At 73.5% G+C, this 114144-nt stretch carries 98 protein-coding genes and 3 pseudogenes (2 of these 101 only partly in view); 53 read left to right on the top strand and 48 right to left on the bottom strand.

Translation table 11 applies throughout. The features are described 5' to 3' along the window. From BOQ63_RS38570 to BOQ63_RS38580, 3 genes and pseudogenes are all read left to right on the top strand, one after another. Positions 1–287: pseudogene (locus tag BOQ63_RS38570) on the top strand (GTP-binding protein) (its annotated part extends 235 nt beyond the left edge of the window); the annotation flags it as partial. Between the two features lie 480 nt (positions 288–767). Further along, positions 768–1814 carry a TIGR03617 family F420-dependent LLM class oxidoreductase gene (locus BOQ63_RS38575; RefSeq protein WP_030285040.1) on the top strand — a complete coding sequence of 349 codons (1047 nt, stop codon included), beginning with the start codon at positions 768–770 and terminating at the stop codon, positions 1812–1814. Between the two features lie 263 nt (positions 1815–2077). After that, the gene (locus BOQ63_RS38580; RefSeq protein ID WP_030550188.1) at positions 2078–2920 is read left to right on the top strand and encodes a hypothetical protein; all 843 of its coding nucleotides are present in this window, start codon (positions 2078–2080) and stop codon (positions 2918–2920) included. Positions 2921–3024: 104 nt separating this feature from the next. On the opposite strand, the gene BOQ63_RS38585 is transcribed toward BOQ63_RS38580, so the two are convergent. Continuing rightward, on the bottom strand, positions 3025–3900 hold the full coding sequence (locus tag BOQ63_RS38585) for a class I SAM-dependent methyltransferase (RefSeq protein WP_051746926.1): 876 nt from the start codon (positions 3898–3900) through the stop codon (positions 3025–3027). A gap of 112 nt (positions 3901–4012) precedes the next feature. Beyond that, positions 4013–4561, bottom strand: coding sequence for a PadR family transcriptional regulator (locus BOQ63_RS38590; RefSeq protein WP_030285035.1), 549 nt, complete (start codon positions 4559–4561; stop codon positions 4013–4015). 147 nt (positions 4562–4708) lie between these two features. Between BOQ63_RS38590 and BOQ63_RS38595 the strand changes: the two are divergent. Further along, positions 4709–5845, top strand: a pseudogene (locus tag BOQ63_RS38595) (MATE family efflux transporter); the annotation flags it as partial. Positions 5846–5995: 150 nt separating this feature from the next. Here the strand turns inward: BOQ63_RS38595 and BOQ63_RS38600 are convergent. From BOQ63_RS38600 to BOQ63_RS38615, 4 genes are all read right to left on the bottom strand, one after another. Continuing rightward, positions 5996–6472, bottom strand: a complete 477-nt coding sequence (locus tag BOQ63_RS38600) for a flavodoxin family protein (RefSeq protein WP_030285031.1) — start codon at positions 6470–6472, stop codon at positions 5996–5998. A gap of 98 nt (positions 6473–6570) precedes the next feature. Then, positions 6571–7740 (bottom strand): outer membrane protein assembly factor BamB family protein, encoded by a 1170-nt coding sequence (locus BOQ63_RS38605; RefSeq protein ID WP_030550193.1) that lies wholly within the window; start codon positions 7738–7740, stop codon positions 6571–6573. A gap of 88 nt (positions 7741–7828) precedes the next feature. Continuing rightward, entirely contained in the window at positions 7829–8479 is a 651-nt protein-coding gene (locus tag BOQ63_RS38610) for a TetR/AcrR family transcriptional regulator (protein ID WP_078867359.1), read from the bottom strand. A 295-nt stretch (positions 8480–8774) separates the two neighbouring features. Beyond that, positions 8775–8951, bottom strand: a complete 177-nt coding sequence (locus BOQ63_RS38615; protein ID WP_030285024.1) for an antitoxin — start codon at positions 8949–8951, stop codon at positions 8775–8777. Positions 8952–9098: 147 nt separating this feature from the next. Here BOQ63_RS38615 and BOQ63_RS38620 point away from each other — a divergent pair, with 147 nt between their 5' ends. Further along, positions 9099–10658: a M28 family peptidase gene (locus tag BOQ63_RS38620; RefSeq protein ID WP_072655846.1), complete on the top strand. Its 1560-nt coding sequence runs from the start codon at positions 9099–9101 to the stop codon at positions 10656–10658. Positions 10659–10969: 311 nt separating this feature from the next. After that, a complete protein-coding gene (gene lpdA / locus BOQ63_RS38625; protein WP_072655847.1) occupies positions 10970–12376 on the top strand; it encodes a dihydrolipoyl dehydrogenase in 1407 nt (468 codons plus the stop codon). 83 nt (positions 12377–12459) lie between these two features. Here the strand turns inward: lpdA and BOQ63_RS38630 are convergent, their stop codons facing one another. Continuing rightward, complete coding sequence (locus tag BOQ63_RS38630; protein ID WP_030285017.1) at positions 12460–12795, bottom strand: GNAT family N-acetyltransferase; 336 nt, start codon at positions 12793–12795, stop codon at positions 12460–12462. A 277-nt stretch (positions 12796–13072) separates the two neighbouring features. Here BOQ63_RS38630 and BOQ63_RS38635 point away from each other — a divergent pair, with 277 nt between their 5' ends. Continuing rightward, entirely contained in the window at positions 13073–14248 is a 1176-nt protein-coding gene (locus BOQ63_RS38635; protein ID WP_150476293.1) for a PP2C family protein-serine/threonine phosphatase, read from the top strand. Between the two features lie 14 nt (positions 14249–14262). Here BOQ63_RS38635 and BOQ63_RS38640 read toward each other — a convergent pair whose 3' ends face one another. Together BOQ63_RS38640 and BOQ63_RS38645 are read right to left on the bottom strand one after the other, a co-directional pair. Further along, positions 14263–14655, bottom strand: coding sequence for a DUF302 domain-containing protein (locus BOQ63_RS38640; RefSeq protein WP_030285013.1), 393 nt, complete (start codon positions 14653–14655; stop codon positions 14263–14265). Between the two features lie 171 nt (positions 14656–14826). Next, positions 14827–15504 (bottom strand): hypothetical protein, encoded by a 678-nt coding sequence (locus tag BOQ63_RS38645; RefSeq protein WP_030285011.1) that lies wholly within the window; start codon positions 15502–15504, stop codon positions 14827–14829. A gap of 358 nt (positions 15505–15862) precedes the next feature. Between BOQ63_RS38645 and BOQ63_RS38650 the strand changes: the two genes are divergently transcribed. Then, positions 15863–17440 carry an alpha/beta hydrolase gene (locus BOQ63_RS38650; protein ID WP_072655849.1) on the top strand — a complete coding sequence of 526 codons (1578 nt, stop codon included), beginning with the start codon at positions 15863–15865 and terminating at the stop codon, positions 17438–17440. Between the two features lie 66 nt (positions 17441–17506). Here the strand turns inward: BOQ63_RS38650 and BOQ63_RS38655 are convergent, their stop codons facing one another. Further along, positions 17507–18304 (bottom strand): VTT domain-containing protein, encoded by a 798-nt coding sequence (locus BOQ63_RS38655; RefSeq protein ID WP_078938534.1) that lies wholly within the window; start codon positions 18302–18304, stop codon positions 17507–17509. Between the two features lie 218 nt (positions 18305–18522). On the opposite strand from BOQ63_RS38655, the gene BOQ63_RS38660 reads away from it, so the two are divergent. The 3 genes from BOQ63_RS38660 to BOQ63_RS38670 are packed head-to-tail and all read left to right on the top strand — an operon-like array spanning position 18523 to position 21960. Then, positions 18523–19899 carry an MFS transporter gene (locus tag BOQ63_RS38660; RefSeq protein WP_079183946.1) on the top strand — a complete coding sequence of 459 codons (1377 nt, stop codon included), beginning with the start codon at positions 18523–18525 and terminating at the stop codon, positions 19897–19899. 25 nt (positions 19900–19924) lie between these two features. After that, positions 19925–20602 (top strand): response regulator transcription factor, encoded by a 678-nt coding sequence (locus tag BOQ63_RS38665; protein ID WP_030550205.1) that lies wholly within the window; start codon positions 19925–19927, stop codon positions 20600–20602. Further along, positions 20599–21960 carry a HAMP domain-containing sensor histidine kinase gene (locus BOQ63_RS38670; RefSeq protein ID WP_030285004.1) on the top strand — a complete coding sequence of 454 codons (1362 nt, stop codon included), beginning with the start codon at positions 20599–20601 and terminating at the stop codon, positions 21958–21960. Before BOQ63_RS38665 ends, BOQ63_RS38670 begins: the two co-directional genes overlap by 4 nt. A gap of 4 nt (positions 21961–21964) precedes the next feature. Here the strand turns inward: BOQ63_RS38670 and BOQ63_RS38675 are convergent, their stop codons facing one another. The 7 genes from BOQ63_RS38675 to BOQ63_RS38705 form a co-directional block, all read right to left on the bottom strand. Continuing rightward, positions 21965–22192: a hypothetical protein gene (locus tag BOQ63_RS38675; protein WP_030285003.1), complete on the bottom strand. Its 228-nt coding sequence runs from the start codon at positions 22190–22192 to the stop codon at positions 21965–21967. 6 nt (positions 22193–22198) lie between these two features. Continuing rightward, positions 22199–23158 carry a TAXI family TRAP transporter solute-binding subunit gene (locus BOQ63_RS38680; RefSeq protein ID WP_150476294.1) on the bottom strand — a complete coding sequence of 320 codons (960 nt, stop codon included), beginning with the start codon at positions 23156–23158 and terminating at the stop codon, positions 22199–22201. Positions 23159–23258: 100 nt separating this feature from the next. Further along, complete coding sequence (locus BOQ63_RS38685) at positions 23259–25094, bottom strand: phospholipase C (RefSeq protein WP_046385830.1); 1836 nt, start codon at positions 25092–25094, stop codon at positions 23259–23261. 393 nt (positions 25095–25487) lie between these two features. Then, positions 25488–26930 (bottom strand): SufS family cysteine desulfurase, encoded by a 1443-nt coding sequence (locus BOQ63_RS38690; protein WP_030550208.1) that lies wholly within the window; start codon positions 26928–26930, stop codon positions 25488–25490. Continuing rightward, positions 26917–28332 (bottom strand): family 2B encapsulin nanocompartment shell protein, encoded by a 1416-nt coding sequence (locus tag BOQ63_RS38695; protein WP_072655852.1) that lies wholly within the window; start codon positions 28330–28332, stop codon positions 26917–26919. The genes BOQ63_RS38690 and BOQ63_RS38695 overlap by 14 nt, the downstream gene beginning before the upstream one ends. A gap of 291 nt (positions 28333–28623) precedes the next feature. Beyond that, on the bottom strand, positions 28624–29913 hold the full coding sequence (locus BOQ63_RS38700; protein ID WP_030284994.1) for an MFS transporter: 1290 nt from the start codon (positions 29911–29913) through the stop codon (positions 28624–28626). After that, a complete protein-coding gene (locus tag BOQ63_RS38705) occupies positions 29910–31193 on the bottom strand; it encodes an aminotransferase class V-fold PLP-dependent enzyme (protein WP_030284992.1) in 1284 nt (427 codons plus the stop codon). Before BOQ63_RS38705 ends, BOQ63_RS38700 begins: the two co-directional genes overlap by 4 nt. Between BOQ63_RS38705 and BOQ63_RS38710 the strand changes: the two genes are divergently transcribed. Then, positions 31192–32595 carry an aminotransferase-like domain-containing protein gene (locus BOQ63_RS38710; RefSeq protein ID WP_030284989.1) on the top strand — a complete coding sequence of 468 codons (1404 nt, stop codon included), beginning with the start codon at positions 31192–31194 and terminating at the stop codon, positions 32593–32595. The genes BOQ63_RS38705 and BOQ63_RS38710 overlap by 2 nt on opposite strands. A 45-nt stretch (positions 32596–32640) precedes the next feature. On the opposite strand, the gene BOQ63_RS38715 is transcribed toward BOQ63_RS38710, so the two are convergent. Further along, entirely contained in the window at positions 32641–33138 is a 498-nt protein-coding gene (locus BOQ63_RS38715) for a hypothetical protein (protein ID WP_150476295.1), read from the bottom strand. A 187-nt stretch (positions 33139–33325) separates the two neighbouring features. Next, positions 33326–35275, bottom strand: a complete 1950-nt coding sequence (locus BOQ63_RS38720; RefSeq protein ID WP_454131706.1) for a glycoside hydrolase family 5 protein — start codon at positions 35273–35275, stop codon at positions 33326–33328. A gap of 252 nt (positions 35276–35527) precedes the next feature. Here BOQ63_RS38720 and BOQ63_RS38725 point away from each other — a divergent pair, with 252 nt between their 5' ends. Together BOQ63_RS38725 and BOQ63_RS38730 are read left to right on the top strand one after the other, a co-directional pair. After that, on the top strand, positions 35528–36946 hold the full coding sequence (locus tag BOQ63_RS38725; protein ID WP_078867364.1) for an APC family permease: 1419 nt from the start codon (positions 35528–35530) through the stop codon (positions 36944–36946). A 103-nt stretch (positions 36947–37049) separates the two neighbouring features. Continuing rightward, positions 37050–38687: an amidohydrolase gene (locus BOQ63_RS38730; RefSeq protein ID WP_072655854.1), complete on the top strand. Its 1638-nt coding sequence runs from the start codon at positions 37050–37052 to the stop codon at positions 38685–38687. 16 nt (positions 38688–38703) lie between these two features. Here BOQ63_RS38730 and BOQ63_RS38735 read toward each other — a convergent pair whose 3' ends face one another. Next, the gene (locus BOQ63_RS38735) at positions 38704–39408 is read right to left on the bottom strand and encodes a TetR/AcrR family transcriptional regulator (protein WP_030550219.1); all 705 of its coding nucleotides are present in this window, start codon (positions 39406–39408) and stop codon (positions 38704–38706) included. A gap of 471 nt (positions 39409–39879) precedes the next feature. On the opposite strand from BOQ63_RS38735, the gene BOQ63_RS38740 reads away from it, so the two are divergent. Beyond that, the gene (locus BOQ63_RS38740; protein ID WP_223886167.1) at positions 39880–42657 is read left to right on the top strand and encodes an SdrD B-like domain-containing protein; all 2778 of its coding nucleotides are present in this window, start codon (positions 39880–39882) and stop codon (positions 42655–42657) included. Positions 42658–42777: 120 nt separating this feature from the next. Next, positions 42778–43569: a hypothetical protein gene (locus BOQ63_RS38745; RefSeq protein ID WP_030284974.1), complete on the top strand. Its 792-nt coding sequence runs from the start codon at positions 42778–42780 to the stop codon at positions 43567–43569. A gap of 78 nt (positions 43570–43647) precedes the next feature. Here BOQ63_RS38745 and BOQ63_RS38750 read toward each other — a convergent pair whose 3' ends face one another. Next, positions 43648–45315 carry an FAD-binding dehydrogenase gene (locus BOQ63_RS38750; RefSeq protein ID WP_030284972.1) on the bottom strand — a complete coding sequence of 556 codons (1668 nt, stop codon included), beginning with the start codon at positions 45313–45315 and terminating at the stop codon, positions 43648–43650. 99 nt (positions 45316–45414) lie between these two features. Between BOQ63_RS38750 and BOQ63_RS38755 the strand changes: the two genes are divergently transcribed. The 3 genes from BOQ63_RS38755 (at position 45415) to BOQ63_RS38765 (ending at position 48359) form a co-directional block, all read left to right on the top strand. Beyond that, positions 45415–46668 (top strand): RsbRD N-terminal domain-containing protein, encoded by a 1254-nt coding sequence (locus tag BOQ63_RS38755; RefSeq protein ID WP_143174850.1) that lies wholly within the window; start codon positions 45415–45417, stop codon positions 46666–46668. Between the two features lie 175 nt (positions 46669–46843). After that, positions 46844–48001 (top strand): baeRF2 domain-containing protein, encoded by a 1158-nt coding sequence (locus BOQ63_RS38760; RefSeq protein WP_030284967.1) that lies wholly within the window; start codon positions 46844–46846, stop codon positions 47999–48001. A gap of 100 nt (positions 48002–48101) precedes the next feature. Then, positions 48102–48359, top strand: coding sequence for a DUF6296 family protein (locus tag BOQ63_RS38765; RefSeq protein ID WP_033350130.1), 258 nt, complete (start codon positions 48102–48104; stop codon positions 48357–48359). Positions 48360–48433: 74 nt separating this feature from the next. Here BOQ63_RS38765 and BOQ63_RS38770 read toward each other — a convergent pair whose 3' ends face one another. Then, positions 48434–49948, bottom strand: a complete 1515-nt coding sequence (locus BOQ63_RS38770; RefSeq protein ID WP_030550225.1) for an NADH-quinone oxidoreductase subunit NuoF family protein — start codon at positions 49946–49948, stop codon at positions 48434–48436. Beyond that, positions 49945–50778: a hypothetical protein gene (locus BOQ63_RS38775; RefSeq protein ID WP_223886169.1), complete on the bottom strand. Its 834-nt coding sequence runs from the start codon at positions 50776–50778 to the stop codon at positions 49945–49947. Before BOQ63_RS38775 ends, BOQ63_RS38770 begins: the two co-directional genes overlap by 4 nt. A gap of 444 nt (positions 50779–51222) precedes the next feature. Between BOQ63_RS38775 and BOQ63_RS38780 the strand changes: the two genes are divergently transcribed. Together BOQ63_RS38780 and BOQ63_RS38785 are read left to right on the top strand one after the other, a co-directional pair. After that, positions 51223–53961 (top strand): SpoIIE family protein phosphatase, encoded by a 2739-nt coding sequence (locus BOQ63_RS38780; RefSeq protein ID WP_370863204.1) that lies wholly within the window; start codon positions 51223–51225, stop codon positions 53959–53961. Between the two features lie 283 nt (positions 53962–54244). Then, positions 54245–54991 (top strand): DUF4232 domain-containing protein, encoded by a 747-nt coding sequence (locus tag BOQ63_RS38785; RefSeq protein WP_223886170.1) that lies wholly within the window; start codon positions 54245–54247, stop codon positions 54989–54991. On the opposite strand, the gene BOQ63_RS38790 is transcribed toward BOQ63_RS38785, so the two are convergent. Continuing rightward, positions 54954–55265, bottom strand: a complete 312-nt coding sequence (locus BOQ63_RS38790; RefSeq protein WP_072655858.1) for a hypothetical protein — start codon at positions 55263–55265, stop codon at positions 54954–54956. The two genes, BOQ63_RS38785 and BOQ63_RS38790, sit on opposite strands and share 38 nt — an antisense overlap. A gap of 215 nt (positions 55266–55480) precedes the next feature. Between BOQ63_RS38790 and BOQ63_RS38795 the strand changes: the two genes are divergently transcribed. Both BOQ63_RS38795 and BOQ63_RS38800 read left to right on the top strand, forming a co-directional pair. Further along, entirely contained in the window at positions 55481–55678 is a 198-nt protein-coding gene (locus BOQ63_RS38795; RefSeq protein ID WP_072655859.1) for an NAD(P)-binding protein, read from the top strand. A gap of 20 nt (positions 55679–55698) precedes the next feature. Continuing rightward, on the top strand, positions 55699–56529 hold the full coding sequence (locus tag BOQ63_RS38800) for an FAD-dependent monooxygenase (RefSeq protein WP_072655860.1): 831 nt from the start codon (positions 55699–55701) through the stop codon (positions 56527–56529). A gap of 29 nt (positions 56530–56558) precedes the next feature. Here the strand turns inward: BOQ63_RS38800 and BOQ63_RS38805 are convergent, their stop codons facing one another. Continuing rightward, entirely contained in the window at positions 56559–57479 is a 921-nt protein-coding gene (locus tag BOQ63_RS38805; RefSeq protein ID WP_150476412.1) for an NADP-dependent oxidoreductase, read from the bottom strand. Between the two features lie 83 nt (positions 57480–57562). Between BOQ63_RS38805 and BOQ63_RS38810 the strand changes: the two genes are divergently transcribed. Next, complete coding sequence (locus BOQ63_RS38810) at positions 57563–58135, top strand: TetR/AcrR family transcriptional regulator (protein ID WP_030284945.1); 573 nt, start codon at positions 57563–57565, stop codon at positions 58133–58135. A gap of 296 nt (positions 58136–58431) precedes the next feature. Here BOQ63_RS38810 and BOQ63_RS38815 read toward each other — a convergent pair whose 3' ends face one another. Continuing rightward, entirely contained in the window at positions 58432–59322 is an 891-nt protein-coding gene (locus tag BOQ63_RS38815; protein WP_072655862.1) for an NAD(P)H-binding protein, read from the bottom strand. 67 nt (positions 59323–59389) lie between these two features. Here BOQ63_RS38815 and BOQ63_RS38820 point away from each other — a divergent pair, with 67 nt between their 5' ends. Then, positions 59390–60028, top strand: coding sequence for a TetR/AcrR family transcriptional regulator (locus BOQ63_RS38820; RefSeq protein ID WP_030284941.1), 639 nt, complete (start codon positions 59390–59392; stop codon positions 60026–60028). Positions 60029–60116: 88 nt separating this feature from the next. On the opposite strand, the gene BOQ63_RS38825 is transcribed toward BOQ63_RS38820, so the two are convergent. Then, positions 60117–60764 carry a TetR/AcrR family transcriptional regulator gene (locus BOQ63_RS38825; RefSeq protein WP_079183950.1) on the bottom strand — a complete coding sequence of 216 codons (648 nt, stop codon included), beginning with the start codon at positions 60762–60764 and terminating at the stop codon, positions 60117–60119. Between the two features lie 141 nt (positions 60765–60905). Here BOQ63_RS38825 and BOQ63_RS38830 point away from each other — a divergent pair, with 141 nt between their 5' ends. Further along, positions 60906–61643: an SDR family oxidoreductase gene (locus tag BOQ63_RS38830; RefSeq protein ID WP_030284935.1), complete on the top strand. Its 738-nt coding sequence runs from the start codon at positions 60906–60908 to the stop codon at positions 61641–61643. Between the two features lie 87 nt (positions 61644–61730). Here BOQ63_RS38830 and BOQ63_RS38835 read toward each other — a convergent pair whose 3' ends face one another. The 5 genes from BOQ63_RS38835 to BOQ63_RS38855 all read right to left on the bottom strand — a co-directional run bounded on the left by BOQ63_RS38835 (position 61731) and on the right by BOQ63_RS38855 (position 66187). Then, a complete protein-coding gene (locus tag BOQ63_RS38835) occupies positions 61731–62900 on the bottom strand; it encodes a macrolide family glycosyltransferase (protein ID WP_030550244.1) in 1170 nt (389 codons plus the stop codon). A 174-nt stretch (positions 62901–63074) separates the two neighbouring features. Further along, positions 63075–64322: a hypothetical protein gene (locus BOQ63_RS38840; RefSeq protein WP_030284930.1), complete on the bottom strand. Its 1248-nt coding sequence runs from the start codon at positions 64320–64322 to the stop codon at positions 63075–63077. Next, complete coding sequence (locus BOQ63_RS38845) at positions 64312–64908, bottom strand: SigE family RNA polymerase sigma factor (RefSeq protein ID WP_078867355.1); 597 nt, start codon at positions 64906–64908, stop codon at positions 64312–64314. Before BOQ63_RS38845 ends, BOQ63_RS38840 begins: the two co-directional genes overlap by 11 nt. A gap of 49 nt (positions 64909–64957) precedes the next feature. Continuing rightward, positions 64958–65647: a phosphatase PAP2 family protein gene (locus tag BOQ63_RS38850; RefSeq protein WP_078867354.1), complete on the bottom strand. Its 690-nt coding sequence runs from the start codon at positions 65645–65647 to the stop codon at positions 64958–64960. Between the two features lie 108 nt (positions 65648–65755). Beyond that, positions 65756–66187 carry a GNAT family N-acetyltransferase gene (locus tag BOQ63_RS38855; RefSeq protein ID WP_030550248.1) on the bottom strand — a complete coding sequence of 144 codons (432 nt, stop codon included), beginning with the start codon at positions 66185–66187 and terminating at the stop codon, positions 65756–65758. A gap of 16 nt (positions 66188–66203) precedes the next feature. On the opposite strand from BOQ63_RS38855, the gene BOQ63_RS38860 reads away from it, so the two are divergent. From BOQ63_RS38860 to BOQ63_RS38870, 3 genes are all read left to right on the top strand, one after another. Beyond that, positions 66204–66350, top strand: a complete 147-nt coding sequence (locus BOQ63_RS38860; protein ID WP_167395842.1) for a hypothetical protein — start codon at positions 66204–66206, stop codon at positions 66348–66350. A 99-nt stretch (positions 66351–66449) separates the two neighbouring features. Then, positions 66450–67370: a hypothetical protein gene (locus BOQ63_RS38865; RefSeq protein ID WP_150476297.1), complete on the top strand. Its 921-nt coding sequence runs from the start codon at positions 66450–66452 to the stop codon at positions 67368–67370. Positions 67371–67380: 10 nt separating this feature from the next. Further along, the gene (locus BOQ63_RS38870; protein WP_094742840.1) at positions 67381–68406 is read left to right on the top strand and encodes a helix-turn-helix domain-containing protein; all 1026 of its coding nucleotides are present in this window, start codon (positions 67381–67383) and stop codon (positions 68404–68406) included. A gap of 205 nt (positions 68407–68611) precedes the next feature. On the opposite strand, the gene BOQ63_RS38875 is transcribed toward BOQ63_RS38870, so the two are convergent. From BOQ63_RS38875 to BOQ63_RS38885, 3 genes are all read right to left on the bottom strand, one after another. Next, positions 68612–69241 carry a TetR/AcrR family transcriptional regulator gene (locus BOQ63_RS38875; RefSeq protein ID WP_079183953.1) on the bottom strand — a complete coding sequence of 210 codons (630 nt, stop codon included), beginning with the start codon at positions 69239–69241 and terminating at the stop codon, positions 68612–68614. After that, positions 69238–70746 (bottom strand): MFS transporter, encoded by a 1509-nt coding sequence (locus BOQ63_RS38880; RefSeq protein ID WP_079183954.1) that lies wholly within the window; start codon positions 70744–70746, stop codon positions 69238–69240. Before BOQ63_RS38880 ends, BOQ63_RS38875 begins: the two co-directional genes overlap by 4 nt. Before the next feature lie 201 nt (positions 70747–70947). After that, on the bottom strand, positions 70948–71115 hold the full coding sequence (locus tag BOQ63_RS38885; RefSeq protein ID WP_167395843.1) for a DUF8730 family Cys-rich protein: 168 nt from the start codon (positions 71113–71115) through the stop codon (positions 70948–70950). A gap of 195 nt (positions 71116–71310) precedes the next feature. On the opposite strand from BOQ63_RS38885, the pseudogene BOQ63_RS38890 reads away from it, so the two are divergent. After that, positions 71311–71562: pseudogene (locus BOQ63_RS38890) on the top strand (molybdopterin-dependent oxidoreductase); the annotation flags it as partial. 2 nt (positions 71563–71564) lie between these two features. Here the strand turns inward: BOQ63_RS38890 and BOQ63_RS38895 are convergent. Continuing rightward, the gene (locus tag BOQ63_RS38895; protein WP_072655867.1) at positions 71565–72728 is read right to left on the bottom strand and encodes an alpha/beta fold hydrolase; all 1164 of its coding nucleotides are present in this window, start codon (positions 72726–72728) and stop codon (positions 71565–71567) included. 155 nt (positions 72729–72883) lie between these two features. Beyond that, positions 72884–73669: an amidohydrolase family protein gene (locus BOQ63_RS38900; RefSeq protein ID WP_072655868.1), complete on the bottom strand. Its 786-nt coding sequence runs from the start codon at positions 73667–73669 to the stop codon at positions 72884–72886. A 110-nt stretch (positions 73670–73779) separates the two neighbouring features. Here BOQ63_RS38900 and BOQ63_RS38905 point away from each other — a divergent pair, with 110 nt between their 5' ends. The 16 genes from BOQ63_RS38905 to BOQ63_RS38980 all read left to right on the top strand — a co-directional run bounded on the left by BOQ63_RS38905 (position 73780) and on the right by BOQ63_RS38980 (position 88046). After that, the gene (locus tag BOQ63_RS38905) at positions 73780–74190 is read left to right on the top strand and encodes a MerR family transcriptional regulator (RefSeq protein WP_030284907.1); all 411 of its coding nucleotides are present in this window, start codon (positions 73780–73782) and stop codon (positions 74188–74190) included. Between the two features lie 441 nt (positions 74191–74631). Continuing rightward, complete coding sequence (locus BOQ63_RS38910; RefSeq protein WP_030284906.1) at positions 74632–75747, top strand: enolase C-terminal domain-like protein; 1116 nt, start codon at positions 74632–74634, stop codon at positions 75745–75747. Between the two features lie 227 nt (positions 75748–75974). Continuing rightward, positions 75975–76370, top strand: a complete 396-nt coding sequence (gene hypA, locus BOQ63_RS38915) for a hydrogenase maturation nickel metallochaperone HypA (RefSeq protein ID WP_063737758.1) — start codon at positions 75975–75977, stop codon at positions 76368–76370. Then, complete coding sequence (hypB, locus tag BOQ63_RS38920) at positions 76354–77073, top strand: hydrogenase nickel incorporation protein HypB (protein ID WP_030284904.1); 720 nt, start codon at positions 76354–76356, stop codon at positions 77071–77073. Before hypA ends, hypB begins: the two co-directional genes overlap by 17 nt. Then, the gene (gene hypF / locus BOQ63_RS38925; protein WP_150476298.1) at positions 77054–79408 is read left to right on the top strand and encodes a carbamoyltransferase HypF; all 2355 of its coding nucleotides are present in this window, start codon (positions 77054–77056) and stop codon (positions 79406–79408) included. Before hypB ends, hypF begins: the two co-directional genes overlap by 20 nt. 48 nt (positions 79409–79456) lie before the next feature. Then, positions 79457–79747, top strand: coding sequence for a HypC/HybG/HupF family hydrogenase formation chaperone (locus BOQ63_RS38930; protein WP_072655871.1), 291 nt, complete (start codon positions 79457–79459; stop codon positions 79745–79747). Continuing rightward, complete coding sequence (hypD, locus tag BOQ63_RS38935; RefSeq protein WP_030284898.1) at positions 79744–80871, top strand: hydrogenase formation protein HypD; 1128 nt, start codon at positions 79744–79746, stop codon at positions 80869–80871. The genes BOQ63_RS38930 and hypD overlap by 4 nt, the downstream gene beginning before the upstream one ends. Beyond that, the gene (gene hypE, locus BOQ63_RS38940; RefSeq protein WP_030284896.1) at positions 80864–81934 is read left to right on the top strand and encodes a hydrogenase expression/formation protein HypE; all 1071 of its coding nucleotides are present in this window, start codon (positions 80864–80866) and stop codon (positions 81932–81934) included. The genes hypD and hypE overlap by 8 nt, the downstream gene beginning before the upstream one ends. Before the next feature lie 130 nt (positions 81935–82064). Then, entirely contained in the window at positions 82065–83528 is a 1464-nt protein-coding gene (locus BOQ63_RS38945; protein WP_150476299.1) for a hypothetical protein, read from the top strand. After that, a complete protein-coding gene (locus BOQ63_RS38950; RefSeq protein WP_158876460.1) occupies positions 83500–83652 on the top strand; it encodes a hypothetical protein in 153 nt (50 codons plus the stop codon). Before BOQ63_RS38945 ends, BOQ63_RS38950 begins: the two co-directional genes overlap by 29 nt. Continuing rightward, the gene (locus BOQ63_RS38955; protein WP_072655873.1) at positions 83649–84740 is read left to right on the top strand and encodes an NADH-quinone oxidoreductase subunit B family protein; all 1092 of its coding nucleotides are present in this window, start codon (positions 83649–83651) and stop codon (positions 84738–84740) included. The genes BOQ63_RS38950 and BOQ63_RS38955 overlap by 4 nt, the downstream gene beginning before the upstream one ends. A gap of 26 nt (positions 84741–84766) precedes the next feature. Then, positions 84767–86569: a nickel-dependent hydrogenase large subunit gene (locus BOQ63_RS38960; RefSeq protein ID WP_030284889.1), complete on the top strand. Its 1803-nt coding sequence runs from the start codon at positions 84767–84769 to the stop codon at positions 86567–86569. After that, positions 86562–87062: a NifU-related iron-sulfur-binding protein gene (locus BOQ63_RS38965; protein WP_150476300.1), complete on the top strand. Its 501-nt coding sequence runs from the start codon at positions 86562–86564 to the stop codon at positions 87060–87062. Before BOQ63_RS38960 ends, BOQ63_RS38965 begins: the two co-directional genes overlap by 8 nt. Further along, a complete protein-coding gene (locus BOQ63_RS38970) occupies positions 87059–87661 on the top strand; it encodes a DUF5947 family protein (protein ID WP_030284885.1) in 603 nt (200 codons plus the stop codon). Before BOQ63_RS38965 ends, BOQ63_RS38970 begins: the two co-directional genes overlap by 4 nt. A 10-nt stretch (positions 87662–87671) precedes the next feature. Continuing rightward, positions 87672–87878, top strand: coding sequence for a hypothetical protein (locus BOQ63_RS38975; RefSeq protein ID WP_030284883.1), 207 nt, complete (start codon positions 87672–87674; stop codon positions 87876–87878). A 36-nt stretch (positions 87879–87914) separates the two neighbouring features. After that, a complete protein-coding gene (locus BOQ63_RS38980; protein ID WP_267885505.1) occupies positions 87915–88046 on the top strand; it encodes a hypothetical protein in 132 nt (43 codons plus the stop codon). Positions 88047–88092: 46 nt separating this feature from the next. On the opposite strand, the gene BOQ63_RS38985 is transcribed toward BOQ63_RS38980, so the two are convergent. Both BOQ63_RS38985 and BOQ63_RS38990 read right to left on the bottom strand, forming a co-directional pair. Further along, positions 88093–88614, bottom strand: a complete 522-nt coding sequence (locus BOQ63_RS38985; protein ID WP_030550265.1) for a hydrogenase maturation protease — start codon at positions 88612–88614, stop codon at positions 88093–88095. Continuing rightward, positions 88611–88760 (bottom strand): hypothetical protein, encoded by a 150-nt coding sequence (locus BOQ63_RS38990; protein WP_191093629.1) that lies wholly within the window; start codon positions 88758–88760, stop codon positions 88611–88613. The genes BOQ63_RS38985 and BOQ63_RS38990 overlap by 4 nt, the downstream gene beginning before the upstream one ends. Before the next feature lie 433 nt (positions 88761–89193). Here BOQ63_RS38990 and BOQ63_RS38995 point away from each other — a divergent pair, with 433 nt between their 5' ends. Further along, positions 89194–91284, top strand: a complete 2091-nt coding sequence (locus BOQ63_RS38995) for an alpha-galactosidase (RefSeq protein WP_072655875.1) — start codon at positions 89194–89196, stop codon at positions 91282–91284. A 77-nt stretch (positions 91285–91361) separates the two neighbouring features. Here BOQ63_RS38995 and BOQ63_RS39000 read toward each other — a convergent pair whose 3' ends face one another. Continuing rightward, positions 91362–93467: an NEW3 domain-containing protein gene (locus BOQ63_RS39000; protein ID WP_078938565.1), complete on the bottom strand. Its 2106-nt coding sequence runs from the start codon at positions 93465–93467 to the stop codon at positions 91362–91364. Between the two features lie 249 nt (positions 93468–93716). Then, positions 93717–94820, bottom strand: a complete 1104-nt coding sequence (gene galT / locus BOQ63_RS39005; RefSeq protein ID WP_030284874.1) for a galactose-1-phosphate uridylyltransferase — start codon at positions 94818–94820, stop codon at positions 93717–93719. Between the two features lie 271 nt (positions 94821–95091). Here galT and galK point away from each other — a divergent pair, with 271 nt between their 5' ends. Next, on the top strand, positions 95092–96237 hold the full coding sequence (gene galK, locus BOQ63_RS39010; RefSeq protein ID WP_030284872.1) for a galactokinase: 1146 nt from the start codon (positions 95092–95094) through the stop codon (positions 96235–96237). 83 nt (positions 96238–96320) lie between these two features. Here galK and BOQ63_RS39015 read toward each other — a convergent pair whose 3' ends face one another. The 5 genes from BOQ63_RS39015 to BOQ63_RS39035 form a co-directional block, all read right to left on the bottom strand. Next, entirely contained in the window at positions 96321–97115 is a 795-nt protein-coding gene (locus tag BOQ63_RS39015) for a DeoR/GlpR family DNA-binding transcription regulator (RefSeq protein WP_030550268.1), read from the bottom strand. A gap of 262 nt (positions 97116–97377) precedes the next feature. Beyond that, positions 97378–98418 carry an ABC transporter permease gene (locus BOQ63_RS39020; protein WP_030284862.1) on the bottom strand — a complete coding sequence of 347 codons (1041 nt, stop codon included), beginning with the start codon at positions 98416–98418 and terminating at the stop codon, positions 97378–97380. A gap of 73 nt (positions 98419–98491) precedes the next feature. Beyond that, complete coding sequence (locus BOQ63_RS39025) at positions 98492–100066, bottom strand: sugar ABC transporter ATP-binding protein (RefSeq protein WP_150476301.1); 1575 nt, start codon at positions 100064–100066, stop codon at positions 98492–98494. Positions 100067–100186: 120 nt separating this feature from the next. Beyond that, a complete protein-coding gene (locus tag BOQ63_RS39030) occupies positions 100187–101236 on the bottom strand; it encodes a substrate-binding domain-containing protein (RefSeq protein WP_046387468.1) in 1050 nt (349 codons plus the stop codon). 887 nt (positions 101237–102123) lie between these two features. Continuing rightward, a complete protein-coding gene (locus BOQ63_RS39035) occupies positions 102124–103338 on the bottom strand; it encodes an alpha/beta hydrolase family protein (RefSeq protein WP_072655876.1) in 1215 nt (404 codons plus the stop codon). 191 nt (positions 103339–103529) lie between these two features. On the opposite strand from BOQ63_RS39035, the gene BOQ63_RS39040 reads away from it, so the two are divergent. The 5 genes from BOQ63_RS39040 to BOQ63_RS39060 all read left to right on the top strand — a co-directional run bounded on the left by BOQ63_RS39040 (position 103530) and on the right by BOQ63_RS39060 (position 108945). Beyond that, on the top strand, positions 103530–104087 hold the full coding sequence (locus BOQ63_RS39040; RefSeq protein WP_037829811.1) for a TetR-like C-terminal domain-containing protein: 558 nt from the start codon (positions 103530–103532) through the stop codon (positions 104085–104087). A gap of 98 nt (positions 104088–104185) precedes the next feature. Further along, positions 104186–104884 carry a hypothetical protein gene (locus BOQ63_RS39045; RefSeq protein WP_030550271.1) on the top strand — a complete coding sequence of 233 codons (699 nt, stop codon included), beginning with the start codon at positions 104186–104188 and terminating at the stop codon, positions 104882–104884. Between the two features lie 14 nt (positions 104885–104898). Beyond that, complete coding sequence (htpG, locus tag BOQ63_RS39050) at positions 104899–106863, top strand: molecular chaperone HtpG (protein ID WP_030284851.1); 1965 nt, start codon at positions 104899–104901, stop codon at positions 106861–106863. A 184-nt stretch (positions 106864–107047) separates the two neighbouring features. Then, positions 107048–108631: a PP2C family protein-serine/threonine phosphatase gene (locus BOQ63_RS39055; RefSeq protein WP_078867350.1), complete on the top strand. Its 1584-nt coding sequence runs from the start codon at positions 107048–107050 to the stop codon at positions 108629–108631. 92 nt (positions 108632–108723) lie between these two features. Next, complete coding sequence (locus BOQ63_RS39060) at positions 108724–108945, top strand: DUF6458 family protein (RefSeq protein WP_030284846.1); 222 nt, start codon at positions 108724–108726, stop codon at positions 108943–108945. Between the two features lie 203 nt (positions 108946–109148). Here the strand turns inward: BOQ63_RS39060 and BOQ63_RS39065 are convergent, their stop codons facing one another. Then, on the bottom strand, positions 109149–111704 hold the full coding sequence (locus BOQ63_RS39065; RefSeq protein ID WP_150476302.1) for a SpoIIE family protein phosphatase: 2556 nt from the start codon (positions 111702–111704) through the stop codon (positions 109149–109151). 42 nt (positions 111705–111746) lie between these two features. Next, positions 111747–114144, bottom strand: partial view of a HAMP domain-containing hybrid sensor histidine kinase/response regulator gene (locus BOQ63_RS39070; protein WP_223886171.1) — the 3' portion only. Its footprint extends 1058 nt past the window's final position; 2398 of the gene's 3456 nt are visible here — the last part of the coding sequence; the start codon falls outside the window, past its right edge; it ends in the stop codon at positions 111747–111749.

Here is a 114144-nt window from a genome sequence, read left to right on the forward strand (position 1 = left end):
TGCTGTTCGTGGTGGCGGCGGACCAGGGCTGGCAGGCGTAGTCGGAGGAGCACCTCGCCGTGCTCGACGCGCTGCGGGTGCGCCACGGCGTGCTCGCCGTCACCCGCAGCGACCTGGCCGACCCGGCCCCGACCCGGGAGGAGACGCTCGCCCGGCTGGCGCGCAGCTCGCTGGGCCGGGTGGAGGCCGTGGCCGTCAGCTCGGTGACCGGCGTGGGGCTGCCGGAGCTGCGCGAGGCCCTGGTCCGGCTGACCGCCCGGCTGCCCGCCCCCGACCAGGCCGCGGACGGACCGGCCTCCGCACGTCCGGCCGACGGCGAGCAGGCGGTCGCCGACGGCGATCGACCCGGCCGCGAGCGTGCCGGTGACGACGGTGCCGTGGCCCCGGACGGTGAACGGTGAAGAACCCGACCCTCGGCGGCTGCTCCGATCGCTGCGCCACAGCCGTTCTCCTTCCGTGGAGGGGAGCGGACCCGCCGCCCCACCTCCCACCCAACCGCTCCGGACCCGTCCCCGCGACCCGGGTCGCGGGGACGGGTCCGGCCGGGTCCCGGTTGCTGGAACCGGGGATGGTCGAGCCGGCCGCCGTGCTCACCGCCGTCGACCGGCACCTGGACGGGCTGTTCGCGGGGGAGGGCGGGGCGGACGGCCCGTGACGGCGTGGCAGGCTGGGCGGGTACCGCCCGGTGCGACGCCGGACCCGCAGGACGCCGCACCCGCACGACGCCGCACCCGCACGACGCCGCACCCGTAACCAGGAGCACCCGCATGGACCGACCCGCCGCCCTCCGCCTCGACGCCAACGCCTCCGGGCATCCGGCGGGCATCCTCGACGCCGCCGAGCAGGCCGAACGCCGGGGCATGGACCGGCTGGTGGTCGCCGAGACCGCGTACGACCCGTTCCTCCAGCTCGCCCGGGCCGCCGACCGCACCGAGTCGATCGAGCTGGCCACCGGCATCGCGGTGGCCTTCGCCCGTACCCCGATGACCCTGGCCTACCAGGCCTGGGGGTTGCACGCGGCCTCCGGCGGTCGGGCCGTCATCGGGCTGGGTTCGCAGGTCAAGCCGCACATCGAGAAGCGCTTCGGGATGCCCTGGGACCGCCCGGCCGCCCGGATGCGCGAGTACGTGCACGCCGTGCGGGCGATCTGGCACAGCTGGCAGACCGGTGAACGGCTGCGCTTCCGGGGCGAGTTCTACACCCACACGGTGATGACGCCGGTCTTCTCGCCCGACCCGGTCCCGGCCGGGGTGCCCCGGATCCTGCTGGCGGGTGTCGGTCCGCTGATGACCCGCACCGCCGGGGCGGTGGCCGACGGCTTCCTCGCCCATCCGTTCTCCTCCACCGCCTACCTGGCCGAGCAGGTGCTGCCCGGGCTGACGGAGGCACGGCGGCAGGCGGAGGCCGAGGGGGCCGGGTGGACCGGGCGGCCGTTCGAGACCGTCGGCAACGTGCTCACCGCCGTCGGCCGCACCGAGGAGGAACTGGCGGCCAACCGGGCCGGGGTGCGGGAACGGCTCGCGTTCTACGCCTCCACCCCGGCCTACCGGCCGGTGCTGGCGCAGCACGGGTGGGAGGACCTGCAGGAGGAACTGCACACCCACTCGGTGCGCGGGCGCTGGGCGGAGATGACGGCGCTGATCTCCGACGAGGTGTTCGACGCCTTCGCGGTGTCCGGCACGGTCGAGGAGGCCGCGCGGGAGATCCACCGCCGGTACGCGGGGCTGGTCACCCGGCTGTCCGTCCACCTGCCCGAGGACGCGGACCAGGTGCTCGGCCTGGACGTGCTGGCGGCGGTGCGCGCACTGGGCTGAAGCGGTCCGGCAGCCGCCACGGATCAGTTCCGATCGGTCAGGACACGGTCAAGACCGGGCACATTCAGGCAAGCGGTTCGCGGTGGCCCGCCCGGGCGGCAGGATCGCGCTGAGCAGGGCGGGCGTACGACCGGACCGGCCGACCCGCCCGGCACCGCCGCCCCCGGCCACGGCAGCCGGGCCGAGGCCCGCCCCCGGACGGGTGAACGGCGTCCGGCGGCCCTCTCCTCGCCCTCCTCTTCCCCCTCGTCCTCGGAGCGCTCATGACCGGCCTGCCGCTGCCGCCCGTACCGGAGCCGTACCACCTGCCCTTCCACTACGGCGCGCTGCACACCATCGGCGTCGACTACCTGGTGGAACCCGAGCGGGCCCGCCGGCTGCTCGCCAAGCGCCACCCCGGGCTGAGCGTCGCCGCCTTCGACGGCGGGGCCTGCGTGTCACTCAACTACCAGCTGTACTTCGCCCAGTACCCGAACGGCGGCGGCATCACCCAGGAGTTGGAGATCAACCTGATCGCCCACCCGGTGTTCGCCGAGGACCGCATCCCGGCGGTCAACTACGGTCAGTACGCCCGGGGTTACGACCAGTCCAAGCTGCTCGGCAGCGCCCGGCTGCACGTGCTCTGCGACAACCCGCTCGCCATCGACGCCGGGCGCCGACTGTACGCCGAGCCCAAGCACCCCGGCTGGTTCGAGACCACCGTGCCCTCGCTCAACGCACCCGCCGTGCGCGAACGGTGGGCCGTCTCCTGCCGCCGGGCCGTCCTGGGAACGGAGGGGCTGCGCCGGCACCAGGAGGAGGTCATCGCGCTGGACGTCGACCTGGTGGGCCTCACCCCCGAGTCGGTCAACAGCACCCCGATCACCGGCTACGGCACCGACGACGAGGGCAAGCTGCTCGCCGGACCGCTCAACGCGCACCAGCCCTACCGCTACTACGCGCTGGACGACCGCAGCGCCGACCGCGTCCGGCTCGACCTCGGCAACCCGGCCGAGGAGCCCGCCCGCGACCTCGCCCAGCTGGTCGGCGACGCCCCGGCGGCCGGAGTCTGGACCTACCAGTCCGCACCGGTGGCCGCCCGCAACCGCGCCTACTACGTCCGGTGACCTGGTTGCCGCCCACCCCGCCGTGAGGGGTGAGGAGTTGGACGGCCCGGTCCCGCTGTCGGCCCGTCTCCGCAGGGGGATCGGCCGGGCGCCGGCGGCGGGGTTCAGGCCCCGGGCGTCGGGGGGACGGCGCGGCGCTCGCGCAGGGTGCGCAGCACGCGGCGGGTGGCGCGGGTGGCGACCGGCGGGAGGAGGTCCAGGGCCAGGCGGCGCGGGGTGGAGCGCTGGATCTGCGCGGGTGTCTTGACCTGGTAGTTGAGCCGCAGCACGTGGTGGCCGGCGATGGTGTCCTCGTCGACGGTGTAGCCCTCGGCCCGCCAGTCGCGTGCCAGCAGGGTCCGGCGGGCGGCCGCGGCGTCGCCCCAGGTGCCGTAGAACTTCATCGGGGTGAGCAGCACCGGCCGCAGGCCGCCGGTGAACACCGCCTCCCACACGGCCGCGGACACGCCCGGGGTGTGCTCGGAGCGGTAGTCGTCGAGCGCGACCAACCCGTCCTCGGCGAGGGCGGACCGGGCGACCAGGATGTCCCCGCTGACGTGCTCGTACAGGTGCGAGGCGTCGACGTGGACGAACCGGCAGCTGTCCGCCGGGATCCGGCCGTCGGCCAGCACCGAGGTGGGCGCCTGGACGATCTCGGGCAACTCGCTGTGGAAGGCGAGGTAGTTGGACTCGAAGGCGCTGCGGGTGAGCGTCCTGCGGTAGGACATCGTCATCTCGGCGGCGTTCTCGGCGTCGCCCGCCTCCGAGTCGAACAGGTCGCAGACCGTCAGCCGCTCACCGGGCTGCAGGTGGTCCCCGAGCAGTACGGCGCTGCGGCCAAGGTAGCTGCCGAGCTCCAGGACGTCCCCGGTGATGCCGGCCGCCGTCTGGGCGGACAGCAGGTGCGAGAAGGCGGCCCGGTCCAGTCCGAAGAACCAGCCGGGGATGTCGTCCCGCTTCTGCGGAACGGGACGGGTGGCGACGATCGCTTCACTGGGCACGGCTGCCTCCAGGGGACGGGCGGAGCGCGGTGGATCACGCCGCGGAGGGCAAGGGCGCCGTGGTCGTGAGGCCGATCATCATAGCGATGCCCGGGCCGCCGGGGAGGCCCCTTCACGGACCTTTCGGACCGTCCGCGCCCGTCAGCCCGGTGACGGTCTCGGCCAGCCAGGCCCGCTCGGCGGCGGTGGAGGCCCGGGCGACCAGCAGCATGCCGCGCCGGAACGGGTTCGGCTCCCGCTCGGCGGTGACCGGGCGGCCGTCCCCGTCGTAGAAGAAGCTGCTCGGCGCCTCCAGGAAGGCCAGTCGGCGGCGCAGCACCTCGGCCTGCTGGAGCGGGTCGGCCAGGTGGTGGAGGAAGGCGGCGAGGGTGAAGAAGCGGATCTGGTCGGTGATCTCGGCCTGCTCGGGGTCGGCCAGTCGGCGCAGCAGCTCCGCCCGGCCCTCCTCGGTCAGCTCCAGGGTCTGGCGCGGCGCGGCCCCCGTGCCGGGCTCGGTACGGCGGTGCAGCAGGCCGGCCTTCTCCAGCCGGGTGATCGCGGGGTAGAGCGCGCCGTCGCTGACCGGCCGGACGTGACCGGTCAACCCGGTGATCCGGGACTTGAGTTCGTAGCCGTGCAGCGGCTGGTCGTACAGGAAGCCGAGGATCGCGAGGGTCAGCACGGTCGAAGCCCTTTCGTCGGAGTGCGCCCCGTGGCGCGGCCATGATACCTCTTGCCGATGTGCCTCTAATCGATGTATATCCCTTCGAGGTAAATCCAATCGAGGTGGACGCCGGCGCCGGTGGGCCCGGTGGAACGAGGGGGGACCATGCGCGAGCAGCTGTACCGGCTGGCCGCTCTGGCCGGACCGGTCTACGCCGAACTGCTGTCCGGTGTGATCGCCACGGTGATCGGCACGTACTGGGTGGCGGGCCTCGGCGGATCCGCCGTCGCCGCCGTCACCCTGGCCGGAACCGTCGAGAACCTGCTGCTCGGACTCGTCCTGGTGGTCGCCTCCGGCGTCAGCGTCCGGCTCGCCCGGGCCCTCGGCGCCGGCGACCGGGACGAGGCCGCGCGCACCACCCGCGCCGCCTGGCGCCTGTGCGCGCTCGGCAGCCTCGCCCTCGCCGCCCCCGGCTTCCTGCTCCGGGACCGCCTGGCGGCCGCCTTCCTCGACGGCGAGGCCGCCACCCGGGCGGCCGAGTACTTCACCGTCGCCTTCCCGGTGTTCGTCCTGTTCTTCGCCCAGCGCGTCGCCGACGAGCTCTTCAAGGGCGCGGGCGACACCCGCACCCCGATGCGGATCGCCCTGCTCTCCAACTCCCTGCTGCTGGTCCTGGATCCGCTGCTGATCCTCGGGCCCGGCCCGCTGCCCGCCCTCGGCGTCATCGGTGCGGCGCTCGCCCTCGCCACCTCCCGGGCGGTCGCCCTCGCCGTCACCCTGCGGCTGCGGCCCCGGACCGACGGGGTGGTCCGGGGCGTCGGAGCGGCAGCCGTCCGCATCCTGCGGGCCGGTGCGCCGTTCGGCCTGGACTTCACCGCCCGGATGGCCGTCGGCACCGCCCAACTGGCCCTGGTCGCGGGCTTCGGCGTCGCGGCCGTCGCCGGGTACGGCATCGGTTACCGACTCCTGCTCCTGCTCACCATGGCCTTCTACGCGCTGCGCCAGGCCACCGCCATCCGGGCCGCCGGCCTCACCGGTGCCGGAGCGGCCGCCGACCTGCGGATCCTTCACCGCGCCACCGCCCGCCTCGCCGTCGGACTGGGCGCGGGCGCGGCGCTGCTGGCGGCCGCTTGCGCCGGTCCGCTGACCGCCCGGTTCACCGACGACCCGGCGGTGTCCGCCCAGTCCGTGGGCTTCCTGCACCTGACGGCCCTCTACCTCCTCCCGTACGCCCCGGCGGTCGCCCTCGGCGGCTTCCACCAGGCGACCGGCGCCGGGCGGGCGCTGGTGCTGTCGGCGGTGTTCGGGCTCGGTGCCCAACTCGGGGCCGCGGTGGCGCTGTCGGGGGCACTGGGAGTGGCCGGGGTGTGGTGGGGGCAGGTCGTCGGCGCGGTGGTGCAGTTGGGGTTGCTGTCGCTGCTGACCCGGCGTGGAGCCGGTGCCGACGGCGGTTCAGGAGCCGCTGCCGGGCCGGGCGAGCAGTCCGGTGGCGAAGGCTCGGGCGGCCGCCAGGTCCCGGGCGTCCGGGCGGTGCTTGTTGATGCCGCCGACCAGTTTGAAGGGGAGCCAGGTGTCGTGGCCGCGGGCCGTGAAGCTGCCGGCCACCTCGAAGCCCTTCGGCTGCAGAAGTCGGGTCAGCGGCCGGGTGAAGGGGCGGAAGCCGGGCTCGGGTAGGCCGCTGGTGGCGAAGACGAACGCCCGGCACGGCTGTTGGGCCGGCGGGAGGGCGCGCACGAACTCGCGCAGGCGCGGGTGCAGCCGGCCGGTGAAGACGCCGGAGCCGAAGCCGACCAGGTCGTGGTCGGCGAGTTCGGCCGGGTCCAGCTCCTCGGGTTCGACCACCGGGGCGGCCAGCGGCTGGGCCATGGCCTCGGCGATCCGCCGGGTGTTGCCGTGGGACACCGAGACGCACACGATGACGGCCTTCATGGTGATGCTCCCTTCGCTCCGCGATCGCGGGGGGTGCGGAACGTCCGCGCCCACAGGGTCGACCGGGCAGCGCTCGGGAACGTGACATCGGGGGCGGCTCAGGCCGACGGAAGCGCGCCGAGGGCGTGGACGCCGGTGCGGCTGCCGCGGTAGACCGCCGCCCCTGCGGCGGCCAGCGAGACCACGGTGAACTCGCCCCCGGTGCCCAGGTGTTCCGGTTCGTCCTGCCAGCGGAGCCGACCCGTCGCCAGGTCGAACGCGTACAGCCGGTCGTCGTTCGTCCCGACGTAGGCGATGCCGTCGGCGGCGGTCATGGAACTCTCTCCGCGGCCGAGGCCGATGGGAGTGGTGACGGCCCAACGGGTCTCGCCGGTGTCCGCGTCGAGCGCGGTGAGCCGGTCCCCGCTGAACAGGCACAGCGTTCCGTCGGCGACCGACGGGGGACAGCTCAGCACCTTGGGCTGCGTGCGCCGCCAGCGCACCCGGCCGGTGCCCGCGTCCAGTGCGAGGACGGCCGGGTTCCCCATGTCCGGGTCGCAGTCGGCGAGATAGGCGGCGCCCTGGTGGACCGAGGGCCCGCCCGCCACCTGCACCGTACGGACGGAGTTCTGCTCCCAGCGCAGTTCGCCGCTGCGGGTGTCGAACGCGCGCAGCCCGGCGGGCCCGCCGGGGGTGTACAGGGTGCCCCCGGCGACGACCAGCCGGCCCGAGCTGTTCGGCGGGCCGCTCCAGCGCAGGCTGCCGTCGGCCACGTCGTAGGAGCGGAGCGCGGTCCCGTACGGCGCGAACACCCCGCCACCGCCGACGGCGGGAGACTGCGACCACGGGACGTCGCGCCAGTCGGGCACCGGCACCTCCCAGCGCGCCTCGCCCGACGCCGCGTCGAAGACGTGCACCCGGTTTGGGGCGGTCACGCAGACCACGCCGTCCCCCACGGCGAGCGGCAGCCCGGACGGGGTGTCGGCGACCCCGGGTGCGACGACCGCCTTGCTCCAGCGGACGGCTCCGGTGCGCGGATCGAGGGCACTCACCCGGCCGTCGTACCCGGAGACGCAGAGGCTGCCCACGGACTCCACTGGCAGGGCGATCCGGCCTCCGGGAGCCGAGCTGCTCCAGAGCCGGGGGCCGCGCGCCGGGTCCCGGCGGGCCCACCAACCGGCCCCTGCCGAGACGGCGAGGGCGCCCACGCCTCCCGCCGCGCTCAGCAGCAGCCTCCTGCGGTTGATCCGGTGCAGGACGGGCTCGTTCTGCGGTGCATCGGTGTTCACACCTGACATGACCTCGTATACGGACCATTGGTTGCACCGATCGGGTGAACGGCGTGCGCGCCCTCCGCCCGGAGGCCGTACCGGCCGTTTACCGGGCGGACGGGCCGAGGTGGGCGTCCAGGCTGGTGCGCAGCAGGGAATCCAGGCCGTCGCTGCCGGTGGCCAGTCGCAGGCTGCCCGAGGCGCGCAGTTGGGCGAGGCCGTGCAGGTTGGCCCAGAGGGCGGCGGTGGCGGCGGTCGGGTCGTCGCACCAGGGGTGGACCTCGGCGACCAGGCCGACGAAGGTCAGGAACAGCGGCAGGGTGGTGCGGCGCAGCTCGGAGCCGCTGCCCTCCAGCAGGTCGTGGCGGAACATCAGCTCGAACATGCGGGGGTTGGCCGCCGCGAAGCCGAGGTAGGCGCGGGCGAGCGCCTCGATCCGGGTGCGTGCGTCGCCGCCCGTGGTGACGGCGAGGGCGTCGGCGCCGGCGAGCAAGTCGGTGAGCCTGCCGAAGCCCTGCCGGGCGACGGCGGCGAGCAGCTCCCGGTGGGTGGGGAAGTGGCGGCGGGGTGCCCCGTGGGAGACCCCGGCGTGCCGGGCGATCTCGCGCAGCCCGAGGGCGTGGACGCCCTCCCTGGTCACCAGCTCGACGCCTGCGGCCACCAGCCGGGCGCGCAGGTCGCCGTCCTGTTCGGACGGGGGCGCGGTCAGGGGGTCGATCGCCGTCCCGGCCGTCGTCCCGGCCGTCGTCTCGGTCATGGCCACTGTCTACCCGATCATCGTAGACACTGTCTACTCGGCTGGACGGTGGCCCGCCGGGCAGAATCGGAAACATGGACGAAGGCGGCGAGTCGGCCTGCTGGCTGGACCGGGTGTGCCCGGAGTGCGGACGGCTGCGTGAGCGGCCGGGCCCAGGGCCTTGCGAGACCTGCGGCGCGGACGCGGACGGGGAGACCCGCGGGCAAACGGGGCAGGGGGCGGAGCGGGAACCGGACCGGGGCGACGGCTGAATGCCGCCGCCCGGCACGACGGGGCGACCCGACCTCCGCCGCCGCTACTGCGGCGGCTGGTCGCGGAACTGGTCCTTCAGCTTGTCCTGGGCCACGTCGGTTTGGCTGCTGTACTTGCCCTGAGTGCGTTCGTCGAAGGTGTCACCCGCCTTGTCGACGCCCTTCTCCGCCTGGTCCTCATGGCCCTTCAGCATGTTCTTGAGCTTATCCAGCATGGACATGTGGTCACCCTCCTGGATGAGACGCCCCCACCCCTCCAGGATCACAGCGCGGGCCGTCCCGCGCACTTCGCGGCCGCGTGGCGGCCTTGGCAAGGCGATCCCGGTCATGTCAAATCGTGAGTTCACGGTTCGTCGGAGGGAGTCGCTTTGAAGCCGCACACCTGGAACCGCACGGGCGCCGCGCTGGCCGTCGTCACCCTGGCCACCCCGGTGCTGTTGGTCGGCGCGGGCAGTGCCAACGCGGATCCGGACCCGGCCCGCCGCGGCGCCAGGTTGGCCGAGCGGCTGGTCGAGGCCAGCAGCGCGGAGGACGCGCACGACACCCTGGCCGCGCTGCAGCGGATCGCCGACCGCAACGGCGGTACCAGAGCCGCCGGTTCCAAGGGCCACGACGAGTCGGCGAACTACGTGTACGAGCAGGCGCGGTGGGCCGGGCTCAAGGTGTCCCGGCAGGAGTTCGAGTACACCTTCTTCGAGGCCCGCGCCCAGCGGCTGGACGTGGTGTCACCGCAGGCCGAACCGGTGCAGGTGATCGCCATGACCTACTCGGCGAGCGGCCCGGAGGCAGGCCTGAACGCCGAGTTGGGCGTCGTCCCGGTGGGCGCCACCACCGGCTGCACGCCCGCCGACTACCCGGCGGGCTCCGTCACCGGCCGGATCGCGCTGATCCGGCGCGGCGGGTGCAGTTTCGCGGAGAAGCAGGCGGCCGCGGCGGGCGCCGGCGCCCTCGGTGCGCTGATCTACAACAACACCGACGGCGAGCTCGCCGGGACCCTGGGCGAGCCCACGGCCGGGAAGGTCCCGACCGGCGGGGTCACCAGGGCGGCCGGTGAGGCACTGGCCGCGGAGGCCGCCGCCGGGCCGGTCCGGGTGAGGCTGGACATCCGGACCTTCATGGAGCCGCGCAAGACCTGGAACGTCATCGCCGAGACCCGCGGCGGGGACCCCGCCAACACCGTGATGATCGGCGCGCACCTGGACTCCGTGCCCGCCGGGCCCGGCATCAACGACAACGGCTCCGGCTCGGCCGGAATCCTGGAGGTCGCGAAGAACCTCGGCGTCCGCCCGGTGAGGAACAAGGTCAGGTTCGCCTGGTGGTCCGCCGAGGAGTTCGGCCTCAAGGGCTCCGAGGCGTACGTGAAGTCGCTCTCCGAGGCGGACCGGAAGAAGGTCCGGCTCTACCTCAACTTCGACATGATCGCATCCCCCAACTACGCGCAGTTCGTCTACAACGGCTCCGGCAGCGCGGGCGGCGGCTCAGGCCCGGAGGGTTCGGCCCAGATCGAGCGGGACCTCACCGGGTACCTGGACGGCCGCGGCCTGCCGCACGACCCGTCCGCCTTCAACGGCCGTTCCGACTACGGACCGTTCATCGACGCGGGCATCCCGGCCGGCGGCACCGACACCGGCGCCGAGGCGGTCAAGTCCCCCGAGCAGCAGGTCCGGTACGGCGGCACGGCGGGCACCGCCCTCGACGCCTGCTACCACAAGGCCTGCGACGACCTGGACAACATCGACACGGCGGCCTTCGACGTCAACATCGACGTGATCGCCCACGCCGCCGGCACCTACGCCTGGGACCTCTCCTCGCTGCGGCAGCCCGTACCGGCTCAGCGCCCCGCCGGTCGGGCGGCCTCCGGCGCGGGTACGAGCACCCCCGGCAGCACCGGTACGGGCGGAGCCGACGCCCACGAGGCGGCGGCCTGACGCCCGGGGGGCCCGCTGCCGTCCTCGGGCGGCGGGCCCGCCCGCCGTGCACCTGCCTGCCACCCGCGCCCTCCCTCCGTCATCGACCCAGGTGGGGCCGGGGGTGAGCCACCGTAGCCGACGCCACTGACATTGATGCTGATACTCAGGTCCCGGTGGTCGTGGCTCTGCCACTGACTGACAATCCGGCCCCGAGCCCTGTACGGTGCCGCGCGGAGCCCATCCGCCGAGACCCGGTGGGTGCGCCGGGTCCGGTCCTGACACCATGGGACCGAGATCGTCACCGTGACACCCTCGGAGGAGTCAGCAACATGAGCACGCACTACGACGTCGTCGTCCTCGGCGCGGGCCCCGGCGGCTACACCGCCGCCGTCCGCTCGGCGCAGCTGGGCCTGAAGGTCGCGGTCATCGAGGCCAAGTACTGGGGCGGCGTCTGCCTCAACGTCGGCTGCATCCCCTCCAAGGCCCTGCTGCGCAACGCCGAGCTCGCCCACATCTTCACCAAGGAGGCCAAGACCTTCGGCATCAAGGTCGAGGGCCAGGTGACCTTCGACTTCGGCGAGGCCTTCCGCCGCAGCCGCACGGTGGCCGACGGCCGGGTCAAGGGCGTCCACTACCTGATGAAGAAGAACGGCATCACCGAGTACGACGGCTGGGGCACCTTCGTCGACGACCACACCCTCCAGGTCGCGCTCAGTGGCGGCGGCTTCGACGTGGTCACCTTCGACCACTGCATCATCGCCGCCGGTGCCACCACCCGTCTGCTGCCGGGCACCAGCCTGAGCGAGCGCGTGGTCACCTACGAGGAGCAGATCCTCACCGAGGAGCTGCCGGAGAGCATCATCATCGCGGGCGCCGGCGCGATCGGCGTCGAGTTCGCCTACGTGCTGCACAACTACGGCGTGAAGGTCACCATCGTCGAGTTCCTGGACCGCATGGTGCCGCTGGAGGACGTCGAGGTCTCCACCGAACTCGCCAAGCAGTACCGCAAGCTGGGCATCGAGGTGCTCACCTCCACCCGGGTGGAGTCGATCGACGACAGCGACCCGAACAGCAAGGTCAAGGTCACCGTCACCAAGAACGGCCAGCAGCAGGTGCTGGAGACCGACAAGGTGCTCCAGGCGATCGGCTTCGCGCCGCGGGTCAACGGCTACGGCCTGGAGAACGCCGGGGTCAAGCTCACCGACCGCAACGCCATCGCGGTGGACGGCCGCGGCCGCACCAACGTCGACCACATCTTCGCGATCGGTGACGTGACCGCCAAGCTGATGCTCGCCCACGCCGCCGAGACGATGGCCGTGATCGCCGCCGAGACGATCGGCGGGGTGGAGACCCAGGAGGTGGACTTCGTGATGATCCCGCGCGCCACCTACTGCCAGCCGCAGATCGCCTCCTTCGGCTACACCGAGGCACAGGCCCGGGAGCAGGGCTACGACGTCAAGGTCGCCAAGTTCCCGTTCACCGCGAACGGCAAGGCGCACGGCCTCGGCCACCCGATCGGCTTCGTCAAGGTCATCAGCGACAACAAGTACGGCGAGCTGCTCGGCGCCCACCTGATCGGCCCCGAGGTCACCGAGCTGCTGCCCGAGCTGACGCTGGCCCAGCAGTGGGACCTCACCGTCCACGAGGTCGCCCGCAACGTGCACGCCCACCCGACCCTGGGCGAGGCGGTCAAGGAGGCCGTCCACGGCCTCGCCGGTCACATGATCAACATGTGACGACCCGTCCGGTGCGAGGACAGGGCCCCGGCGGGCGGCGAACGCCCGCCGACCCCGGCCCCGGACCGGACACAGCACCCTTCCTAGCCAAGCTGGCTGCGCAGCCAGCCCTTGACCTCGGGGGTGACCTCGTCGGCGATGTCGGAGAACTCCTCGTGCTTGACCAGGAACTTGGCCACGTACGGGCAGACCGGGACGATCCGCTTCCCGGCGGCGCGCACGTCCGTCAGCGCCGCCCGGACGAGCTGCCCGGCCAGGCCGCGGCCGGCGAAGGCGTCCTCCACCAGGGTGTGGTAGAAGACGCGCTGCCCGTCGTGGTCCAGGTACTCGGTGAAGCCGGCGAGTTCGCCGTCGACCCGGACCTCGTACCGGTGCAGGGCGTCCGACCGCTCGACGACGGGGGTGCTGGGGGTGCTCATGGCGGAGGCCTTTCGTTCGCGAAGCCCGTAGGGGCTTTCGGTGCGGGGCCAGGTTAGCTCCCGGTGGATGCGGCCGACCCGGTCGGCTGACCCGGTGGGCCGACCCGGTCGCCCGGGCCGCTGGGCTGGGCCGACCGGGCGATGGCCGGAGCCCTCGGCGCCGCTCCGGCTGCCCCGACCGGCCCGGCCGCCTAACGTTGGCGGGACGGCTCCGTCCCACTGCGCACGGCGGGCCGGGCGGGACGTCGGCGGAACACCGGAGGAGCGGAGGGGCGGGGTGCGGGTGCGTTCCGCGGAGGTGAACCGGCTGCCGCAGCCGCCGTCGGTGCCGGGCACTCAGCTGCCGGTGCTGGTCCGGTACGGGCACCGCTCCTGGCTCATCCCCGCGGTGCTGCTGGTGGCGGTGGTGGTCGTGGACGCGCTCACGCCCAGTTCGTTCGCGTCCGTCAGCTGGCTGGCCCTGGTGCCGGTGGTCGCCGCCGGGCTCTGCGGGCCGCCGGCCACCGTGGTGTTCTGCTGCCTCGCGATCGCCATGTACCCGGCGTTGGACAGCATCTGGGCGAAGTCCCAGGGTGTCGAGGACTTCCTCCTGGTGGTCGCCGGCTGCGTCCTCGCCCTGCCGCTCAGCGTGTTCCGGGCCCAGGCCGCCGCCTACGTGCGCCACCTGCAGGGCGCGGCCGAGACCACCCGGCAGGTGGTGCTGCGCCCGGTGCCGCCGGGCTGGGGCGGGGTGGACTCGGCGGCCCGCTACCTCGCGGCGGACGTCGAGGCCCGGGTGGGCGGTGACTTCTACGACGTGGTGGCCTCGCCCTTCGGCGCGCGGGTGGTCCTCGGTGACGTGCAGGGCAAGGGGCTGCCCGCGGTCTCCACGGCGGCGGCCCTGGTCGGCTGCTTCCGGGAGGCGGCCTTCCGCGAGCCGGACCTCGCCACCCTCGCCTCCCGGCTGGAGGAACGGGTGCACCGGCAGAACCTGCTGGCCTCCCGACTGGGCGAGGAGGAGCGGTTCGTCACCGCGGTGGTCATCTGGTTCCCCGACGACGCCCCGGAGGAGATCGAGCTGGTCAACTTCGGCCACGACAGCCCGCACGTCCTGGGCCCGGACGGCGTCCGGAAGCTGCCTCCGGGCAGCGGCGCGCCGCTCGGGCTGGCCGGGCTGGCCGGCGGGCTGCCCGAGGTCCAGCGGCTGCGGCTGGGCACGGACGAGACCGTGCTGATCGTCTCGGACGGGGTGACCGAGGCCCGGGACCGGCAGGGCGACTTCTTCGACCTCCGCGAGTACCTGGACGAGCTGGTCGGCGGGCCCGGGGCCACCGCGCCCGAGCGCCTGGTGGAGGCCGTCGCCGCCGCCGTCGTCCGGCACACCGGCGGCCGCCGCACGGACGACACCGCCCTGCTCGCCGTGCGGCACAGCCCCGTACGGCTGCCGGCCGAGCCGGGGAGGTGCGGCGGGTAGTCGGGGGTGCGCCGTCAGGCGGACAGGGAGGCGAGGGCCGCGGAGAGCCGCCGGGCCGCCTCGTCGGCGACCTCGGCCAGGCCGCCGCCGGACCCCGCCAGGGTCACCAGGGTCTGCGGGTCGACGGCCTCGACCACGGTGGCCCCGCCGTCCCGGCGGACCACCACGTTGCAGGGCAGCAGCAGGCCGATCCGGCGGTCGGCCAGGAGCGCGCGGTGGGCGAGGGACGGGTTGCAGGCGCCGAGGATCAGGTAGTCCTCCAGCTCCTCGCCGAGCTTCTCGTGCAGGGTCGCCCGCACGTCGACGGTGGTCAGTACGCCGAAGCCCTGCTCCTTCAGCGCGGCGGTGACGTCGGCCACCGCCTGCTGGAACGGCCGGTCGAGCCGGACGCCGAGTCCGTAGTCCATGGTTCCTCCGTAGGGTCCGGGATCCCGCCCAGTATCGGGGGCGCCGGCGACCGGCGCCCCCGGACGCGCTGGCGCCGGTCAGGCCCGCAGCTGGGGCAGGGCCGGGGCGGGGCGCGGGGATCCGGCTGATCACGAGCCGATCAGGGTGGCGATCGACACCGGGGCCGCCGGTCAGTTCACGGTGACCGCCGGAGCGCCGGACCGGCTGGTGTCGGTGAGCGGGCCGTAGCCGGCCGAGAAGTAGCCGTCGGCGGGGCAGAGGCCGGAGCCGCCGCTCTTGGCGAAGTGCTCGTTGGTGAAGGTCAGGCTGTTGCCGCCGTTGTCGGCGGTGCCGGTGAAGGCGCCGCTGAGCTGGTAGGTGCAGGTGATGGTGCCGAACCAGGTGTCGAGGACGGCGGTGGCCTGGATCGGTCCGGCGCTGCCGCCGGTGAGGGTGACCGGCAGACCGGTGGAGTCGTCGACGGAGACGCCGTAGGGGAGCGTGTCGACGGTGAGGCTCTCCACCGAGGTGACGCCGGTGACGTTGGCGGTGCAGGAGTCGAAGGTGAGCCCGGTCAGCGACTCGGTCGCGACGCCGGGGGCAGCCGGGTTGGTGAGCACTCCGGCGGAGTACTGGGAGGTGGCGCAGGTGACACCGGTGGTGCTGGTCGCGGTCGAGTAGAAGGTGGCGCTGGTGCCGGCGGCGAGCGGCGCGGCGAGGGTGTCGCCCGCCGCGACGGCAGCGCCGCCGGCGGTCAGCACGGGCCCGGCGGCGTCGGCCGGGAGGGCGGAGGCGGGGGCGGGAGCCGCCGCGGCCAGGGCGAGGGCGGCGAGGGCGGCGGGAACGGTCCAGCGGGGGAGTGCGCGCATGGCAGAGCCTCTTCCTCGGCGAGGGGGCGAGAAGACGACCTTTCGCTGCTCCGGGGGCGGGGGATCGGGGAGCTGACTACGTTCTAGGACTGTGTCGGTGTGCCGTCAAGGCGCTGCGGAGAACTTGCTGACGTTTCGTCAACAAGCCTGCCCCCGAGAGCATGGCATCCGATCACGGTGCCAGCGGCGTGACAGTGATCCGACAGCGGCCGAAAGCGATCCGACGGTGTCCTGACAGCGGCGGGCGGAAGACTCCGTGGCGACCGGCCGGAAGATCCCTGAGATTCCCACGAGCCACGCGACTGCGGTGATTCCTGTGATCCATCCGACCCCTGCGACCGACGAGAGGGAACCGCCCGTGCCCCGGCCCCGCCTCACCGTCAGCCTTCGCGCCGCTGCCGCCACGGCCGCCGGCCTGCTGCTGGCTGGCCTCACCCCGGCCGCGGTCTCGGCCGCCGCGCCCGCCCCGCCGGTGCCGAAGCTGACCTGGACGAAGAGGTGCACCCCTGGCTTCCAGTGCGACACCGCCCAGGTGCCGCTGGACCACCGGGACCCGCACGGTCGCTCCATCGAGCTGGCGCTCATCCGCCGTCCCGCCGACGACCGGGCGCACCGGATCGGCACGCTGTTCTACAACCCGGGCGGCCCGGCGCTCCCCGGCACGGCGGCCCTGCCCGCCGTCGTCCCGCTCCTCCCAGAGCAGGTGCGCAAGCGCTTCGACCTCGTCAGCTTCGACCCGCGCGGCGTCGGTGACTCGACCACGCTGCAGTGCTTCCCCGACCAGGCCGCCGAGCAGGCCCTGCTCAGCGGCCTCCCGGCCGGCTACCCGATCGGCGCGGAGCAGGAGTCGCGGTGGGCCGACACCTACGCCCGACTGGGCCGCCGCTGCGCCGAGAACGACCGGACCGGCCTGCTCGCCCACCTGTCCACCGCGGACGTCGCCCGCGACCTGGACCTGCTGCGCCAGGCCGTCGGCGACCGGCGGCTGAACTACCTCGCCACCTCGTACGGGACGTACCTCGGCGCCACCTACGCCAACCTGTTCCCGGACCGGGTGCGCGCCATGGTCCTGGACAGCGCCGTCGACCCGGTCGCCTGGTCCACCGGCCGCACCCCGCAGGACACAGCGCTGCCACCCTTCCTGCGCACCGGCAGCGACCTCGGCTCGGCCCGCGCCCTCCACACCTTCCTCGACCGCTGCGGCGCCGCCGATCCCGCGAACTGCGCCTTCTCGGCGGGCAGCCCGGAGGCGACCCGGGCCAAGTTCGCCGAACTGATGAACCGCCTGGACCACGGGCCGGTCACCGTCGGCACCGGATCGCAGACCGGCACCTACGACCGGGCGACCACTCTCTCGGACATCTCGGTACTGCTGTACACGGCCCAGCCGGTGCCGCAGTTCGGCACCACCGGCTGGGCCGCCCTGGGCCTGAAACTGCAGAGCCTGTGGACCGCCCCCGCCACCCCGGCGGCGCCGCTGCCGACCGGCGGACCGGCCAAGCAGACCCAGGTCCTCGGAGTGCTGTGCGCCGACACCGCCAACCCGCCCGCGGGCGCGGACTACTCGGCGCTCGCCGACCTCGCCGGGGCGCGCTCCGGCGACCTCGGCCCGTCCTGGGTCTGGCCGACCCAGCGATGCGCCGCCTGGCCGGCCGAGGCCGCCCGGGACCGCTACACCGGACCGTGGAACCGGCGCACCGCCGCGCCCGTCCTGGTCGTCGCCAACACCGATGACCCGGCCTGGCCCTACGAGGACTCCCGCGCCCTGGCCGACACCCTCGCCCGCGGCCGGCTGCTGACCGTCGACGGTGACGGACACACCGTGCTCGGCAACCCGAGCGGCTGCGCGTCCGGCTACGAGGAGCGCTACCTGGTGGACGGCGAACTGCCGCCGCGCGGCCAGGTCTGCGCGCCGGACCAGCGGCCGTTCCAGTAGCGGGCGGCGACCCGGTGGCACCCGGCCCGGGGCGGGAATCCCGTCGCCGGTCGGGTGCCGGCCGGTTCAGTGCTCGGGTCCGCTGCGGTCGTCGGACGGCTCGTCGGAGGTCTCGTCGGACGGCGCGTCGGAGGTCTCATGGGCGGGCCTTTGGGAGGTCTCGTCGGACGGCGCCCCGGAGGGAGGGGCGGAGCGTTCGCCGGGCGGCTCGTCGGAGGTCTCGTCAGAGTTCCCGTCGGAGCGGTCGCCGGAGGGCCCACGCCCCCGGGAGTGGTGGCGTCGCAGGAACCAGGCCAGTAGGGCGACGGCCACGATCACGGCGATCACGATGGTGGTGACCCGGCCGACGGTGCCCTCCACCCTGGTGTAGGCGGCTCCGGCGAAGTAGCCCAGAAGGGTGAATCCGACGCCCCAGGCGATCCCGCCCAGGGCGTTGTAGAACAGGAACCGGCCGTACGGCATCCGGGACACCCCGGCCAGCGAGGGCACCAGCGGGCGGACGAAGGCGATGAACCGGCCGATGAAGACGGCGGCCGGTCCGCGCCGGCGGATCAGGTCCTGCACCGTGTCGACCTGCTTGGCGTGGCGGCGCAGCGGGCGGGTGCGCAGGATCGGCGGACCGAGGTGGCGGCCGATCTCGTAGCCGGCGGAGTCCCCGAGGATCGCCGCGCAGACCACCACCAGGACCATCCAGCCGAGGGAGACCTCGCCCTGGTGGGCGAGGAAGCCGCCGAGGACGGCGGCGGTCTCGCCGGGGATGAAGAAGCTGAAGAACAGGGCGTCCTCGGCGAAGACCATGCCGCCGACGGCCGCGTACTCGACCGGGCCGGACAGGCCACGCAGCCAGTCGGTGATCGTGTGCATCGGCCACACCCCGTCGGTGATCGGGCCCCTTCACGCGTCCCTTTCCGCCCCAATGTAACGCGTGTCGCCGCACGGGCCCCGGCAGGCGGGAGGGGGTGGCCCGGTGGCCGGCTTCCTTAGCGGAACGTTAGATCTGCGCGGTGTTCCTTGCCGCCGTGCGCCGTCCGGCGGCACGCTCTGGGGCACCCACCCCACCGCACCGATTCCCGGGAGCCGCCATGTCCCCGTCCGCCGTCCCCGCCGCCCGTCCGCAGCCGCCCGGCGGGGAGCGCGCCGGGCGGCGGCTAGCCCTGGTCGGCGGGTCGCTGGGCAATCTCGTGGAGTGGTACGACTGGTTCGTCTACGCCAGCTTCGCCGTCTACTTCGCCGACGACTTCTTCCCCGGCAGCGACTCCACCGCGAAGCTGATGAACACCGCGGGCATCTTCGCGGTCGGCTTCCTGATGCGCCCGGTGGGCGGCTGGCTGCTCGGCCGGGCCGCCGACCGGCACGGCCGCAAGAGCGCCCTGACCCTGACCGTCACCATGATGTCCGCGGCCGCCGTCCTGATCGCCGTCGCCCCGACCTACGCGCGGGCCGGGTACCTCGGCGCCGGAGTGCTGCTGCTCGCCCGGCTGCTCCAGGGCATGAGCATCGGCGGCGAGTACGCGGCGAGCGCCACCTATCTGACCGAGGCCTCCGCGCCGAACCGGCGCGGCCTCGGCTCCTCCTTCCAGTACGTGTCGATGACCTGCGGCCAGCTCCTCGGCCTCGGCATCCTCATCGTCATGCAGCACACCCTCAGCAGCGCCCAACTGCACTCCTGGGGCTGGCGGGTGCCGTTCCTGCTCGGCGCCGTCCTCGCGGGCGTGGTGCTGTGGCTGCGCCGCCGGCTGCCGGAGACCGAGGCCTTCACCGCCGATGCCCGCACCGCCGAGGCCGGCGGCCGGGAGCAGGACGGCGCCCGGGGCACCCTGCGCAGCCTGTGGGAGCACCGGCGCCAGGCCCTGCTGGTGATGGCCCTCACCCTCGGCGGCACCGTCGCGTACTACACGTACACCACCTACCTGACCAAGTACCTGATCGGCAGCGCCGGGCTCGCCAAGAACACTGCCACCCTGGTCAGCTTCACCGCGCTCGCCCTCTTCGCCGCGATCCAGCCGCTGGCCGGCCTGCTCTCCGACCGGATCGGCCGCCGCCCGCTGCTGATCACCTTCGCGCTCGGCTGCACCGTGGGCACCTACCCGCTGATGACCGCGCTCGGCTCGGCCTCCGGCTACTGGTCCGCTCTGGGGCTCTCGCTGGTCGCCCTGGTCATCGTCACCGGCTACACCTCGATCAACGCGGCGGTGAAGGCCGAACTGTTCCCCACCCGCATCCGCGCCCTCGGCGTCGCCCTCCCGTACGCCCTCGCCAACGCGCTGTTCGGCGGCACCGCCGAGTACATCGCGCTCTGGTTCAAGAACAGCGGGCACGAGTCCGGCTTCTTCTGGTACGTCTCCGGCTGCGCCCTGGTCTCCCTGGTCGTCTACGTGCTGATGCCGGACACCAGGAACGCGGTGCTCAGCCCCGAGGAGGCCCGGACGGAGGCCGCCGCGGCCGGGGCCGTACGGTAGTCCCCTCAGAGGTGGGGAGGGTTCCGTGCACATGCTGCTCGTCGAGGACGACGACCGCATGGCCCAGGCCCTCGCCACCGCGCTCGCCCGGCGCGGCCACACCGTGCGCCGGGTGATCCGCGCCGCGGAGGCGCTGCGGCACGCCCGGGAGGCCGAGTTCGTCCTGCTCGACCTCGGGCTCCCGGACCTCGACGGCCTCGACCTGCTGCGCAAGCTCCGCACCGTGTGCGCTCTGCCGCTGATCGTGGTCACCGCGCGCAGCGAGGAGCGGGACGTCCTCCAGGCGCTGCGGGCCGGGGCCGACGACTACGTGGTCAAGCCGTTCCGGATGGCCGAACTCATCGCGCGGATCGACACGGTGCGCCGCCGCACCGGCTCCGCCCCCGAACCGGGCGGCGGCGAGCGGCAGGTGCGCACCGGCGACGTGGCGATCGACCCGGCCGCCCGCACGGTGACCGTCGACGGCTCGCCCGTCCGGCTCACCCGCCGGGAGTTCGACGTCCTCGCGCTGCTCGCCGAGCAGCCCGGCGACGTCCGCTCCCGCGAGGAGATCCTCGACCGGATCTGGGGCGACGCCTTCCTCGCCTCCTCGCGCTCGCTGGACGTGCACGTGGCCGGCATCCGTGCGAAGACCGGCCGACCCGCCCTGGTCCGCACCATCCGCGGGTACGGCTACCAGCTCGGCGCCCTGGACGGCCCGTGAGGCGCCGCCTGCTGGCCGTGCTCACCGCGCTCATCGGCGCCGCCGTGCTGCTGCTCGCCCTGCCGCTGGCCGACTCCTACGCCCGCGGCCGCACCGAACACCTGCTGCTGCAGCGCCGGGCCGACGGCGTCCGGTTCGCCGAACTCGCCGACCGGATCCGCACCGACGCCGACCGCCGTGAGCTCGACGCCGAACTCTCCCGCTACGCCGAGCTCTACGGCGCCGCCGTGACCGTGGTCGACACCGCCGGCCGCACCGTCGGCCTGGCCGGCCCGGCCCCGAGCGGGACGGCCGCCCAACGGGCCCGGGACCGCGCTCTCACCGGTCGCTCCACCGAGGAACTGCCCACCGTCCGCCCCTGGGGGCCGGACACCGTGGTGCTGGCCGAACCCGTCGGCCAGGACGAACGGGTGGGCGGTGCGGTCCTGTTGACCGTCCCCACCGGTGCCGCGCGCCACGACGTGCTGGTCCGCTGGGCGCTGATCGCCGCCGGGGCCGTCACCTCCTTCGGCGCGGCGGCGCTGGTCGCGGCCGGGATCGCCCGCTGGCTGCTGCGGCCCGTCCACGAACTCGACCGCGCCGTCGCCACGGTGGCCGGGGGGCGCTTCGAACTGCGCGTCGCCTCCGACACCGGACCGCCCGAACTGCGGCGGCTGCGAAGGAACTTCGACGGTATGGCGCAGGCCGTCGCCGAATCGCTGCGCCGCCGGCGGGACTTCGTCGCGGACGCCTCCCACCAGCTGCGCAACCCGCTGGCCACCCTGGTGCTGCAACTGGAGAACGCCGAGCCGCACATCGGGCCGGGCCCCGGGCGGCAGGCGCACGCGCTGGCCCTGGACGAGGCGGACCGGTTGGGTGAACTGCTCGACGGCCTGCTGGCGTTGGCCCGGCTCGAGGCGGCCACCGCGCCGATCGAGGAGCAGGACGTCTCGGCGGCCGTGGCCGGGCGGGTGGCCGCCTGGGAGCCGGTGTTCGAGGCGGGCGGCCTGGAGCTGACGGCCGACGTCGCGCCCGGACTGAGGGCCCTCGGACTCCCGGACGCCACCGGGCGGATCCTGGACGCGCTGCTGGACAACGCGAGCAAGTTCGTCCCGGAGGGGGAGCGCGTTCGGGTGGCGGCCACGGCCGCGCCCGAGGGCGGTGCAGTGGTCCGGGTCACCGACACCGGACCCGGCGTCCCGGCGAGCCGACTGCCCCTGCTGGTGGGCCGGTTCGCCCGGGCGCCGGAGCACCAGAACGTCCCCGGCACCGGCCTCGGTCTGGCCATCGCGGACGAACTGGCCCGCGCCTGCGGTGGATCGCTGACCGTGGGCGCGACCAGCCCGCACGGACTGACCGTGGAGTTCCGGCTGCCCTGACGTCCTACTCGTGGGCGCTGATCTCGCCGCCGGCGCCGAACACGATGTGGACGCCGTTGGCGTCGAGGCCGTCGTTCTGGCCGTTCGCCTCGACCGTGCCGAGGATCTGGCCGTCGTGGACGAGCTTGGCGACGTGGTGCTGGTCACCGAGCTGCTGGATCTCGACCTTGCTGCCGTCCGCGAGGGCCTGGCTCCTGGACCCCTTGCCGGTGCGCGCCGGCGCGGTGTGCACACCGATTCACCCGTAGACCGAGCGGTAGTAGGCCGCCGCCCCCGGGTGGAGCGGCACGGCTCCGGTGGAGACGGCGAACCGGGGCTCCAGCCGGGCGCCCGCCGTCACGGACCGCAGCAGGGTGGCCCACCGGTCGAAGAGGATGCCGAGCAGCTGCCGGACGGCGTCCTCGGGCACGCCCGGCCGGGCGGTCAGGTAGTTGCCGACGCCGAGGGTGGCGACCGGGCCGGCGAGGCCGTACGCGCCGGCGGGCAGGGTGACCCCGGTGTAGACCGGCCCGTAGCGCTCGCGCAGCTGCGCGGCGACGGCGTCCAGCGGTACGAACCGCAGTGGCAGTTCCCGGGCGAGCGCGGACACGGCTGACGTCGGCACCCCACCGGACCAGAACACCGCGTCCAGCGCACCGGACCGCAGCGCGGCCAGCGAGTCGGCCAGTCCGAGCGAATGCTGCCGCACGCCGATCCCCGCCTGTCGCAGCAGCCGTGCGGCGGTCACCTGGAGCCCGGAGCCCACCGCGCCGGTCGCCACCGGACGGCCCGCCAGGTCGGCGAGTTCGCGCACCGGGCCGTCGGCCGGGGCCAGCAGGTGCAGGTAGTTGACGTACACGCGGGCCAGCGCCGTCACGCCGAGCGAGTGGTCGAAGGTGTCGTGGCCCAGCACCGCGTCCTCGGCGACGTCCGCCGTGGTGAGGGCGAGGTCCACCGAGCCGTCGGCGAGTTGCTGGAGGTTGTCCACGCTGGCCGCGCTGCTCACCGGGGTGAGGGTCAGCCGCCCGCTCGCCGTCACGGTCTCGGTGAAGGAGCGCCCGAAGGCGTTGTACGGACCGCCCTCGGGCCCGGTCGCCAGCCGCAGCGAGCGCGCGGGCCCTTCACCGGCCGAGCAGCCGGCCGAGCACCCGGCGGTGACGGCGGCCGCCAGGGCCGCGGCCAGCACGGTACGGCGGCGCGGGGCGGTGGTGGCGGGCATGGTGGGAGGGTAGCCCGCCCCGGGGCCTCGGTTGAACGCGGACACCGCCGGGTTCTCGGAGGGAGGACCCGGCGGTGTCGGTGAGCTGACCGCCAGCGCGTCAGGCGCGGCGGCCGCGCTTGCGGCGGGCGAGGAGGACCGCACCGCCGCCGAGCGCCAGCAGCGCGACGGCCGCGGCCGCGATCGGCCCGGTGTTGGAGTTGGCGCCGGTCTCGGCCAGCGGCGGGCCGGAGACGCTGCTGGTGGCCCCGGCGACGGTGGTGCTGCCGTCGGTAGAGGTCGCCGAGCCGGCCGGGGTGGTGGAGGAGCCGCCGGTGGGCTGGCCGGTGGGCTGGCCGCTCGGGGTGTCACCGCCGACCGGCTGGCCGGTGGTCGGGTCGAGGATCAGCGTGGCCGACTGCGGGTTCTTGAAGTCGAACATGCCCTCGATGGAGCCGGCGTGCTCGTCGAAGGAGTAGTCGCCGATCCGGCCGGTCTTCCAGTTGTCCTCGACGAAGCGCAGGATCGAGGTCTGGTCGGTCTGGGTGTGGTCGACGAAGTTGGCCTTGGCGTACGGCGAGGCGACCAGCAGCGGCAGGCGCGGGCCGAAGCCGCAGCGGTCGGCGTAGCCGCCCGAGCCGGCGTCCTTGCCGCACTGGCCGGGGCCGCTCAGGCTGTCGTTGGCCGCGTCCTTGGAGCCGTTGACCGGCTCGGCGAACTTGTGGTCGTACCAGCCGTCCGAGTCGTCGTAGGCGATGACGACGGCGGTGGAGGCCCAGTCCTTGGACTTCTGCAGCTTGTTCAGGGTGTCGACGACGAAGTGCTGCTCGTCCAGCGGGTCGGAGTAACCGGCGTGGCCGTCCTGGTAGTTGGCGGCCTTGAGGTAGCTGACGGCCGGCAGGTTGCCGTGCTGGAGGGCGGCGTCGAAGTCGGTCAGGTCGTACTGGTGGTTGGCCTGGCCGTCGTGGCCGATCTCGTCCACGGTCTTGGGCGCGAGGTGCTGCGGGTTCGCCGTGGACTTGTAGTACTGGAACGGCTCGTGGTGCGGGTTGTAGTCGGTCTGGGTGGCGCCGACGATGTTCTTGTGGGCGGACTCGCAGACCGCCTTGCCGTCCTTGGTACCGGTCGGCTTGAAGCCGCCCTGGAACCAGCCCCAGCTGACGCCCTTGTCGTTGAGCAGGTCGCCGACGTTCTTGCCGGTCATGACCAGGTGGTTGTGCTTGGGGTCGGAGCAGTCGTCGTAGCCCGGGTCGGGGTCGTTGATGACGGTGCCGATGCCCTTGGCGTCCGGGGAGGCGACCACGTAGGCGTCGGTGGTCTGCTGACCGGTCTTCGGGTCGATCGGGTAGCCGCCGTGCAGCTGGCCGGAGACCAGGTTGATCGCGCCGGGGGTGGAGGGACCGTAGTTGGTGCCGAAGGAGTTGTCGCTCATCGCGAAGCGCTGGGCGTAGTTCCAGTAGCCGGTGACGGTGTTGCCGTCGTAGTAGTCCATCACCAGGCCGGGCGCGGTGTACATCGGGGCCTTGCAGCTCTCGATGTCGGTGTGCTCGACGAACTTGTCCATCTTGCCGCCGTCGAAGGCGAGCTGCTCGTCCTTGTAGGTGTGGTCCTGGTCGCAGGTGACGGCCTGCGCCGGGCCCAGACGCTGCGGGTTGTTGCGGTTCGGGTTCTTGTGCAGCAGGTCGTCGCTGAGGCCGTCCACCTTCGGGGTGCCCGGCTTGGCGGTGAACTTCACCTTGTCGTCGGCGGTGTTGGCCGCGTTCGGGTAGGTGCCGAAGTAGTGGTCGAAGGAGACGTTCTCCTGGAATATCACCACCAGGTGCTTGATCGGGGTGGCGGTCTGCGGACCGTCGGCCGCGAAGGCCGCGGGAGCGCCGCCGAAGGCGGTCAGCGAGGCCGCGCCGATCAGGCCGGCACCGTAGCGGAGCCACCTGTTACGGGTGGGGACTGCGTGCATGGTCGGTTCCTCGGACGTCATCATCAGGTGTGTCAGAAGTGGGGGCCGTGACGCGCGTAGCTTTCGCGGCGCGGCGGCTAGACGCTAGAGCGTAGCGGTGAACACGGTTGACGGGTCCATGTGAACGCGAGGTAAATCGACGAAGTGCGGAACCCTGCGTCAGGGCTTCCACTCGGCAGACAAGTCTGATGAATGTCTCTCGAATCCGATGAATACGGGACAGGTTTCGGCGCTTTCCGGCCAGGAATGTCGCTTACATCCCGGCCGGGACCGCCATCGGCCCCCGCTCGAAACCGTGGTCGAAGTCACGGAACATCTCACCTGGCCGGCCGCGAACAGCCGGGGGCGGGCACCCCGTTCGGTGCCCGCCCCCGCCCCCGGCGCCGGGGCCGGTCAGGACGCGGCGGCCTCCGCCTGGATGCCCTGGAGGGCGGCCACCAGGGAGTCGACGTCCTGCACGGTGTTGTACAGGGCCAGCGAGGCCCGGGCCGCCGCCTGCAACCCGTAGGCGGCGAGGGCGGGTTGGGCGCAGTGGTGGCCGGCCCGGATGGCGATGCCCTGCTGGTCGAGCGCCCCGGCCAGGGCGATCGGGTCCGTCCCGGCGAGCAGGAAGGTGAGCACCCCGATCTTGCCCGGCGCCTCGCCGATCAGCCGGAGCCCGGGTACGGTCCGCAGCGCGGCGGTGGCGTACGCGGTGAGCTGCTCCTCGTGCGCGGTGGCGGCCCGGCGGTCCAGCCCGGACAGGTACCGCAGGGCCGCCCGCAGCCCGGCCACCCCGCCGATGTGGCCGGTACCGGCCTCCAGGCGGTGCGGGACGGGGGCGTAGCTGGTCTCGTCGAAGCTCACCGAGTCGATCATGTTGCCGCCGCCCTGCCACGGGGGCATGGCCTCCAGCAGTTCCCGCTTGCCGTACAGCGCGCCGATTCCGGTCGGGCCGAAGACCTTGTGCCCGGAGAAGGCGTAGAAGTCGGCGTCCAGGGCGGTGACGTCCACCGGGAAGTGGGCGACCGCCTGGGCGCCGTCGACCAGCACCTTGGCGCCGTAGCGGTGGGCGAGCGCGGTCATCTCGGCCACCGGCGGGACGGTTCCCAGCACGTTGGACGCATGGGTGAGCGCCACCAGCTTGGTCCGGAAGCCGAGCAGGTCCCGGTAGGCGTCCTGGTCCAACTGCCCGTCCGGGAGCAGCGGGACGGGGACGATCCGGGCCCGGCGCTCCTTGGCGATCAGCTGCCAGGGCACCAGGTTGGAGTGGTGTTCGGCGGCGGAGACCAGGATCTCGTCGCCGACGCCGAGGTTGGCCCGCCCCCAGGTCTGGGCGACCAGGTTGACGGCCTCGGTGGTGCCCCGGACGAAGACGATCTCGTCCGGGTCCGGGGCGCCGAGCACCTTGGCGGCCTCGGCGCGGCCCTCCTCGTAGATCTGGGTGGCCTGCTTGGCGAGGGCGTGCGCGCCGCGGTGGACGTTGGAGGTGCCCGAGGCGTAGTGCTCGCCGACCGCCTCGACCACCTGGCGGGGCTTGAGGGTGGTGGCGCCGTTGTCCAGCCAGACCAGCGGGCGGCCGTTGACCTCGCGGTGCAGCTGGGGGAAGTCGCGGCGGACGGCCTCGACGTCGAAGCAGCCGGTGGGTGCGGCGGTGGGTGCGGCGGTGGGCGTGGGCCTGCGGTCGGCCTGGGCCGGCAGCCAGTAGCGGCCGCCGCCGGCGGCGTGGGCGAGGGCCTCGGGCAGGGGGTTCGGGGGAGTGGCGGCGCCGCGGCCCGGGAGGGTGGTCGCGGTCGAGAGGCCGCCCGGGGCGCCGCTGATCCCGGTGCCGCGCCCGAATCCGTCAGGAGTAGTCATGGTAGTTGGACACCTCGACGTTCTGGAGCACCGCGATGGCGTCGTCCACGAGGGCGGCGGTCGAGAAGTAGCTGGTCACCAGGTAGGAGGTGATGGCCTGCCGGTCGACGCCCATCGCGCGCACCGCCAGGCCGGGCTCGACCTCGTCCGGGACCTTGGACGGCCGCAGGCCGACGACGCCCTGCCGCTCCTCGCCGACGCGCATCAGCAGGATGTTGGTGGTGCCGGGCGCCGAATTCGCCGAGCCGTTGAGGTCCAGCTTGTCGGAGGGCAGCAGCGGCACGCCGCGCCAGGTGATGAACGGGCTGCCGAACAGCTCGACGACCTGCGGCGGTACCCCGCGCCGGGTGCACTCGCGGCCGAACGCGGCGATCGCCCGGGGGTGGGCCAGGAAGAAGGCGGGCTGCTTCCAGACCCGGGTGAGCAGTTCGTCCAGGTCGTCCGGGGTGGGCGCGCCGCCGCGGGTGCGCACCCGCTGGGTCGGCACGACGTTGTTGAGCAGGCCGTACTCGGCGTGGTTGAGCATCTCCCACTCCTGGCGCTCGCGCAACGCCTCGACGGTCAGCCGGAGTTGGGCGTCGACCTGGTCGATGTCGGAGTTGTAGATGTCCGCGACGCGGGTGTGCACCTTGAGGACGGTCTGGGCGATGCTCAGCTCGTACTCGCGCGGGCGCTCGTCGTAGTCGACGAAGGTCTCCGGCAGGTACGGCTCGCCGGTGTGGCCCGATTGGAGATCGATCGGGTGCTCGGGGTCGGTCGGGGCCGGCCCGGCCGTGAACTCGTCCAGCTGGGCGCGCAACGAGGGCTCCCGGTCCGCGAGTTCGGCCAGCATCCCGCGGTCCAGCGAGAGCACGGTGCAGGCGGAGACGGCCTTCACCCGGTACGGCATGGCGGTGCCGGAGGCCCAGGCGGGGGCGTCGAAGAAGTCGCCCTCGCCGAGCACGGCCAGCAGGGCGTCGTCGCCGTAGGTGCCGGTGGCACGCTTCTCGGCCCGGCCGAAGGCGATGATGTGCAGCTGGTCGGCCGGGGCGTCGGCGTCGACGATCAGCTCGCCGGGCGCGACCTCGCGCTCGGTGAACCCGGCCGCGAGCGCGGAGAGCACCGGGCCGTCGACCTGGCTGAGGAAGGCCAGTTCGCGCAGGTCCTCGGCGATGACCCGGGTGGCGCCGCCGCCGTCGACGTACGTGCTGACCAGCCCGTCGCCGAGGATGAAGCCCCGGCGGCGGTTGACCCGGTAGACGCCCGCCTCCAGGTCCACCCAGGGCAGCGCCCGCAGCAGGTACCGGGGGGTGATCCCGAGCATCTGCGGGACGGTCTTGGTGGTGGTGGCGAGGTTCCGGGCGGCGGAGGTGCTGAGGCTCTGCCGGCCCTGCTGGTTCTGCGGAACGGTCTCGGTGGTCACGACTGGTCCCCTCTCCGGTACTGACAACCGACGTGTCGTCAGATCGACCCGGAGAATGTTGCCGGTGGACGGCGGCCGGTGTGACCAGGTTTCAGGTCGCCGGACAGCGGACAGACCCTGCGCGAATTCGGGGTGCGAGGTTGCCAAACTCCCTCGATCGGGTGGCTTTGGCATAAGCGTCGGCGATGGTTCGCAAAACCGGACTTGGGAGCACGGGGGGCGAGTTGGGGCGCACGCCCGACGCCCCCGTGTGCCCGTCGTGGACGGGCACGCGGGGGCGTCGGGGCCCGGTCACCGCGACGGTGCGGCGGGCAGCGCCCGCAGCCGGCTGACCGGGGAGACGAGCAGCCCGACCACCACGGCGGCGGAGCCGACCGCCGCGACGACCAGCGCACCCCGGCCGCCGAGTCGACCGGTGAGCAGCCCGGCGGCGAGGCCGCCCAGCGATCCGCCGCCGAACAGCAGGGTCCGGAAGGCCGCCGTCATCCGCCCCATCATCGACTGGGGCGTCACGGCCTGGCGCAGGCTGACGATGATCACCCCCGCCACGCCGAGGCCGAGGTAGGTGGTGAAGAAGGACAGCACGAACATCCCGATCATCACCGGCCGCGGCCCCGCAGCGGCGGGGATCAGGCCCGGGCCGAGCAGCAGCGCCGACTGGCCGACCAGGTAGACCCGGCCGAGCGGGAAGCGGGCGATCACCCGCCGTGCGATCAGCGCGCCGATCAGTCCGCCGACGGAGGCCGTCGAGAAGACCGCGCCGATCGTCCCGTCGCCGAGGCGGAGGTCGTGGTGGCCGTAGAGCAGGAACATCGTCCACACGGTGATCATCGAGAAGTTGCAGCAGAAGCCGATCAGCGCGAGCGAGCGCAACACCCGGTCCCGCATCACCCAGCCCATGCCGTCCTTGAGTTCGCGCCACAGGCGCCGCTCGGCGGCCGGTGCCGGGGCGGGCTCCGTGGTGCGGATCGACAGCAGCGAGAGCAAGGACACCGCGTAGGAGCAGGCGTCGACGAGCACGGCCACCGGCGCGCCGACCGCCGACACCAGGACGCCGCCCAACCCGGGCCCGGCGACGTCGGCGGCGGAGGAACTGGTGCCCATCCTGGCACTGGCCTCGACGTAGTGCTCGGGGCTCTTCACCAGCACCGGCACGTAGGACATCCAGCTGACGTCGAACACCACCGAGGCGATGCCGACCGTGCAGGCGATCACCATCAGCACGGGCAGGTCGAGCGCGTGCCACCAGTAGAGCAGCGGCACCATGGCCAGCAGGATCAGCCGGACCAGGTTGGCGCCGAGCATGACCGGCCGCCGCCGGTGCCGGTCCGCCCACACGCCGATGACCAGGGCGAGCCCGAGGTAGGGGACGAGCTGGAGGAAGCGCAGCAGTCCGACCTGTTCGTCGGTCGCGCCGAAGGCGCCGATGGCGGTGAGCGGAAGGGCGAGGTTGGTGACCTGGGTGCCGAGCAGCGAGACCGTCTCGCCGACCCAGAACCGGAGGAAGTCGTGGTTGTGCCACAGGCTCTGCCGCGCGGGTTCGGTGTTCGGCGGGGCGGAGACCTGGGTCGTCCCGGTCATCGGGCGCTCCTCGCCAGCTCGGCCACCGTGCCGGCCACCGCGTCGACCTCGTCCTCGGTGTTGTAGTAGTGCGGCGACAGCCGCAGGCACCACTCCACCTCCTTGTCGGCGAAGTCGAACTGCGCGAACTCCCGGTAACTGAGGGCGGAGTTGATGCCGCGCGCGTCCATCGCCGCCTTGAACGGCGCGGCCTGCCAGCCCTCGATGGTGAAGGTGACCAGGGCGGCCGGCGCGGGCCCGCCGTCGAGCGTGCGGACGCGGGGGACGGCGGCCAGCCGCTCGCGCAGCCGGCCGGCCAGCGCGGGGGTGCGCCGAGCCACCGGTTCCAGGCCGACCCGCAGCGCGTAGCGGACGGCGGCGGCGCAGCCGAGGACGGTGGCGTACGGGAACTCCCACTCCTCGAACCGGGCCGCCGTGCCGACCGGCCGGTAGTAGCCGGGGGCGACCCAGCGCGCGCCGTGCATGTCGATGTGGAGCGGCTCGTACCCGGCCGCCAGCACCCGGTCGGAGACGTAGAGGAAGCCCGAACCGCGCGGGCCGCGGAGGAACTTGCGGCAGGTCGCGGTGAGCAGGTCGCAGCCGATCGTCTCGACGTCGATCGGGTACTGGCCGACCGACTGGCAGGCGTCGACCAGGTACAGCAGGTCGAGTTCCCGGCAGTGCCGGCCGATCTCGGCGACCGGCTGGACCAGCCCGGAGTTGGTGGGCACGTGGGTCACGGCCACCAGGCGCGGCCGGTGGGCGCGCATCAGCGCGGCCATGGCCTCGACGTCGACGCCGCTGCCGTCGGGGTGGTCGGGGGCGTGCACGATCCGGACGCCGTGGCGCCGGCGCAGGGACAGGAAGGCGATCTGGTTGGACACGAAGTCGTTGCGGGTGGTCAGGACGACGTCCCCGGGCCGGAAGTCGATCGCGGACAGGGCCTTGGCGTAGGCGTGGGTCGCGCTCGCGGCGAAGGCGAGGTTGCCGGGGCGGGTACCGAGGAGCTCGGCGAGCGCGGCGTAGAAGTCGGCGACCTCGGCGGCGCGGGCGGCGGCGGCCTCGTAGCCGCCGATGCCCGCCTCCAGGCGCAGGTGGTCGAGCACCGTCTCCAGGACCGGACGGGCCATCAGTCCGGCGCCGGCGTTGTTGAAGTGGATCACCGCCTCGCAGCCGGGGGTGTCGGCCCGGAGGGCGGCGAGGTCCAGGAGCGGTTCCCGGCTGAGATCCAGAACCCGTTCCTGGCCGGCGTTCAGGAGCGGTTCCGGACTGGAGGCGAAAGCGCTATTCTTGTTCTTCATGTCTGACGGTAGCAGTATCGAGACCCTGGTGGCGATCCTCCGGACGGAGATCGCCCGCCTCTCCCCGGGCGACCGCCTGCCCAGCAGTCGGGACCTGATCACCCGTCACGGCGTCGGGCCGGTCACCGTCTCCCGGGCGATCGCCCTGCTCGCCGCCGAGGGCGCGGTGGTGACCCGGCCCGGGAGCGGCACCTACGTCGCGGCCCGCCGCCCGCCCGCCGGCGGCGGCGAACCGGACACCTCCTGGCAGGCGGTGGCGCTGGCCGGGCGCCCGTTCGCCCCCGAGGCGCCCGACGAGCAGTCCGGCACGGTGCCGGTCGGCACCATCCCGCTGTCCGGGGGCTACCCGCACGAGAGCCTCCAGCCCACCCGGCTGCTCGGCGGCGCCCTGGCCAGGGCCGCCCGCCGCCCGGACGCCTGGCACCGCGCCCCGGCGGCAGGTCTGACCACGCTGCGGACGATCTTCGCCCGGCAGGCGGGCGGTGAGGTCGGTCCCGACGACGTGCTGGTCACCGGGGGAGGGCAGGGCGCGCTGTCACTGCTGTTCCGCGCCGTCGCGGCGCCCGGCAGCCCGATCCTGGTCGAGTCACCCACCTACGGCGGCGCGCTCGCCGCCGCGCGCTCCGCCGGACTGCACCCGGTGCCCGTGCCGATGGACGACCAGGGTCTGCGCCCCGACCTGCTCGCCGAGGCCTTCGCCATGACCGGCGCGCGCCTGCTCTACTGCCAGCCCACCTTCCACAACCCGACCGGGACGGTCCTCTCCGGCGAACGGCGCCGCCAGATCGTCGACGTGGCCCGCGCCGCGGGGGCGTTCCTGATCGAGGACGACTTCGCCCGCCACCTCGGCCACGGCCGGCCGGTGCCCCGGCCGCTGGTCGCCGACGACCGGGACGGCACCGTCGTCCACCTCACCTCGCTGACCAAGCCCGCCTCGCCCAGCCTGCGGATCGGCGCGCTGATCGCCCGCGGCCCGGTGATGCGGCGGCTGCTCGGGATGCGGCGGGTGGACGACTTCTTCATCGCCCGCCCGCTCCAGGAGGCCGCGGTCGAACTGCTCAGCACCCCGGCCTGGGACCGGCACCTGCGCGCCCTGTCCGCCGCCCTGCATCAGCGCTGCGCCGTGCTGGCCGACGCCCTGGCGCGGGAGGTGCCGGACTGGACGCTGCACCGGGTGCCGGCGGGCGGCCTGCACCTGTGGGTCAGGCTGCCGGCCGGGTGCACCGAGGAGGCCGTCGCGGAGGCGGCCCGGGCGCACCGGGTGGCCGTCAACCTCGGCCACCACCACTTCCCGGCTGAGCCGCCGGCCGCCCACCTGCGGCTCGGCTTCGCCGCCGCGGCCGAACCCGCCGAACTCGTCGAGGCGGCGGCCCGCCTGCGAGCCGTGGCCGCCCAGGCGTAACCGGCGCGACGGCGCAACAGCGTAGCGGCCCCGGCGGCTCGCGGCTCAGGCGTAGATCGCGATCCGGGGCTCGATCGTGCCCCGGGCGGGCGCGTGGAGCACGGTCAGCCGGTAGTTCTCGGTGAGCGTGTGGTGGCTGTGCAGGACGATCTTCGCCGGGATCAGCTGGGTGTAGAGCGTGCCGGTCTGGCTGCCGAGCGGCAGGGTGTGCCAGCGGCCGTCGCGCCCCAGCTGTTCGAGCCGGACGTCCGAGGGGCTGAGGAACGGGCCCTGCTGCGGCGACTCGACCAGGATCTGCGGGGCGATCGTCTGGTCCGTCGGTGTGTCGTTGCGGTACATGAAGGTGATCCGGTGCGGTGCTCGGTCGGTCGGCAGCGCGGTGTCGGGCAGGTCCACGAAGCGCACCGGCGCCGCGGCGGCGGCCGAAGCGGTCGGGGGCGCGGAGGCCGCCTGCGCGGGCGCCGTCAGCACCGCGATCGGCAGGGCGGTGAGGACGGCGACGGTCAGCACCAGAGCCCGACGGGGGATCGTCCTGAGCGGCATGGCGCCTCCTTGGGTCGAGGGGCGGCAGCTCCGAGGAGCGGCCGCCTGCCGGACGGTGCCCGCCGGGTCAGGACGGTCGCCGGCCGGGCGGTTCGTACCCCTCCACCCTGCACGCGCCCGGCGGATGGCGCATCCGCCGGGCGCGTCGCCCCGGGCGACGGTCACACCGGGTGACCGAACCCGTGCGTCAGCGCAGCGGACGGCAGAGCAGCGCGTCGGGCACGCCGTACTCCAGCCAGCGCCAGGTGTCGGCCACCCCGGCCACGTACTCGTCGTCCGCGCACTGGCCCTTGTAGGTACCGGGCGCCCAGTCGCTCGCGACGGAGCCGCCGGCGGCGGGCCGGTTGTCGCCGTGGTCGAACCAGACCGTGCGGCCGCCGGCGGGCAGGGCGGTGGCGGCCGGGGCGCAGAGCAGCGCGGACATCGCGTTGTTGTGCACGCTGTAGCCCACGGCGAAGGTGTTGTCGGGGCACTGGAGCTTGTCGTAGCCGGACGCCCAGTCGCCGCCGGTGACGTAGCGCTGGTCGGTGACGGTCACCCAGTCGCCGGCGCCCACGGCGGGCCCGGCGGTGTCGGTGCACAGGCCGCGGCTGCTGCTGCGGCCGAGGCCGGCCAGGCGCTGGCCGTCCGGGCAGTCGCCCTTGCGGTTGCCGGGGCTCCAGTCGGGCCGGGCCAGCATGCGGCTGGAGACGTTCTGGTCCGCGTGGTCGAGGTCGAGCATGTTCCAGCGGGCGACCGGTGCGACCTGTCCGGTGTACGAGGGGGCGTTGACCAGCTTGTTCCAGTCGGCGGCGCGCCAGTCGCCGGGGTCGTTCAGGCCGAGCCGGCGGCCGGCGGTGTCGTAGGAGAGCAGCGCCCAGTTGTCGTTGGGGACACCGTTGTTCTGCCAGCCGACCAGCGGCCAGACGGCGAAGTCGGTGTCGTTGGAGGCCAGGATGTCGGTGAAGCGTTCGAACCAGGCCTGCTCCTTGGCGTCGGTCGAGCCGCGGCCGGCGGCGCCGAACTCACTGACCCAGACCGGGGCGGTGAAGTGCTGCCCGGACCGGGTGACGAACAGGGCCTCCTGGTTCACCACCTGGGCGAGCTGCTCGGGGGTGAAGTCCTCGTAGCGCGGGTCGCTGGTGGAGCCGGGGCCGCTGCCCGCGCCGGTGTTGGCCGGGCCGGTGTAGGCGTAGAAGTGGGCGGCGTAGACCAGTTTGTCGGACCGGATCAGGGTGTTGGACAGGGTGGCCACCGGGGTGAGCATCGGACGGCCGTGGGAGAACCCGGCGGCGGGGATGCCGTACCAGTTGATGCCCTCCATGATGACCAGCAGGTCGGGGTCGGCCTGGAGGATCCGGTTTCCGGCCTCCTCGAAGGCCGCGTACTCGTCGTGGCCGTCGCCCAGGCCCCAGTTGGGGTCGTCCCAGGTGTCCCGGCGCACCTCGTTGCGCAGGTCCGCGCCGACGACCCGCTTGTCGGCCTTGTAGCGGTTCACCATGAACACCCAGTCGTCCTCCCACTGTTGGGTGCTCTGGCCGCTGTTCCAGCGCTCGTTGCCGTCGAGGCCGCAGCAGAAGCGGTAGCTGGTGGTGTGGTTGTTGAGGACGACCGCGAACCCGTCGGCGGCGAGCGCGGCCACGACGGCGTCGTAGACCTGCAGCGGGGTCTTGCCCCTGAGCTGCGGATTGGCGGCGACGGCGGCGTCCGGGACGGCGGCGGTGTCGTGGATCAGCGCGTTGGCGAACGGCAGCCGGACGGCGTTCAGGCCCAGGCCGTGGAAGCCCGCCAGGATCTGGTCGATCGGCGCCCGGTCCAGGCCGAGCGGGATGTCGTAGGAGACCTGGCCGGCCTGGTTGTGCGCCGGGTCGGTGGTCGAGCCGCTGCCCTCCCAAGTGCCCTGGGCGCCTGCCCAGTTGCCGGCCCTGAGCTTGAACCGGTCGCCGTTGGCGTCGACCACGTACCGCCCCCGGGTGCTCAGCGGACCGGTCCAGGAGGCGGCGAGCCGGTCGCCGCTCTGCACGGGCGAGGCAGGCGCGGCGGGTGCGGCGCTCGGTGCGGCCTGTGCGGCCTGTGCGGGCGGGGCGGTGCTGATGAGGGCGGCCAGCAGGGCCGCCACCGCGAGCACGGCTCGGCGAGCCGGGCGGATGGATATCACGGATCTCTCCAGGACGGGAGTCACGGGGCAGGGGTTGTCGACGGTACGTCAAAGACACTGTTCAGGACGAGACCTTCCACCGTCCGAACCCCTTATGACAACAGCATTGACGTGCAACGGCGCCGCCGGTTTCATGGCTCGCACTTCCCCACCCCACCCCCACACCCCCACGAGCAAGGCGGTGATCCGTTGGCACCGACGGTCAAGGACGACACGGGCAGCGGTCCGAGAACGGGCGCCGGCCACGACGCCATGCACAAGTCCATCGGCCTGCTGGACGGCGCGGCGATCGCCGCCTCCAGCACGGCCGCCACCAGCAGCATCGGCATCGGCCTGGGCCTGATGGCCGGCGTCGTCGGCCTCCACCTGCCCGCGATCATGCTGCTAGCCTTCCTCCCCGTGCTCGCCATCGCCGGCGGCTACGGGCGGCTGAACGCCGTCGAACCGGACGCCGGCAGCAGCTACCGCTGGGTCGGCCGTACGCTCAGTCCCTGGCTGGGCTTCCTCACCGGCTGGGTGAACACCGTCGGCACGGTGGTCTTCATGGCCTACACCACCACCGTCACCGGCTCGGCGGTCATCCAACTCCTCGACCAGGCGCACCTGCGCAGCGTCGCGGGCCTGCGGCTCGACCCGGACTCGACCGTCCAGTGCACCCTGCTCGGCCTCGTCGTCCTGATCGCCGCCGCCCTGGTCGCCGTCCGCGGACTCGACCTCGCCGCCCGGCTGCAGAAGGCGCTGCTGGTCTTCGAGTACGCCGTGCTGCTGGGCTTCTGCGGCTACGGCCTGTTCGCGGGCGACCAGCAGTTCTCGCTCCAGTGGTTCAACCCGTTCGACCTCCCCTCCTTCGACGCCGTCGCCCAGGGCATGGTGCTGGCGGTGTTCTGCTACTGGGGCTTCGAATCGGTCTTCAGCGTCGGCGAGGAGGTGCGCGAACCGCGCGACGCCTCCCGGGCCGGCTTCCTCGCCCTGGTGGTGATGATGCTGCTCTTCCTGCTGGCCGGCACCGCCTTCCAACGGGTGCTGCCACTCGACGAGCTGGCCGACAACGGCGCCCACGGCCTGACCTACTTCGGCGAGAAGCTGGCCCACCAGCCGCTGGCCGCACTGCCGCTGATCGCGCTGACCTTCTCCGCCGTGGCCTCGCTGCAGTCCTCGGTGATACCGACGGCGCGCGGGATGTACGCGATGGGCCGCGACGGGGTGCTCGGCGGCGTCTGGACCAGGCTGCACCCCCGGCACGCCACCCCCGCCGTCGGCACCCTGCTGATCACCGGCATCGCCGTCGCCCTCGCGCTGGTCTCCGTGGTCATCCCCACCGTCAACGACCTGATCTCGGCCGCCGTCAACGCGATCGGCGTCATCGTCGCCCTCTACTACGCCCTCACCGCCGTCGCGTCCGCCGTCCGCTTCCGCTACCTGCTGCGCACCGCGCCGCTGGAGGGCCTGCGCGCCGTGCTCGGCCCGCTGCTCGGCGCGGCGGTGCTGCTCGCCGTCGGCGGCTACCTGGCCTGGACCTTCTACGACTCCACCGACCACTTCGAACTGTCAGCCGACAACGGCTGGTTCGAGCTGACCGTGGTGGTGCTGATGATCGTCACCGGCCTCCCCTCGGCGGCCTGGGCCCGCTGGCGGCGCCGCTCGCCGTACTTCCTCGACCCGACCTCCTAGGGCCTGTCCGGCGGATCTTGCCGCGCGCTGATCCGACAAGATCCGCCGGACAGGCCCTGGCCCACCACCCGCCACGAGTACCACCGAGAACGGAGCACCACCCATGGCCAAGGCCGATCTGGTCCTCACCCGCGGCCCCGTCCACACCGGCGACGCCGCCCGCACCCGGGCGAGCAGCCTGGCCGTGACCGGCGGGCGGATCACCGCCGTCGGGCACGACGAGGTCCGGGAGCTGATCGGGCCGAACACCGAGGTCGTGGACCTCGCCGGCAAGTTGCTGCTGCCGGGCTTCCAGGACGCCCACATCCACGCGGTCTTCGGCGGCGTCGAGTCCGCCGCCTGTGACCTCACCGGCACCGTCGGGGTCGCGGAGTACCTGGAGCGGATCCGCGCCTACGCCGAGGCCCACCCGGACCGGGAGTGGATCACCGGCAGCGGCTGGTCCCTGGAGAGCTTCGAAGGCGGCCTGCCGACCCGGCAGTTGCTCGACTCCGTCGTCCCGGACCGCCCGGTCCACCTGACCAACCGCGACCACCACGGCGCCTGGGCCAACACCCGGGCCCTGGAACTGGCCGGCCTCACCCGCGACACCCCGGACCCGGCCGACGGCAGGATCGAACGCGAGGCCGACGGCACCCCGGCCGGCATGCTCCAGGAGGGAGCCACCGCGCTGGTCGCCCGGCTGGTGCCGCCGGCCACCGCCGCCGAGCGGCTGACGGGCCTGCTGCGCGCCCAGCGGCTGCTCCACTCGCTCGGCATCACCGGCTGGCAGGACGCGCTGCTCGGGGAGTTCAACGGCCAGCCGGACCCGTCCGACGCCTACCTGGCCGCCGCCCGATCCGGGGCGCTGACCGCCCGGGTGACCGGCGCGCTCTGGTGGGACCGCGACCGGGGCGCCGAACAGATCCCCGAACTCGTCGAGCGGAGGGCGGAGTTGAGCCACGGACGGTTCCGGGCCGGCTCGGTGAAGATCATGCAGGACGGCATCGCGGAGAACTTCACCGCCGCGATGACCAGCCCGTACCTGGACGGCTGCGGCTGCCTGACGGCCAACTCCGGACTCAGCTTCGTGGATCCGGCCGCACTGTGCGGCTACGTCACCGAACTCGACGCGCTCGACTTCCAGGTGCACTTCCACGCCCTCGGCGACCGGGCCGTCCGCGAGGCACTGGACGCCGTCGAGGCCGCCCGGGCGAAGAACGGCCGGCGCGCCACGCGGCACCACCTCGCCCACCTCCAGGTGGTCCACCCCGACGACCTCCACCGCTTCGCCCGGCTCGGCGCGGTCGCCAACATCCAGCCGCTGTGGGCCGCGCACGAGCCGCAGATGGACGAGCTGACCATCCCCTTCCTCGGCCCCGAGCGCGCCGCCCGGCAGTACCCGTTCGGCGCGCTCCAGCGGGCGGGCGCCACCCTGGCGGCCGGCAGCGACTGGCCGGTGAGCAGCCCGGACCCACTGGCCGGTCTGCACGTGGCGGTCAACCGGATGGAGCCGGGAGCCGTCGACGGCCGGGTCTTCCTGCCCGAGCAGCGCCTCGACCTGGCCTCCGCCCTCGCCGCCTACACGGCTGGCTCGGCCCATGTGAACGGCCACGACGACGCCGGCACCCTGGCGGTCGGACAGCTCGCCGACCTGGTGGTGCTCGACCGGGACATTCTCACCGGCCCCCCGACGGAGATCGCCGACGCCCGGGTGGAGCGGACCTACGTCGGGGGTGAACTGGTGTACGTGGCGGAGTGATCCCGCACGGCCCGGCTCAGCGCAGTGCCGCGAGCCGGGCCCCGGCGGCGTCGATCAGCAGGTCGAGCGCGTACGGGTACCCGCTGCTCCGCATGTCGGCGGTGAGCAGGTGCGCGGTGGCGGCGATGTGGGGGTGGGTGGTGGCGTCGAGCCGGGCGTAGGAGGACTGCCAGACCCGCAGGTCGGCGGTGGCGGCGGCGGCCGGGAGGGCGAGGGCCGCGGCGTCGAGGGCCGCGAAGCCGAGGCTCTGGTCGACGAAGGCGTGGTAGATCCGCACCGCCTCCTGGTCCGGGAAGCCGGCCGTGCGCAGCACCGAGAGGATCGCCTCGACGGCGGCGGTCTCGTGGGTGCGGCCGGTGGTGCGGTGGGCCGCGAGCACGGCGGCCTGGGGGTGGGCCAGGTAGGCGGAGTGGATCCTCAGGCCGATGGCGCGCAGGTCGGCGCGCCAGTCGCCGGTGGCCCGCCAGTCGGCCTGGGCGAGGCCGATGAGCTCGTCGGCGATGGCCAGCAGCAGGTCGTCCGTGCTGTGGAAGTAGCGGTAGACGGCGCTGGGGTCGGCCCCGAGCGCGGCGCCGAGCCGGCGGACGGTGAGGGCCTCGGCGCCGTGCTGTTCGATCAGCCGCAGCGCGGTGTCGATGATCAGCTCCTGGGAGAGCACCACGCCCTGCTTGGTGGGTCTACGGCGGCGGCGCCGGGGCTCGGGGACTACGCGTTCGCTCATGGCCGGCAGGCTATGTCAACGGCGTTGACGGATGACAGGGGTCGGTCGGCGGATTCTCGGGAGCGGCGGGCCGGGGCGTCCTCCGCCCCCGGACGAAGGGTGCCGCCGGGGCCGGAGGTTGGAATGAATCGTGGACGGTTCTGTGCGAGCCGTGTCGAAAATCTGGGACCTTCGTAGTGGTGTTCGAGGTCGCGTCACTCTCCGCGGTCGGGTGTCCTTGTCGACAAGGCGCTTGTTCCGTCTCGGGAAAGGCGCCAAGGGCCGGATCCGTGCTGGTGGGGCCGGTCGCGCCGTGAGCCGTCGTGGAGGGGCGGCGTCATGAAGACGTCTGACGGATCATCAAAGTTCCATGTTTTGCCACTCGGTTGGATGAATTCCCTTTAAGCTCACGTTAATCATGGCGGTTTCAGGCCACGCTGAGGACTCTTCGGATAGTCGGGCCATGAGGCCATTCAGACGATGAGAGCAGGGATGAAGACAACGAATGAACTGATGAACGGCGCCGCGCGCGGGCCGTCCCGGTCACGGCCGGGCCGGCCAGGCCGCCGGGCCGTCGCCCGCGTCGCCGCGCTCGCCATCGCCGTCGGCGGCAGTTCGCTGGCGGCTGTCCCGACGGCGGTCTCGCAGACCGGCGACGGGACGGTCACCGTCAAGGTGATCCGGGCCGTGGACAACACCGGCACGTACACGCCGGCGCTGGAACCGGGCATGGCGGGCGTCAAGGTGACGCTCACCGACGACGCCGGTGTCTCGATCGACGGGACCACGGCGGCGGACGGCACGGTGACGCTGTCGCCCGCGACCGGGAAGACGAGCGGCGGCAAGTACCGGGTCCAGGTGGTGAACCCGAAGCCGGGCGTGCTCTTCCCGGCCTTCGCCTCCCGCCAGGGCCTGGACGGCGCGCCCAACCAGCTCAGCTCCAACGAGGAGTTCGTCGACCTCGGCGGAGGCAAGAACGTCTCCTACACCACCGGGCTGTGGAACCCGGCGGACTACTGCCAGAAGAACGCGCCGCTGGCGACCGCCTGTCAGACGCCCACCTACCAGGGCGGGAACCAGCGCACGCTGGTCACCTTCCCGTACGACAAGCGCGGCCAGGAGGGCCCCGGCAACGCGGCGACGAACATCGCCACCGACGCCGAGACCGGCACGATCTTCGGCCTCGCCTGGAACAAGGCGGACAAGCGGCTGTTCTCCGCGGCGACGGCCAAGCGCACCACCGACTACGGCCCCGGCGGCTCCGGCGGGATCTACGTCACCGACCTGAGCGACCCGGCGAAGAGGAAGACGACCGTCTTCACCACCGTCCCGGACGCGGGCAGCACCGCGCACGGGCCGGGGACGGACGACGCCTTCCTCGACGTGCCCGGGAAGCAGAGCCTCGGCGGCATCAAGGTCACCGACGACGGCAAGGACCTGTTCGTCGTCAACCTGAACGACCGCAAGCTCTACCGCTACGACGCCACCCAGCCGACGGCCTCGGCGGCCAAGGCGTCCTACCCGATCCCGGACCCGGGCTGCCCGTCGACCGCGGACTGGCGGCCGTACGGGCTCGGCATGCAGGACGGCTCCGGCTTCCTCGGCGGGGTCTGCTCCGGCGAGTCCACCGGCAAGCTCACGGACGTGCGCGCCGTGGTCATGCCGTTCGACCTCGGTACCGGGGCGTTCGGCAAGCCGGTGCTGGACCAGCCGCTGGACTACCCGCGGCAGTCCACCGTCGGCGGCGGCCCGTGCGACGGGGCGGGCTGGTTCCCCTGGACCAGCACCTTCCCGGGCTCGCAGAACGGCCGGCCGTGCGGCAACTCCACCATCGCGTTCCCCGAACCGGAGCTCGGCGAGATCCTGTTCGAGACCGACGGCTCGATGCTGCTGGCCTTCAAGGACCGCTTCGCGGACCGCGGACCGGGCGCCCCGGCGCCCAACTCGGCCACGGTGATGTCCGGCGGCGACCTGAACAAGGCCTGCCCGTCGAACGGCATGTACGTGATGGACGTCAACCTCGGCTGCGACAAGACCGTCCGCGGCGCCCGGTTCTTCTCCACCGGCTGGGACGAGGTCGGCCACCACAACACGGTGTTCGCGGGCATCGCGCTCTCCAAGGTCGAGAGCACCGTCGCGGCCTCCGCCTTCGACCCGGACCACACCGCGGTCGGCTACGGCACGTCGTTCATGGAGCGCAAGGACGGCGCGCACGACCCGAAGTTCGGCCTGCGGCTCACCCCGGCCAACACCGGCTCGCCGTTCGGCAAGGGCGCCGCGATGGGTGACCTGGAAGTGCTCTGCGACCAGGCACCGCTGCAGATCGGCAACCGGGTCTGGTACGACCCCGAGCGCAAGGGCATCCAGAACCCGGGCCAGCTCCCGGTGAAGGGCGCCACCGTCAACCTGTACGACGAGTCGGGCAAGGTGGTCGGCACCACGAAGACGACGGCGCGCGGCGAGTACTACTTCGACGACAGCAACGTCACCGGCGGCCTCAAGCCGCACACCAAGTACACCATCCGCATCGACAACCCCGCCGACTACGCCAAGGGCGGCCCGCTGTACCACTGGGTGCCCACGGACCACGACGTCGGCGACAACCGCTTCATCGACTCCAAGGGCATCGTCCCGGCCGGCACCAAGTTCCCCGAACGGGCGCTGACCACCGGCGGACCGGGCGAGAACGACCACACCTTCGACTTCGGCTACCGCCAGCAGGAGGGCGCGCTGAAGCTGGTCAAGCACGACCAGGACGGCAAGCCGCTGGCCGGTGCCAAGTTCCAGCTGTGGCACGAGACCAACGGCACCGACGGTCTGCAGACCACGGGGACGAAGCCGGACACGCCCGTCGGTGACCCCTGCACGACCGGCGACGACGGCATCTGCCGGGGCAACGGCGTGCCCGGCACGTACTACTGGCAGGAGTTGAGCCCGCCCGACGGCTACTCGGCGCCGGACACCACGGTCTTCGGACCGCTGGTGCTCACCGCCGACAACCTGGAGGACGGGGTCAGCGTCACGGCCGTCAACAAGCTGATCCCCACCCCGACGCCGACCGCGTCGTCGACGCCCACCCCGACGCCGACGACTCCGCCGACGTCACCGCCGAGCACGCCGGCCCCACCGGCGCCCGCTCCCGGCGGCGAACTGCCGCACACCGGTGCGAGCAGCGGGCTGCCGCTGATCGCGACCGGCGCCGCGGCGCTGATCGCCCTCGGCGTGGCACTGTTCGTGCTGGTGCGCCGACGCCGGGCCCAGCACCGGTAGTCGGTCCCCCCGCTCCGGCGGGGTGACACCCGGATCGGGCGGGTTCGCGGTCCTTCGTGGTCCGCGAACCCGCCCGACTCCTGTGTACGACGTGAAGAAGAGATCGGAGTGGACAACCGGATGGCCCGGAAGACGAGGACCAGCCCCCGGCCGCCCAGGCGCCGGCGGACCCGCTGGCTCACGGCGCTGATCGCGACCGCGGTGTGCGCCGCCGTGGCGGGCGGCGTCGCCGCGTACCGGAGCGTCTCCGACGACGCCTCCGAACGGCCGGTCACCACCGAGGAGGCGGGCCGGCTGGCGCTGTCCCGGCTCAACCTCTACCAGGCCAGCCCGGTGGGGGTGGTGCTCACCGCCGACGAGGGCGGGGGAGTGCGGATCCGGGTCGAGGGCGTCGTGGACTACCGCACCCACCGCGGTGTGGGCCGCTACCGGAGCACCGGCGCGAGCGGCCCGCTCGACCACGGCCTGGTGGTCTGGGACACCGACGGCCTGGGTCTGGCCCCCGAACCCGCGGGCGACCAGGGGCCGCCCTGGCAGCAGGCCGAACACATCCCCCGCTCCGGCTGGTCGCCGCGCTCGTACACCGCCGACCCGCTGGACGCGGGCCTCCAACTGCTCACCCAGGTCGGCGCGGACCGCCCCGACAACCCGCTGCTGCTCGCCCAGTCCGGCGCCCGCTGGCTCGGCCGGGACCGGATCGACGGCCGCGGCTACGACCGCTTCGCCGGCCCGCGCGCCCAGGGCGCCGCACCGGACGGAAAGACCTCGCCGCTGACGTACTGGGTGGACGGCGACGCCAACCTGCGCCGGGTCACCATGCGGATCGCGGGCCTGGGCACGCCGACCATCGTGGACTTCTCCGGCCGCAACGCCGACGCCAAGCTCCCCGAAGCACCCTGGCTCACCGGCTGACGGCGCTCACCGGCGACGGCGCTCACCGGCTGACGGCCGGTCATCCGGGCGCAGCGGCCGACGCGGGGTGAGGTCGGCTCAGCGGCCGCGGGCGATCGCCAGACCGGCCGCCCGCCCCGAGAAGATGCAGCCGCCCAGGAAGGTGCCCTCCAGCGCGTTGTACCCGTGCACGCCCCCGCCGCCGAAGCCGGCCACCTCCCCGGCCGCGTAGAGGCCGGGCACCGGGGCGCCGTCACCGCCGATCACCCGGGAGTCCAGGTCGGTCTGCAGGCCGCCGAGGGTCTTCCGGGAGAGGATGTTGAGCCGTACGCCGATCAGCGGTCCGTGCGCCGGGTCGAGGATCCGGTGCGGCCTGGCGACCCGGGCGATCCGGTCGGTCAGCGAGCGGCGGGCGTTGTGGATCGCCATCACCTGGGCGTCCTTGCTGAACGGGTTGGCCAGTTCGCGGTCGCGGGCGACGATCTGCCGCTCGATGTCGGCGGCGTCGAGCTTCGGGCCGCGGGCGATCCCGTTCATGGCGGCGACCAGCTCGGGCAGGGTCCGGGCGACGACGAAGTCCTCGCCGTGCCGCTTGAACCGCTCGACCGGGCCGGGGGCGCCCTTGGCCAGCCTGCTCCTCACCGCGAACTTCAGGTCCCGGCCGGTCAGATCGGGGTTCTGCTCCGAACCGGAGAGGGCGAACTCCTTCTCGATGATCGACTGGGTCAGCACGAACCACGAGTAGTCGTGTCCGGTGGCCAGGATCTGCTTCATCGCGCCGATCGAGTCGGCGCCCGGCACGCCGGACATCCCGGTCAGTCGGCGCCCGTCGGCGTCGAACCACATGGAGGACGGGCCGGGCAGGATCCGGATGGCGTGGTCCGGCCAGACCGGATCCCAGTTGTGGACGCCCTCCGTGTACGCCCACATCCGGTCGCGGTTGACCACCCGGCCGCCGGCCCGCTCGGTGATCGCCAGCATCCGGCCGTCGACGTGGGCGGGGACGCCGGAGATCAGGTGCTCGGGGGCCGGACCGATCCGTTCCACCGGCCAGTTCGCCCGCATCAGCGCGTGGTTGTGTCCGATGCCGCCGGAGGTCACCACGACCGCCGCCGCCCGCTCCTCGAACGAACCGGCCACCTCGCGCGAGGACTTGACGCCGCGGTCGGAGTCGTCCGGCGCCAGCACCGCGCCCCGGACGCCGACCACGGCGCCGTTCCCGGTCAACAGCTCGTCCACCCGCTGCCGGAACGCGAAGCGCACCAGCCCGGCGCGCTCCGCCCGCAGCACCGGGCGCAGGAACGCGTCCACCACGCCGGGCCCGGTGCCCCAGGTGATGTGGAAGCGCGGCACCGAGTTGCCGTGCCCGGTGGCCGAACCGGCGCCCCGCTCCGCCCACCCCACCAGCGGCACCACCCGGTGCCCCAGCTCGCGCAGGTAGCGGCGCTTGCCGCCGGCCGCCCACGCCAGGTACGCCTCGGCCCAGCGCCGCCCCCAGAGGTCCTCGTCGTCGGGCCGGTCGAAGCCCGCCGAGCCGAACCAGTCCTGCCGGGCCAGCTCCAGCGAGTCCTTGATCCCGGCCCGACGCTGCTCCGGGCTGTCCACGAAGAAGAGGCCGCCGAGCGACCAGAACGCCTGGCCGCCCAGGTTCCGCCGGTTCTCCTGCTCGACGACCAGCACCCGCAGGCCGGCCTTCGCCAGCTCGTGCGTCGCCACCAGTCCGGCCAGGCCGGCCCCGACCACGATCACCTCAGGCTGGAACGGCATTCAGCTCTCCCTCGGGGAATCACCGTCGCCCCGTCGCGACGGCTGCGCGCTCCCATGGTCCGGCCGGGCCGGGCCGGTCGGCACTAGGCTTGTCAGGTGGTGACAAACAAGACTGTGCCACCGGCGCAAGGCGCGTCCCCTCCGGTCGCCGACCGGCGCGGCGCCGTGGCGCGGATCCTGGCGGACGAGACCGGGATGGTCGACGCCTTCATGGCCGCCATCGCCCGGGAGATCCCCGCCTACGCCAATCTCGACGCCCGCCAGCTGGAGGAGGTCCGCTCCATCATCGTCTGGACGCTCCGCAGGGTCCTCGAACTCTGGTCGGTGGACGGCGCGTTGGGCCCCGAGGACATCCGGATGTTCCGCGGTGTCGGCGCGGTCAGGGCGCGCGACGCCCGTCCGCTGGCCGCCGTGCTGCGCGCCTACCGGGTCGCCGCGCTGGCCTTCTTCGACCGGATCGGTGAACGTTTCGCCGACGCCGTCTCGGTGCGCGACCTCAGCGCGCTCGCCCGGGTGTGGCTGACCGTGCTCGACCAGTCCTCCGAGGCGATCTTCGACGGCTACGAATCCACCGGGCGCGTCCTCAGCGAGGACCGCGAGCGCTCCCTGCGCGGACTCCTCACCGACCTGCTGCTCGGCCGGCAGAGCCACGCCGGCACCCTCCGGGCCCGGCTGCGCGAACTTGACGCGGAACTGCCGTCCTCCTTCGACCTGATGGTGGTCTCCCCGGCGTCCCCGGTGGCTCCCGCGTCCCCGGCGGCCACCGGGCCCGACCAGGCCGAGCGGGCGGCGGCGCTGGTCACCGCGGCCCTGGACGCCAGGGCCGCGGGCGAGGCGGCGGAGCTCGAACTCACCTCCCTGCACACCGTCATGGACGGCGTCGGAGTCGCCCTGGTCAAGGCGGTCGACGTGACCCTGCTGGACCGCCTGGTGACCGGACACGACCTCACCGGCGCCCTGCTCACCGGCGTCACCGCCGCCACCGCGCCCCGCGACCACCGGATCGCCGTCCATGGCCTGCGGCACGCCTCGCCGCTGGTGTGGACCGAGCGCCGGGTGCTCGACCGCGGCGACCTGGAGGTGGTCGCCCTGGTCACCGGGCACCCGGACGCGGACCCCGGACGGGTCGCCGAAGCCGTACTCGGCCCCCTCGCCCGCGACGCCGACACCCGGAGGACGCTCGACGCCGCCATCTACTCCGACGGTGCCCCCGCCGCGGCCGCCCGCCTCCACGTCCACCCCCAGACCGTCCGCTACCGGCTGCGCCGCCTCGCTGCCGCCACCGGCCGCGACCCGCGCACCCCGTGGAACCGGTTCGCCTTCCAGACCGCCCTGCTGGCGAGCAACTCCTAGGCGGAGAGGCGGGCCCGGAGGTCCCGCTTGATCAGTTTGCCGCTCTGGTCGCGGGGCAGGTCGGGGGCACCGGTGTCCGGAGGTCGGGAGGCCTCCGACGGGCGGAGCCGGGCAGGGTGTCCGACGGGCGGAGCCGGGTAGGCGTTCGCGTAGCCACCGACACCGGGAGGCCACCATGGACCTCGCCTTCCTCACTCCGTTGCTCGACCGGCCCGGACCCTGGGCCTCGCTGTACCTGGACACCTCACGCGCCACCGAGGACGCCGCCCCGCGCCGGGCCCTGATCGACCGGGCCGCCGTCCACCGGCTCGCCGGGCTCGGCGCCGACGACGCCACCTGCGCCGCCGTCCGCGACCACCTGGCCGGGGAACCGACGGCCGCCTCCCCACCGGGGCGGGCGCTGTTCGCCGCCGACGGCGAGGTCGCGCTGGACGTACCGCTGACGGACTCGCCGCCCGACGTCGCCGCGACCTGGGCGCCGCTGCCGCACACCGCCCCGCTGCTCGGCCTGCTGGACGACGCCGCGCCGCGCTGCCTGGTGGTGGCCGTGGACCGCACCGGGGCCGCGCTGGAACAGCACGAACTCGGCCGCTCCGCGCCGATCGGCACCGTCGAGGGCCGGCAGTGGCAGGGCCGCGGCCACCGCGCCCCGCCCGCGGACCGCTACGAGTGGCACTACCGGCACCGCGTCGAGGACGCCTGGGAGCGCACCGCCACGATCGTCGCCGACCAGCTGACCAGGATGTGGCCCGGCAGCGGCGCCGGCCTGCTGGTGCTCACCGGCGACGTCCGCGAGCGCCGGGCCGTCCGCGCGAAGCTGCCCCCGCAGCTGCAGTCGGACACCGTCGAGGTCGACGGTGGCGGCCGGGCCGACGGCATCGCCCGGGACAGCTTCGAGCGCCGGGTCGCCGAGGCCTGGGAGGAGCACCGGAGCCGGCACCTGACCACCGTGCTGGACGCCTTCCGCACCGGCGTCGGCCGCCCCGGCGAACACGCCACCGACGCCGCCGGGACGGAGACCGCACCCGGCGCGGCCGCCCAGGGTGTGCCCGCCGTGGTGACCGCCGCCCGGCAGCACCAGCTCGCCGCGCTGCTCATCCAGCCGGGCGGGCACGATGCGGAGCGGCCGGTGTGGACCGGCCCGGAGCCGGAGCACATCGGCGTCCAGCGTGCCGACCTGCGGTCCATGGGCGTGGCCCGACCGCAGCAGGCCCCGGCCGCCGACGCCCTGCTGCGCAGCGCCGCCGCGGTCGGGGCCGAGGCCCTGCTGGTGCCGGAGGCCGTACCCGGACCGCCCGGCGGGCTCGGCGCCGTACTGCGCTGGAACGCCTGAGCCGACCGGCCGGTCCCAGGGTGAAACCATTCGTATACATGTTCCCGAGGGCGGAGGAGAATTTACGACGCGGGGCGGGAGTTCGACGAGGAGGCCGGCCATGAGGAGCCTTGAACGCCGCTACGCGGTGACCCTGCCCGGACCGATCGGCGGGCACGCGCCGCCGGCCGTCATCGTGGTGCACGCCACCGAGATCCTGGGGCCCGGCGGCGGGCCCGTCTGGGAGAACACGGACGGGGACTTCAGGGTGGAGATCACCGGCGAGGTGGCCACCGTCCTGACCGCGCCCATCGGCTCACCGCGGCACCCGTGCCTGCACGCCGTGCCCCTGCCCGACCGCGCGGCACCGCTCCGGTGAGGGCGGGTTCGCCGCCCGATCGGTGACCGGCCACGCCGGGGGCCGGTTGCCGAATGCCTTCCACGGCTTCCTGCTCAGCCGTTGCTCCGCCGCCGTCGGCGATCCGTGGACCGCTCGGGGTGGCGCATGCGCAGAGCCAGTGCCGGGCACTGGTTCACGGCCCGGCGGGCGCCGTGCTCCTGCCAGGGGGCCACCGGGATCGTGGTCGACGCGGGATAGCCGTGCGGGCCGAGCCGGACGAGGCCGGGAGCCAGGACAGCGCACAGTCCGTGCCCGGTGCACCGGGACCAGTCCACCTCCAGGTGGGCGCCCTGGGCAGGAGGCAGCGGCAGGACGTCGAGGACCGGCCGGCCGCACCCCGGGCCGAAGAGGTGGGCCTCGACGTCCCGGGCGAACACGTCGAGGGCGCTCAGCACGAAGCGGGCCGTGCCGTCCGGGTGTGAACATGCACCACCGCCCTGCGCGCCGCCGAGCGCCCGTCGGGCGTCCTCCAGGGCGGTCTGCCCGCCCGTGCCCGCCGCCAGCGCACCGAGCGCCTCGGCCGCGTCGGGCAGGCCGCGCCGGCACGGCCCGCACTGCCCGGCCGACTCGCCGGCCAGCCAGGTCGCGACCCGGGCGACCTCGCCCAGCGGGCAGGTGCCGGCGGGCAGCGCGACGATCGCACCGGCGCCGAGGGTGCCGCCGAGCTCGGCGAGCCCGGTACGCGAGAGCGGCGCGCCGACGGCGCTCGCCGGGTCCAGCCAGGCACCGTGGTAGCCGCCCACCAGCACGCCGTCGCCCGGCCGCAGCCGGCACGCGTCCAGGACGTCTCCCAGCGGCGTGCCGAAGGGTGTCTCGACCACCAGCGGATCCGCCCCGGGACGGTTGACCGTCAGCAGGACCGTGCCCGGTTCCGCGTCGGTGCCGACGGCGGCGTACGGTCCGGGGCCGAGCCTGGCGGCCACGGCGAGCTGCGCCCAGGTCTCGGCGTTGGACAGCAGGGTCGGACGCCGCCGGACGCCGCCCGCTCCGCCCTCGGCCGCGCGGGCCTTCACCGCGGCCGGCTGCACCGGGAGCCCGTTGGCCCCGCGGATCAGGGCGCTGGACTCACCGGAGACGAAGCGCTCGGGAACGCACACGGTCCGGGCCGGGCACGGCAGCTCGCGCTCGTCGAGGGCGGCCGGGACCGAGGCCTCGCCGGGGCTGCCGGCGGCGACGCCGACGACGATCTCCTCGGCCCCGAAGGCGGCCGCCGCGAGGAGGGCGCCGTCGAGCACGAGGTGCGGCGCGCGGGCGAGCAGCATCCTGTCCTTGGCGCTCGGGGGCTCGCCCTCCGACCCGTTGACCACGATGACCGGGGCCGCCCCGGTGCGGGTGGCGGCGGCCACCGCGGCCCTGGCCTTGCGGGCGAAGGGGAATCCGGCGCCCCCACGGCCGCGCAGGTCGATGCGCTCGGCCAGCTCCAGCAGGTCGTCACGGGTGAGCCGGGGCAGCGGAGGGTGGACACGCAGGTGGGCGGCGAGGTCGAGGCGCTGGAAGCGGTCCAGTCCGGCGGTCAGCCGGGCCGGCCCCAGGTGGCGCACCTGCGGCGACCCGGGCCGGGCGCTCACAGGCCACCGCCGGGCTGGACCAGACCCGGGTGGGAGGGCGGGACCGGTACGGGGTGCAGTGGTCGCCGCCGCACCGCGCCGGTGCGGGCTGTCGCGTGCGCCGTCGCTGCCTGCGCCGTCGTCGGGAGCACGGGCGTCGTCACCGCGTGTGCCGTCGTCGGGAGCACCGTCGCCCCGTGTGCCGTCGCCGGGAGCGGTGCGCCGGCCGGCTGCGCCTTCGAGCGGCGCCGGTGCCGGGTGACGGTACGGCGGTGGCCCACCCAGGAGAGGGTCCGCACCAGCAGGGCGAGCGCGACCACGGCCGCGCAGAGGCCGTAGCCCCACAGGACCCAGGCGTGCGCCGCGCGCCCGGCGGCCAGGCCGTGGACCAGCGCGATCGGCCAGCAGGCGTACGCGCCGGCGTGCAGCACCCGCCAGAGCCAGGCGTGCCGGCTGCCCGCGAAACGTCCGCGGAACGCGCCCGTGGCCGCGACCAGGACGAGCAGGTCGGCCGAGACGGTGCCCAGGCTCACCGCGAGGGCGGTGCCGCCGGTGAAGGGCAGGACCGTGCTCAGCGGGTCGCAGTGGCGCTCGGCGACCTTGACCGCGATGTGGACGGCCAGGAACCCGAGCGCCGCGACGGCGGTCGCCCGGTGCACGGACTGGACGGCAACCCGCAGCCGCGGCGTCAGGAAGAGGCGGTCGGTGGCGGCCAGCCCGGACACCACGGCGGCGGTCAGCGAGAGCAGGGTGAAGACCCCGGCGAAGTAGTCCAGGAAGGCGACGACGTCGCGGCCCACGGCCGACGCGCCGTGGACCGCGGCACCTGCGAGAAGGACCGACGCGGGCATCTGGGAACCTGCTTCCGTGGGTTCTGGCCGACCGGCGGGGCGTGGGGCGACAGCGGTACCGCTCGGCTGGACCACCTCGAAGCCACATCGGAGGGCGCACCCCGGCCGCGAGGCCGGTGGCACGGTTGGACCGCCCCATTCTTAGCGGCGTCGGACGCGGGACGAAGGTCCCCGTTTACGACGCCGGGCAGTAGGAGCGCCCGGGCCGGGGCGTCTCCGCGCGGGTCGGCACCGGGCTCCAGGCTACGGCCGGACGTAGTGGCTACTCCGAGTGACGTAACGGGGCTCACGTTTGTACGACGGCGAACGGCGGCGGGACGGCGGCGGGAGGGCGGCGGGAGGGCGGCCCACTACGGCGGACGGCGGCGGAATGTCGGCGAAGCCCGGCCGGATCCGTCCCACGCTGAACGTGGCCCGTTCGCGCCGGGGCGAGACCATAGGTGTATGGCGAGAGAGACGGGCCCGGATCCCCGGGCTCCCGGCCGAGCGGGCGGGCGTCGTGCCCGGCTGCGTCCGCAGCCCGTTCCGGGGCATCCTCCGGCGCGCGGGCTGCGGTCGGTGCTGAGCATCCGCAGCGTCGCGGGGCAGATGTTCCTCCTGCAGGTGTCGATCGTGCTGCTGCTCGTGGTCGCGGCGGTCGTCGCGCTCCTGATCCAGTCCCGCAGCGACCGCTACGCGGCGGCGCGCGACCGTTCGCTCGCCGCCGCCGAGGCGTTCGCCCACGGCCCCGGCCTGGTGGCGACGATGCAGGGCCCCCACCCCAGCGCGGTGCTGCAGCCGCTGACCGAAGCGGCCCGCAAGGGCGCCCAGGTCGACTTCATCGTGGTGACGGACCGCAACGGCATCCGCTACACCCATCCCGAGCCGGCGCAGATCGGCAAGAAGTTCGTCGGCACCATCGGGCCGTCGCTGGAGGGCAAGATCACCGTCGAGCAGGTGCACGGTCCGCTCGGCCTGGAGTACCAGGTGGTGGTCCCGGTGGAGGACAACCGGGGCGGAGTCGTGGGGATCGTGTCCGCCGGGATGAAGGTCGCCAACGTGAGCAGCGCGATCGACCGCCAGCTGCCGGTCGTCCTGGGCGCCGGCGCCGTCGGGCTGGGTCTGGCCACGGCCGGGACGGCGCTGGTGGGCAGGCGTCTGCTGCGGCAGACCCGTGGCCTGGGCCCGGAGGAGATGACCAGGATGTACGAGCACCACGACGCGGTGCTGCACGCGGTGCGCGAGGGCGTGGTCATCGTCGGCGGCGACGGCCGGGTCCTGCTCGCCAACGACGAGGCGCGCCGGCTCCTGGACCTGCCCCCCGAACCGGAGGGACGCGCCGTCGCCGACCTCGGCCTCGCGCCCCGCGCGACCGAGCTGTTGCTGTCCTCCCGCGCGATCACCGACGAGGTGCTCCCGGTGGGCGACCGCCTGCTGGCCGTCAACAACCGTCCGACCGCCAGCGGGGGAGGCCCTTCCGGCAGCGTCGCCACCCTGCGCGACTCCACCGAGCTGCGCGCCCTGGCGGGGAAGGCCGAGGTCGCCCGCGGCCGGCTCAGGTTGCTGTACGACGCGAGCCTGGCCATCGGCAGCACCCTGGACGTCCGGCGCACCGCGGAGGAACTCGCCCGGACGGCCTGCGGGGAGTTCTGCGACTACGCCACCGTCGACCTCGCCGAGGATGTCCTGCGCGGCGAGGAGCCGCCGACCCTGACGGCCGGTGCCGAGGTGAGGCTGCTGCGGGTGGCCCTCGCGGGCGTCCGGGACGATTCGCCGCTGTACCCCCAGGACACGCTGGTCCGCTGGGCGGGGAGCACCCCGCAGGCGGCGGGATTCGTGAGCGGGCGGTCGGCGCTGATCTCCGAGGTGTCGACCGACGCCGGGTGGCGCGGGCAGGACGTCGAGCGGACGCAGGCGGTGCTGGACTTCGGCCTGGCGTCGCTGATCGCCGTTCCGCTGACGGCGCGGGGTGTGCTGATGGGCGTCGCCTGTTTCTGGCGCGGACGGGACCGGGGTCCGTTCGAGGACGACGAACTGTCCCTGGCCGAGGAACTGGCCGCCCGGGCCGCCGTCTCCATCGACAACGCCCGCCGCTTCACCCGCGAGCACACGATGGCCGTCACCCTCCAGCACAGCCTGTTGCCGCGCGAGTTGCCCGAGCAGAGCGCCCTCGACGTCGCCCACCGCTACCTGCCCGCCCAGGCCGGGGTCGGCGGCGACTGGTTCGACGTCATCCCCTTGCCGGGCCTCCGGGTCGCGCTCGTCGTCGGTGACGTGGTCGGCCACGGTGTGCACGCTGCCGCCACCATGGGCCGGCTGCGCACCGCCGTCCAGAACTTCTCCACCCTCGACCTGCCGCCGGACGAACTGCTCGGGCACCTGGACGAACTGGTCGCCCACCTGGACCAGGAGACGGCCGCGGCCGCAGGCGGGCTCGCGATCACCGGCGCCACCTGCCTCTACGCGATCTACGACCCCAGCACCGCCACCTGTGCGCTGGCCCGGGCGGGCCACCCCCCGCCCGCCGTCGTCCACCCGGACGGCACGGCCGAGCTCCTCGACCTGCCCAGCGGTCCGCCGCTCGGCCTGGGCGGGATGCCCTTCGAAGCCGCGGAGGTGCGCCTGCCACCGGGGAGCGACCTGGTCCTCTACACCGACGGCCTGGTCGAGGACCGCACCCGCGACATCGGTGCCGGACTGGACGTCCTGACGAGCGTCCTGAGCCGCCCCGGCCGGTCGCCCCAGGAGATCTGCGAGGCCGTGCTCGACGCCCTGCTGCCCGCCCGCCAGAGTGATGACATCGCCCTCCTGGTCGCCCGTACCCGGGTGCTGGAGCCCGACCGGACCGCGGAGTGGGAGGTGGCCCGGGCTCCGGAGGAGGTGGCCAGGGTCCGCGCCGCGGCCACCCGACAGCTCGCCGAATGGGGCCTCGACGAGGCGGCCTTCGTCACCGAACTGGTGCTCAGCGAGCTGGTCACCAATGCCGTCCGCTACGCGGCCGCACCGATCAGGGTGCGCCTCCTGTACGACCGGACGCTGATCTGCGAGGTCTCCGACGGCAGCAGCACCGCTCCGCACCTGCGCTACGCGGTGGCGGAGGACGAGGGCGGCCGGGGCCTGTTCCTCGTCGCCCAGCTCACCGAGCGCTGGGGCGTCCGCTACACCCCCGGCGGCAAGATCATCTGGGCCGAGCAGCTCGTCTGACGAGGTCCTCCGCGCCCAACGGGCCGTCGTCGAGTCGGCCTCGCCGGAGTGATCGGTGGCCGGTCGTTCGCGATCGGACGTTGCAGGGCTGTTGCACGGGGAGTGATGCGGATCACGGTTCGCCGGGAGTGGTTCGTGATCGCATGGTCGGATGCATCAGTTCGAGAAGGCCGGCCCGGTGGTGGCCGTAGGGGTTGCGGTCGTTCTGCTGGCGGGGTGTGGGTCGCAGGCGGGCGGTACGGCGGGGGCCCGGCGGCCGACGAGTGGTGCCGGGGCGTGCGGGGTGGCGTCGGCTTCGCCGTCGGCGCGGGCGAAGGACGGGGTGCGGATCACGGCGGTGAGCGCGGTCTGCGCGGACTACGAGGTGACCAACGGGACGGGCGAAGCGGCTGATGTGACGGTGCTGTTCAGCAGGACGGGAGCGTCCGGGGGTGCGGTGGACAACGTGACGAAGACCGTCGAGGGGCTTGCGCCGGGGGCCGTCGAGAAGGGGCGGGTCGAGCTGGGCGGGACGGCCTCGGGGGTGAAGGTCCTCCGGGTGCGGAGTGTCCCGAGTGCCGAGGCGTCGCGGCCGAACGGCCCGTGCCCGGCGTCCGGGGTGCTGGTGAGTGCGGACGAGGGGGACGCGGCGATGGGGCTGCGGGTGGTCGGGCTCCGCCTGCGGAACTGCGGGACGGCCGAGGTGGCCCTGAACGGCTATCCGGAACTCCAGGTGCTCGACGTGGAGCGAAGGCCGGTCGACGGTGTCCAGGTCGTGCACGGGGGCGCGCGGATCGCGAGCGGCACCGGCGCGGACGACCCGCCGAGGGCGTTCACGCTGAAGCCGGGGGAGGCCGCCGGCTCCACGTTGGTGTGGCGCAACACCACCGAGGGCGGCGCTCCGGTGAACGCCCCGTACGTGCGGGTGCGTGCCACGCCGGGCGCGGCTCCGGTGACGGTGACGCCGGAGCTCGACCTGGGGACCACCGGGCGCCTCGGGGTCGGTGCCTGGGTCAGGGACGACGCGGGGCCGCCGGCGCCAGGTCGATGACCACCTTGCCGGGGAAGTCCACCAGTTCCGCCGCGAGGTCCATGACCTGGCGGGGGAAGTCGTCCAGCCCGATCCGCCAGGAGGTCAGCTTCTCCAGCGGGAAGGTGTCGCCCTTGCGGGTGCCGCCGTAGACGAGCAGCACGGCGCCGTCGGCGGCCAGATCGGCGCCGGTTTCCAGGAGTTCGGTGGTGGCGACGGTGGGGGCCACGACGACGACGTCGTACCGGCCCCGGTGATCGCCGCCGCCCGGGCCCGGGTGCGCCCGTGGATCCACTGCATGGCGTCCATGGAGCAGACGGGCCGTTCCCTCTGAGCGCTGAACGCCGATGAGTGCTGAACACCGATGACTACTGAATGCCGAATGCCGCGAAACGGACACGGCGCCGTTCAAACATCCAACTTCGTTCTGTGTCACCTCGGCGGGAGGTTCTGACACAGGCAACACGACCGCATCGCCCGTTCCGTCCCCCGGCCGCCATCATCGGAAGCATGCGAATTCTGGTTGCCGGCGGTGGTGTCAGCGGTCTGGCCACGGCGGTCGCGCTGGGGGCGAGAGGCCATCACGTGCTCGTCCTGGAGCAGCGGCCGGTGCTCACCGAGGGCGGCGCGGGCATCCGGCTGGCGCCGGAGGACTTCCGCTCCTGGACCGGCTCGGCGTCGGCGACGCCGTCCGCGAACGGTCGCTGACCATCGACGAGTTCCGCACCATGGACGGCACCACCGAGGAGCCGGTCGGCACGGTCGCCCTGCCCGTCCGGCACGGCGACGGTCGGGCGGCGCACGCCACGGCTCACCGGCTGGACGTCCACGAGCCGCTGCTCGAAGCCTGCTGGGAGCTGGACGCCGTCCGGCTCTGCCCCGACAGCCGGGTGGTCGGCTACGCGGAGCACGGCGAATCGGTGGTGGCCGCACTCGCCGACGGGCGCAGCGTCACCGGCGACGCCCTGGTCCTGACCGGCGCGGCCCGCTCGGTCGTCCGTGGCGACGCCCGGTGGGCCGACGACGCGCCACCGGAGCTGCTCGCCGTCTACCGCACCGTCATCCCGATGGAGCTGATGGCGGACCACTGGCAGGACGGTCCGGCCACCAGCTGGGTGGGCCCCGGATGGCACCTGTCGCACTACCCGTTGCCCGACTCCCGGTACCTGAGCCTCTCCGTCACCCGCCGCCGCCACACCGGGGCCGAGCTCGACGGCGCCCGGGTCGACCTGGAAAACGTCCTCGCGGCCTTCCCGGAGATCGGCTACGCCGCCCGCAACGTGCTGACCACGGGCAGCCACTGGCGGGCCTGGACGCTCCCCGGCCGGACGGCCGGCGCGCGCCGCCGGGCACGCGGCCGGGTCGCCCTGGTGGCCGAGGGCGCCGAGCCGCCCCGCCCGCTGGAGGCCTCGGGCCTCCAGCACGCCCTGGCGGACGCCCTCGGTCTGGCCACGAGCTGGGACGCCTCGGAGGACGACACCCTCCGCCGGCTCGCCGACTACGACACCCGCCGCCCCGACCGGGCACCGGACGCCGCCCGCGCGAGCTGCGGCGCGTGACTGTCAGCTCCAGTCCGCCCCGTGCCCTTTCACAGTGCGATCACGATCTTGCCGTGAACGTGACTGCCGGCCTGCGTCGTCACGGCTTCGCGAATCCGCTCGACCGGGAAGGTCGCCGCGATCGGGACGGTGATCTCGCCGGAATGGATCGCGTCGGCGATCCGTTCCAGGCCGCCAGGGGCCGCATCGAGGGCGCCCACCTTGCGTACGCCGGGCGGTGGGGCGGGGCCGTCGGCTACGACGGAGATCCGCTCGGGTGCCACGCCGAGCTCGAGCGCGGTCTCGGCCGCCTCCCTGCCGAACAGGTCGGTTGCGGCGGTGATCCCCTCGGGTGCCAGGGCCCGAACCCGGTCCGCCAGGCCGGGGCCGTACGCCACGGGTTCGGCGCCGAGCCCGCGCAGGAATCCGAACGTGCCCTTGGAGGCGGTGCCGAGCACCCGGGCACCCGCAAGCTTGGCCAGCTGCACGGCGAAGACGCCCACGCCACCCGCGGCGCCACCGATCAGGACGGTGTCCCCGGCGCGGAGCCCGATCGCGGCGAGCGCGGCGGAGGCCGTCAGGCCGGACACCGGAAGCACGCTCGCCACCTCGTCGCCGACGCCCGCCGGGGTGTGCCACAGCGTTGCCGCAGGCGTCTCGACCAGCACGAAATCGGCGACGGACCGGCCGATCGCAGCCCCGTACACCCGGTCGCCGACCGCGAATCCGGTGGCTCCGGCACCCACCTTGTCCACCACTCCGGCGAAGTCGCTGCCGAACCCGGCCGGCAGGGTGATGCCGAACCGCGCCGCCATGTCGGGCTTGGTGGTGATCTGCCAGTCCATCGGATTCAGGCCGGCGGCCGTGACCCGGACGCGAACCTGGTCCGGTGCGGCGTGCGGCTCGGGTATCTCCTGCAGTTCGAGTACTTCGGGACCGCCGAATCGCTGATAACGGACAGCTTTGCTCATCGGTGACCTCTCCTGGCCAGTGATGGGACTTGGTCTCATCGACCCTACACCAGTGATGGGACGAGGTCCCGTACACTGCTCCCATGGCTCGCTGGCAACCCGACGCACCAGGACGTCTCGCCGCCGCTGCCCTCGACCTCTTCGAGGAGCACGGCTACGAGAACACGACCGTGATCGAGATCGCGGAACGCGCGGGGCTCACCAAGAGCACGTTCTTCCGGTACTTCCCGGACAAGCGCGAGGTGCTCTTCGACAAGGGGACGCTGACCGGCGTGCTCGTCGAAGGGATCGCCTCGGCACCACCGGCTGCCGGGCCGCTCGACGCGGTGGCGGACGCCCTGGACGAGCTCGGCCGGACGTTCTTCACTGCCGACCGCCGCGAGTTCAGCGGCCGACGCCAGGCCGTGCTGAACGCCAACAGCGAACTGCGCGAACGCGAGGCCCTGAAAAGGCTCGACCTCACCGCCTCGATGATCGAGGCCCTCGGTCGCCGCGGAGTCCCGAGCCTGACCGCGCGCGTGGCCGCCGAACTGGGCACCCTCGTCTGGGAGATCGCCTACGACCGGTGGATCGACACCGACAACAGCGAGGGCTTCGGCCCGCTGGCGCGGCAGGCACTCGCCGAAGTGCGCGGCGCGGCCGGAGTCGTGGGCTGAGGTCGCGCGGGCCGCATGGACGGCGCATCACCGCCCGGCGAACGTCGCCCGATGCGGCTCCAGCGGCTCTGCTCGGATGCACCTGGACCGAATGCCCGGCGAAGGCGGCTCGAGAAGTCCTCCGCCGGGCCCCCAGGAAGTCGCGGTCACCTCTCCACGGCCCTGGCGCGCTCTGTCAGTTGGGGCCGGGGTCCATCATCGCGGCCCCAACCGGCCCGTGCGACTGTCACAGGCCGACGGGCTGGTCCCACCGCTCACCGAGCCCGATCAGCTTCCGAAGTTCTCGTGCGGCGCGGTCAAGGGCGGACGGCGTCGACGGCGGGTCGCAGGACCTCCGTGCACCACTGGCGGAAGGTGGTCGGCGTGCTGTTCCCGGTGGTGCGGACGACGCCCTCGTCGAGGCCCTCGATCTTGGCCGTCGCCATGTCGGCCATCGCCCGGGCCATGCCGGGTGACGCGCCGAAGGAGAGCATGGCAGCCTCCAGCGACGCGGCCTCGACCTGTGCGTAGCGCGCCGGGATGCCGAGCACATCGGTGATGACGGCGGCCATGTCGTTGCCCGACAGGTCCTCCGGGCCGAGCACCGGGACCTCGGCGAACCCGGTCCAGTCGCGGTCGAGCAGCAGGCGGGCGGCGGCGCCACCGATGTCGCGGGTGGCCACCAGGGGCAGCTTGCGGTCGGGCGCGAGGGGCCCGGAGATCAAACCGGCGCCCAGGATCGTGCGGATGTCGCGCAGCGTGTTGTCCATGAAGGTCGGGTTGGCGAGTGCGCGGTAGTTCGTGACCGTGGCGAACAGGTCGTCCATGGCCAGGGAGGCGGTGACGTGACCGGCCCGGTCGGCGACGGCGGTTCCCCGGCCCAGGGCCGAGACCCCGACGACGTGGCGGACGCCGTGCGCGGCGACGGCTTCGACGCCCGGCCGACTGTTCTCGACGTAGGAGGTCATCACGTCAGGGGCGCTGAGGTCGCTGGGCATCAGCCAGAACACCGCGTCGGCGCCGGCGAAGGCCTTGTCCACGGCTGCGGCGTGGCGGTGGGAGCCCTCCACGATCTCGACACGGTCGCGGACGGTGGGAGAGAGTCGCTGCGGGTCGCGGACGATGACCCGGACGGGCTCGCCGGCGTCGAGTAACTGCTCGACGACACGGCGGCCGATCTTGGCGGTGGGTGCGGTGACGACGATCACGGCGTCCTCCGTGTGAGCCGATAATATGTCAACTCAACCGTACCGTTTACTTCTGGAAGAGGCCACCATGCCGGCGCGACGAGGCGAGAAGCTCCGCGAGCACATCCTGTGGACAGCGAAGGACGTGTTCCTCGAGGCCGGCTTCGAGCGCACCTCGATGGACGTCGTCGCCCAGCGGGCCGAGACCTCCAAGCGCTCGCTCTACGCCCACTTCCCCAGCAAGGACGCCCTCTTCTCCGGGGTGGTCTCCCTGGTGCGCGAGCTCTACCTCGACCGCCTGGGCTCTCCGGAGGACTACGTCACCGCGGAGCGGGCCGACCCGGCCGACGCCCTCGTGCGCTACTGCGGGCGGCTGCTGCAACTGCTGCTGTGGTCCTCGTCCCTGCGCACGCTGCGGATGGGGATCGCGGAGGCCGAGAGGGTGCCCGAGATCTCGTCCGGCTACTACGAGGCGGTCTTCGAGGCCCCGATGGCGCGGATCGGCGCGTACGCCTGCCGGGCCTGGAACCTGACGCAGCAGGAGGCGCGGGAGGTGGCCGAAATCCTGGTCGGACGGACGGTCTACCCCGACCTGCTGCAGGGACTGCTCGGCGTGCGGGAGCCGATCGCGGAACGCCCCGACGAGGCCACCCTCGCCGCCGACGTCGACCTCGACCGGATCGCCGCGAGCGTCCGGCGAATCCTCCCGGACGCACCAGCGTCCTGAGGTGCCCTGTGCCCCCGTCGGCCGCCGAGGACCCCAGGGAGTGGCGCACCGCGAGGTGGAGGTGGGAACCGGCCGTTTGGCGGAGACGTCACCGATCCCGCGAGGATCGTGGCGACGAAGGCGTACGCCCCGGGTTCGAGGAGGCGGCGTCCCGGCCGTGGTCTCGGTGGCGGATGGCGAGGCCGTCCAGGGTGAGGTCGAGGAGGCGCTCCGCGCGCTGTCGGTGTTCGGGGCCGGCCGAGGTGAGGGCGATGCCCTCCAGGGCGGCGGCGATGTCGTCGGGGCGGACGTCGGTGCGGATCAGGCCGGCGGCCGCACAGGCGTCCATGAGGGCGGTGACGGCGGCCTGGATCCTCTCCCGGCTGTGGCCGTAGGGGTTGCTCCCCGTCGCGGCGATGGTGCGCAGGGCCTCGATCATGCCGTACTTGGCGGCGGCGTAGTCGAGGAAGAGGTGCGCCCAGGCGCGCAGGGCCTGGTCGGGGGCCTTGCGGGCCAGCAGCGCGGGGGCGGCGTCGCAGAGTTGGGCCACCTCGTTGCGGTAGACCGCCTCGATCAGGGCTTCCCGGGTGGGGAAGTTGCGGTAGAGGGTCGCGCTGCCCACGCCCGCGTCCTTGGCGATGTGCTCCAGGTGCGCGTCCAGTCCGTGCGCGGTGAAGGCGCGGGCGGCGGCGGTGAGGATCTTCTCCCGGTTGCGCCGGGCGTCGGCCCGCAGCGGTCGAGGTGTTCCGTCGGTCATCGGTGTGCGTCGTCCCGTTCCGGAGTTGTGCCGACTTGCTAAGTGGAGGCGCCTCCATTTAGCTTTGGATAAGCGGAGGGGCCTCCGCTTTAACTGTAGGCCACCCCGGCCTGCGGACACCTCCGTGAAGGGAAGCCGATCATGACCGGTATCCGGGGCAAGGTCATCGCGATCACGGGCGCCAGCAGCGGCATCGGGGCGGCGACCGCGATCCATCTCGCCGAGCGGGGCGCCCTGCTGGTGCTCGGGGCGCGGCGCGAGGACCGGCTCGGGGCCGTCGTCGACGCCATCACGGCGAACGGGGGCACCGCCACGGGCGTCCTGGTCGACGTCACGCGCCGCGAGGACCTCCGGCGCCTGGTGGACACGGCCGTGGACCGCTACGGACGGCTCGACGTCCTCGTGTCCAACGCGGGCACGATGGCCGTCTCACCGTTCGACGACCTGCGCCAGGACGACTGGGACGCCATGGTCGCCACCCACGTCACCGGACTGCTGAACGGCATCGGTGCGGCGCTGCCGGTGTTCCGCCGCCAGCGCTCCGGACACTTCGTCAACGTCGGTTCGACCGCCGCCCACGTGGTCAAGAGCCCGCAGGCGGTCTACGCGGCCACCAAGACGGCGGTGAAGGTGCTCACCGAGGGCCTGCGCCAGGAAGCGGGACCCGATCTGCGCGTCACGCTCGTCTCGCCGGGCTTCACCGACACCGAAGGCGTGGGCAAGGGGGCCGGCCCCGAGCTGGCGGCCGCGATGATCGCGCAGCGCGACGAGATCGCCATGCCGCCCGGCGCGGTCGCGTCCGCCATCGCCTACGCCGTCGAACAGCCCGAGGGCGTCGACGTCGGCGAGATCGTGGTGCGCCCCACCGCGCAGTCCTGAGCGCGACCGCTCAGAAGAGGACGACGTCCGCCACCGCCCGCCCTCCCGGGCGGTGGCGGACGGGAGACCGGCGAGACGGTGGGCCCGTCAGGCCAGCGCGGCCTCGACCAGGTCGGCGGCCCTGGCCACGCTGGCGCCCGCCCGGACCTCCGCGCTGAGCTCCGCCAGCCGGTCCGCCACCTTCGGGTCCTCGGTCAGCTCCAGTACGGCCGAGCGCAGCGCGTCGGCGGTGGCCAGGTCGGTGTCCAGGCGTCGGGCGACGCCGAGTTCGACCAGCCGGTCCGCGTTCTCGAACTGGTCGGCGGCCTGCGGCACCGCGACCATCGGCAGCCCGCAGTACAGGCCCTCGCTGCACCCGCCCATCCCGGCGTGGGTGATGAACGCGTCGGCCTGCTGGAGCACCGCGAACTGGGGCACCCACGGGTGCACTTCGACGTTGGCCGGGATCGGGCCCAGCTCGGCCGGGTCGGTCGACCTGCCGATCTGGAGCACGACGTGCCAGCCGGGCAGGTCGCCGAAGGCCTCCAGGCATGCCCGGTAGAAGGCGGGCTGGTGGGTGAAGGTGGAGCCGAGCGAGACCAGCAGCACCTTCTGCGCGTCCTGCGGCCGGGTCCAACTCCCGTCGCGCCCGCGGTTGTCGAGGCAGGGCCCGGCGAAGGAGAAGACCTCGGGGTCGATCTCCGCCAGCCCGGTCTGGAGGGCCTGCGGAATGAGTGCTATCCCGCGGTCCGGCCTCAGCATGTAGGTGAAGATGTCGCGGGGCGGCACCCCGTTGTCGGCCAGCCACTGCGTGAACCGCTCAGGGACGTTCTCCGCCTCCAGCGCCTTCATGACCGTCCGGAAGGGCTCCACCTCGGGGTCGGCGGTGGCGACCCGGGACGGCGAGATCAGCATGGACGGCACGCCCCAGCTGTCGGCCAGGACCCGCCCCGCGTACGCCATGAAGTCGTAGAGGACGAGGTCCGGGCGGTCGTCCTCGAACACCTCCCGCATCAGCGGCAGCATCGCCTGCGCCTCGTCGAAGATCATGCTGTGCACGTTGGTCCCGGGCTCGACGGCCCCCTTGAGGACCGACAGGCCCGTCTCATGGGGCACGAACCGGGCGCCGGTGGCCTCGATCTGCTCGGCGAACGACGGGTCGTTCACGTAACTGACCCGGTGGCCGCGGGAGACCAGCTCCCGGATCACCTCCAGGCTGGGGTTCACGTGGCCGTGCGCCGGGATGTTCACCATGGCGATGTGTGCTGGGCCGGGCATCGTCGTTACCTCTCCTCGTACGTCGTCAGGGGTTGTGCGTCCCGTCTGACGTTACGTCAACTTACCTCCGGCGCGGGCATGCAGGGTGTCGATACGGGCACGTGCACGGCGGCCCGGCAGACGGGAGCGCCAACTCCCCCTGCCGGGGCGCCGTTTCGGTGTGGGGAAGGAGGGTCAGGAACGCCAGGCCGGGGCGGTCGCGATCGCCTTCAACTGGTCCACGTCGAGGGCCGGATCGCCGGGCCTGGCCGTGTACTGGTTCTCGCCGTTCCACTCCGAGAGCCACAGCTGGCTGCCGTCCGGGTAGTGCACGGCGGCCGTCCAGTGCAGGACCGGATTCGTCGCGGACTTCCCGTTGCCGAAGCGGTTGGTGACGACGAGCGTCCCGTCCGCCCCCTTCTGCCGGACCTCCAGCGGGGTCGGGGGGTTCCGGTCCATGGTCGCGAGTTCGTCCCGGCCCCGCTCGGACGCCGGGTCCGCGCCGACCTGCAGCATGCTGGTGCGGCCCTGGTAGGTGACGGTGAGCGCGGCGTGCCCGGGGTCCTGCTTCTCCACCTCGGCCCCGGCGGGCAGCAGCGGGACGAGTTTCGCGAGCAGCTCGGCATTGGACGGGCCGCCGGCCGCGGGCGCGGGGGGCGGGGAGTCGCCGGGCCTCGGCGCGTCCTTGACCGGGGCGAGCGCGGCGAAGACCCGGTCCCAGGCGGGGTCGGTCACCAGCTCCGTCAGTCGGGTGGAGTCGGCCACCGGCGGCTCCGGCCGGTTGGCCGTGGCCGGTTGCCCGTTGTACTCGGTGAACGAGACCCGGCGGCCGTCCGGGGCCGCCCAGGTGACCCGCCACTCGCGGCCGTCCTTGGCGTTCTGGTTGCGCAGCTTGTCGATCACCAGCACGGAGCCGTCCGGCCGGACCGTCCGGTCGCAGGCGTCCTGCGGCGTCTGGAACCCGTCCGTGCAGACCGCGCCCGCGTCGGGCCGCAGGTTGGTCCGCTCCACCGAGAACTCGACGATGCTCGCCCCGGCCCCGTCGTCGAACAGCAGGGTGGCGCCGGTGGTGTGCCCGCTGAGCTTCTCCGGGCCGTCGGTGTTGAGCTCCTGCACCGTGCCCTTCGGCAGCAGGCCGGTGATCAGGGTGACGAAGTCCCGCGTCGACATCTCTGGTCGGTCCGGATCCGGCTGGGCGGCAGGCCCGGTGGGCCCGAGCGGGCGCCCGCCGAGCGCGGTGAAGCCGCCGGCCCCGGCCAGCACCAGTACGGCGAGCGCGCTCGCAACGACGGCGCGTCGCCGGCGGCGTCGCCGGCGGCCGCGCTGCTCGGCCTGGGCGGCGAGGGTGTGCCGGACCGGTTCGGGGGCCAGCTCGGCGGCGCCGCGCAGGGCGCGGGCGAAGCCGTCGGTGAACGCGTCGGCGAACTCGTCGTCAGTGGGCATGGCGCAGCACCGCCTTCTCGGAGGAGGGGTTGGGCCCGCTGGTGGCGTCTTCCCCGGTCGTTCCCGGGGAGCCGCCGAAGGCCGTTTCGATGTCGTCGCCCAGCACCGCGCGCAGCCGGGCGAGGGCCCGGCGGCAGCGGGTGCGGACGGCGGTGCCGCTCAGCCGCAGGGCGGCGGCCGTCTCCTCGACGCTGCGGTCCTCCCAGAAGCGGAGCACCAGCACGGCGCGGTCCGGCGCCGGGAGTTCGGCGAGGGCGCGCAGCAGCGTCAGCCGCAGGGCCGGGTCCGGGTCGTGCACGCCGACCTCGGGGAACTCGTCGGTGACGCGCTCGGAGGCACTGCGCTTGCGCCGGTACGACAGGAAGGTGTTGACCAGCACGGTCTGTGCGTAGCCGCTGGGGTTGTCCAGCCGGGAAATCTTCCGCCACTTGAGATAGACCCGGCCGAGTGCCTCCTGCACGAGGTCCTCGGCGAGGTGGGAGTCACCGCCGGTGAGCAGGAAGGCGGTGCGCAGCAGGTGCCGGGCCCGGGAGGCGACGAAGTCCGGGAACTCCGGCCAGGGCGGTTCGGCCGATTCTTGATCCATACCTAGGTAACGCGGTGGGGTCGGGGTGGTGTGACAGTCCGGGCGCCGATCATTGTGCGGAACGGCTCGCCCGGGCCACCCCGCGGGCTGCCGCCGTACCCAGGGCGAGCCAGGCGGTGGCGAGCAGCCAGCCGCCGAGGACGTCCAGCGGCCAGTGCACCCCGAGGTAGATGCGGCTGAGGCCGACCGCGGCCGCGAAGACGACGGCGATCACGGTGGCGGCCCGGGCCGCTGCCGGACGGGCCCGGGCGACGGACAGGGCGAGCAGGCCGGCGCAGACCGCCGAGGTGAAGGAGTGCCCGGAGGGGAAGGAGAAGCCGGAAGCGTCGGTCGCCCAGTCCAGGCGCGGCGGGCGGGGGCGGGCGAAGAGCTGCATCAGCCCTGCACGCAGGAGTTGACCCAGGAGCAGCCACAGCACCGGGGCGAGGAGCAGCACCACCGCCCGGCGTGGCGGGCGGGGTGCGGCCAGGGCCAGGAGCGCGACGGCGCCCGCGGCCAGGGCCAGCAGGTAGGGCACCGTGCCGGAGCCGAGCGAGGTGATCACCACGGCCACCGTCCGGGCGGCGGACGGCCGGTGGGCGGCGGACCAGTCGTCGGCGTCCCGCTCGAAGCCGAACGGTGCCCAGCTCTGCTCGGCCAGTAGCGCGGCCAGGGCCGCGAACAGGACGAGTGCGAGGCCGGCCGCCAACTGCCACCGGTGCGGGCGGTCGGACGCGGGGGCCTTGGGTGGGTGGCTCACTACGGCGTGTGCCCTTCCTCGGAAGGTGCGGTCGGATTGCCGCTCCCATACTGGGGGGTCACGGCGTTCGGCCCGTACCCAACCGCACCGCCGTCCGCGGTCGGGCGGTCAGTTGCCGCCCGTCGGGCGGAACATGCCGATCGAATCGTGGTGGGCGGTGTCCCTGAAGCCGAACCGCTCGTAGAGGACGCGCGCGGGCCCGTCCGCGATCAGCGAGACGTAGGCGGTCGCGGGTGCCCGGCGGTCGAGTTCCTCGGTGAGTGCGGCCATGATGCGCTTGCCGAGGCCCTTGCCCTGGTGCGCCGGGTGCACGCAGATGTCGACGATCTGGAACGCGGTGCCGCCGTCGCCGATGATCCGCCCCATGCCGATCGGCTCGCCCTCGTGGTGCAGTACCACTCCGTGCCAGGTGTTGGGGAGGCCGAGGGCGACCGCCTCGGGCGTCCGGTCGGAGAGGCCGGCATCGGTGCGCAGGCGGCGGAAGACGTCGACGGCGGGGACGCCCGGGCGCAGTTCGTAAGGGTCAGTGACGCTTTGCATACATTACATGCTACAGGTGGCGGACTCTGGGCCGGCGGCGGGGCTCGTCGAACATGCCCTCGACGACTTCTCCCCACCGAACGGCGAGCACCTGCCGCTGGAGCAGGCGGCCGAACGGACCCGGGCCTTCGTCAGTTCTGCGCCGGACGGCGGCATGCACTGACCCGCGCTCCCGGGACCTCCGAGGAGAGTCCGAATCGACCAGTCGTACCATTGCCGACCTGTGGGTTTGCCGAGGCGAGGCGAGGAGAGGGCGGGCGGGGTGGTCAGGAGCGAGTGGGCGGCCGGGCTCGGGCGGCTGGTGGGGGCGGCGGCCGAACTGGGGGAGGCCGGGCGGCAGGCCGTGCTGCGGGGCGGGCGGTCGGCCGCAGGTGGGCGGTGGGCGCTCGCGGCGCTCGGCTCCGTCGCGCCGCCGCAGGTGCCCGTCAGTGAGCCGTGGAAGCTGTCGCTGGGCATGCTGATCGGCCGTCACCCCAGGACGCCGGGGGTGGTGCACAAGCTGCTGGGGCTGCTCGACGGCTACGGGGCGGTGCACCTGGGGCCGTCGAAGGTCGGTTTCGACGGTGAGGAGGTGGAGTGGGACAAGGTCGTCGAGGTCCGTACCCGCAACGCCTTCGAGGTGCTGACCACCAGCGCCCTGGAGCAGGACGTGGACCGGATCCGCGAGTTCCTCCCGCCGCTGCCCGGCCGCAAGTGGGCCGTCACCAGGGCCGGTGAGGCGCTGGCCACCGTGGTCCTCGCGGCGCTCGAACGCGGCTCGGTCGACCAGCGGCTGGACGAGCTGACCGTACCGGCCCAGATCGTCCACCGCGGTCTGCTCGGTCGGCCGCGCACCCTGGACGCGGGCTGCTTCGCCGCGGCCACGCTGGTGATCGTGGGCCAGGCCCGGGAGAGCCTGATCGCGACGGCCCGGCAGCGCGGCATCCCGGTCCGGCCGGCCGCGGCCGCGGCGGAGGACGAGCGGGCGGAGCACGTCGCGGTGCTGCGCGAGCGCACCGACGCCGTCGCCCGGCTGCTGAGCCGGATCGAGCGGAGCGACCCGGACGCGGCAGAGACGGCGGACGAGGCGGAGGAGGCGGAGACGGCGGACGAGGCGGGGACGTCGGCCGCACCGCCGCAGCTCTCGCTCGCCAAGGCGCCGCTCGACCGCGGTCCGGTCGACCACGAGGTCCGAAGGGCCTGAAGGGGCAGAAGTGGCTGCAGGATTGGCGACGGTGTTCCGCGGCGAGGAACTGCCCGCGGAGGAACGCTTCGACTGCTGGCGGGAGTTGCTGGAGCGGACGCGGGCTTGCGACGCGACCAGCGCGCACGCCGGTGACTTCCGGGCGGAGCTGAGGCGATCCGAGCTGGGGGAGGTGGTGCTCCTCGGGACGTCCTTCCCCTCGGTGCGGTTCCGGCGCACCGAGCGCATGGTGCGGCGATCGGACGAGGGCGTCCTCCACCTGTCGTTCCTCCAGGAGGGCACCATGACGCTGACCCGCGGCGCCGGTCGGACGGAGACGCTTCGACCGGGCGACCTGCACCTGGTGGACAGCTCGACCCCGTACGACCTGCGGACCTTCGGCGGCCCCACCGCCGGTCGGGCGGAGCCCCGGGTCTCCGGGGTGGGCATCGACTTCCCCGCCGCCCTGCTGCCGCTGCCCCCGCACCGGCTGCGCGGCCTGCTCGGCCGCGCGTTCTCCGCGCGGGCGGGCTCGGCGGCGCTGCTGTCGGAGTTCCTGCTCGGGCTGGACCGGCAGGCCGCCGCCCTGGGGCCGGCCGAGGCGGCCCGGTTGGGGACGGTCGTGCTGGACCTGGTCGCCGCCTGGCTGGCCCGGGAGCTGGACGCCGAGGGCGCGGTGCCGGACGACACCCGGCAGCGGGCCCTGGTGGAGGGCGTACGGGCCTTCGTCCGGCGCAACCTGCACGACCCCGAGCTGTCGCCCGCCACGATCGCGGCCGCGCACCACGTCTCCGTCAGTCATCTGCACCGGGTGTTCACCCGGCAGTCGGCGGGGGAGACGGTCGCCGCCTGGATCCGCGGCCAGCGGCTGGAACGCGCGCGCCGCGACCTCGCCGACCCGGCGCAGCGCGCCACCCCGATCCACGCGGTCGCCGCCCGCTGGGGCATCCCGCGGGCCGACGACTTCAGCCGCTCCTTCCGGGCCGCGTACGGGCTCCCGCCCCGTGAGTACCGGCACCGGGAACTGGCCGCAATCGCCGGGCAGGCCGGCAAGTAGCCGCCGGGGGCCCGGTCCCGGCCCGGTGCCGGACCGGTCGTAGCACGAGCAGCGCAAGAGCGTCGGCTCAACTTCCAGGGGAAAACGAGGTTTGGCGTTCCTCGGTGACCGCCGTCCTGCTCGCCGCGGTCACCGCGACCGCCGACTTGCTGAACGCGCCCGCGCACCGGCCGTCCGGCGCGCGGGGTTCACCGGTTGGAGCGGGTCAGGCCGGGCGGGTGGCAGCCAGCAGGGACCGCAGCAGCGGCAGCAGTTCCTCGGTGTCGGCCGCCGCCAGGTCCTCGAACGCCCCGCTGGAGCGGGCCAGGACGATCCCGGTGAAGGCGGCCACCGCCAGCTCGGCCCGTAGCCCGGGCCGGTCCACCTGCTCGGCCACGAAGCGGTCGTGCAGCGGTCGCACCATCCGCTCGTGAAGGTAGGCGCGGCCGGCCTGCTGCACCTCGGTGTTGTCCTCGGGCAGCACCGCGGCCTGGAAGGACGGGCCGGGGCCGCGCCGGGCGAGCCGTACCAGCAGGCTGCGAAGCCGCTCCTCCTCCAGCAGGTCGGCCGGCACCTCGTCGCCCAGCTCGACCTGGAGGGTGGCCAGGTAGAGCTGGGTCTTGCCGCCGAAGTAGCGGGCGATCAACGATGCGTCCACGCCGGCGCGTTCGCCGATCTCGCGGGTGGTGGTGCGGGCGAAGCCGCGCTCGGCGAAGAGTTCCACCGCCGCCCGGATCAGCAGTTCCCGGCTGCGGGCGGCGTCCCGGCGCCGGGGCGCCGCGGGATCCGCGCAGTCGTCGGTTCCGGCGGGGGACCGGTCGGCGGACCCGTCGGCCCCGGCGGTCGCGGCGGTCACCGGTCCGTCCCCGCCCGCACCACGGGGACCTCGCTCTCGCCGGCCACGCCGTCGGCGATGCTCTCTTCCACCATCAGCTCCTCGTCGACCCGCGCACCCTCCCGGGCGGCGGCCGCGGCACTGAACCGCGGCAGGACGATCGTAATCAGGCCGACCGCCACCCACACCGCGCAGGAGATCAGCGCCGCGTCCCGGTAGCCGCTGTCGGTGGGCAGCAGCCGCCCCGGGGCGGTGTGCGCCTGGAGGACGGCACCGCACAGCGCGCTGCCGGTGGAGTAGCCGATGGTGCGCAGCAGTTGGTTGAAGCTGACGGCGCTGCCGACCTCGTTCGCGGGCACCGCGGCGACGATCAGTCCGGGCATCACGGCGAAGGTGCAGCCGACGCCGAGTCCGGCGATGCCCATCACCACCAGGTGCCCCCACAGGTGGTCACGGGCGAGGAGGAAGAACAGCACCGAGCCGAGCGAGACGGCGCAGCCGATCGGCAGGACCAGGGCGGAGGAGGTGCGCCGGGTGAGGACCGGGACGAGCTTGCTGGACAGCAGGCTGGCTCCCGAGAAGGGCAGCAGTACCAGCCCGGCGACCACGACGGAGGCGCCCAGGCCGTAGCCGGTGCTGGTCGGGGTCTGGACGTAGCGGATGACCAGTGAGATCAGCAGGTACATCCCGACGCCCGCGACCAGGCCGGCCACGTCGGCGGTCAGCACCACGGGGTTCCTGAGGCTGCGCAGGTCGATCAGCGGGTGGGCGGTGCGCAGTTCGTGCCGCACCCAGCCGGCGAGCAGCAGCAGCGAGACGGCCGCCACGGCCCACAGCCGCCCGCTGCCCCAGCCCCAGCTCTCGCCCTCGCTGAGCGCCAGCAGCAGTCCGATCAGGGCGAGGCTCAGCAGCGCGGTGCCGGGAACGTCCAGCGGCCGCCGCTCGCGGTCCTCGGCCTCGGGCAGTACGAGCGCGGCCAGTAGCAGCGCCAGGCCGCTGATCACGGAGCCGAACCAGAAGCCCGCGTGGAGGCCGAAGGACTGGGAGATCAGCCCGGTGATCGGGTAGCCGAGGCCGACGCCGGCCACGGTGGTGATGGAGAGCAGCGCGACCGCCGAGCGGGAGGCCGCGGCCGGAAGCGCCTCCCGCGCGGTGGCGATGGCCAGCGGGGTCAGGCCCACCCCGACGCCCTGGAGCGCCCGGCCGGCGATCAGCCACCAGAAGCCGAGCGGCAGTGCGGCCAGCACACTGCCGAGCACCACCAGGGCGGCGGCGGCCAGGGTGACCCTACGGCGGTCGGGCCCGTCGCCGAGGCGGCCCAGCACCGGGGTGGCGACCGCACCGACCAGCATCGTGATGGTCAGCGACCACTGGGCCTCGGCGAGCGAGACGTGGTCGACGGTGGCGATGGTCGGGATCATCGGTGCGCCGAGGCTGCTGATCACCGCCACCACGGCGCTGAGGAAGACCAGTACGGGCACCAGCGCCCGCTCACGCCGCGTCGACAGGCCCGTTGGGGTCTCCATGGACGCGCCCCCCTTTGTGGTCACAGTTCGAGAGTCCGAACCGGGGAGGGAACGCCCAGCCCGGCCACCCCGGGGGCGCAGTGGCCGAGGGATGTCATCAAGCGATGTCATCGAATGATGTCTTCAGATGATGACATGCCGGTCGACCCGGTGGGAGCCGGGTCGACCGTGGCGTTCTTCACGTCGGAGGGGCCGCGGGCGTCAGCGGCGCCCGAACAGTCGTCCGAGCCAGCTCCCGGACGCCTGCTCCTTCGGCGGGCAGGAGCACCGCTGGGACCGGGGGATCCCGGCCAGCACCTGTTCGACGTGCATCCCGCACCCGGCGTAGGTCGGCTTCCCGCAGGTACGGCAGGCGATTCGGCGGCACATGCCGCGCTCCCTTCTCAAGGCCCCCCGGTGAATGGGTTGACCCGCCAAATATACCCCTACCCGTATTCGAACTGCGGCGATCTAGCCCCGACGCGGCCCGCGATCCGACCGCGGGCCGCCGCTCCCCGCCGCTCCGACAGCGGCCGACACCACCGCCACTAGCCCCGGACCGGGTCGAACTGGTCGAATCGTCCCGTGGACACAACGCACGAAGAGGACCGGGGCACCCCGGTCGGCCGCCGGGTGGTGCTCGGGCTGCTCGGACTCGGGGCGGCCGGCGTGGCCGCCGGACCGTTCCTGCAACGGCTGGAATCCGGGCTGGCGGAACGGGACCCGAGCGGCCTGACCGGGCTGCTGCCCGGCAACAACGGCTTCCGGTACTACTCGGTGGTGACCTCCGTCCCCGAGCGGGACGCGACGAACTACACCCTCACCGTGGACGGCCTGGGTCAAGGGCGGGGCAGCAGCGGCTCCCACACGTCCCGCTCAGCCGTGGCCGACCAGGCCACGTCGCCGTGGCCGTAGCCCGGCACCACCCGGTAGTCGACCCGGGCGCCGCCCCGGCGGACGAGGCGGGCGCCGAGGTCGTGGTCGCCGCGACCGAACTCGGCGTTCACCCAGACCACGTCCGCCCGGATCGCCGCCCAGTCGATCCGGTGGACGTCCGTGCGGCCGGCCCAGACCGCCGCCAGGTCGCGCAGCAGCGCGGTCGGCTGGAGGCCGCTGCCGAGGCGGGCGACCGCCTCCTGCCAGACCGCGAGCGGGGTGTGGGTGAGGGCGAAGCGGTCCTCCTCGGGGGTGGCGCCGAAGGCGTAGCTGCCGCTGCTGTGCCCCCGGTGGTGGATCCAGTTCGCGGGGCCGGGCAGCTCCCGGGTGTGGGTCAGGGCGTAGTGCAGCAGCCCGAGGTTGCTGAACTGCCCCGCCCCGGGCGCCGATTGCGGTCGCGGCAGTCCGCTCGGGGCGTCGGGGGCGGCGGCCGCGCGGGCGAACAGGCCCTTCAGGCCGGGGTCGACGGTCAGGACGCCCGCCGCCAGCTGCCGCTGGAACAGGTCGGTCAGTGCCCCGGCCCGCGCGACCAGCTCCGGTTCCGTCCCCGGGTCGTACGGGCCGGTGGTGTCGAGGACGAGCACCCGCCGCAGGGCGCGGTCGCTGTTCCGGGCGGCGGCGGTGGCGAGGGCGAGCGCGGCCCCGGCCGAGTGGCCGAGCAGCTCGTACGGCAGGCCGGTGACGGCTCGGACGGCGGCGACGACCCGTTCGAGGTCCGCCCGGTGCCCGTCCAGGCCCCAGCCGGCGCACTGCGGGCCGATCCGGTCGGCCGCCAGCGCGTCCTCGCGCGGGGTGGTGCCGATGACCAGGTACCCGTGGTCGGCGAGGAAGCGGGCGAGGCTCCTGCCCTGCGCGGTCCCGTAGTTGGCGGCGACGTTGAGGCCGCCGCCCGGCAGCAGGTGGACCACCCGGTGGGCCGTCCCGCCGTCGCCGAGGACGTCGACGGCGAACCGCCCCGCCGACCCGTCCGGCACGACCAGGCGGTGGTGACCGGGCCCGAGGGGCAGGGCCGCCGTCTCACCGCAGCCCAGTGCCGCCCCCAACCGTCCGACGAGGTCCCCGTCCACCGTTGCCCCTCCCGCGCCGCGCACTCCCAACGGCGAACAGTCTGACGCACGGCCGTCGTCGCCCGCCCGGGCCGGTGCCTCTGAACGGGGCAGAACCGCTCGCCCCCACCCCCGTGAGGGGCGAGCGGAGATCCTGCGGGGTGACCCAACCCGGCTCAGAGGCCGAGGAGTTCGGCGAAGGTGCCGCCGAGGACGCGGTCGCGCAGTTCGCCGGGCGAGGTGACGCGCTCGACGAGGGCGCGGGTCAGGACCGGGTCCCCGTACGGGGCGTCCGAGCCGAAGACCGTCCGGTCGGGCACCTCCCGGAGGGCCAGCCGGAGTGCGAACACGACGTTGGTGGTGGACAGTTCCAGGTAGAGGTTCGGGGTCTCCCGGGCCAGCTCGATGGCCGTCAGCCAGTTGAGGCCGCCGAGCTGGCTGATCACCACCGGCACGCTCGGGTGGCGGCGGGCGAGGCCGGCCAGCGTCGCCAGGTCGCCGGCGGTGGTCGGCGCGAACCCGTGCACCACGACCGGCAGTCCGCCGTGGTCGGCCGATGCGCGCAGGACCGGCTCGATCAGGCCCGCGCCGTCCGGCGGTGGGGTCAGCTCGCCGATGCCCCGGAAGCCCCGGGCGACCACGTCCCCCTCCACCTCCGCGGCGATCCGTTCGGCCGGTACGTCCAGCCGCACCTTGCCGAAGCCGATGAACCGGTCCGGGTGCGCCGCGCAGGCCGCCGCCAGCTCCCGCACCGCCGCCTCGTGCGCCTCGGCACCGGCGGACCGCCCGCTGACCGTCGCGTGCAGCACGTCCATCTCCCGCTTGAACGAGGCCAGATCGACGGCCCGCTCCGGATGCGGCCGGGTACCGAAGAGCACCGCGCGGTCGACCCCCGCCTCGTCGAGCAGCGCGAGGTGGCTGTCCAGCGGGTCGTGAACGTGGCTGTGAGCGTCGATGATCAACGGTTTCTCCTGGTCAAGTGCCGTCCCTCGGGGGCGACCTCCCGTCGCCGTGGCCTAGTCTTCAACCCTGACACCGTGACAAGGTCAAGCCGAACGAGGAGCGAACGACCATGCGGATCGGGCAGCTGTCCCAGCGCACCGGCACCAGCGAGCGCCTGATCCGGTACTACGAGTCGGCCGGGCTGCTCAGCTCGGCCCGACTGCCCAACGGCTACCGCGACTACGAGCCCTCGGCCGAGCAGACCGTCCGCCAGATCCGCGCCCTGCTCGCCGCGGGCCTGCCCACCCGGCTGATCGGCCAGGTCCTGCCCTGCGGCCAGCCGGACGGCCCGCTGCTCGCCTGCCCGGGCGTGCTCACCAAACTGCGCACCCAGCTCGCCGAACTCGACCGGCGCGCCGAGGAGTTGGACCAGGCCCGGGACACCCTGCGGCGGGCCATCGCGGCCACCGAGCAAGCGGGCCCGCCCGCGCTCCAGGGCAGCGGACGGAGTGCCGGTCGGCCATCCTCGACCGCCAGGTAGCGTTGAGTAGAGATGGCATGTACGCTGCGTGTCGCTGGTTGAGAAATCAGCGGGCCTGGCCGCCACTCCGTGGGGGGAGTCACGCCCAGGCCCGGTTGCCGGCAGGGGCCCGATCGCACTCGTGGGGGAGTCGCGGTCGGGCCCGTCGCCGGTTGCCCCTTGTATGCCCACCCGCTCGCCCCGCCAGACCTGACGATCGTCCAGCCGGAACGCGGTTCCAGGCGCGTTCGTCCAGAAGAGCAGGCATGGGCGGGTGGTTCGGGCCTTCGACGCCACCCTCCGCCGAGGCCGAGCCCGAGGCCGGCCGTTTCGCCGAGGGCGCTCCGGGCAGGCGCGAACGGGAGCGGGGACACGGACGGAAGAGAGGGACGGGACGATGCCACAGGTCGCGGATTTCGTGCTGCAGCGCCCACTGACGGCCGCCGTCCCAGGAGTCCTGCGATGACCGATCCCGTCCAGGTGGACCACCTCGTCGTGCACGCCTTCACCGTCTCCACCGACGGACCGGACGGCACCGAACAGGACGGCACCCTGGAGTGGGACTCGACCACCATGGTCCTGGTCGAGGCCCGTGGCGGAGGCCGCACCGGCATCGGCTACACCTACGCCGACGTCTCCACCGCGGTCTTCGCCGAGTCCAAGCTGGTGCCCCTCGCCGTCGGTGCCGACGCGCTCGCCCCGCCCGCCGTCTGGCAGCGGATGCGGCGTGCCACCCGCAACGCCGGGCAACCGGGCGCCGGTGCGATGGCCGTCTCGGCCGTCGACCTCGCGCTGTGGGACCTCAAGGCGCGCCTGCTGGAGCTCCCGGTCGTGGACCTGCTGCCCTCCTTCCACGACCGGGTGCCCGTCTACGGCAGCGGTGGCTTCACCAACTACCCCCTGGACCGGCTCGCGGACCAGCTGTCCGGATGGGCCGCCCAGGGCATCCCCCGGGTCAAACTCAAGACCTCCCGCCACCCCGACCAGGATCCCGAACGACTGCGCGCCGTCCGCCGGGCCGTCGGGGACGACACCGAGCTGTTCGCCGACGCCAACGGCGCCCTGAACCGCACCGAGGCCGTGCACTGGGCGCGGCGCTTCGCCGAGGAGTGGGACGTCCGCTGGTTCGAGGAGCCCGTCAGCTCCCTGAACCCGCGCGGCCTGCGGACCGTACGGGAACACACGGCCGGCCGCCCCGAGATCACCGCCGGCGAGTACGGCTACCTCCTCACCGACTTCGCCACCCTCCTGGAAGCCGACGCCGTCGACTGCCTCCAGGCCGACATCACCCGCTGCGGCGGCATCACCGGCCTGCTCCAGGTCGCCGGACTCGCCGCCGCCCACGACATCGACCTGTCCGGGCACTGCGCGCCCGCGCTCTCCGCCCACGGCTTCTGCGCGGTCGACCGGCTGCGCCACCTGGAGTACTTCCACGACCACGTCCGGCTGGAGGGCATGCTGCTCGACGGCACGCTCCGGCCGGAGGGCGGCGCGCTGCGCCCCGACCGGGACCGCCCGGGCTTCGGGCTGGACGTCAGGTGGGCGGACGCGGAGCGCTACCGCGTGCACGGTCCCTGAACGAGCGCGTCCCAAGGCAACCGCCCGGCGCCCGAGGCGCGGCCGGGATCGACGGCGTGCGCACGGCCGGTCCACCGACGGGGATCAGGGCGGCCGGTCCGAAATGGGGCCATGCGGGTGGACTCGGTGCCGGTCCGCCGCCGCAGCGCCGGGGGCGGACCCGGACGGGTTCCTAGCGTGGGCGGGCATGGTTTCCACTGTCGGCCGTACGAGTCCCCGGAGCGCAGGTGCACGAGCTGTCGATCGCGCTGTCCGTGGTGGAGGCGGTGGAGGAGTTCGCGGCCGGGTACCCCGGCGAGCGGGTCGAGGAGGTCCGGCTGCGGGTCGGTGCGCTGGCCGGAGTGGAGGCCGAGGCACTGGACTTCTCGTTCGCGGTGGTCTGCGAGGGGACGGCCCTCGCGGGTGCCCGCCTGGCGATCGAGCACGTGCCCGCGGTGGTGCGGTGCCGGCCGTGCGAGCGGGAGTTCGCCGTCCGGCCGCCGCTCGACCTGCGGTGCCCGGCGTGCGGCGGCGGGTCCGTGGAGTGCGCGTCCGGACGGGAACTGGAGATCGCCGCCGTCGTCCTGGGGACGGCGGAGGGCGCCGACGAGCGGGAGGTGGCCGGCGATGTGCCGAGTCCATGAGGTGCAGCACGCGGTCCTCGCGAAGAACGACGCCCTGGCGGCGGCGCTGCGCGCGGACCTCCGGGAACGGGACGTCGTCCTGGTGAACCTGCTGTCCAGTCCGGGCAGCGGCAAGACCGCCCTGCTGGAACGGCTCCTGACGCGGGCCGTCGAGGACGGCGTACCGGTCGCCGCGATCACCGCCGACCTCGCCACCGAGAACGACGCCCGCCGCCTGGCCCGCTCCGGCGCCCCGGTCAAGCAGGTCCTCACCGGCGGCCTGTGCCACCTGGAGGCGGCCCAGTTGCGCGGCCACCTGGACGGCTGGCTGCCGGACGGCACCCGGCTGCTGTTCGTGGAGAACATCGGCAACCTGGTGTGCCCGTCCTCGTACGACCTCGGGGAGGAGCTGCGGATCGTCCTGATGTCGGTGACCGAGGGCGAGGACAAGCCCGTCAAGTACCCGAACGCCTTCGGTTCGGCGAACCTGGTCGTGCTCACCAAGTCCGACCTGGCGCAGGCCGCGGGCTTCGACGAGCCGGCCTTCCGCGGGCACGTCGACCGGGTGAATCCCGGCGTGCCCCTGCTGGAGACCTCGGCGCGCACGGAGCAGGGCATCGGTCGGCTGTGGGAGACGGTGAACGGGGGAGCGGCCGTCCACCAGCCTGTTCTGGCCCGCGCCGCGGCGGACGGGCAGCACCACCATGCCGCCGCACACCACTGAGGCCACCGGCCGCCCCGTCGGCACGGACCCGGCGGCCCCGCCCCAGGGCCCGGTCCGCCGCGTGCTCACCGTCACCGGCGTGGTCCAGGGCGTCGGCTTCCGGCCGTTCGTGCACGCGCTGGCGAGCCGGCTGGGCCTGGCGGGAGAGGTGGCCAACACCTCGGCCGGAGTGGTGATCGACGTCGAGGGGCCGGACCGCACGGTGGCGGAGTTCGGCCGCCTGCTGCGCTCCGAGGCCCCGCCGCTCGCCGAGATCGCCACCGTCCGGTGCGCGAGCGCCCCGCCGGCCGGCACCCGCGGGTTCACCATCCGCCCGTCCCAGCCCGGTGCGGGCCGCACCATGGTCCCGCCCGACGCCGCGACCTGCGCCGCCTGCCTGGCCGAACTCGCCGACCCCACCGACCGCCGCCACCGGCACCCGTTCATCAGCTGCACCCACTGCGGCCCGCGGTTCACCGTCACCACGGCCCTGCCGTACGACCGGCCCGCCACCACGATGGCGGGCTTCCCGCTGTGCCGCGAGTGCGAGCGCGAGTACCGCGATCCGGCGGACCGTCGGTTCCACGCCCAGCCGGTGGCCTGCTGGGCCTGCGGGCCGGTGCTGCGACTGACCGGTGACGGCACCTCGACCGAGGGCTCGCCCGCCCTGGCCACGGCCCGGCGGATGCTCGCCGCCGGGGCGATCGTCGCCGTCAAGGGCGTCGGCGGCTACCACCTGGTGTGCGCGGCCGCGCACCGGGAGGCCGTCCGGGAACTGCGCCGCCGCAAGGCCCGGGGCGACAAGCCGTTCGCCGTGATGGCGCCGGACGTGGCGACGGCCGCCCGGCTGGGCCGGGTCGGCCCGGCGGAGGAGGCGCTGCTGACCGGCCGGGCCCGGCCGATCGTGCTGCTGCGCCGCACGGACCCGGGCGGCGCGCTGGCGCCGGAGGTCTGCCCGGGCAGCCCGGACGTGGGCGTGCTGCTGCCGTACACGCCGGTGCACCGGCTGCTGTTCGGCCTGCCCGGAGACCCGCCCGGCCCGGGTGTGCTGGTGGTGACCAGCGCGAACCGCTCCGGCGAGCCGCTGGTCACCGATGACGGCGAGGCGTTCGAGCGGCTGGCCGGCCTGGCCGACGCCTGGCTGTGGCACGACCGGCCGATCGCCGTTCCGTGCGACGACTCGGTGGTCCGGGCCCGCCCGGACGGCGAGCCGATGATCCTACGGCGCTCGAGGGGTTTCGCACCCGCCCGGATCGAGTTGCCGCTCGACCTGCGCCCGGTGCTGGCGGTCGGCGGCGACCTCAAGAACGCCCTCTGCCTGGCCGAGGGCCGCTCCGCCTGGCTGTCCGGCCACATCGGCGACCTCGGCGAGCTCTCCACCCAGCGTTCCTTCGAACGCGCGGAACGGCACCTGCGCACGCTGACCGGCGTCGAACCCCAGCTGCTGGCCGCCGACCGGCACCCCGGCTACGCCTCCGCGCGCTGGGCGCGGCGCAACGCCGGCGAGCGCCCCGTCGCCCGGGTTCAGCACCACCACGCGCACGTCGCCGCCGCGATGGCCGAGCACGGCCTGGACGGCAGCGCGCCGGTGATCGGCGTCGCCTTCGACGGGACCGGATACGGCGAGGACGGCGCGGTGTGGGGCGGTGAGGTGCTGCTCGCCGACTACGCCGGTCACCGGCGCTTCGCCCACCTGGCGTACGTCCCGCTGCCCGGCGGCGACACCGCGGTCCGCGAGCCCTGGCGGATGGCGCTCGCCCACCTGCGCGCGGCCGGCCTGCCCTGGGCCGAGCACCTTCCGTGCACCGCCGCCCGCCCGCCCGAGCTGCGCCGGCTGCTGGCCCGTCAGCTGGAACGAGGCCTCAACTGCCCGCCGACCTCCAGCATGGGCCGCCTGTTCGACGCGGTCTCCTCGCTGGCCGGCGTCTGCCACGACGCGGGGTTCGAGGCGCAGGCCGCGATCGAGCTGGAGGCGGCGGCTGTACGGGCCGTGGACGCCGGCGGGTACGCCTTCGCACTGCGGCCGGGGCCGGACGGCCTGCTGCTCGACCCCGCGCCCGTGCTGCGCGCCTGCGCCGAGGACGTCCGGGCCGGCGCGGGCGCCCCGGTGGTCGCCGCCCGGTTCCACCGGGCCGTCGCGGCGGTGGTCCTGACGGTCTGCCGGGAGGCGCGCCGACGCACCCGGACCGGCACCGTGGCGCTCACCGGCGGCGTGTTCACCAATGCCCTGCTGGACCACTGGACCGCCGAACTGCTGGCCGGCGACGGCTTCACCGTGCTGCGCCACCGGGCCGTCCCGCCCGGCGACGGAGGGCTGGCCCTCGGGCAGGCCCTGGTGGCGGCCCGGACCGCCTGAACAACCCGTACGCGCCTGAACCACCCCGAGGAAATGAGGAGTGCGCCGATGTGTCTGGCAGTACCCGGCCGGGTGGCCGAAGTCTACGAACGCGACGGCACCCGGATGGCCCGGGTGGACTTCGGCGGAGTGCTGAAGGAGGTCTGCCTGGAGTACCTGCCGGAGATCGCCGTCGGTGACTACGCCATCGTCCACGTCGGCTTCGCCCTCCAGCGGCTGGACGAGGAGTCGGCGCTGGCGACCCTGCGGCTGTTCGAGGAGATCGGCGCGCTGGAAGAGGAGTTCGGCGACGCCTGGGCCCGGGCCCAGGCGGAGGCTCAGCCCGAGGAGGCTTCGTGAAGTACATCGAGGAGTTCAACGATCCCGGCCTGGCGCGCCGGCTGCTGGAGGACATCCGGGCCACCGTGACCCGCCCGTGGGCGCTGATGGAGGTCTGCGGCGGACAGACGCACTCCATCATCCGGCACGGCATCGACCAGCTCCTGCCGGAAGACGTCGAACTGATCCACGGCCCGGGCTGCCCGGTGTGCGTCACGCCGCTGGAGGCGATCGACCGGGCGCTGGCCATCGCCGCCCGGCCGGAGGTCACCTTCTGCTCCTTCGGCGACATGCTGCGGGTGCCCGGCACCGACCGGGACCTGTACCGGGTCAAGGGCGCCGGCGGGGACGTCCGGGTGGTGTACTCGCCGCTCGACGCGCTGCGGATCGCCCAGGAGAACCCGCAGCGCGAGGTGGTGTTCTTCGGCATCGGCTTCGAGACCACCGCGCCCGCCAACGCGATGGCCGTCCACCAGGCCCGCCGCCTCGGCGTGCGCAACTTCAGCCTGCTGGTCTCGCACGTGCGGGTGCCACCGGCGATCGAGGCCATCATGAGCTCCGCGGACTGCCGGGTGCAGGGCTTCCTCGCCGCCGGCCACGTGTGCAGCGTGATGGGCACTACCGAGTACCCGGAGCTCGCCGAGCGCCACCGGGTACCGATCGTGGTCACCGGCTTCGAGCCGCTGGACCTGCTGGAGGGCATCCGCCGGGCCGTCCGCCAGCTGGAGCGCGGCGAGCACCGGGTGGAGAACGCCTACCCGCGCGCCGTCCAGGACACCGGCAACCCGGCCGCGCTCCGCATGCTCCAGGAGGTCTTCACCGTCACCGACCGCGCCTGGCGCGGCATCGGCACCATCCCGGGCAGCGGCTGGCGGCTCTCCGACGCGTACCGCGACTTCGACGCCGAGCACCGCTTCGACGTCACCGGGGTCACCACCCGCGAGTCCGCCCGGTGCCGCAGTGGCGAGGTGCTCCAGGGCCTGATCAAGCCGCACGAGTGCGAGGCGTTCGGCACCGCCTGCACCCCGCGCACCCCGCTCGGCGCCACCATGGTCTCCAGCGAGGGCGCCTGCGCCGCGTACTACCTCTACCGGCGGCTCGACCCGGCCGTCCGACGCGCCGAGGAGGCCGAGCCCGTTGGCTGACACGCTGCAGACCGCACCCGACTTCTCCGGCTGGTCCTGCCCGCTCCCGCTGCGCGACCACCCCGTGGTGGTGATGGGCCACGGCGGGGGCGGCGCGCTCTCGGCCGAGCTGGTCCGCCACCTGTTCCTGCCCGCGTACGGCGGCGAACAGCTCGAGGGGCTCGGCGACTCGGCGCAACTGACGCTCGGCGGTGCCCGGTTGGCCTTCTCCACGGACTCGTACGTGGTGCGGCCGCTGTTCTTCCCCGGCGGCAGCATCGGCGACCTCGCGGTCAACGGGACGGTCAACGACCTGGCGATGAGCGGCGCGGTGCCGGCGTACCTGTCCTGCGCGTTCGTGCTGGAGGAGGGCACCGAGCTGGCCACCGTCGGCGCCGTCGCGCAGGCGGTCGGCGCGGCCGCCCGGGCGGCCGGCGTCACCGTCGCGACCGGGGACACCAAGGTGGTCGACGCCGGGCACGGCGACGGCGTCTACCTCACCACCGCGGGCATCGGCCTGATCCCGGACGGCGTGGACATCCGCCCGCAGCGGGCCCGCCCCGGCGACGTGATCATGGTCAGCGGGCCGATCGGGCAGCACGGCATCGCCATCATGAGCGTGCGCGAGGGGCTGGAGTTCGGCGCCGAGGTGACCAGCGACACCGCGGCCCTCGGCTCGCTGGTCCAGGCCATGCTGGCCGTCACCCCCGAGCTGCACGTGCTGCGCGACCCCACCCGCGGCGGCCTGGCCGCCTCGCTCAACGAGATCGCCGCCGCCTCCGGCACCGGCGTGGTCCTGGAGGACCGGGCGGTGCCGGTCCCGGAGGCGGTCGCCAACGCCTGCGCCTTCCTCGGCCTCGACCCGCTGTACGTCGCCAACGAGGGCCGGCTGGTCGCCTTCGTGCCGCGCGAGCACGCCGAGGCGGTGCTCGCAGCGATGCGCGCCCATCCGGATGGGCGCGGAACGGTGATCGTCGGCGAGTGCGTCGCCGACCACCCCGGCGTGGTGGTCGCCCGTACGGGCCTCGGCGGCACCCGGATCGTCGACCTGCCGCTCGGAGAGCAGCTGCCCCGGATCTGCTGAACGCCACTCCGATGGCGAACCGAACGCGCGCGGGCGACCGCGAGATGTGACCGTGGGGCGAGGGCCGACCGGAGGCCGGCCCCCGCCCCACGCCCGGGGACCAGGGCCACTGCGGCCGATCGGAGGCGAGATGACCACCACACCGGCGCCCGGCGCCGCCGCCCCGGCGCGGCCCGCCGACCCGAACGTCTTCGAACGGTTGCGGCCGGTGGCCGACGCCGTGCTCTACGAGGGCTACCTGCTCTACCCCTACCGCCGCTCCTCGGCCAAGAACCGGGTGCGCTGGCAGTTCGGCGTGCTCGCGCCGCGCCCCTGGGTCGAGGCGGGCGGGCCGGTGGCGGAGACCGTCGCCGGCTCCGCCGAGTCCTGGTACCAGCAGACCGAGTGCCTGGCCGAGGCGGCGCCCGGTGCGGTGCTGCACGTCCGGGTCCGCTACCTCCAGGTGCAGCACAAGAGCGTGCAGCGCCGCACCGCGGACGGCCGGTACGAACCGGTGGAGTCGCTCCAGGCGCCCGACGCGGTCCACCTCAGCTTCGAGGAGGCCGTGCCCCGGGAGACCGACCTCGTGCTGCCGCTGGCCGAACTGCTGGCCGGGGACCGGACGTTCGAGGTCGGCGCGCCCGGCGGCGAGCAGACCGAGGAGCTCCCAGACGCGGACGGCCGGGCGGTGCGCCGGTGCCACCCGGTCGAGGCGCGGACCACCGTGCACGCCGAGCCGCTGGACGGGCGGCTGTACCGGCTGCGGGTGCGCACCGAGAACACCGGCCGCCAGGTCGGGCCCGGCGCCACCCGCGAGGAGGCGCTGCGGCACACCCTGGTCGCCACCCACACCTTCCTCGGCGGCAGCGGCCTGTCCTTCCTCTCGCTGACCGACCCGCCGGAGCGGGCAGCCGAGCACGCCCGGGCCTGCCGGAACCTGCACACCTATCCGGTGCCGGCCGACGCCGACCGGGCGGTGCTCTCCTCGCCGATCATCCTGCCCGACCAGCCGCGGATCGCCCCGGAGAGCCCCGGCGACCTCCACGACGCCGGGGAGATCGACGAGATCCTCTCGCTGCGCACCATGCTGCTCACCGACGAGGAGAAGCGCGAGGCCCGGGCCACCGACCGGCGGGCCGCCGAGATCCTCGACCGGGTGGACACCATGCCGCCGGAGGTCTTCACCCGCCTGCACGGCGCGATCCGCTCCCTTCGGCCCGCCGGGCGCCCGGAGCCCGGCGCGCGCCCCGAGCCCGCCGCCCGGGCGCCCTGGTGGGAGGAGGGCGGGGACGACGGCCTCGCACCGGCCACCGACCGGGTGCTGGTCGACGGCGTCTCCCTCGCCCGCGGCAGCCGGGTCGAGCTGCGGCCGCACGGCCGGGGCAGCGACGCGCAGGACATGTTCCTGGCCGGGCGCACGGCCGAGGTGGCGGCGGTCTTCCACGACGTGGACGGCAGCGTCCACCTCGCCGTCACGGTCAACGACGATCCCGGCGCCGAGTTGCACGGCTGGTACGGCCGGTACCGCTACTTCCGGCCGGACGAGGTGCGACCGCTCGGCACCACCCCCGACGAGACGAGGTCCGATGGACACCATCGAACTCCTGGAACATGACCACCGCATGGTGGAGCAGCTGTTCCGCGACTACCCGGCCGCGCCCGCCCTGATGCCGGCCGGCCCGGTGGCCGCGGCCTACGACCGACTGCGTGACCGGCTGCAAGGAAGGCCGAGGACATGACGATCGAAAGCGGTACCACCAGCACCAGCGGGACACCGAGCCGCGCGGACCAGCGGCAGGGCTTCCCGGAGATCGACATCCTGTGGATCTCCGAGGGCCTGAGCTGCGACGGCGACACCGTGTCGCTGACCGCCGCCGACCAGCCCGCCATCGAGGACGTGGTGCTCGGCCTGATCCCCGGCCTGCCCAAGGTCAACCTGTACAACAAGGTGCTCTCGCCCACGCTGGGCGGCGAGGAGTTCCTCGCCCCCTACCGGGCCGCCGCCCGGGGCGAGTCGCCGAACCCGTTCATCCTGGTCATCGAGGGCTCGATCCCCAACCAGGACATCATCGAGGGCGACGGCTACTGGACCTCCTTCGGCAACGACCTGGAGACCGGCGAGCCGCTCACCCTCAACTGGTGGCTGGACCACCTCGCGCCCAAGGCGTGGGCGGTGGTCGCGGCCGGCACCTGCGCGACATACGGCGGCATCCACGCGATGGCCGGCAACCCGACCGGCGCGATGGGCCTGGCGGACTACCTCGGGTGGGACTTCAAGTCCACCGGCGGGCTGCCGATCGTCAACGTGCCGGGCTGCCCGATCCAGCCGGAGAACTTCATGGAGACCCTCACCTGGGTGCTCTACCACGCGGCCGGCGCCGCCCCGCCGCCCCCGCTCGACGCCAACTTGCGCCCGCAGTGGCTGTTCGGCAAGACCGTCCACGAGGGCTGCGACCGGGCCGGCTACTACGAGCAGGGCAACTTCGCCCGCGAGTACAACTCGCCCAAGTGCCAGGTGAAGGTGGGCTGCTGGGGACCGGTCGTCAACTGCAACGTGCCGAAGCGCGGCTGGATGGCCGGGATCGGCGGCTGCCCGAACGTGGGCGGCATCTGCATCGGCTGCACCATGCCGGGCTTCCCCGACACCTTCATGCCGTTCATGGACGAGCCGTCCGGCGGCAGCCTGTCCCCGATGCTCATCAAGCCGTACGGAGCGGTCATCCGGCGGCTGCGCGGCATCACCAACATGGCCGTGAACCGGGAGCCGCGCTGGCGGCACCGCGGTTCCGAGCTGACCAGCGGTTACGACCCGCACTGGCGTCCCTGAGCGACCCCGGCCCCGAAGGAAGGCACATGACGACGACCGAGCCCCCGCGCGCGACCGGGCAGCGCAAGCCGCCGCAGATCGTGGAGATGTCGTGGGACCCGATCACCCGGATCATCGGCAACCTCGGCATCTACACCAAGGTGGACTTCGCCAACAGGGAGGTGACGGAGTGCCACAGCACCTCCTCCCTGTTCCGCGGCTACTCGGTGTTCATGAAGGGCAAGGACCCCCGGGACGCCGGCTTCATCACCAGCCGCATCTGCGGCATCTGCGGTGACAACCACACCACCTGCTCCAACTACGCCCAGCAGATGGCGTACGGGGTGAAACCCCCGCCGCTCGGCGAGTCGATCGTCAACCTCGGTGAGGCCGCCGAGTACCTGTTCGACCACACGATCTTCCAGGACAACCTGGTGTTCGTGGACTTCTGCGAGGCCATGGTCAAGGAGACCAACCCCGGTCTGCTGGCCCGGGCGGAGCGCACCGAGGCGCCCAACGCGGGCATCCACGGCTACCGGACGATCGCCGACCTGATGCGGTCCTTCAACCCGTTCGAGGGCGAGGTCTACAAGCAGGCGCTGCGGATCAGCCGGATCACCCGCGAGATGTTCTGCCTGATGGAGGGCCGCCACGTGCACCCCTCCACGCTCTACCCGGGCGGCGTGGGCACGATGCCGACGCCCACCCTGTTCACCGACTACCTGTCCCGGCTGATCCGGGTGATCGACTTCGTCAAGAAGTCGGTCGCGATGAACGACGACGTCTTCGACTTCTTCTACGAGGCACTGCCGGGCTACGAGGAGGTCGGGCGCCGGCGCATCCTGCTCGGCTGCTGGGGCGCCTGGCAGGACTACGAGGTCTGCGACTACAAGTACGCGAACATGAACGAGTGGGGGAAGGCGATGTACGTCACCCCCGGCATCGTGGTGGACGGCAAACTGGTCACCAACAACCTGGTCGACATCAACCTGGGGCTGCGGATCCTGCTCGGCAGCTCCTACTACGAGGACTGGGTCAACGAGGACCCGTTCGTCACCCACGACCCGCTCGGCAACCCGGTCGACATGCGCCACCCCTGGAACCAGACCACCGTGCCGGTGCCGCAGAAGCGCGACCTGAACGGCGGCAAGTACAGCTGGGTGATGAGCCCGCGCTGGTACCACCAGCAGACCGGCGAGCACCTGGCCCTGGACACCGGCGGCGGCCCGCTGGCCCGGCTCTGGTCGACGGCGCTCAGCGGGCTGGTGGACACCCCGTACGTCAAGGCGACCGGGCAGGGCGTGCGGATCTCGCTGCCGAAGGGCGAGGAACTGCCCGAGATGACCTTCGAGTGGAAGATCCCGCAGTGGAGCAACACCATCGAGCGCGACCGGGCCCGGCCGTACTTCGTGGCGTACTCGGCGGCGATGGCGCTGTTCTTCGTGGAGCGGGCGATGGGCATGGTCAGGGCCGGTGACACCAGGGTCTTCACCGACTTCGAGGTGCCGGACGAGGCGATCGGCTGCGGCTTCCACGAGGCCGTGCGCGGCGTGCTCTCGCACCACCTGGTGATCCGCGACAAGAAGATCGCCAACTACCACCCCTACCCGCCGACCCCGTGGAACGCCAGCCCCCGGGACAGCTTCGGCACCCCCGGCCCGTACGAGGACGCCGTGCAGGGGCAGCCGATCTTCGAGGAGAACGGGCCGGACGACTTCAAGGGCATCGACATCATGCGCACCGTGCGCAGCTTCGACCCCTGTCTGCCGTGCGGGGTGCACATGTACCTCGGCAAGGGCAAGGAGCTCACCCGGATGCACACCCCCACCTACGGGGCGTCCCATGGCTGAGGGACGGCTGGACGCCCAGGCGGTGGAGCAGCGGCTGGCCCGGCTGGACGAGCTGCTGGAGCGGGTCGAGGCGGTGCCCGGACCGGGCGGCGAGGCGGCGCTCACGGCGGTCCGGACCCTCACCGAGGTCTACGGCGAGGCGCTGGCCCGGGTGCTGGACCTGGTACCACCGGAGCCGCTGCTCGACGACGAGCTGCTCGGCCACCTGCTGGTGCTGCACGACCTGCACCCGGAGCCGCCGGAACGCCGGGCGGCACGGGCCCTGCAGGCGCTGCGCGAGCGGGGCGTGCAGGCCGAGCTGGCCGGGGTCGACGGCGGGGTCGCCGAGGTGCGGCTGACCGTCAAGGGCTGCGGCTCCTCGGCCGGAGCGGTGGAGGCGGCGGTCCGGGAGGCGGTGCTGGCGGCCGCGCCCGAGCTGAGCGAGGTGCGGCGGGCCCCGGAGCGGGCGTTCGTCCCGGTGGACAGCCTGCTGCTCCCGCGGGGGGCGGCATGACCGCCGGTGCGCTGCACCGCCTGATCCGCGAGGCCCGCGCCGAGCCGGCCGGGCCCGCCGAGCCTCCCGAACGGTGCGAGCTGTGCGGCGAGCAGGTGCCGGAGGACCACCGGCACCTGCTGGACACCGAAGCGCAGACCGTGCTGTGCGTCTGCCGCCCGTGCACCTTGCTGTTCGGCCGGGAGACGGAGGCCGAGGAGGGGCGCTACCGGCTGGTGCCGGGGCGGCGGGTGCGGCTGGAGCCGGTGCCGACCGACCGCCTCGGCGTCCCGGTGGGCCTGGCGTTCTTCGTGCCGCAGCCGGACGGCAGCGTCCTGGCCCACTACCCGAGCCCGGCCGGCGCGGCCCGCTGGGAAGTGGATCCCCAGGCGTGGCGGACGGCGTGCGAGCTGCGGCCCGAGTTGCGCACGATGCGCGCCGGGGTGGAAGCCTTGTTGGTGAACACCGTTCGCGGGCAGTCGCAGCACTGGATCGTCCCGCTCGCCGACTGCCTGCGGATGGTCGCGGTGGTGCGGCAGGAGTGGCGCGGCCTGTCCGGCGGCAGCCGGATCTGGCCGGCGCTCGAGCAGTTCTTCGGAGAACTGACCGAACAGCGGTGAGGAGGAAGCCATGGGCAACATCCGCGTGGGCAAGCCGCAGGCGCGCCCTTACACGGCGTCGACCGTCTTCGGCATCCACCGGGGCAACGAGGGCCCCTACAAGCGGCAGCCGGGCCACCACAAGGACGGCACCGCGGACGCCCGGCGGTCGACGGGCATCCACTGGAAGAAGCACAACGCGATCCTGCCGATCATGCCGAACATCCCGCCCGGCTGAGCCGGGCCCGGCGGACGTGGAACGAAGGAGGAACCGATGGCCAGACGGGTGCTGATCGCGGAGGTCCTGATCGTCGGGACGATCACCCTGGCGATGCTCGTCCGGGAGATCCCCGGCATGCGGCGGGAGCTGAGGATGTGGCGGATGGTGGGGCTGCGGCGCCACTGACCGGCCTGCGGCGCCCGGCGGTCGTGCTCGACCGCCGGGCGCCCTTTCACGCCGTGCGGGCCGTCAGCTCCGCACCGGGTTCGCGCAGCAGCTGGGCGGCCACGCGCCGCACCAGGCCGGCGGCGGCGGGGACGGCCTGCCGGACGGCCTCGCTCAGGCCGACCATGACGTCCGGGTCGTCCTGGGCCGGGCACAGCTCCGGCTCGCAGCCGAGGACGACCACCCTGGGCAGCCGCTCGGCGCCGTCCACGGCCAGGTCGCGGGCCAGCGCCAGCACCGTCACCGGATCCATGCCGTGCGCTTCCGGGACGGCCGGCCAGCTCGCCCCGTCCGGTTCGATCAGGTACAGCGTGCCGGGGGCGCCCCCGCGCGGCGCCGCGTCCACCAGGACGACCGCGTCGTAGCCGTCCAGCAGGCGGTAGGCCAGTTCCATGCCGCGGATGCCCGCGTCCCACAGCTCGACCCCGGGTGGCAGCGGGTCCTCGCGCAGTGCGGCGACCACCTCCGGGCCGAAGGCGTCGTCGGCCAGGAAGACGTTTCCGATGCCGGCCACCAGCACCCGGCTCACGCCGCGGCTCCCGCGGGCGCGGGCCGCACGCGCAGGGACATCGGGCGCGGGCGCGGTGAGTGGTGGCGGGCGCCGCGGTCCCGGAGCTCGGCCCGGACGGGCTGGGTCAGGCGGTGGAACGCGCTCGCGACGAGCAGGATGTGCATCGGCACCTCCGTTGGGCCGGGATCAGGGGCGGGTGGGATCGGTTCGGGCCGGGAGCCGGGCGGGTGCCCGGAGGCCGTCCCACTGTGCACCGGCACGCTCGGTGAGCGGCCGCGGCGGTGGGCGGCGCGGCGCCCGGTTCACCCGCTCGGCGGCGGTGTGCTGAGCGCCGTCCGGCCTGGGGCAGGCGCCAACGAAGTCGCATTGTGTTGAGTCTTGTCGGGTTCTGGTAGGTGCAATATCGTATGGCACCGCCGCCGCTTCGCCGGCTGCTCCGCGTACCCGATCGTCGCGCCCCCATCGCAGCTCGAGCGACGTCGCCGCGTCCGCACGCCCCGGTACAGATCGTCGGCACCGGTCCCATCCACCCGCGCCGCGGCCGGCGCCCCTCGGCGGCCCGGGCCCGGCGCACTCACCCACCCGGGAAGCCCCCACATGCGCAGAACGCCACACCGGCTCGTCGGCATACTCGCCGTCACCGCCCTCGCGGCCTCCGCCCTCAGCGCCGCGGCAGTGGGCACCGCCACTCCGGCCGCTGCCCTCGGCAACGGCAACTCCCTGACCCCGCCCATGGGTTGGAACTCGTGGAACAGCATCGGTGCCTACGTCACCGAGAACCAGGTCAAGCAGACCATCGACTTCATGGCGGCCAACGGCCTGGTGCAGGCGGGGTACGACACCGTGACCGTCGACGACGGCTGGTCGACGCGCCACCGCGACGGCCAGAGCACGGACTTCGCCAAGACCGCCGACGGTGCCATGCAGCTCTACGACGCCAACGGCAGCCCGGTCAGCGGAACCGACGGAGGCGGGAACGACACCACCAGCGGTCACCTGCTCCCCGAGCCGGACCAGTTCCCCGCGCAGACCGTCGACGGCAGGACCGTCAACGGCATCCAGTACCTCGCCTGGTACGCCCACAGCAAGGGCATGAAGTTCGGCCTCTACGCCACCGACACCTACACCACCTGCCAGGGCCACCCCGGCAGCCTCGGCCACGAGACCACCGATGCCACCGACTTCGTGTCCTGGGGCGTCGACTTCGTGAAGTACGACGACTGCCCGTACGGACCCACCGTCTACGGCCCCGACGGCTACGCCTACTACCCGCAGGGCGAGGGCAAGGAACTCACCCGGTCCATCTACGCCCGGACCCAGACCTTCCAGCGTGCCCTGGACGCGGCGACCGCCGCCGCGGGCAGGCCCAAGGTCACGCTGAGCCTGTCCGCGCAGCCCGCGCACACCGGCATCCCCTCCCTGCTGAGCGCCGACGACCCGGCCCGGACCGATCCCCTGATCACGGCCGCCGGAACCCCGCCGCACCAGGCGCCCGGCTACTCGCCCACCGGGATCTGGTGCGGCCAGGTCGCCAACATGTGCCGTATCGGCGGCGACCGCGACAGCGAACTGGACGGCGTGCTCTACAACGGCCAGCTCCAGACCGCGCTGAAGTACCCGGGCAACGTCCACCCCGGCAGCTGGAACGACCTGGACATGATGTTCGCCGGCTGGCAGGACACCTACGGCGTCTGGGGAGTCACCGACACCTCCCGGGGCCACAAGCCCTTCACGGACGACGAGTCGCGCACCGAACTGTCCGTGCTCTCGATGATGGCGGCCCCGCTCGTCTCCGGCGCCGACCTGCGCACCGCCGCCGACTCGCAGCACACCGCGAACGGCTACACCTGGTCGACCGGGATCAGTTCCTCCGCACTCGCGCTCCTCAAGAACCGCGACATGATCTCCATCGATCAGGACAGCCTCGCCCAGCCCGCCACCCTGGTCGGCAACCCGCCCTCCTCCCCGGTCGCCCCGGTGGTCCTCAAGCGCCGACTCGCCAACGGGGACCTGGCCGTGGCGCTGATCAACCAGGACCCGAACAACTGGGCCATGATCAGTGCCGGCTTCGCCGACCTCGGCCTGACCGGTTCGGGCTATGGCTACCGGGAGCTGTGGTCGGGCGCCACCGGCACCGCGACCGGCTCCATCGGCGGCAACTGGATCCCGGCGCACGGCGTCGCGCTCTACCGCATCGCCGGCGCGGGCGCCGGCACGGGCGGTGGCACCGGAGGCGGCGGCCCGGCCGTCGTCGGCGACGGCAGGTACCACGCGCTGAGCGCCGGCGGCACCGGGGGCCAGGCGCTCGAAGTCCAGGGCGGCTGCTCCGCACCCGTCGGCGGCAACTCCGACATCAACGCCTACCGGAGTGGCGCCGCCCAGCAGTGGATGTTCACGCCCAATGCCGACGGCACCGTGACGATCAGTGACAACTGCGCCTCCGCGGCCCAGTCGCACACCGTGCTCGCCGGCGGCAACGGTGTGGGCAGCGCCTACCTGCTGAACGCCACGCCCGGCAATCCCTGGCAGAAGTGGAAGGTCACCCAGAACGGCAGCGGCGCCCTCACCGTCACCAACGTCGGCAACGGGCTGACGCTGGACGTCGCCGGAACCGCGGCCGGCTCCACGGGCATGACCGAACCGGCCAACCCGGCTTCGGCCGGGCAGAGTTGGACCGTGCTGTCCTGACGCTCGGGTCTCGTCGGACCGTGGTGCGGCGTCAGGGTACCCGCACCTGACGCCGCACACCCCGCAAGGATCAGGTCCTAGCTCTGGGTGAAACCCGTGAAGTCGGCCTCGCCGTTGGTGCCCGCGCTGTGCGAGGTGGTGAACAGGCCGACGTCCTGGCGTGCGGTCGCTCCCGGGACGGTGGCCTGGCCGACCTTCGTCCAGGTGGTCCCGTTGGTGGAGCAGTAGCCGGTGTACGTCGAGCCGTCGCGGACCAGCTTCAGCCAGCTCGGGTAGGCCGCCGAGCCCGAACCCTGGTTCGCCGGAGCGCTGTTGGAGTCCAGCTTGCCGTCGCCGTCGCTGTCCCACTGCAGCACGTAGCCCTTGCCGGGAGCCTCGGCCAGGACGAGGTACCCGGCCGAACGGCCCGGCTGGGTGATGTCGTTGCGGACCATGATCCCGGCCTTGGCCCAGTCGCTGGTGGGTGCCTGCGCGGTGAGCTTGACGACCGTGGTGGAGCCGTCGTGTTCGGCACCCGGGCGGTAGACGGTGCTGTACTCGTCGACGTCGTAGTAGAGGTCGGCGCCCGCGCCGTCGATGGCGAACGTCCCGTCCTGTGCGCCGAAGACGGCGGTGGTGTCGGTGAAGGTCCGGAACGGCGCCTGGACGGGTGCGGTCAGGACGACCGGTGCGGGCGCCGTGACGCTCTGCGGGCCGCCCGGCCCGTGCGCGGTGGCGGTGCCGGTGAGGGTGGCCCGGGTGATCGGCGCCGGCAGGTGCGCCGGGGCGGTCACGCGGAACGCGGCACGCGCGCCGCCGCCGGGCGGCACGTGCCCGAACCGGGTCTCCGACAGCGGCGCCACCGCCCAGCCGGCCGGAACGTCCAGTCCGAGCACCACGTCGTTCGCGGACTGCGCGCCGTTGTCGGTGAAGGCCGTGGTGACGGTGGCCGAGCCGCCGGGGGTGAGGTCGGGGACCTCGGTGTCGAGGACGAGGTCCGGGTGCTGCCCGCCCGGGTGGTCGGTCGGGGTGACCTTGTACATCACGGCTCCGTGGCCGGGCACGGTGGCGCTGATCGCGCCGGCGGTCTCGCCGGTGGTGTGAGCCCAGAGGTCCCGCAGGAGGTAACCCTTGGCCGTCGGCAGGCCGGCCGCGGCCGCCGTGGTCGAGATCACCGCGGGCTGCGGGTTCTCGTTGAACAGGGTGACCGCGACCCCGCCGTCGGCGAGCGGCTTGGCCAGGACGTCCAGGCCGGCGGTCATGCTCACCGGCCGCCCCTGCTTGCCGAGCCGGTCCTGGTCGACGGAGACGACCTCGGTGTTGCCGTAGATCGCGAGGGTGTCGGCGCTCGCCTTGCGCAGGTCGGTGCCGGCGATCAGCGGGGCCGCCATCTCCGCCCAGAGCGAGAAGTGGGCGCGGTCCTCGGTCGCCGTCATGCCGTTGCCGACCTCCAGCATGTCCGGGTCGTTCCAGCCACCCGGCCCCGCGGCGTCGGCGAGCTTGGCGTTGGCGTGGAAGATGTCCAGCATCCGGCCGAACGAGGCGTCGATGTCCCCGGTGGTGCGCCAGAGTTGGCCGACCGTACGGCCCCAGGTCCAGACGCTGTCCAGGCCCCAGTTGCAGAGGCTGTAGACGATCGGGCGGCCGGTCTTCGCCAGCGCGTCGCCCATGGCGCGGTAGCGCTGCTGCGAGGGCACGCCCTGGTTGTAGCAGTTGTCGTACTTGAGGTAGTCGACGCCCCAGGAGGCGAAGGCGTTCGCGTCCTGCTGCTCGTGGCCGAGGCTGCCGGGGAAGCCCGCGCAGGTCATCGTGCCGGCGCTCTCGTAGATGCCGAGCTTGAGGCCCTTGGCGTGGACGTAGGCGGCCACGCCGGTGATCCCGTGCGGGAACTTGACCGGGTCGGGGACGAGCCGGCCCTCGGCGTCGCGGTTCTTGGTCATCCAGCAGTCGTCGATGTTGACGTACTGGTAGCCGGCGTCCCGCAGGCCGGCCGAGACCAGTCTGTCGGCGGTCTGCTCGACGAGCTGCTCGTCGACGTCACAGCCGAAGGCGTTCCAGTCGTTCCAACCCATCGGCGGGGTCGGGACCAGCGTGGCGCCGCCGGCCGACTCGGCGGCCGCGGCGGGGGTGCTGGCGAGGGGGACGGTGGCGAGCGGCGCCGCCGCCAGCGAGGCCGCGAGTAACGCGGCCCACGTCTTGCGCATCGTGTCTCCTGGGTCCGGTCGGGTGGTGCGGACGGTCGTGCAGGAACGGGCACCCTGCGCAGGGCGGGGGAAAGCGAACCAAATCCAACAGAGAGAGTCAATAGTCAACGCAAACAGACGGATATCAACGAGGAGTGGATCTCCACGGGCTCCTCGGGAGGGCATGCCGAAGGAGCCCACGGCGCCGCCGGTCAGCACGGCGTGGTGGGCTCCTTCGGCGCCGCGGGCGGGTCGCGGGCGTATCGCGGGTCAGCCGAGTGCGGCCTCCCGCAGCCGGGCGGCGGCCTGCTCCGGGCTCACGTCGGTGACGAACGCGTCCATCCCCGATTCCACGCCGGCCAGGTACTTGAGCTTGCCCGGCGCTCGACGGACGGTGAACAGTTCGAGGTGCAGGGCGAGTTGCCCGCCGTCGGTGCGGGGAGCCTGGTGCCAGGCGGAGATGTACGGGGTCCGGTTGGGCCCCGCGCCGGGCGGTGCGGGGAACAGGGCGTCGAAGCGGCGCAGCAGGTCCAGGTAGAGGCCGGGGAACTCGGCGCGTTCGGGTTCGGTCAGCGCGGTGAGGTCGGCCACCCGGCGCCTGGGGTAGAGGTGGACCTCGTACGGCCAGCGCGCGGCGAACGGCACGAAGGCGAGCCAGTGCTCGCCCTGCAGGACCAGCCGCTCCGGGGTGGCCTGCTCGGCGGCGAGCAGGTCCTCGAACAGGTTCCGGCCGGTGCGGGCGCGGTGCGCCTCGGCCCGGGCGATCATCCGGGCGGTGCGGGAGGGGACGAAGGGGAAGGCGTAGATCTGGCCGTGCGGGTGGGCGAGCGTGACGCCGATCTCCTCGCCGCGGTTCTCGAAGCAGTACACCTGCCGCACGCCGGGCAGTGCGGACAGTTCCGCCGTGCGGTCGGTCCAGGCGTCCAGCACCAGGCGCGCCCGGGTCTCGTCCAGGTCCGCGAAGGAGGCGTCGTGGTCGGAGGTGAAGCAGACCACCTCGCAGCGGCCGTCGCCGGGCCGCAGGGTGTGCAGGGGCTCATCACGGGACGCGACGTGCTCGGCTGCCGCCGGGGCGAGCGAGGGGAAGCGGTTCTCGAACACGGCCACCTCGTAGTCGGCCGCCGGGATCTCGCTGTGCCGCCCGTCCCGGGAGGGGCACAGCGGGCACTCGCCGGCCGGCGGGCGGTAGGTGCGCTGCTGGCGGTGGGCGGCCACCGTGACCCACTCTCCGAGCACCGGGTCGAGCCGGATCTCGGAGAGGCTCGCCGCGGGCTCCAGGGGGCGTTCGTCCCGGACGTCGCGAACGGCTCCCGGCGCCCGGTCGAAGTAGACGAGTTCGCGGCCGTCGGCCAACTTGGTGGCGGTTCTGTGCACCGCTGTACTCCTTACGCGTTGGACGTCGCCCCGGCAGTTTTCAAGCTTCAACAGATTCAAACAAACACGATCGCTTGTCAACAAGCGGGGCCGCCTGCCGGTGGTGATTCCCGGCAGTCCCCGCCGACCGGCCTGAACATGTCCATGCATGTCCGTCGCGGTTGTTGACCTCGGAGGCCAGGCATGTTTGATTGTGTCGGAATTTGCTCCCGCGCGCGGACATCGCCGCCGGTGGGAACCGACCCAGCACACCAGGCATGGAGCTGAACCGATGATCGACGAGGCAGCCACCGACTTCGAGGCCGTCCACGCGGCACGGCCGAGCGGCGTCTGGGCCGCTCCCGGCCGGGTGAACCTGATCGGCGAACACACCGACTACAACGACGGCTTCGTCCTGCCGATCGCCCTTCCGCACACCACCCGGGTCAGCGCGCGCCGCCGGACGGACGGACGGCTGCGGCTGTACAGCGCCCAGGGCGACGGCACGACCACCGACGTGGCGCTGGAGGGACTGGCGCCCGGCGCCGTGGCGAGCTGGGCGAGCTACCCGGCCGGGGTCTTCTGGGCGCTCGCCGAGGCGGGCCACCCCGTCGGCGGGGCCGACCTGTTCGTCGACAGCGACGTGCCGACCGGGGCCGGGCTCTCCTCCTCGGCCGCCCTGGAGTGCGCGACGGCCGCCGCCGTGAACGACCTGTACGAACTGGGCCTGAGCGCGCCCGAACTCGCCCTGATCGCCCAACGGGCGGAGAACGCCTTCGTCGGGGTGCCCTGCGGGGTGATGGACCAGATGGCTTCCGCCTGCTGCACGGACGGCACCGCGCTGTTCCTCGACACCCGGACGCTGGAACAGCGGCACGTGCCGCTCGACCTGACGGCGGCGGGGCTGCGGCTGCTGGTGATCGACACCCGGGTCAAGCACGACCTCGGCGACGGCGCCTACGCGGCCCTGCGGGCCGGCTGCGAGCGCGCCGCGGGCCTGCTGGAGCTGCCCGCGCTGCGCGACCTCCCGCCCGCCGACCTGGCCCCGGCCCTGGACCGACTGCCCGGTGAACTCCGGCCGCTGGTACGGCACGTGGTGACCGAGAACGGGCGCGTGCTGGAGACGATCGACCACCTGGGCCGCGGCGACCTCGCGGCGCTGGGGCCCGTCCTGACGGCCGGACACGCCTCGCTGCGCGACGACTTCCGGGTCTCCTGCCCGGAGACGGACCTCGCGGTGGAGGCCGCCGTCGCCGCCGGGGCACTGGGCGCCCGGATGACCGGGGGCGGCTTCGGCGGGTCCGTCATCGCGCTGGTCGAGGCCGGGCACCCGGCGGTGGTCTCCGAAGCGGTGCGGTCGGCCTTCCGCTCGGCGGGCTTCACCGCACCCGTCACCTTCACCGCGGTGCCCTCGGCGGGCGCCCGGCGGGTGGGCTGACCCGGCCGGACACCGGCACCGCCGGACGCCGGCGCGGCCGGTCCTTCGGGGACCGGCCGGCCGGCCGCCCGCCGGGACGACGATCAGCCGCCGGCCGGGACGACGACCAGCTCGCCGACCGCCTCGGCGACCAGCTCGCGGGCGGTCGCCGGGAGGGCGTCGTCGGTGACGAAGCAGTCGACCTCGGCGAGGGTCGCGAAGCTGCTCAGCCCGACCACACCCCACTTGGTGTGGTCCGCGACCACGACCGTACGGCGCGCCGAGGCGATCAGGGCCCGATTGGTCTGCGCCTCGGCGAGGTTGGGCGTGGTGAGGCCGGCCTGCTCGCTCACCCCGTGCACGCCGAGGATCAGCAGGTCCACGTGCAGCGAGCGGATCGTCTGGTCGGCCAGTGCCCCGACCAGGGCCGCCGAGCGGGTGGGCGACCCACCGGTCAGCAGCAGCGACGGGACGGTCTCCCTCCCGTCGCTTCCCGCTGCCCAGAGCAGGTCCGCGATCCGCAGCGAGTTGGTCACCACCGTCAGCCCCGGGACCTCCAGAAGCCGGGCGGCGACCGCGTAGGTCGTGGTCCCGGCGGAGAGGGCCACCACGCTGCCCGGCTCCACCAGCTTGACCGCGGCGTCCGCGAGTGCGGCCTTGGTGCCCTCCTCCAGACCGGACTTGGCGTCGAAGCCGGGCTCGAAGGTGCTCGCCGTCCCGGTCGCCACCGCGCCGCCGTGGACCTTCTCCACGGTGCCCTGACGGACCAGCGCGTCGAGGTCCCGGCGGATGGTCATGTCGGACACGCCGAACTGCTCGACCAGTTCGGCGACCCGGACCGCGCCGGCCCGGCGGATCGCCTCCAGGATCAGTGCCTGGCGCTGGGCGGCGAGCAACATCTGGTCAGCCACGGAGGACCTTTCGATCGAACGAGCACGTGCGGCCTGGGCGTTCTCGTCGGCGACCGGGAACGCGGCCTGGTCCTGCGGGAGTCATTATCCCAGCACCGCAGGCCGGGTGTGCCCCCGGTACCGGGCCGGGGGGCGGACCGCCGGCGCCGCGTTCGGTCGCGGTACCGGCGGTCCAGGGTCGGTCGGCCTCCGGCTGGTCTCCGGCTGGTCGGTCTCCGGTCGGTCGGCCTCCCGGCCCGAGGGACGGGCCCTATGCCGGCAGGCCGATCGCGCGGTCGCGGTTGCGGCGCTGCTGGATGACGACGGCGACGACCAGCAGCGCGCCCTGGGCGACGTTCTGCCAGAAGGAGTTGATGTTCTCCACGGTGAGGCCGTTCTGCAGTGCGCCGAGCAGTGCGACGGCGAGCAGGGTGCCGCCGATGCCGCCCTTGCCGCCCTTGAGGGCGCAGCCGCCGAGGGCGGCTGCGGTGATCGACTGCAGCTCCAGGCCTTCGCTGCCGGAGACGGGCTGGCCGCTGCCGGTGCGGGCGGTGAGCAGCACGCCGGCGAGGGCGGCGACGGTGCCGGAGAGGGCGTAGGCGGCGATCAGGTACTTGTTGAGGTTGATGCCGGCCAGCCGGGCGGCGGTGTCGTTGCCGCCGATGGCGTAGATGTTGCGGCCGATGTCGGTGTACGTGAGCAGGGCGTGCACGGCGAGGGCGGTGAGGACCAGCAGCCAGACCATGGTCGGCAGGCCGGCGATCCTGCCCCGGCTGAGGAAGACGAAGACCGGGTCGTCGAGCACGTAGCCCTGGGCCCGGCCGTCCGAGACGAGCTGGGCGACGCCCTTGTAGGCGGCCAGTCCGGCGAGGGTGGCGATGGTCGGGTTGACCCGGCCGTAGACGATGACGACGCCGTTGAACAGGCCGATGCCGGCGCCGATGGCGAGGGCGGCGCCGATGCCGAGGTACGGGTTGGCGCCGGTGGAGGTGAAGACCATCGCGCTGGTGACGGAGGCCAGGCCGGCCTGGGAGCCGACCGAGATGTCCAGGCCGCCGCAGATGATCACCACGGTCTGGACGACGGCCAGCAGTCCGGAGATGGTCACGGCCTCGGCGATGACCTGGATGTTGTCCCAGCCGGCGAAGTTGGGGTTGAGCCAGCCGAACAGGGCGACCACGGCGACGAGGGCGCCGATCAGGCTGAGGTTCTGGCCACCGATCGCGGCGAGCAGGGCGCGCGGGCCACCGGACCGGGGGTTCACGGCTCCGGCGTCCGGCGCCGGGGCGGTCGGGGGAGTGGCGGTGGTCATGCGCCCACCTCGCTGCGCTCGGCAGGGGCACTTGCCCACGCGCGCCTTTCGACGGTTCGCTCGCTGCGCTCGTTCACTGGGTCTCTCCGGTCTGGGCGGGGGCGGTGGTGGCCAGGTCGTCGGCCATGGCGAGGGCGAGGACGGCCTCCTCGGTGGCCTGCTCGCGGGTGAGCTCGCCGGTGGTGCGGCCGTTCTGCATCACCACGACCCGGTCGGCGAGGCCGAGCACTTCGGGCAGTTCGGAGGAGATGACCAGGACGGCGGTGCCCGCGCGGGCGAGGTCGGCGATGATCTGGTAGATCTCGGCCTTGGCGCCGATGTCGACGCCGCGGGTGGGTTCGTCGAGGATCAGCAGGTCGGGCCTGCGGGCGAGCCAGCGGGCCAGGACGACCTTCTGCTGGTTGCCGCCGGACAGGGTGCGGACCTCCGCCTCGACGGAGGGGGCGCGGACCCGCAGCCGATCGGCGTACTCCTGGGCGAGGTCCTTCTCCTGGCGGCGTCTGACGAACCGCCAGCGGCTCAGCCGGCCCAGGCTGACCAGCGAGGTGTTGTCCCGGATGGTGCGGTGCAGGAACAGTGCCTGGGCCTTGCGCTCCTCGGGGGCCAGACCGATGCCCGCGGCGATGGCGTCGCCGGGGTTCCTCAGCCGCAGGACCTCACCGTTGAGGGTCACCGTGCCGGAGCGGATCGGGGCGTCGCCCGCCAGCGCGAGGGCGAGTTCGGACCGTCCGGCGCCGATCAGGCCGGCCAGCGCGACGACCTCGCCGGCCCGGACCCGCAGGTCGATGCCGTGCACGTCGTCGGTGTCGAGACCCTGGACGTCCAGGACGACCCGGTCGGTGGCGACCTGCTGGCGGACGAACAGCGAGGAGAGGTCCCGGCCGACCATGAGCCGTACGAGTTCGCCCTCGCCGGTGGCGTCGGCCCGGACCACGCCGGCCACCCGTCCGTCGCGCAGCACGGCGATGCGGTCGGCGAGCCGGAAGATCTCCTTCATCCGGTGGGAGACGTAGATGACCGCGATGCCCTCGTCGCGCAGGCGTGCGATCAGTGCGAACAGGGCCTCGACCTCGTGCTCCGAGAGTGAGGAGGTGGGCTCGTCGAAGGCGATCGCGCGCGGCGGGACGGCACCGGTCAGCGCGCGCATGATCTCGACCAGCTGACGCTGCGCGGCCGTGAGTTGGGAGCCGAGCAGGGTGGGGTCGAGGACCTTGTCGAAGCCGAGGCGGCGCAGGTCGGCGACGATCCGCCGGTGCAGCCCGGCGCGGTCCAGTCGGCGCAGGCGGGTACGGGGCAGTGCGCCGGCGTAGACGTTCTCGGCGACCGGGACGTGCGGGATGATCTCGGGTTCCTGCGGAATGATCCGGATCCCGGCCCGGCGGGCGTCCTGCGGGGAGTTCAGGTCCAGGGGCCGGCCGTCCAGCAGGACGCGCCCCCCGGTGGGGCGGTGGTCGCCGGTGAGCACGCGCAGCAGGGTCGACTTGCCGGCGCCGTTCTCACCCATCAGGGCGGTGACCTGGCCGGGCGGGAAGGTGAGGTTGACGTCCGTGAGCGCCTGGACGGCACCGAAGCGCTTGGACACGCCCTCGGCGCTCAGGCCGGCCGAGCCGTCCGGTGGCGGGAGGGGCGGGGATTCGGGTGGGGTCATCGGGGCCTCGTTGGCGGTGCGGTGCGGACGGTCTGGAGGAGCGCCGAGGTCGCGGCGGGGATGCGGCGGGGGCCGGGTCGGCCTGCCGCACCGCCGACTCGGCACGACGTCGATGTGGCGTCAGCTGCAGGACACGCCCGCGGACTGCCAGGTCGCGGCGTCGACCATCTTGGTCGGGGCGAAGGCCTCCTTGGGGAAGTCCTTGCCGTTCTTGAGCTTGTCGTACATCGTCTGCACCGACAGGGCGCCGACGTCCTTGCCGTTGATGAACAGGGCGGCCTTCATGCCGGAGGGCTTGCCGGAGGTCCAGTCCTTGCACGCCAGGTAGGCGCCGAGGCCGACGCCGTCGATGTCGTCGGGGCTGACCCCGGCGTTCTGCAGGGCGGTGACGGCGCCCTGGACGTTCTCGTCGTTGCAGCCCCACACCACCCAGTGCTTGACGCCGGCGTTGGCGGTGATGGTGGCGGCGACCTTGTCCTGTGCGCCGGTCGGCGTGTTGTCGGTGGCCACGTCGATGTCCTGCACGCCCGGCGCGGCCTGGTCGAAGGCGGCCCTGGCAGCCTTGACCCGGTCGCCGCAGACGGTCACGTCCTGCTTCCAGGCGGAGATGATCCGGGTGTCGGCCGCGTTCCAGCCGGCCTTCTTGAACTCCTCCGCGGCGCGCTGACCGACCTGCTGGCCCATCTGCTGGCCGGAGAAGCCGATCCGGGGCACCAGGTCGCCGGCGGCGCACTCGGTCGGGGAGGGTCCGGTCGCGCAGACCTGGTCGTCGGAGGTGAGCAGCGCGGCCTTGGCGTCCCGGGCGGTCCGGACGACCTGCGGCCCGACCGCCGGGTCCGGCACCACGATGATCAGGCCGTTGCTCTTCTGGGCGATCGCGGCCTGGACCTCGCCGACCGTCTTGTTGGCGTCGTTGCCGAGGTTGACGACCTTCAGGTCGGCGCCCAGCTCGGCCGCCTTGGCCTTGGCGCCGGCGGCCTCGTCCACGAAGTACTGCTGGTCGCCCTGCTTCTGCAGGTAGGTGATCGAGACCTTGCCGGAGACCGGGGCCACCGAGGCGTCGGCGCCGGAGGAGGAGGTCTGCCCGGTGGAACAGGCCGTCAGACCGAAGGCGGTGGCCAGGCTCAGCGCGGCGAGCGGGGCCAGGCGGCCACGGGGGGAGAGGTGCATGGTGGGGCTCCTGAAGGGTGGGGGGCCGATCAACCCGTAACAACAGAATCGCTCAGAAAACATCGAAATCAAACGCGATGGAGCAAAAGAAAACGCCCCGTTCAGGCCTGAGTCAAGCTCAGCCTTGCCTCCGGGGCGGTTTCGAAACCGTCTCGTAATGCCCGCCGGTCCACGCGGGCGCGCTGCGCACTCCGTCGAGGCGCCTGACGGTCGTCCTGGTCAGGGCTGCTCAACGGGGGAGCGCTCGGGCTCACTTGCCTACCTGTCGGTAGGCGGGCGCCCGGGACAGCTTCGGTCAAAGCCGAGACAGCGTCAATAGCCCCGGCAGCCGCCCGCTTCGACGGCCCGGGGCTGTGTCGACCGAGGCTTCCAGGGTGTTGATTGGTGTTGGAAGACGCGGCTGGGCTCGTGACCGGCCGGAACACTTGGTGGCGTCGCCCTCTTCGGCGGGAGTGCCTGCCGGATCGAAGGTGTGGCTGACCGTCCGAGACGGTCGGGCGCGGGGCCGTGGCGACTGCAACCGTGCGGCCGCCTCCCCGGAGCCGGGCTCAGACCCTCCGGGCCGCGGTCGGGATCTCCGCCCCGTGGGCCTCGGCCGCTCCGGCGGGGGCCAGCGCCAGCAGCGCCGTCGCGGCCGTCGCCGCCCATCCCTTCCGCGCACGCGCACTGCTGCGCACTCCTCGGGGCGCGGCCGCGCAGGCCCCGGCCGGGGCCGCGACGTGATGCACTCCCAGGCGCGGGCAGGCCTGGCGCCGTGTCACAGGCGCGCGGGAGGAGCTTCCCGGTCCCCACCTCCGGATGGAGGAGGGTGGAGACCGGCGGCGTCCGGCTGGGCAGCGTGCCGTGCACGGGGACCGACGAACCGACAGCGCAACCGCACCGCCGGGTCAGGCCGCGCAGGCGCGCGAGGCGAGGGTGGTGTCGAGCCAGTCGAAGGCGACCTGCTGGAAGCGGGACATGGCGCCCATGTGGCAGTGCTCGCCCGCGCCTTCGGACTCGGGGAGGGTGATCAGGGTGTTCGGGCAGGTGAGGGCGGCCTGCACCCGCTGGGGCTGGCCGCGGAAGAACTGGTCGTCCTCGGCGTCGAGGACGAGGGTGGGACATTCGATGAGGTGGGCGACGCCGTCGAGGGTGTAGGCGGCGGTCCTGCGGATGTAGTCCGAGGAGGAGGCGGCGCCGAAGGCCCACACGCCGTTGCGCAGGGCCCAGCGGAGCTGGGTGCTCGCCTGCATCAGCAGGGCCGCCACCGGGTCGGCGAGGTCGTCGCGCCTGGTCTCGATCCAGCCCCGCAGGAACGGCGGCATGACGCGGGTGTGGGCGTCGTGGTAGTCGTACAGGCCGTTGTCCAGGACGAGGGCGGCCAGCCGGTGCTCGTGGGCGGCGGCTCGGGCGGCGAGGTAGCCGCCGAGGCTGTAGCCGAACAGCGCGATCCGGCCGGGGGCGATCTCGGGGCGGCTGAGGGCGTAGTCGATCACCGGGCTGACCACGGCCTCCCAGTCGGGACGGAAGACGAGTCCCTGCTCGCGCAGCACGGCGCCCTGGCCGGGACCGTCGTAGGCCAGCACGTTGTAACCGCGGCGCAGCGCGGCCGCGCCGATGGCGAAGTAGGCCTCCTCCAGGGTGGAGTCGAAGCCGCCGGTGAAGACGACGGTCGGGCGGGGCAGGCCGGAGTCGTCGACGAGGAAGAGGTACCCGGGCAGGGCGGTGTCCCGGTACGGGATGCGCACCGCCTCGACGGGCGTGTCCATGAGCCCCGCGGCGGTCGCGAAGGTCTCGCGGGAGAGCGCGGAGAGCGCCTTGGCCTCGGGGTCGTGGGCGGGGTCGTCGCGACGGTAGAACTCGGCGGTGCGGTAGTAGTTCGACGCGCGCAGCAGAGCCTCCCGGGCGCTGACCCGGTGGCCGGCGGCGAGGGCGGCGGTGCCGATGGCGTGGACGCGCTGCGCGGTCCTCTTCCACTCGCGCAGCCAGGCCTCCTCGTCGCCTTCGCCGACGTTGCGCAGGGTGGTGAGGACCTCGCCCAGGTCGGCGCCGCCGTCGTTGGCGAAACCGGCCGCGCGCAGTGCCTCGAAGGAGAACGACTCGTCCTCGTACAGGAATCGCATGGGTGCACCCCGGGTCGATTGTCGAGACGGAACGGTTCCGTCTCGTCTATGTCGGAGACGATAGACCTCGCCCAGTCGAGACGCAACCGTTCCGCCTCGGGTAGGTTCGGGGCATGCCCGCTACTCCCGCGCCCCAGTCACCACCCCCCGCCCCCGGCCGCCCCCCTGGGCGCAGGCTCCCCGGCGGGCCCGTGCTCCAGGACTCGGTGACCGAGGCGATCGCCGCCGCGTTCTTCGAGGAGCTGGCGGCGACCGGCTACGCGCGGCTGTCCCTGGAAGCGGTGGCCAAGCGTGCCGGCGCGGGCAAGGCGGCCATCTACCGCCGCTGGGCCTCCAAACTGGAGATGACCGTCGACCTGGTCTCGGCCGTCGCCGTCGACGCCTCCGGGCCCGCCGACACCGGAAGCCTGCGCGGCGACGTCCTCGCCTTCCTCGCGGAGGTCGCCCACGCGCTCAACCAGCCGCTCGCCGCGCGGATCATCCCCGACCTGATCGCCGAGGGCGGCCGTACCCCCGAACTGGCCGAGGCGCTCTTCACCGCCGTCCGCGACACCCGCCGCGGCAAGGCCACCCGGCTCCTGGACCGGGCGGTCGACCGGGGGGAACTCCCCGCCGCCGTCGACCGCGAACTCGCGCTCGACCTGCTCGCCGGCCCGCTGTACTGGCGCCTCGCGGTCGTCCACACCCCGACCGCCCCCGACCACCTCGACCGCCTCGCCGACAAACTGGTCGCGGCCTTCCGCGCCTGACGCCCGGTCCGGGCGAATCCCGGGCGGCCCCGCCCGGGATCGTTGTAGTCTGTCATCGCCTCGATGACAGCAGAACGAGTCAGCGAAAGAGTGACGGAATGGATCAGCAGCACACCGGCACGCCCGGGGCAGGGCCGGTCTCGTTCCTGGCCGCCGCCGCCGCGCTCGGCGTGATGGACGCCGCCACCCGCACCGCCCGCCACGCACCGCCGGACACCACGGGCCAGAACGACCCGCAGCAGGCCCTGTCCGCGCTCCTGATGCTGCGCCACCTCCGCGAGGAACTCGCCGGCTGGGAGACCGGCCTGATCGAGACCGCGCGCGGCGCCGGCGCCACCTGGGGTGACCTCGCCGAACCGCTGGGCGTCCAGAGCCGCCAGGCCGCCGAACGTCGGTACCTGCGGCTGCGCCCCGACCGCGACGCCGGCACCGAGGCCGGCAGTACCGGTGAACAGCGCGTCCGGGCCGCGCGCGACCGGCGCGCCGGCGACCGGGCGGTCACCACCTGGGCCCGCGCCAACGCCGCGGACCTGCGCCGACTCGCCGGGCAGATCGGCGCCCTGGACGGCCTCGGCCCCTCGGCGGCCCCCGCCCTGCAACGCCTGCTGGACGCACTCGGCCACCACGACCCCGTCAGGCTGCTCGGCCCGCTCGCCGAGACCAGGCCGCTCCTGGCGGCGGACCATCCGGCGATCGTCGACCGTCTCGACGAACTCGCCGCCCGGGCCGAACAGCTGCGCGCCGACAGCAGCCACCGGCGCCGGACAACCCGTACCGATCCGACCCCTTTCCACTGAAGGAGACCCGTTCCGTGGCCAGCCCCACCGAGACGTTGGAGTTCCAGGCGGAGACCCGCCAGCTGCTGCAGCTGGTGATCCACTCGATCTACTCGAACAAGGACATCTTCCTGCGCGAGCTGATCTCCAACGCCTCCGACGCCCTCGACAAGCTCCGTCTGGAATCCCTCACCGACAGCGACCTCGCCGTCGACACCTCCGACCTGCACATCATGCTGGAGGTCGACCGGGAGGCCCGCACCCTGACGGTGCGGGACAACGGCATCGGCATGACGCGCGACGACGTCGTCGACCTGATCGGCACCATCGCCAAGTCCGGCACCGCGAGCCTGCTGGCCAAGATCAAGGAGGCCAAGGACGCGGACGCGGCGCAGAGCCTGATCGGCCAGTTCGGCGTCGGCTTCTACTCGGCGTTCATGGTCGCCGACAAGGTCACCCTGCGTACCCGCCGCGCCGGGACGGACCAGGGCACCGCGTGGGAGTCCGACGGCGAGGGCACCTACACCATCGCGCAGGCCGACGGCCTGCCGGTGGGCACCTCGGTCACGCTGCACCTCAAGCCGGCGGACGGCGAGGACGGGCTCGGCGACTACCTGGCCACCTGGAAGATCCGCCAGATCGTCAAGCAGTACTCGGACTTCATCCGCTGGCCCATCCGGATGGCCACCGAGCCGGTCGGCACGGACGCCGGGTCCGGGGCCGAGGACGGGGCCGAGGAAGGCGCCGAGGGCGCGGCCGCGAGCGCCCCGGAGACGCTGAACTCGATGAAGGCCCTGTGGGCCCGCCCGCGCAGCGAGGTGACCCAGGCCGAGTACAACGAGTTCTACCAGCAGATCAGCCACGACTGGCAGGAGCCCGCCGAGACCATCCACATGCGGGCCGAGGGCACCTTCGAGTACGAGGCGCTGCTGTTCATCCCCGCCCACGCCCCGTTCGACCTGTTCTCCCGCGACACCAAGCGGGGCGTGCAGCTGTACGTCAAGCGCGTGTTCATCATGGACGACTGCGACGCGCTCATGCCGAACTACCTGCGCTTCGTCAAGGGCGTCGTCGACGCCCACGACCTCTCGCTCAACGTCTCCCGCGAGATCCTGCAGCACGACCGCCAGATCACCGCCGTGCGCCGACGCCTCGTCAAGAAGGTCCTCGCCGCCCTCAAGGACCTGCGGACCTCGAACGCCGAGGCCTACGCCAAGCTGTGGGAGCAGTTCGGCCGGGTCCTCAAGGAAGGCCTGCTCGAGGACCGCGACAACGCCGACACCCTGCTGGAGCTGGTCTCGGCCGCCTCCACCCACGACGCGCAGGCGCCGACCACACTGCGCGAGTACGTCGAGCGGATGAAGGACGGCCAGGACACCATCTACTACCTGACCGGCGAGAACCGCCAGATGGTGGAGAACTCCCCCCACATGGAGGCCTTCACCGCCAAGGGCTACGAGGTGCTGATCCTCACCGACCCCGTCGACGAGGTCTGGACCGACCAGATCCCGGCCTTCGACGGCCACCGCTTCCAGTCCATCGCCAAGGGCCAGGTCGACCTCGACGACCACGCCGACGGCGACGGCAGCGACGAGGCGAAGGCGGAGAAGGCCCAGCGCGAGGAGGACTTCGCCGCCCTCCTCGGCTGGCTCCGGAGCACCCTCGCCGAGCACGTCAAGGAGGTCCGCCTCTCCACCCGGCTGACCACCTCCGCCGCCTGCCTCGTCGGCGACGCCCACGACCTGACCCCCACCCTGGAGAAGATGTACCGGGCCATGGGCCAGGAACTCCCCCCGGTCAAGCGCATCCTCGAACTCAACCCCACCCACCCCCTCGTCACCGCCCTGCACCAGGCCCACAAGGCAGGGCCCGAGACCCCGGCGCTCACCGACATCGCGGAACTCGTCCACGGCAGCGCCCTGTTGGCCGAGGGCGGCGACCTGCCCGACCCGGCCCGCTTCACCCGCCTGCTGACCGACCGCCTCACCCACACCCTGTGACCCCCCGCGGGTGCGGCCCGACGCAGCCGGTAGTGCCCGGCGGGCCGCACCCGCGGACGTCCCGCAGGCGGCCGGGCCTCCTCAGGGGTACGGGGGCCGGGGCCGGCGAAGGGCGGCCGGTTGCCGACCTGCTGGCACTGACCCGATGGTCAGCGCCGGTCTCCCGACGTGGCATGCTCCTCGCATGACTGACCGCAACCGACCAGTGAAGCCGGGGCCGAGCGCCGACGGCGGTTCGACGGCAGCCGGTACTGCGCAGGAGCCCGTGGTCCAGGACGTTCTGGATGCCTCGCTGGGGTCGATGGCCCTGCTCGAACCGGTCCTCGGTGCGCACGACGAGGTGGTGGACTTCCGCTTCGCCGCGGTCTCGCCCCACGCGGTCGACATCGCCGGGCGCTGCGGCGCGGAACTGCTCGGGCGCAGCGTCCTGGAGACGTATCCCGGCGTAGCCGGAAGCGAGCTCTGGCACGGCTACCTCAGCGCGTACGCGACCGGCGTTCGTTACGAGGGCGAGTTGGACTACCAGGAGGTCGCCGCCGGCATCCCGCGGCTGTCCCGCTTCAAGGTGCGGGCGGTGCCCACCCGGCAAGGGCTGGTCGTCTCCTGGGCCCGCCTCGACACCCACGAGCGGAAGCAGCGCAGGCAGGCGCTGATCCAGCGACTGGGCAAGACCGGTTGGATGGACCACGACCTGGTCCGCGACGAGATCACCTGGTCGCAGGAGGTCTACGCGATCTTCGGCAGGGCCCGGTCACTGGGGCCGGTGGCACTGCACGACCTGTTCGTCCAGGCCCCGGCGGACGACCGCGACCAGCTGGAGGGCGAGCTCCTCCAGCTGGTCGGGCGGGGGGAGCGGATGGACCGCACCGTTCGCATCGTCCTTCCCGGAGGAGAGGTCCGACACGTGCGGGTCGTCGCCGAGGCGCAGACCGACGCGCACGGCGACCCGGTCGAGCTCCAGGTGCTGTTCCAGGACCTCACCGCCGCCAAGCAGTACGAGCAGCAGTTGCTGGAACACCAGGAGACGGTGCTCGCACACCAGGGCCTGCTGGCGGCCGAGCGGGACCTCGCCGCCCGGCTCCAGAACACGCTCCTCCCCGTGTCACAGCGGGTGCTCCACCTGGCCGGGCTCGTCATCGATGTCGCCTACCAGCCCGTTCAGGAAGGGCTGAACCTCGGCGGTGACTGGTACAGCGCCGTCGAACTGCCGGACGGCAGCGTCCTGCTGGTGGTCGGCGACGTCGCGGGCCACGGCCTCGACGCGGTGGCCACGATGGCCCTGCTGCGCTTCACGGCCAAGGGCATGGCCATCACCGGCACGCCCCTGCCGGAGATCCTCCACCGCCTCAACACGCTGCTGCTGCACGCCTCCGACCGGCCGTACAGCACCGCCACCATGATCATGGCGTGCTACCGGCCCGAGACCTCCCGGCTCACCTGGGTGCAGGCCGGCCACCTCCCGCCGCTGCTCGTCCGCCAGGGCGAGGCACGCTATCTGCCGCCTCCGGCGGGCATCCTGCTCGGAGCGACCGACACCCCCCGCTACGAGGAGTCAACGGTCGACCTGCTGCCCGGCGACGAACTCCTCCTCTACACCGACGGCTTGATCGAGAACCCGGGTGAGCCCCTCGACACGGCCCTGGCACGACTGGCTTCCGCCGTGCCGGAGCACCAGGGCGAGCTGCCGTTCCTCGACGGGCTCGTCCGGGCGCTGGTCGGACCGGCCGGCCGCCGCGACGACATCTGCGCTCTGCACGTTCGCCGCTGACACCCCGTGGCCGGGAACTTCGCCGCCGCCGACATTCAAATGCGGATTCCGGGAACCCGAGGAGCAGACCGACCGACGAGGAGTGAGACGGCATGGGTATCGGTGGCTGCATCGTATTGTTCGCCCTCGGCGCCATCATGGCCTTCGCGACCGACTGGCACGTGAACGGGGTCAACCTGCACCTGGTGGGCTGGATCCTCATGGCCGCCGGGCTTCTGGGATTGATCACCTATGTGAACGTGTTCCGCCGCCGACGCCTGGTCCGCAGCGTCGAGAGCGACGAACCGGTCGAGGAGCGCCGCTACTACGAGTAGGAGTCAGCCGGACTCCACGACATCTGACAGAGCCCGCGTACGGTCGGGACCCACGGTCGAGTGGGTCCCGACCGTACGTCGGTGACCGGGGTCCGCGGGCCCGGCGTGGGGGTGTCGGCCCACGCGGAGGAAGTCACGCCCCGAACCGGACCGACGCATGAGCGCCGTCCGGACGCGCCGGGCCGTTGCCGCGCGCCACCGGCTCAGTCGGCCGGTCGGCGGACCGCCACCCCGACCAGGCAGGTGTCGTCGTCGGTGTCGGCGCTGCTGTACTGCAGCAGGTGGTCCAGGTGCCCTTCGAGGCCGTTGGCTCCGACGGCCGCGTCACGGTGGGCCCGTTCGGCGAGCGCCGTCAGATTGGTCAGGGAGGCCTGGAGGGACTCGTCGCGGCGTTCGATCAGGCCGTCGGTGTACATCACCAGGGTGTCGCCGGTCTCCAGGACGACCTCGTCCTCCTCGTAGTCCGCCTGGTCCAGCGCGCCGAGCAGGATGCCGCCCACCTGCGGAAGGATGCTCGCCCGGCCGTCGCGCAGCAGGACCGGCGGCGGGTGGCCCGCGCGGGCCCAGCGCAGCCGGCGGGTCGCCGGTTCGTACAGCCCGCAGACCGCGGTGGCCGTGACGCTGTCGGTCAGGTGGTGGGTGACGCTGTTGAGCCAGCTGAGCAGTTGACCCGGTCCGGCGCCGGTGGCGGCCAAGCCGCGCAGCGCGTTGCGCAGCGCGACCATGCCGGTCGCGGCCTCGATGCCGTGTCCGGCGACGTCGCCGACGCACAGCAGGACGTCGCCGGTGGGCAGCTCGAGCGCGTCGTACCAGTCACCGCCCACCAGGTGGTCCTTCTCGGCCGGGCGGTAGCGCACGGCCACGCGCAGGTCGTGCAGGTCCAGCGGGCCCCGGGCGGGCGGCATGATGGCGTGCTGGAGCTGGAGGGCGAGGCGGCTGCGCTCGGCGGCCTGCTGCTCGCTCTGGGCCAGCTGGTCGCGGGTGGCGGCCAGCGCGACCTCCGTCCAGTGCTGGGCGGAGATGTCCTGGTAGGCGCCGCGCACCAGGCGCACCCCGCTGTGCGGATCGCGCACCGGCTCCGCCACGACGCGGATGTGCCGGGTGACGCCGTCGGGGCGCTGCAACCGGAAGGCGGTGGAGGCCGGCCGGCGGTGGTGCAGCAGGGTGCGCAGGAACCGGCCGATGGTGTGCAGGTCGTCCGGGTGGGCGTGCTCGGCCAGCTGGTCGATGGAGATCGGCTGAGCGGTGGGCGGCAGCCCGTGCAGCTCGAACAGGCTGTCGTTCCAGACGATCTGGCGCGTGCGCAGGTTCTCCTCGAAGCCGCCGATCCGGCCGAGGCGCTGCGCGTGCTGGAGCAGCCGGGCGACCCGCGGCGTGCCGTTGTCCAGCCGCCAGACGACGACCAGGTGGGGGCCGTGCCGGCTGATGCTCACCTGGGCCCGGGTGGTCAGCGGCACCCCGTCGACCAGGGCGGCGAGCCGCATGTCCGGGGTCCGGAACGGCTCTCCGGTGGCGAAGACGTGCTCGACCTTCTCGGCGAGGCCGCCCGGCTCGGCCGCGAGCGGGTACGCCTCCAGCAGCCGGGTGCCCACGATCGCGCCCGTGGGCCGCCCGGCGAAGTCGACGAAGGACGGGTTCACGTGCCGCACCAGGAACCGCGGCGGCACCTCGCCGTCCTCCGGCGCGACCCGGAGCACCAGGCAGGGGTCGAAGAGGCCGTCCGCCAGCTGCCGCAGCTCGTCGAACTGGCCGTCGGCCGAGTCGGCCGCGGGGAGCTCCCGCGGCTCCCAGGTCTCCAGGGTGGCGGCCGCCACCTCCGCGAGCGCCTCGAACTGCCGTTGCAGCGGCTGGGACTGCTCGGGCAGCGCCTCGCGCCAGCAGATCTCCAGGACGCCGATCAGCCGGCCGCCGACGCCGGCCGGCACGGCCAACCGCCCGCCGGGGACGTCGTGCTGGCCGATGGAGGGGAGCGAGGCGTCGGCGAGCACGTGGTAGCCGACGGCCGTACGTTCGTCCAGGGCCCGGCGGGCCGGCGTCGGCACGCCCGGCGGGACGTGGCGCCAGCGCCGGGCCTCCGCCGGCTGGAAGCCGGCGCTGCCCGCGAGGGACAGCGAGAGGTCGGGGTGGGCGGCCCAGATGGCCACCGCGGCCACGCCGAGCGGGCGCAGGGCGTGCTCCAGCATGGAGCGGGCCGCCGTCGCCGCGTCGCCGCCCGCGATCGTGTCCGCTTCGGTGCTGCGCAGCCGCAGCGGGACCGGATCCGCGCTCCTGGCCGCCGCACCGGCGCGCACCCGCGGCCGGGCGGCCGGGGGCGCCCCGTCGGTCCGGGCCGCCTCATCGGAGCGGCCCGAAGCGCCGGCGACGAACTCCCGGGCGAGCGCCGAGATCTGGTCCGCCGCGGCCTGGTTGAGCAGGTCGGCGGCCAGCGCCAGTGTCGTCACCCCCGCCTGTGCGGCGAGGCCCTCCAACTGCCGGGCGGCCTCGGTGGGGCCGCACCGCAGGCGCTCCACCAGCACGCCGACGGCCATCTCCAGCACGCCCCGCCCCGCCGAGTCCGCCTGCGCCTGGTCCAGCTCCCGGCGCAGGCGCTCCACCGTACTGGCGAGCCGGCCCACCGCCGTGGCCGTGCGGTCCGGCTCCTGGGCGGCGGCCGCCTTCGGACCGGCCGCGCCGCGCTGCGCCCCGACCCTGGCGGCGTCGACGGCCGGTCCGGCCGCGGACGGACGGCCCTTGGCGAGTTGCTCGTCGGGGTGCTGCACGGTGCTGGCTCCTGAGGTCTCGACTGCTGCTCCGGTCCGCGGTTACCGCGTGAGGTGGTGCGTGATCCGGCTGATCACCTCGTCGGCGTCGACCGGCTTGGTGATGTAGTCGCTCGCGCCCGCGGCCAGGCTCTTCTCCCGGTCGCCGATCATCGCCTTGGCGGTCACGGCGATGATCGGCAGACCCGCGTGCTCGGGCATCGCGCGGATGGCCGCAGTGGCCGTGTACCCGTCCATCTCGGGCATCATCACATCCATCAGGATGACATCGATGCCGGGGTGGACGGTGAGCGACTCCAGCGCGGCGCGCCCGTTCTCGGCCTGGAGGACCCGCATGCCGTGGAGCTCCAGGATGCTGGTGATCGCGTACAGGTTGCGGTCGTCGTCGTCGACCACGAGGGCCGTGCGGCCGGCGAGCGCCGGTTCGGCGTCGGGGCTCCAGGACGGCACCAGGTCCGCCCCGCGCCCCGGTGGGAGCGCCCCGCCGGGGCGGTCGGCGCTCATGTGCAGGGCGATCCGCTCGCGCAACTCGTCGAGGCTGGCGATCAGTTCCAGCGGCCGTTCGCCCGGCCGGGAGACGGAGCCCGCTCGCTCGCCGGGGACGCCCCGGTTGTTGTGCGCCAGCACGGGGACGGTGTGCAGGGCCGGGTCGCCCTCCATGTCGGCCAGGAGCGCGCCAGCCGTGCCGTCCGGCAGGTCGAGTTCCAGGACGACGCAGTGGCACGGCGCGGTGGCGAGTGCGGTGGCGGCATCCTGGGCGCCGACGGCGGTGACGATCTCGACCTGCCGGTGCCCGGCGGAGTAGCGGGCGAGGTCGGCGACGGCGTTCTCCGCGACGAGGGTCAGCAGGCCGTTGGGCCGGCCCTCGACGACGAGGAGCCGCCGGGGGCGTTCGGTGGTGGGGTGGTCGGCGGGATCGACGGGCCGCTCCGGGGCGGGCCCGGCGGCGGCGCCGGCCGGCGCCCCGGCCGCGGGCGGCAGTTCGCTCCCGGCGACCACGGAGTGCTCGACGGGGAGGTAGAGGGTGAAGACGGTGCCCCGGCCGAGGGTGCTCTCGACCGTGATGGCGCCGCCGAGCAGGAAGGCGATCTCACGGCTGATGGACAGCCCGAGGCCGGTGCCGCCGTACTTGCGGCTGGTGGTGCCGTCGGCCTGCTGGAAGGCGCCGAAGACGGTCTCCAGGTGCTGGGGCGCGATCCCGATGCCGGTGTCGGTCACGCGGAAGGCGAGCACCGGGCCGCCGCGCCGTACGCCGTCGGGCAGTTCCGCGTCGGTGGCGGGCTCGATGCGCAGCTCGACCCTGCCGTGCTCGGTGAACTTGACGGCGTTGGACAGCAGGTTGCGCAGCACCTGGCGCAAGCGGTAGTCGTCGGTGAGGAGTTCGCCGGGGACCCCGGGTGCCGTCCGTACGGCGAAGGCGAGGTTCTTCTGCCCGGTCAGCGGGCGGAAGGTGGCCTCGACGTAGTCGAGCAGGGCGTGCAGCGGCACCGCGTCGACGTTCAGGTCCATCTTGCCGGCCTCGACCTTGGACAGGTCGAGGATGTCGTTGATGAGCTGGAGCAGGTCGGAGCCGGCGGAGTGGATGATGCCGGCGTACTCGACCTGCTTGGCGGTCAGGTTCCTGGTGGGGTTCTGGGCGAGCAACTGGGCCAGGATGAGCAGGCTGTTGAGCGGCGTGCGCAGCTCGTGGCTCATGTTGGCCAGGAACTCCGACTTGTACTTCGAGGCCAGCGACAGCTGGTGGGCGCGCTCCTCCAGTTCCTGGCGGGCCTGCTCGATCTCCAGGTTCTTGGTCTCGATGTCGCGGTTCTGCGCGGCGAGCAGTTCCGCCTTGTCCTCCAACTCGGCGTTGGAGAACTGGAGTTCCTCCTGCCGGGCCTGGAGCTCCTCGGAGCGGGCCTGGAGTTCGGCGGCCAGCCGCTGGGACTCGCCCAGCAGCTCGTCGGTGCGGGCGTTGGCGATGATGGTGTTGACGTTGACGCCGATGGTCTCCATCAGCTGGTTGAGGAAGTCCCGGTGGACCTGGGTGAAGGGCTGGACGGAGGCCAGTTCGATGACGCCGAGGACCTGGTCCTCGACGACGATCGGCAGCACCAGCAGCGACAGCGAGTCGGTGCGGCCGAGACCGGAGGAGGCGGGGAGGTAGCCGGCCGGCAGGGCGTCGACGGCGATGGTCCGGCGACTGCGCGCGGCCTGGCCGACGAAGGACTCGCCCAGGCGGAAGCGGGTGGGGCGCTCGCCGTCGGGGAACGCGTAGGAGCCGACGAGTTGGAGCACCGTCCCTTCCGGGCTGTCCTCGGCGAGGTAGAAGGCGCCGCACTGCGCGCGGACCAGCGGGGCCAGTTCGTCCATCACCGACTCCGCGACCACTCCGAGGTCGCGCCGGCCCTGCATCAGTGCGGAGAAGCGGGCGAGGTTGGTCTTCAGCCAGTCCTGTTCC

This window comes from Streptomyces viridifaciens (assembly GCF_001888885.2).
In the GTDB taxonomy this organism is placed as follows: domain Bacteria; phylum Actinomycetota; class Actinomycetes; order Streptomycetales; family Streptomycetaceae; genus Kitasatospora; species Kitasatospora aureofaciens.

Bases quoted from the DNA above. Each gene is read 5' to 3' on its own strand.
- BOQ63_RS38575 (WP_030285040.1), top strand. From the start codon at position 768: ATGGACCGACCCGCCGCCCTCCGCCTCGACGCCAACGCCTCCGGGCAT.
- BOQ63_RS38580 (WP_030550188.1), top strand. From the start codon at position 2,078: ATGACCGGCCTGCCGCTGCCGCCCGTACCGGAGCCGTACCACCTGCCC.
- BOQ63_RS38600 (WP_030285031.1), bottom strand. From the start codon at position 6,472: ATGAAGGCCGTCATCGTGTGCGTCTCGGTGTCCCACGGCAACACCCGG.
- BOQ63_RS38610 (WP_078867359.1), bottom strand. From the start codon at position 8,479: ATGACCGAGACGACGGCCGGGACGACGGCCGGGACGGCGATCGACCCC.
- BOQ63_RS38615 (WP_030285024.1), bottom strand. From the start codon at position 8,951: ATGTCCATGCTGGATAAGCTCAAGAACATGCTGAAGGGCCATGAGGAC.
- lpdA (WP_072655847.1), top strand. From the start codon at position 10,970: ATGAGCACGCACTACGACGTCGTCGTCCTCGGCGCGGGCCCCGGCGGC.
- BOQ63_RS38630 (WP_030285017.1), bottom strand. From the start codon at position 12,795: ATGAGCACCCCCAGCACCCCCGTCGTCGAGCGGTCGGACGCCCTGCAC.
- BOQ63_RS38640 (WP_030285013.1), bottom strand. From the start codon at position 14,655: ATGGACTACGGACTCGGCGTCCGGCTCGACCGGCCGTTCCAGCAGGCG.
- BOQ63_RS38645 (WP_030285011.1), bottom strand. From the start codon at position 15,504: ATGCGCGCACTCCCCCGCTGGACCGTTCCCGCCGCCCTCGCCGCCCTC.
- BOQ63_RS38655 (WP_078938534.1), bottom strand. From the start codon at position 18,304: ATGCACACGATCACCGACTGGCTGCGTGGCCTGTCCGGCCCGGTCGAG.
- BOQ63_RS38660 (WP_079183946.1), top strand. From the start codon at position 18,523: ATGTCCCCGTCCGCCGTCCCCGCCGCCCGTCCGCAGCCGCCCGGCGGG.
- BOQ63_RS38680 (WP_150476294.1), bottom strand. From the start codon at position 23,158: ATGCCCGCCACCACCGCCCCGCGCCGCCGTACCGTGCTGGCCGCGGCC.
- BOQ63_RS38685 (WP_046385830.1), bottom strand. From the start codon at position 25,094: ATGCACGCAGTCCCCACCCGTAACAGGTGGCTCCGCTACGGTGCCGGC.
- BOQ63_RS38690 (WP_030550208.1), bottom strand. From the start codon at position 26,930: ATGACTACTCCTGACGGATTCGGGCGCGGCACCGGGATCAGCGGCGCC.
- BOQ63_RS38700 (WP_030284994.1), bottom strand. From the start codon at position 29,913: ATGACCGGGACGACCCAGGTCTCCGCCCCGCCGAACACCGAACCCGCG.
- BOQ63_RS38710 (WP_030284989.1), top strand. From the start codon at position 31,192: ATGTCTGACGGTAGCAGTATCGAGACCCTGGTGGCGATCCTCCGGACG.
- BOQ63_RS38705 (WP_030284992.1), bottom strand. From the start codon at position 31,193: ATGAAGAACAAGAATAGCGCTTTCGCCTCCAGTCCGGAACCGCTCCTG.
- BOQ63_RS38715 (WP_150476295.1), bottom strand. From the start codon at position 33,138: ATGCCGCTCAGGACGATCCCCCGTCGGGCTCTGGTGCTGACCGTCGCC.
- BOQ63_RS38725 (WP_078867364.1), top strand. From the start codon at position 35,528: ATGCACAAGTCCATCGGCCTGCTGGACGGCGCGGCGATCGCCGCCTCC.
- BOQ63_RS38730 (WP_072655854.1), top strand. From the start codon at position 37,050: ATGGCCAAGGCCGATCTGGTCCTCACCCGCGGCCCCGTCCACACCGGC.
- BOQ63_RS38735 (WP_030550219.1), bottom strand. From the start codon at position 39,408: ATGAGCGAACGCGTAGTCCCCGAGCCCCGGCGCCGCCGCCGTAGACCC.
- BOQ63_RS38740 (WP_223886167.1), top strand. From the start codon at position 39,880: ATGAAGACAACGAATGAACTGATGAACGGCGCCGCGCGCGGGCCGTCC.
- BOQ63_RS38745 (WP_030284974.1), top strand. From the start codon at position 42,778: ATGGCCCGGAAGACGAGGACCAGCCCCCGGCCGCCCAGGCGCCGGCGG.
- BOQ63_RS38750 (WP_030284972.1), bottom strand. From the start codon at position 45,315: ATGCCGTTCCAGCCTGAGGTGATCGTGGTCGGGGCCGGCCTGGCCGGA.
- BOQ63_RS38760 (WP_030284967.1), top strand. From the start codon at position 46,844: ATGGACCTCGCCTTCCTCACTCCGTTGCTCGACCGGCCCGGACCCTGG.
- BOQ63_RS38765 (WP_033350130.1), top strand. From the start codon at position 48,102: ATGAGGAGCCTTGAACGCCGCTACGCGGTGACCCTGCCCGGACCGATC.
- BOQ63_RS38775 (WP_223886169.1), bottom strand. From the start codon at position 50,778: ATGCCCGCGTCGGTCCTTCTCGCAGGTGCCGCGGTCCACGGCGCGTCG.
- BOQ63_RS38780 (WP_370863204.1), top strand. From the start codon at position 51,223: ATGGCGAGAGAGACGGGCCCGGATCCCCGGGCTCCCGGCCGAGCGGGC.
- BOQ63_RS38795 (WP_072655859.1), top strand. From the start codon at position 55,481: ATGCGAATTCTGGTTGCCGGCGGTGGTGTCAGCGGTCTGGCCACGGCG.
- BOQ63_RS38800 (WP_072655860.1), top strand. From the start codon at position 55,699: ATGGACGGCACCACCGAGGAGCCGGTCGGCACGGTCGCCCTGCCCGTC.
- BOQ63_RS38805 (WP_150476412.1), bottom strand. From the start codon at position 57,479: ATGAGCAAAGCTGTCCGTTATCAGCGATTCGGCGGTCCCGAAGTACTC.
- BOQ63_RS38810 (WP_030284945.1), top strand. From the start codon at position 57,563: ATGGCTCGCTGGCAACCCGACGCACCAGGACGTCTCGCCGCCGCTGCC.
- BOQ63_RS38820 (WP_030284941.1), top strand. From the start codon at position 59,390: ATGCCGGCGCGACGAGGCGAGAAGCTCCGCGAGCACATCCTGTGGACA.
- BOQ63_RS38825 (WP_079183950.1), bottom strand. From the start codon at position 60,764: ATGACCGACGGAACACCTCGACCGCTGCGGGCCGACGCCCGGCGCAAC.
- BOQ63_RS38830 (WP_030284935.1), top strand. From the start codon at position 60,906: ATGACCGGTATCCGGGGCAAGGTCATCGCGATCACGGGCGCCAGCAGC.
- BOQ63_RS38835 (WP_030550244.1), bottom strand. From the start codon at position 62,900: ATGCCCGGCCCAGCACACATCGCCATGGTGAACATCCCGGCGCACGGC.
- BOQ63_RS38840 (WP_030284930.1), bottom strand. From the start codon at position 64,322: ATGCCCACTGACGACGAGTTCGCCGACGCGTTCACCGACGGCTTCGCC.
- BOQ63_RS38845 (WP_078867355.1), bottom strand. From the start codon at position 64,908: ATGGATCAAGAATCGGCCGAACCGCCCTGGCCGGAGTTCCCGGACTTC.
- BOQ63_RS38855 (WP_030550248.1), bottom strand. From the start codon at position 66,187: ATGCAAAGCGTCACTGACCCTTACGAACTGCGCCCGGGCGTCCCCGCC.
- BOQ63_RS38880 (WP_079183954.1), bottom strand. From the start codon at position 70,746: ATGGAGACCCCAACGGGCCTGTCGACGCGGCGTGAGCGGGCGCTGGTG.
- BOQ63_RS38885 (WP_167395843.1), bottom strand. From the start codon at position 71,115: ATGTGCCGCCGAATCGCCTGCCGTACCTGCGGGAAGCCGACCTACGCC.
- BOQ63_RS38905 (WP_030284907.1), top strand. From the start codon at position 73,780: ATGCGGATCGGGCAGCTGTCCCAGCGCACCGGCACCAGCGAGCGCCTG.
- BOQ63_RS38910 (WP_030284906.1), top strand. From the start codon at position 74,632: ATGACCGATCCCGTCCAGGTGGACCACCTCGTCGTGCACGCCTTCACC.
- hypB (WP_030284904.1), top strand. From the start codon at position 76,354: ATGTGCCGAGTCCATGAGGTGCAGCACGCGGTCCTCGCGAAGAACGAC.
- hypF (WP_150476298.1), top strand. From the start codon at position 77,054: ATGCCGCCGCACACCACTGAGGCCACCGGCCGCCCCGTCGGCACGGAC.
- BOQ63_RS38930 (WP_072655871.1), top strand. From the start codon at position 79,457: ATGTGTCTGGCAGTACCCGGCCGGGTGGCCGAAGTCTACGAACGCGAC.
- BOQ63_RS38945 (WP_150476299.1), top strand. From the start codon at position 82,065: ATGACCACCACACCGGCGCCCGGCGCCGCCGCCCCGGCGCGGCCCGCC.
- BOQ63_RS38950 (WP_158876460.1), top strand. From the start codon at position 83,500: ATGGACACCATCGAACTCCTGGAACATGACCACCGCATGGTGGAGCAG.
- BOQ63_RS38955 (WP_072655873.1), top strand. From the start codon at position 83,649: ATGACGATCGAAAGCGGTACCACCAGCACCAGCGGGACACCGAGCCGC.
- BOQ63_RS38960 (WP_030284889.1), top strand. From the start codon at position 84,767: ATGACGACGACCGAGCCCCCGCGCGCGACCGGGCAGCGCAAGCCGCCG.
- BOQ63_RS38965 (WP_150476300.1), top strand. From the start codon at position 86,562: ATGGCTGAGGGACGGCTGGACGCCCAGGCGGTGGAGCAGCGGCTGGCC.
- BOQ63_RS38970 (WP_030284885.1), top strand. From the start codon at position 87,059: ATGACCGCCGGTGCGCTGCACCGCCTGATCCGCGAGGCCCGCGCCGAG.
- BOQ63_RS38975 (WP_030284883.1), top strand. From the start codon at position 87,672: ATGGGCAACATCCGCGTGGGCAAGCCGCAGGCGCGCCCTTACACGGCG.
- BOQ63_RS38980 (WP_267885505.1), top strand. From the start codon at position 87,915: ATGGCCAGACGGGTGCTGATCGCGGAGGTCCTGATCGTCGGGACGATC.
- BOQ63_RS38990 (WP_191093629.1), bottom strand. From the start codon at position 88,760: ATGCACATCCTGCTCGTCGCGAGCGCGTTCCACCGCCTGACCCAGCCC.
- BOQ63_RS38995 (WP_072655875.1), top strand. From the start codon at position 89,194: ATGCGCAGAACGCCACACCGGCTCGTCGGCATACTCGCCGTCACCGCC.
- BOQ63_RS39000 (WP_078938565.1), bottom strand. From the start codon at position 93,467: ATGCGCAAGACGTGGGCCGCGTTACTCGCGGCCTCGCTGGCGGCGGCG.
- galK (WP_030284872.1), top strand. From the start codon at position 95,092: ATGATCGACGAGGCAGCCACCGACTTCGAGGCCGTCCACGCGGCACGG.
- BOQ63_RS39015 (WP_030550268.1), bottom strand. From the start codon at position 97,115: ATGTTGCTCGCCGCCCAGCGCCAGGCACTGATCCTGGAGGCGATCCGC.
- BOQ63_RS39020 (WP_030284862.1), bottom strand. From the start codon at position 98,418: ATGACCACCGCCACTCCCCCGACCGCCCCGGCGCCGGACGCCGGAGCC.
- BOQ63_RS39025 (WP_150476301.1), bottom strand. From the start codon at position 100,066: ATGACCCCACCCGAATCCCCGCCCCTCCCGCCACCGGACGGCTCGGCC.
- BOQ63_RS39030 (WP_046387468.1), bottom strand. From the start codon at position 101,236: ATGCACCTCTCCCCCCGTGGCCGCCTGGCCCCGCTCGCCGCGCTGAGC.
- BOQ63_RS39035 (WP_072655876.1), bottom strand. From the start codon at position 103,338: ATGCGATTCCTGTACGAGGACGAGTCGTTCTCCTTCGAGGCACTGCGC.
- BOQ63_RS39045 (WP_030550271.1), top strand. From the start codon at position 104,186: ATGGATCAGCAGCACACCGGCACGCCCGGGGCAGGGCCGGTCTCGTTC.
- BOQ63_RS39055 (WP_078867350.1), top strand. From the start codon at position 107,048: ATGACTGACCGCAACCGACCAGTGAAGCCGGGGCCGAGCGCCGACGGC.
- BOQ63_RS39060 (WP_030284846.1), top strand. From the start codon at position 108,724: ATGGGTATCGGTGGCTGCATCGTATTGTTCGCCCTCGGCGCCATCATG.